This window comes from Desulfospira joergensenii DSM 10085 (genome assembly GCF_000420085.1).
Classification (GTDB): domain Bacteria; phylum Desulfobacterota; class Desulfobacteria; order Desulfobacterales; family Desulfobacteraceae; genus Desulfospira; species Desulfospira joergensenii.
Genome location: NZ_ATUG01000003.1, coordinates 1,038,085 through 1,153,427, shown reverse-complemented (window position 1 = coordinate 1,153,427; position 115,343 = coordinate 1,038,085). Strand labels below are relative to the sequence as shown.

Below are 115,343 nucleotides of genomic sequence, written 5' to 3'. Positions count from 1 at the left end.
CCAGGCGGTCTGGGGCAATCAGCTTTTAAAAAGAGGGGGACTACTTGGCCCCCCTCTTTTTTTATGGCGAATTTGATATTCAAGTTTGTTATGTATAAACCTGATTTTTTCGGATGGGGTTGCAATGAAATCGAAAATAAGGTTAATCTCCAATTAAATTGATTTTAAAAAGGAATTATCTATATCCGTATAACATTCAAAATATGCATGTTATCCCGTTAGATAAGTGGACATGAAAGATAAACGGAAACCACTGATCAACTTGTTAAATGACATGAAGAAAATACTGCCACATATCGAAATCGGACTAGATCATTACGGGGCTGTTGCAGTCAGCGTTGAGGACTATGAGCTTTTCGATTTTATTGACGACTATGTAACCGAAGAGTGTGATCTGGATTGGCAAGATAAGACCGTGAAGGAAGCTTCAATGGGTGAAGTACACACCATGTACTTTAATCCAAAGCATTCACTTGTCGAAGTCGAAACCGCACTTCTGAAGCTCAATCCTAAAGAAATCGAAAAAATCTATGCCATTAACAACTGAGCAAGCTTCAATCAAGCCATTTTAATCGGGTAGCCGGGGGTTTTTCTCCCCCAGCCCCCACAACACCCTGCATGCGGGTCCGCACAGGGCGTTTAATCAAGAGTACCGGGTCGTAACCGGGTAAACTGCTTGAAGGATGGTTTTTCCATAATGCGCCTGCACACTACTCCTCCATTCGGATTCACTGTATGTACAGAGCCAATAAATACCTTTTCCTTCTCTCTTGACTTTCGGCCCTTCACCATGTCCGGGGAATTACTCCCGGCATTTGGCTACTATGACGTCTGCTGACTTCTGCCCTATCACCAGACAAGTTACCTCGAAAGGCGCAATGAGACTTCTTTTGCAGGTGCTGCCCATTGTTTGTGTCTCGTCACCGTCGGCAACAACCGGTGACGCCTGGACCTTGGTATCCCGGTATGGTCCGAACCGGGAGTTATTGCAAAAGAGATTCAATGCAAGCAGGGCAGATCTCCCCGGATAAGAACGTGAACTTTCACTACACAACCGCAGCATTTACCCTGTCTCCTGAATCCTGGGCTTCGACATGTTGTGCTGCCTTACCCGGAGACCAGGCCTTATATGCTGTTTCTGTTCGTCGGCTCATAGTTTTGCGCTCCAACTTCCTTCAGACGGTCCCTCGCGGTTCCGCCCTTGTTTTCGGCTAATACTTCTGCTAATGCTTTAGCAGGATTCACGTATAGGGGACTTGCACCCCAGAAGTTCACGCCCATGCCGGGCGTACACAAGGAACTGGACCGGACACCGTACACCGATCAATCAGGCTGCGTCTGCTTGATCGGCGCACGGCGCCGGTCAGCACCGCATTAGAAATTAAGGTCAAGAAATGGCTAAATTTAAAATTGACAAAAAGATTTGTTCAACGAAAGTTGACAAACAATTAATCGAAGATATTGAAAAGTATCTTACCGAAAGATTACCCCTCAAACTAGCGGGGCAAATTGAGAGCGATTTAGACGAAAAATACGATCTTAGCGATTTCAGATATTCTCTAGTATTATTCGATAAATTTGGGAAAGAAGAATTTGAAACCTTCAAAGAATTCCACAGGGACAAACTGCCTAACGATACAAAAAGATTAACGTTTAACCTAACATCAAAATATCGTGAGTTTGACCTGACCTTGTCCTTCGGGAAAGACCGTTTGTATTCAGAAATTTCAATAGAAATAAATTCGAAAAATGCAAGAGAACTGGCAAACGGAATAGTTCATGAAATAAACCAGTTAACAGAAGAAAACAAAACTATTCACCATGTTTTTCATGGCAAGTGGCCATGGGTTTTATATGTAATTTTACTAACCTCAATGAGCATATCAACTTGGTCAATTTTCGATAATTTCAAGTATCAAAAAGAAACGAGATTATTCATATTACTTACAAGTTTAGCATTTTTTATTATTAAGCAATTTTCTCCATATTCATACTTTGACACTAAATTAAATTCAAAAAGGGACTCAGCAACAAAATGGCTCCTTAACGGTTTAGCAGGTGTATTTATTTTTGGAGTAATTGCAGTTTATTTACGCAAACTACTAATAGAATAATTTCTAACAAACTAATCAACCGGACGGAAAATACGTCTGTGTAAATTTGAAAAGCAAAACCAAAATTGCGGTGGGTCACGCAAACTCGCGTCGCCGCCGGTTATCACGAACCGTTAAGATCACAAAAAATCAGAACTTTTAAGGAATAGTAGAGCGACAGATATGTCTATGATTGGCCGCTTTTTCCAAGGTCTCATCGACCACAAGATATGGGGGAATCCCTTTACTGTTGAAAAGAAGGGATATGCCGGATAAAATTGGTCATAGGAAAATTCATTTGATGGAATAAAGTATGGAGTTTTGACCCCAACAAAAATGTCATGGTGTAGAGCCGGATCTCGACAGACCAGGGCAACCTAAAAATTATAAATGAACTCTATAGGTGGTAAAATGAATGCTCCAAAAAATTGGAAAGGCAAAAAACGACCGGATCTTGATGATATTACGGGCTTGTTTGCCAATGTTGAACTTGGTGCATATATAACGGGTCATTTAATAATCGAATCAGTATTAGTTCAATTGATTGAACTAAAATTGACTAAAGATGATAAATTTAATCCATTTGATTTAAGTTTTCCCAACAAGGTAGAGGTTGCCAAGAATCGGAATTTGATAGATGAGAGTATGGCATCTTTCCTTTTAGAGATGAATAGAATTCGTAATCGCCTTGCACATAGATTAGGAGAAAAGATTACGTTTGATATGATGTTTAATTTAGCCCGATGTGCGGCAGATGGTGGCGTCGATTTCTCTGATGACAGTATCTATAGCAATAAAGAATTGTCACGAGAATGTTATGGGACTAAGGCTATCATTCAAGAAATTTTCCAAAATGCTGCTCAAGACCTTTCTTTTATCATGGAAAATCATGGAGGCAAATTTCAGTTTGCATAAGGGCTCTATGAATCCGCAACAAAATGTCATAGAAAGTTGACTCCGAAATGCCATCTTGACCTGTTGACTTTGTCTATTATCCGTCGCTTTCACCCAAATATATTGACCACTACATCTGGGGGTGCCTCTTCCGGATGAGAATTCAACTTTATTATCCTGCTTTTCGAAGGCTTACCCGAAATCCATAAAAATCATTTTTTAGATTTTAGAAAAGAGAGGAGGCTCACTTAGTCCCCCTCTTTATAATATGATATTTTTTCCCGCATTCTTCCCGCATACACGGGAATAATTTTCTATTTTGTGGAGTTTTGCGGGAAGTCGGAAAAATCTTGAATTTGATGGAAAGCTCTGATATATACTGTTTTCACGGTACGCGCCCGTAGCTCAGCTGGATAGAGTATCTGACTACGAATCAGGGGGTCGCAGGTTCGAATCCTGCCGGGCGCGCCACTGATATCAAGGGTTTTCAGCTTTTAGTTGAAAACCTTTTTTTGTTTGGTCTTGCTCTTTTGAATTAAAAATTCCAAGTTTTTTGAAATTCTGTCTCCGTGAACAGACCTCTCTCTTCTGCCGCCACCACCCTGGGCAATGGTTTGATGAATTGCTGACGAAGACTATAGGTATAGGCTCCCTGCATCGGGATCATTAATATGTCTCCTTCGGATATTGATTTTCCGAAATAGGCATATCCCCAGACGTCATGGGGGGTACAAAGGGATCCAAGAATATGGCAGGGCCTTTCCCGGTTTTCAAAATTGCTGAGGTTGATGACCGGAAAATAATCCGATTCAAACCGTTCCCAGCCAATGGTATTGGTTCCTGCGTCCGTAATGACAAGGTCCTCTTCTTTTTTATCAATCACCTGAATCAGAAGATGCATGGCATCGTTACAGATCCATCGTCCGGGTTCCAGGCAGATGGTGCAGTCAACCCGGTGTAAAATATTTGATTTCAAGGCTTGTGCAAGCCTGCCGGCAAAAGATTCAATACTCTGTGCAGGCAAGGCATAATGCTCCAGGGGATTTTCACTTACCAGCCACTCTCCTTGGGGAGGCCAGTATCCGCCGCCGATATCGATGAATTCCAGGGCATTCAAAAAATCCTCTGGCATGGTTTTTAAATGAGTGCCCAAAATTTCGATAAATTCAATCTGCCGGTCCGGTTCCAGGTTCCATGAAGAATGAAATTGAAGACCTTTGAAACAGATGTTGGGAATGGCTTTGGCCTCATTGTAAAAATCAGAGAGCCGGGATAAGGGGATGCCGAATTTGCGCCACAACCCTGTTGGATTGTTGTTCAGCCGAACACCGACCGCCAATGGCCTGTCAAGATCATGAACCAGTTTCTCCAGCCGTTTCAGTTCACCAAAACTGTCAAGGAGAAGCGTTGTTTTTGATGAATTTTCAATGGCCATTAACAACTCTTTCTCTGTTTTTCCCGGACCGCTGAAAACAATGTCCTCCGCATTGATTGACAATGCCGCTGCCAGTTCCAATCCGCTTGAAACATCAATGCCGAATCCATTTTGCACAAGGATTCCGGAGATCAGCGGCATGTTGTTGCTTTTCATGGCAAAATAGCATTTTATTTTGGACAGCTCTGACTCAAAGGCATTTTTGAACTGCCTGGCTTTTTGGGCCAGTACCTCTGGTTCAAGGATATACAAGGGCGAGCCGTGGGACTTCACCGCCTCCAGATATGTTTTCTTCTTCTGAATAGAAGATGCAAGAACAGTCTCAATGGAGCTCTTTGACATCGCAGGCATTCTGTTTTCCCGGTTGCCGGTCATTGTTCGATCTCCACTTGAAGGCGCTTTCGGATCAAAAGACTCTCGGTTTCCGGATAACTATTATTATAGGGTTCGATAATGATGTGGCCCAGCAGCCACGAATCATAATCTTCCGGGGGCAAGGCAATCATGTGTCCGGGTTTACGGATAAAATGGATACTTTTAACCCGTTCATCCATTGCCAGTGCATCTGCATTAAATCCGTTAAACCGTCCCGGTTTCCGGGCATGTATCCGAAGACCGATATGGGGGGTAAATGCCAGGGAGCCATTCACCGGCAGGGGCTTGTGTTCGGCAAAATCCAGGGATAAGCCTAGGATGTCAAGATTGCCGGCTGTTTTTAGCAGGAAGGGGAGACAATCCCCTCCCGGTCGCGGGGTCATTTCGATGAGCATGGGGGAATTCTCCCCGATAATGAAATCAACCATGCATAGGGCCCGGTGGATGCCCAGGGACCGGGCTGCTTTCAGCAGGATGATTTCAAGCTCATCCGGTTGAATATGTCTGGGCAGCCCGGCAGGAAGAATATAGCCCGTGACGGTTCCAAAGGGCGGGTCAGGAGATTTTATCTTCCGGGACATCCGGATGATCCGGATCTTTTCATCTTCGATGATAAAATCGCAACTGTATTCAGGTCCTGCAATATATTCTTCCGCCAGCATGATATGCTGCCCGGACGCTTCCCTTTTGAACAACCTATTCTTCCGTCTTTTCTTTAACCCGTCTTTTATGGTTGTAAAGGCATGTCTGCAATCATGGTCTGTTTTGCACCTGTATACCAGTTCACTGCCGCTTCCGCAGAAGGGTTTGAGCACAATACCGGTTTTGCATTTTGTCAAAAATTCAACGGCCTCATCCACCGTGCGTATGGGCATGGATTTTGGGCAGGGAACATCGTTTTTCTGCCAGATTTTTTTGGTTTCATGTTTGTCCCTGCAGTTTTTAATGGATTGAATATCAGGATAATCAATACAAAGATCCGCCGCAAGCAAGGATGCCGTTTCCATGGATTCACAGTCAAAACAGGCCACCCCGGTTATCCTCTGATCCCATTTCTGGAGGTGCTTTTTCAGTTCCCTCCTGACCCGTTCTCCATTGTCAAAGGAGATCACCAGCTCATCTTCAGGACCAGGACAGGGTTCGCCGGCGTTCTTCCGGATATCGGGTTCGGTCAGAAACAGGGCTCTTCCCGGACTGGAACTTTGAATCCAATGGATATAATCGGCGGTTGTGCCCACCACCAGTACTTTGTCATGCACACAGGGCTTGTTTTTCATCTCTATACCATTCAAACTGGGGAACAGGTTTCTGAATCTCGATTTCATAAAGCGGCCTCGGCAGCAGGTGAAATCTTTTTTTCCAGTTAAAATCCCCGCAAAGGAAATCCACCTCATTAAATTGTTTCTGACATGCCCACTCCATATGGTGGAGATTGATCATCTTTGCAATACCGGGGAATTCAAGGCTGGTTCCCCCTGCAAACAGGGTATAGGTGTTGTTAAAGACAGCCCCCATATCCACTGCTGCAATCTCTCCGTCAATGGATATGGTCACGATTCTGAGCATGCCCATCTCGGATAAAAAAGAGGCCAGCCTGTCAAAGGCGTTAAAAAATTTAGGATCATTGAAATAGGAATCACAGGCAAACGCCCTTTGATTCATCTCAAAGAGATGATCCAGGTCGGCTGTATTGTTGAATCTGAAACTCAGGTTCCGATCCTCAAACCGCTTAAACTCGGTCCTGATTTTTTTCCGGGATTTTCCTGAAAAGCCGAGCCAGTAATTTTCAAAGGAATAATCGTACATTCCCGGATAAAAAAGGTAACCTTCTTCATCCTGACGGGTTTGGGATACCCCCTCAAATACCGGGTTCCAGGACAGGTACCTCAGGTGCAGTGATCCGGGAACATCATCGAGGAGCTGATTTAAAATTTCAGGATGCGTCACAGGTATTCGATTTTGTTCCAGCCAGGTTTTCCCTTTCCAGGTTTCCCCCGGAAAGAGGACATACTGCCCTGTTTCTTCATTCCAGCTGAGCGGGAGGCATCCAAGGATCTTGCCGCCCTGCTCAATGGTATGAAATTGCAAAGGATTTGAATAGGCCTCCTGAAAGCAGAAACGAACCGGCCAGAGATCGAATATCCCTTGAGCCGGCCAGATCTCTTCCCAGATTCTCCGGCATTGCTCCGGCTCTGTGTAGACTCCATGTTTCATTTCAGGATTCCTCTAGGAGCGATATGTAACATTGAGTTTGGATAGAGACCCCCCAAAGTATTCCTGGGCAAATGCTCTTACTTTTTCGGGATCATATGCCTTGCAGCTGAAGACATCGAGATAGGTTGCATTGGTTTTGTTTGCAAAGTGGGCGGAAATCAGAGAGGTTTCAATCAGCTGAACCATTGAAAATCCTTCGACCTTTTCATCTTCTCCGAAATGCACCACCTGTGTTTCTCCAAACCGTTTCATCTCAATCAAATCGCAGAGATCCACAACAAAGCGTTTGATCAGTTCTGCATCTCTGATTTTGGCCGGATCACACCCGTAAATATCAATTGCGGATGCAATGCCCCATACTTCCAGTGCGGTCTCGTTTTTTTCTTCGGTTGTAACTGCTGCTGCGATGTTCATTCTTTCAAATCCTTTCCTGAATCATTTCGTTTTTTGTCTGTTTGGGCTACCACTTCTCAGATCCGTTTCTGTGTTTCTGCGATCTTTTATTTTCTTTTCGCCTAAGGTTCTGGATTTCTTTTCTATCCTGCCAGTTGAGATCTTCGTCATGGGTGTCTTTAAATCTGGGATGTTTATGTTTTGTCTTTCGAACATTCTCTCTGGTCATTTCAGGTTTCCCCATTTGTTTTTTTTGTAAATGCCGTTTTTGGCGGCTCAACGAAAACTCATTTAGCAGAAAGTATGCCACAGAAAAACAAAAGGAATTATTTTTATATTCATTATAATTTCAGATATTTATGAATGTTATAGTCTTTATCCCGGCCCTGTATTTTTCAGTATATTCATACCGAAAGTCAAATTTCGAGCATGAATATACCGATTGATTCGGTTGCAATCGAAGCAATCGGGTTTTTATCGGTTGTAATTCAAAAAAATTGGTGTTAATTTAAGTGCCTGCATCTAAAAAGAAGATTTTAAAAACAGTAAATATTTACCCAAAAAGATATGGATCCCTATGCTGATCAGAATTGCATGTGCAATCAACAATAAAAAACAATTTGCCCTGATAAAAGAATACCTATCCGATCTTGATGTCCAGCTCATCACCGGCCATGATGGGAAAATGCCCTGGCCCGAGCTTTCCGGAAGCTGCGCAGATATTTTTATTTTCAGCCTGGCAGCTATTCCTAAGCCGATAGAGCAGAGCATCGGACTGATCAATGAACTGCCGGAAAAACCGATAACCATTGTTCTGCATGAGCAGGATTCCTCTGAAGAGCAGGCAAAACTTTTATCGACGGGTATCGATGTGCTGCTCCATTCAGTGGTTTCACCTGAAAGTCTTTGTGAAGCCATCGAAAGCACCATTGAATCAAGACGTCAGTTCAACTATGCCTCCCGTTTTGACAACCGGGGGAGATTCCAGCCCCGCTTAAATGACTTCATTTCCAACAGCAAAGCCATGCAGGTTTTTCTTGATGAAACCCAGCAGTTTGTGAAAAGCGATACCAGCATGCTTCTGCTAGGCGAAACCGGTGTCGGCAAGGAACACCTGTCCAAAGCCATTCACAAGGAAAGCAATCGGTCCAACGGATCATTCATCGCATTAAATATGGCTGCCATTCCGGATCAGCTGCTGGAAAGTGAGCTTTTCGGCCATGAACGCGGAGCCTTTACCGGTGCTGTCCGTTCCAGGCGGGGCGCCTTTGAAATGGCCCACCAGGGGACCTTGTTTCTCGATGAAATCGGGGATATGCCGCTGCAGATGCAGTCAAAGCTCTTACGGGTTCTGCAGGATCTGGAATTTAAGCCGGTGGGCAGTGAGGAATCTGTCTGGGTGGATGTCAGGATCATTGCCGCAACCAACAAAAACCTGGAAGAAGAGATTGAAAAAGGCAACTTCCGCCGGGACCTTTATTATCGGTTGAGCGTTATCTCCCTGACCCTGCCGCCATTGAGGAAAAGAAAAGAAGACATCCCCTCCCTGGCCAACCATTTTTTAAATATTTCAAATAAAAAAGTAGGGAAAAACATCTCCCGCTTTTCCAAAGAAGCCCTTAATGCACTTTGTGCATATCAATGGCCCGGCAACATAAGGGAGTTGATGAATGTCATTGAACGGGCTGTCCTGCTTTGCAGTTCCGGTATGATTTCCCTAGCAGACCTGCCCCAGTCGTTTATGGAAGAGTCCCCGTTGGATTTCCCGATAAATGAAAAGAGTATCGGGCTGCCTTCTGACTGGGAAAATAAAAGCCTTTCCGAGATCAAAAAAGAAGTATTTGACCGGATCGAAAAAAAATATTTTGAAATGGTGCTGACCCGGACCAAGGGAAGGGTGGGAAAAGCGGCACAAATCGCCGGCGTTCATCCCAGGGGCCTCTATGGAAAAATGAAAAAGTATGGTCTGGATAAATCCAGGTTCAAGCCATAGAGTCTTGGTTTTAGGGGATCTATAGTAATTAAAATTTTTCGGTGACGCGAAGATCAAGCCCAAAAACCCCATGGTCAGGGGCGGCCTTTATTCTCCCGGACGATCCTGCCCTCGGCCATAACCATGACCGGAAAAGCACCCATGTAAAAGGGGTCCTGATTCCAAACGATGAGGCTGGCATCCTTTCCGGGTTCAACAGACCCCAGCCGGTCGTCCAGGTGGAGTATCCTCGCATTTTCAAATGAAATCAAACCGATGGCCTTTTCCGGGCTCATCCCGCGGATCAAAAAGTACTTCAAGGAATCCCGTAGGTGATGGGCCAGTATGACCGGGTGATCCGTCATAAGACCGAACCGGACACCGGAGGCCATCAGGGGGACTACATTTTTATAGGATGCCCCATTCAGTTCGACTTTGTAATCAAGGGAGCTCATGGGGCCGTAAACAACGGGGATATCGTTTTCCAGAAATTCCCTGAAGATTTCCATGCGGCTTATGCTGCAGGCATGTTCAGCCGTAATCTTCAGATCATATTTTTTTTTGAGGTCAATCAAATATAAGGCATCGTCCTCTTTGTGAACATGAACCTTTATGGTCTTTTGTCCCGAAAGCATTTCAAATAAAGTCCATTGTTCGGAGGATAAAGCCAGCTTATATTCTTCTTCAATCCATGTTTTATTCTGCTCAGTCTCCTGATTTGAAAAAGTATTTTTTTTCGATTCTTTTTTTAAATCAAACAGGGCCTTTTCTTTTTTTATTTTTGCCTGTTTTTCTTTTCTCAGCACATCAGAAAAATTTTTTTCCAAAAGACTTGCGTTTCCCATACGGGTGTTGTGACGTCCTGAATGGGAAACCGGGTTGGCCCTGGGATTATGCCCAAGCGCCATTTTGAAACCGTAATCATCCAGCACAGCCCCGCGCCGGTTAGCAGCAAAATTTTTTATGGTAACGGCCCTGCCTCCGATCAAATTACCGCTGCCCGGAACAACACAACTGTAGAGCACTCCGAAATCAACCGCCTCAACAAAGGCCCTGTCATCAAAATAAATACTGTCCACAGGATTTTGCATGGGTGAAATGGTCTTATATGTATCGTCCACCTCAGACTCCGCCGCCGGTTCTCCCTGGCGCTCCATTCCGATGTGTGAATGGGGATCAATGAATGCAGGCGTCACAATTCCCTTGATGTCGCTTTTGTACTTTTTATTGGAAACCTCAACAATCTTACCCTCTTCAACCACTATGGTCATCTGTGTGGCTTTGCCTTTGCCGTCATATAACAAGTCGGCACCAATTATCATTTTTGACCTGTCCATTTGAATATCCTTGCAAAAATTGTTGAGCTATTTAAGAATTGATCATTGCACTTGATTTTACATCGGTCATTGAGAATTATCAAATTGATAAATCTGCCGGGAATCTATATATAGGTCGTCTCTGATCATCAGGATTTTGTTTTGAGTTCAAGGCCCAGGAAATCGGTCCAAAAGGCGATGATTGGAGATGGCCGGTAGACCGGATTTGAAAACCCATTGACACAGATTGGAAAATATATTGTTTACCCCTCTTCATTACCAGGTGTCCGAATATGATTGCGTTCCAACCGCCTTGGTCAATGCGATCAGTTATCTTTTTCATCGAAAAGAGATACCTCCCATGGTCATTCGGCATATTTATTTATACTGCCTGGATACGGTTGGAAGAAATGCCAGGTTCGGTATCGGCGGGACCAGTAAGTACGCCGTGAGGCTGGTTGGCAACTGGCTCAATTCCTATCGCATGAAATCCTTTGCTGTCCGCACCGAATTTATTGATGGAGAATCCGTCCGAATTGACCGGGAAAGCAAAATCAACCAATGCCTTGAACAGGAAGGCGTGGTTTTGTGCAATATGCTGCTGACAAAAACAGAGGAGCATTACCTGATGGCCAGTAAAGCGGATGATAAGTGGATCTATTGTTTTGATTCATATCGAAGATCCTTTGTCCGCGGCATGCATAAAAATGTGGAAGTATTGAACCCGGAGGACGGACGGAGCCCGAATCTCAGAATCAGACAGACCTGGTTCAATCAAAGTGTAAATGAAAGATTCTGCCTCGGTCCCATTGAACTGCGGGAAAGCCTTTTGATCTGGCGGGTATCGTAAAAAACATCCAGGCTTACATAAAGCATGATTTAAGTGAGTTAAGGGTCATGATTTAAGGATCAGGTCTTGAATTAGAGAGTTGGTATTGATTTTTTAAAATTGGGCTGTGGAATTACGGTGGCCCAAAATCATCCCTGTCTTGGTATTTTAAAAATTTTTCAGGAATCTTAAGTGATTTTCTTTTCAATTGTTCAGACCTTGATTTTTGTCTTGAATTAAGTTTCTCTCCCCTGATACAGGTACAACATGTTGTACCTGTATCAGGGGAGCAGTAATATTTTAAGCTTTGGGGATTTTCGATACTTTCTTTAGCAAAAAGCAGGTTCCTATACCTAAAAAAAGATTGCAGCCAATACCTTAAACGGTATAACTCAGATAGGTAGTGGAAAAGACTGCTTATCTGGCCGGGATTTTTAAATTACTTTAGCGCAACCCGGAGTCATCCCATATTTTGTTTTTAGATGTCTGCCCAGCCGGATTAGGCCTTCTCCCAGGCCGTCGAAAATACGTGCCGTAAAGGGGAATGGCGTGGTATTCGCCTGGTATAGGAGCCGAAATGTTTCAGCCTCTCTTCTGAAGGCTGTCTCCTTTTCCTTGACCATGATCTCCAAAAATAAATGTTCCATTGGATTCTCCTTTGGATTCTCCTTAAATTCAAAAATGCAAAAGGCCGTTGGGTTCACCCGGTGGTTTGCGCAAGAGTTCCTTGACCGCATCCGCCAGGATTTCCATTCCCTCTTCTATCTCATTTACATCGGTCCAGGCCCAGCTTAAGCGGAAGTTGTTCATGAACCGTTTGTCCATATCAAAGGTCGGTCCGGGCATGAGGCTGACTCCCTTGTCCAGCAGGGAAAGCAGCAAGGTGACGCTGGAGTAAGCGGGCGGCAGGGTCACCCAGGTGAAAAATCCCCCTTGGGCATGGGTCCAGGTCACGCCCTGGGGCATGAGTTGATCCAGGCAGGTGAGCATGGTATCCCGCCTGGCCTTGTGTATCTGTCTTACCCGTTCAAGATGTTCGTCATAGGCCCCGGACCGTAAAAATGCCAGTGCAATGCCTTCCATCAGGGAAGGGCAGGCGTGGGACATGGACAGTTTGAGCTGGGCAAATCCAGCAATCCGTTCCGGAGAGCTGATCATCCATCCCAGCCTCAATCCAGAGGCCAGGGATTTGGAAAGAGACGAGGCAACGATGGCCCGGCTCGGACCCAGGAGGTTGATCATATGTTCCTGAGGTTTCCCTTCAAAACGAAGGTCCTCGAAGACTTGATCGGAGAAGACAAACCCATTGTTCTGTACCGCCCACTGGGCGATTTCCCTCCGGCGGCTGTTATTCATGGTTTCTCCGGTGGGGCTAGAAAATTCCGGGCAGATGCACAAAAGGGTGGACGGGCAAAGCGGCTCTGGATCCGTGGGGAGTTTCCCGTCTGAAAGGATGGGGTCCACCCGGTTCCCCTGACTGACAAACGCGTCTACAAAGCCTTGAAATCCCGGTGTCTCAATCCAAACGTGCCGGTTGTTTTCCGCTGCATCCAGCGCGGCGATGGCCGCTCCCTGCTGGGAACCGTGGGTGATCAGAATCTGGTCCGGGGAAATGGGTAGGCCCTTGGCCTGATATCTTTCGGCTATCTCCTCCCGAAGCGCGGGCATGCCGTTGAGATCGCCATAGCCAATATAGTCCTGGCAATCATGCGTCATGGCTTTGGCAACCATTTCTTCCCAGAGTTTGGGCTCAATTAATCCAGGATCCATGACACCCTTTGAAAAATCCCGGACCCCGGGCCTGCAGGCGGCTGAGACCAGGCTGCAGATACTCTTGGATACACCCTGACGGAGTCTGCGGCTTGCCAGCCCAGATCGTTCAATGTCTTTGGAAGCCTTGGGTTCAGAAATTTCAGTTTCGTCCTTCTCACCCCGGGCCACCGCTCCCACAAAGGTGCCGCGTCCAACATGGGAGTGGATCAGCCCCTGTTGGGTCAGGTCTTCCAAAGCCCTGCGAATGGTGGCTTGGGTGACGCCGACCTGTTTGGCAAACGCCGTTACCGTCGGCAGCTTGTCTCCCTGGAGGAATTCTCCCCGGCTGATGGCGTCCCGGATTCGGTCCCGGACCTGGACATAGAGTGGATTTTCCGACTTTTTATCAATCTGGATTTTAATCATAAATACCCTCTTCTTAAATTGATACGGTATTAATACCATATCAATATAAAACGGGTCAAGTTTTTTTCATCTCCGAAAGATGAGTTTTTCTATAAAAATAAACTTCCCATGATCCTGTCTTGGGCCTTCCCATATTATAGATAAAAATACGAATTAGAACTCATTCACTAATATTCATAACCTTCTTTACTATTTCAACTGCTTGTGTCTTTCTCTGGTCTTCTTTTTCTGCGTTAAACAATACCCACTATCTTTTTAGCGAACCACCCGGATATTGCTGAATTTTAGAGCAAGATTCGGGTGGTCATCAGCCAATGAATGTATTAGATTCTCATAAAAACAGGAGGATAAGGTTGCGTCCCAACCGCCTTGGTCAATGCGATCAGTTATCTCTTTCATCGAAAAGAGATTCCTCCCATGGTCATTCGGCATATCTATCTGCACTGCCTGGATACGGTTGGAAGAAATGCCAGGTTCGGTATCGGCGGGACCAGTAAGTACGCCGTGAGGTTGGTTGGCAACTGGCTCAATTCCTATCGCATGAAATCCTTTGCCGTCCGAACCGAATTTATTGATGGAGAATCCGTCAGAATTGACCGGGAAAGCAAAATCAACCAATGCCTTGAACAGGAAGGCGTGGCCTTGTGCAATATGCTGCTGACAAAAACAGAGGAGCATTATCTGATGGCCAGTAAAGCGGATGATAAGTGGATCTATTGTTTTGATTCATATCGAAGATCCCTTGTCCGCGGCATGCATAAAAATGTGGAAGTATTGAACCCGGAGGACGGGCGGAGCCCGAATCTCAGAATCAGACAGACCTGGTTCAATCAGAGCGTAAATGAAAGATTCTGCCTCGGTCCCATTGAACTGGGGGAAAGCCTTTTGATCTGGCGGGTATCGTAAAAAACATCCAGGCTTATATAAAGTAAACCCATAAAATCAAGGATGGGGACGCTTCCATTCAAAGCCCCGCATCCCGGTAAAGCTTTTCCAGGGTTTGGGAATGGATGGGGACGGTGACGACCTGGACCCCGATAAAGCCGTCCTGAAGAATGAATTCCAGGGGAACTCCGTCCCTGGCAATGACCATATTGACCCGGCCTTCCCCTTGAAGTTTTTTGATATGGGCGATCAGTCCATGAGCATGTCGTATCTTATGACCGCCATATGCAATGATGTAATCATTGGGCTCAAGGGGAATCCCTTCCCCCTGGGTTCCAGGCAATACGGTCTTGATCATGACGGTTGAGGAATCAAATGGACCGTCATCCTGTCTCACGGCTTGAGAATCCGGCTTTTCAATGGTCTCAACGGCGGCTGAAACCGGCAGAACACTGACATGGATCAATCTTTCCCCGGTGAAGGTAAAGGCATAATTCCGGATTCCCAGGGTTTTTAAGAGTTTTTTCACCACATCCGTGACAGACCCTGTACAGGAGAGAGTGATTTTTTTATCCGGATATTGGGAAAGCCCGGAGAAAACCAATGAATGCTGGGTTTGAAATTCGGATAAGATCTGTTTTAATTCCCGGCTCTCTGCCCGGAGTGTGATCAATCCCTTATCATCCATTACCAGAACGCCGTTGTCAGCGATTGCCGGTTTTTGAAGAAGGAAGAGGGCCAATGCCCCGAATAGGAAAACAAGGGCAATGCCTGAAGGGAAATTGAATCTGGGGGAAGTATCCATGAACATGGTCCAGTATAGCCCAAAATTGACCCGGCGGGCAAGTGCCCGGATGAGCTATGATTGTTTTTGAATCCTCCCTGTGGTAATTTTAATCCGCTTCCAGAGGCAAACCAAATGGAAGGGAATCGGGAAAGAGAGGTCAGCCCAGTCCCGGGTTTTGTAAAATGAAGATAGCAGTGATCACAGACATCCACGGCAATTACGAGGCCTTTTCCAGTGTGCTTCGGGATATCCGGGCAAACGGAGCGGATGTAATTGTCTCCCTGGGGGATAACATCGGTTACGGCGCAGACTCGGAAAGGGTGATCCAACGGGTTAAAGACCAAAAGATCTCCACGGTTCTGGGCAATCACGAGATGGCCGTGTTGGAGGAAAAAGCAAAGGCGAGGTTCCGGAAAGAGGCACAAAAGGCCCTTGAATCTGCCATGAACAGCCTGTCAGAGGATTCCCTTGAATTCATCCGTTCCCTTGGATTAAACCTGTCCCTGGAGAATTGTCTTTTTGTTCACGGATTCCCCCCGGATTCGAACCGGTTCTATCTACATCTGGTGGAAGATAAAAAGCTCTTACAGGCCTTTTGCATGATGGAGGAATCCCTTTGTTTTGTCGGTCATACCCATCAGCTCTGCCTTGTCTATATAGAGCAGGGCCGGGTTGTCCGGAAAATACTGAAGCCGGGGAGGAAACGCCTTGAGAGGGGCAGGAAATACATGGTCAATGCCGGAAGCGTGGGGCAGCCAAGGGACGGATCCGGCCGTGCAACCTATGTGCTCTGGAATACGGAAAGATATGAACTTGAGGTCAGATCCCTTGCCTATGATGCGGCAGGTGCGGCAAGGAAAATCAGGGCCGCCGGAATCCCGGAAATATATGCCCGGATCCTGACAAAAAATTCTGACCCGGGGGCTGCCGGCCCGGTGTAGACGCCGGCAATTCTCAGATGGCGAAGAACGGTTTCCGATTTGACAGAGCTCTTTTGCCCGTGGTATACGAATCTTGAAAAAAACATTCCCACACCTATGAAAAGGATTTTTTTGATTAGATTCTCATTGGATATTGTGCCGGGCCCTGCCGATAAAAGATAGGGATAATCGGTAATGGATCGGATTCTGTTCCCCTGGAGCCAAAGTTGTTCGGGGGGAACCGGCCCTTTTTTTCTCTTTGTTTTGACGGGATTACTGTCTGATATTTCCTTTCTTATCTTTTGTCTGCAGCGCCGCCTGATTTTTCTTAAAAAAAACAGCGTATTTCTCAAACCATATATTGAGAATTATATTTTCAATGCCGTACCGGCATATCAGAAAGGAAAAAAGAGTGAAGATCAGAAAATCGAATGAATCGGATAAAATAGAAATTGAAAAAATTCATACCAGGGCATTTGGAAAGGAAAAAGGACCGGTGATCGCCGGCCTGGTCAACGGGCTGTTTCATGATCCAACCGCCGAGCCCCGTCTCTCCCTCGTGGCCGAGGAGGATAAAAAAATCATCGGGCATATCCTTTTTACAAAGGTTGTCGTCACACAGACCCGGGAGCCGGTTTCAGCACAGATCCTGGCTCCCCTGGCCATTCTTCCCGAAGTCCAGAACAGAGGCATCGGAACCCTTCTCATCAAAGAGGGCCTGGACCGGTTAAGACAGGCAGGGGGGGAACTGGTTTTTGTGCTGGGCCATCCCAATTATTATCCCCGCTCAGGGTTTATCCCGGCAGGAGCCCTTGGATATGAGGCCCCGTACCCCATTCCAATGGAGCATGCCAATGCCTGGATGGTGCAGGAACTTTGTCCCGGGGGTATCGGACGGGTAAAGGGGAGGGTGGTCTGCTCTGATGTGCTGAATCAGCCGGAGCATTGGAGGGAATAGGAATTTATCGGTTCAACAAAGGGGGAAGGCCTGTTCTCCGGTGGTGAATGCCCTTTTTGATCAGAGTCTTTTCCCCTTTTTCATATCCTTTTTCATAGGCCGCCCCCTTGCGATGGCGGCCGTAGGCGATCTTTCTCAGCCTGGGAAAGACCCGGTTGAGTTCGATCTGATTTTCTTTGTTGATCAGGGCGTTTAAGGTGACTGCCGGAAATCTCTTATCAATGCCGGCAGGGGGCTCCTCTGGAGGGTTTGATTTTTCCAGGGTCTTTCGAATGCCGTTGACAAATCCAATATCAAAGGAGACCTTATCCCCCCTTTGATAGCCGTGGCGTTGGCGGCTTTCCTTCCAGAATTTTTTTCCGGTTCCAAGGAGGTAATGGTAGACGTACTCAGCCACTTCAAGGTTTTCCTGAAGCCCGAAGAGCACAATGGACCGGAAGGATTCCCCTTCATGGGGATCATAGATGGAGGAGGTTACCGTATCCACAAAATAAAAATCTCTTAAGATTCCAAGGATGCTTTTCTGAAGACTTTCAATCCTTTTCCTTTTGTGGGTGATCACCCGATAGGTTGCACGGCTCTTTTGTCCATGGTCTTTATCCTTAAAAAGGTCAAGGTTGTGCTTTTGAATCAGATCATTGGCCTTTTTAGAGGCCAGCCGGGCTTCATGTTCATTGTCGGAGTTGGCCAAAGAGAGGAGCTTTTCAATTTTTCGGATCATGAGTCCGGCCCGGGGGGAAAGATCCTTATCCTGAATCAGCATATCAGAAGTTATGGCCCCGCCGGCCCTGATGAAATCCGGATGAACCCCCAGTCTTTGACAGGCTTCTTTAAAGAGAGGCCCGTGAATCTCTTCTCCTTTAATGACTTCCGAGACATATTGATGGGCCATTTCATGTTTTAAAATCTCCAGCACCACCGGCCAGGGATAGTCTTCAATGAGATGCCTTGATATGGACAGGGTTTTTGAACCCGGTTCCCATAGTCCGTAGTGAACCTTTGATTCGGATATATTGACGCCGGGCAGTTTCATGCAGATGCCGTGGGAATGGCAGATGTTCTGAAATTCAACGATGAGCTGCCTGGACCACAGAATCTTTTTATCTATCTTTGTTCCCATGAATACCGCTTCCCCTTTTCAGGCTTTTTCTCCATATCCTCCCGGATGAACCAGGGACCCGCACATAATGAAACTTCAAAATATATTGTTAAACTCTAAAGAATACCAGCCCTATTTTTTGCCGGTGAAATATCCCGGCCTTTCCGGGAAAGATCCATGGTCCGTGGAGATCGTAAAGGTCAAGGTTTGTCCCGGTTTTTGGAAATTTAGGTTTTACTTGCCATCTTTTCCTGTGGTATCTGTGTGGGGTGGTAACAAATGGGGGGAAGCGAAGATGCAGGTGGATTTAAACAAGCTGAAAACCTTTTATATCCTGGCGGGAACCAAAAGCTATACCCGGTGCGGGGACAAGATGTGCCTGACCCAGTCTGCCGTGAGTCATGCCATTAAAAAACTGGAGACGGATCTCGGCTTTGACCTGGTGGACCGGCAGGTCAGGCAGTTCCGCCTCACCCGGGAAGGGGAATTCCTCTACCGCCGCTGTGCCGGGATCTTCAACCGCATTGAAGACACCCTGGACGGGCTTGTGGCCGGAAAAGAGCTTCCCGTCTCCATCAACCTGGGAGCCCCGGTGGAATTCGGCTCTTCGGTCCTGATCAAAGGCATGACCCCTTTTTTCCTGGATCATCCCCATATCCACATTGACTTCATGCTGGCTCCCCAGCTTTTGGATCCTCTTCTCATGGATGAACTGGACATCATCGTGGACTGTGTTCCCCATGTCCACGATGATTTGGTTTCCATCCCCCTGCTTCGGGAGGAGTATGCGGTGATTGCATCTCCTGCCTATGTCCGGGAAAAAAATATTGGGGCTGTCCCGGACCTGAAACTATGCAACCTGCTCTCCTTTGACCGGGAACTGACCTGGTGGAAAAATTTCATCAATGGACTGGAAGAGGCGTCTGATTTCGGCTTTGAAAAGATCACCCGGATATCCAATGTTCGGGGAATCATCAATGCTGCCCTGGAATCCCTAGGGGTAGGGTTTGTCCCCCGGTATACCGTCTTAAAGGAACTGGAAAAGGGACTTCTCCTGGAATTGTTTCCGGAGACCGGGGTCCTCAACGACCAGATCAATATCTATCTGAAAAAACGGAATTTTGAGAAACAGGTGTTTAAGGATCTCATAAACCACATCAAATCTTTGAAGCTGAATTAGACCCAAAGAGAGTTAGTGGCATTGAACACCTGTGAATGAAAGCGAAATCCTTTGCTTTTGTTCAGCCGGTCCTGTTTGTTTCAGGGATCTTGGTGGGCATTAATTATACCATAAGTCAACGGTCTTCTGGGCAAAAATAAATGTAATTGTACAGGGTATTTAATTTACTGTTGCAATTTTTGGCATGGGATGTTTAGTCATTCCAATAATGGTGATTTTAAAAAGGAATTATGCAGATCTGGTTAACATGAAAATAATCATGTTATGCAGTTAGATAATCAATTTTGAATGATATACAGATCTGCTGAACATATTGTTCTGTTTCATTAATCTACCTTTCAAGAATCGAAATACAGGAGCAAAATGGAAAACAAACCAAGAAAAATATGGATAGCAGCACTTTTAACATTTTTGACAATTGGTTTGGGACACATTTACTCTGGAAAACTAAAGAAGGGATCATTCTTCTATCTGGGGCAATATCTTGTTTTAGTTCTTTGCATGACGGTTGTTTATTTATTGCCTTCATTTATAACTCTTATAGGGGCTTTGTTATTTGGTTCCGCATATTTCCTCTATTGTCTCATTGACGCAATTCGAATTGCACAAAAGGCTCGGCCTGTTTACCAAATCAAAAGCTTCAATAGGTGGTATCTATATCTGGGCATAGTTATATGCACTTCATTGGTTATTCAGCCAATAATATCTAATTCCATAAAGGAATATATGATCCAGGCATATAAAATACCTGCGGGGTCATTGAAACCAACATTATTGGTGGGAGATCAAATACTTTGCAAAAAAGGTTTAGCACTAAAAAATGGGCTTCAAAAAGGCGAAATGATCATTTTCCCTTATCCAGAAGATCCATCAAAAGAATATATCAAAAGAGTTATTGCCGTTGGCGGCGATGAAATCGAAATCAAAAACAAAAAGGTTTTTATTAACCGGGATCAGATAGAAGAGCCTTATGTAATTCATCTTGATAGCAGAATACTTCCGGGTAATCTATCTACCAGAGATAATTTACGTACTGTAGAGGTCCCTGAGGATTCAGTTTTTGTTATGGGAGACAACAGAGATAATAGCCATGATAGTCGCTTCTGGGGTTTTGTAAAAAAACCCTCAGTAACTGGAAAAGCCTTTATAATATACTGGTCTTGGGATAGAGAAAACTCAAAGATCCGATGGGATAGAATCGGTAAAACTATAAACTAAACAAAACAAATCGCTGGAGAAGGATGCGCCATAACTGGCGCACCTCTCAGCTCAACCGTTAAGTGTAAAAAAGGACCATGAGTATATATAATAAAGTAGGTGCTACATATGATTCAATGAGGAGTAACATTGGAGTCAAAGACATACTCCATGAAGTCGGCATTTTGGGGAATGATATAAGAGTACTTGATCTTGGATGTGGCACAGGACACCCTATAGCAAAAGCGATATCCCCGATTGTTAAAGAATACTGTGGAATTGATAGTAGCCCATGTTGGATGCCTACTTGAAAAATGTGCAAAATGCTGATTGTAGGTTGCTATAAATGTCTGATATCGATCAGATTTCAGGAAAATGGGATTTCATTTTCAGTTGGGGTTCAATTTGCCATTTGCGAATTGAACTACAACGAAAAACGATGATAGCTGTAAGTAAATTGTTAAAACCTGAAGGACGATTTTTATTTACCGGTGGAAAGGAAGCTGATGAGTGCACTGGAAAGGTAGGAGAATACACAGTTAATCATTACAGTATGGGTGAATCAGCATATGAGAAATTCCTTTCAGAGCAAGGTATGGACTTAATTAACGCAAGTTTCAGTGAAGTGGAAAAGTTAAGATCCTACCGGACAGTTTGAAATTGCCATAGGCATAGCCACCTCTCACTGGGGACCTTCCAATAATCCCCAGTGAGAGGTGGCGGTGATAAGCCTTCTCGGATATATTTTTAACGCCAATCAAAAATATGTCCAAAAGGAGAAGAGCATTATGACCGCCAAAAAGAAATTAGCACAGAAAAGACTGACTTTGCTACAGCTTGCTGAAAAATTGGGGAACGTATCCAAAGCCTGCCAGATGCACAAGGTATCTCGAAGCCAGTTCTACGAGTACAAAAGATCTTTCCAGGAGTATGGATTTGAAGGCTTGATTGACAGACCACCAATCCCAGGACCACACCCTAACGAAATTTCTGAAGACACCAAAAATCGCATCATTGCACTTTCATTGGAAAACCCTGCTTTCGGCCAGCAACGGATTGCTGATCAGCTCGCTCTTGAAGGCCTTGCTGTCTGTGCGACCACGATCCGCAATATCTGGAAAAAGGCTGGAATGGAGACAAAATACAAACGCCTCTTAAAGCTTGAAGAGTCGTTGTCTGAAGATTTTGAATTAACAGAGACCCAGATCCGCTTGCTGGAAAAGGCCAATCCTGAGTTCAAAGAACGGAATGTGGAAAGCCATTACTCTGGTTACCTGCTATGCCAGGATACGTTTTATGTCGGGCGACTCAAAGGCGTTGGCAGGGTATACCTACAAGCCGTTGTTGATACATATGGCAGCTTTGCTTTTGGTAAGTTATACACCAGTAAGCGCCCGGAAACAGCGGCGGATGTCCTGTATGACAGGGTTCTTCCTTTTTACGAAGAGAACGATATCTGTATTGAGAATATCCTTACAGACAACGGTACGGAATTCAAAGGGCGGCCAACGATCCATTTATACGAGATCTTCCTTGAACTCAATGATATCAATCACCGGAAAACAAAGGTGGCCAGTCCAAGGACGAACGGATTTGTGGAAAGATTCAACAGGACAATTTTGGACGAATTTTTCCGTACGGCTTTCCGGAAAAAGCTATATGAGTCCGTTTCCGCTTTACAGGAAGATCTCGACAAGTGGCTGCACTATTACAACTATGAACGGCCTCACCGGGGATACCGCAACCAGGGACGACGCCCATTTGAAACGTTTCAAATGGGGATAGAAATTAAAGGAAGAATGGAAAAGGAATCCGCCTAATAAAAAATAGGCGCCGAGAAGGCTGAGTGTACGGGAGGTATTTGACTTTTACAATCAGGAAAGTCAGTTTCCGGGCAGATACAATCCTTGCGCCACAAAGAACTTTTCCGGCATGGCAATGGCGGCCCACTTGACCTTGCTCATGCGCCAGTATTTCTTGCGGGCATTGCCGCAAAGCATGGCATCTGCGTGAGCTATTCCAAGTTTTTCCAGGTTGCGTACCCGGGTTTTCGCATTTTTCCAGTGTTTCCAGACAAGGCTCCGCAATCTCCTCATTACCCAGATCTTAAGCCCTTTGAGGAAGGCATTGGCTTCTGAAAGCCGGAAGTAATTCCACCATCCCCGGAAGAGCATGTTCAGATCCCGGATAACCTGCCAAAGATTCTTGCCCCGACTGCGACAAATCAATTCCCTGACCTTGTCTTTGAGGCGTTTCATACTTTTGGCATGGATACGGATCTTGGACTGTCCACACATTTGGAAATATGTAAACCCGAGAAATTTACGCAGCCATGGCCGGCTGACGGCGCTTTTGTCCTGGTTTACTTTGAGCCTGAGTTTCACTGTCAAAAATCTGGTGATACTCTGCTCAACCCGTACGGCTGCTTTCAGGCTTTTGAAATAGATCCTGAAATCATCGGCATATCGGACATATCTGTGTCCTCTTTTCTCCAGTTCCTTATCCAGCTCATCCAGAACGATGTTGGACAGCAGAGGAGAAAGCGGGCCTCCCTGGGGAGTTCCTTCTTCCGCATAAATCACGCACCCTTCGATCATGACGCCGGATTTCAGATATTGCCGTATCAGTTTTAAGACACGTTTATCCTCTATCCTTGAGGCGAGCCTGCTCATCAGGCGGTCGTGATTTACCCGGTCGAAGAATTTAGACAAGTCCATATCGACAACATAGGTGTATCCTTCCACCATGTATCTTTTACCCTGTATCAAGGCATCGTGGGCGGATCTGCCGGGCCTGAACCCATAGCTGAATTCAGAAAAGACAGGTTCCCAGATCTGTTCCAGGATTTGGGATACGGCTTGCTGGATACACCGGTCAAGCACTGTCGGGATGCCTAATAGGCGTACGCCGCCATCCGGTTTGGGAATCTCTTTCCTCCTTGCCGGAAGTGGCTGGTACATGCCTTTAAGCAGGGCCTGCTTGATCTTCGGCCAGTGCTTTTCCAGGTATTTCCCCAGTTGATCGGTTCTCATACCGTCAACACCGGGGGCTCCTTTATTGGCACACACCCGTTTCCAGGCCAGTGTCATGTTGTTGCGTTCAAGGATCATTTCCATTAACCGGTCACTTCTTCCCAGACGTTCGGCAAGCTGTGACGCTGGGAATATTTCCATCTGCTGTGGCTTTATATTCACAAGTACACACCTCCTAATTGTCATTATCATTTACCCGGGCCATTTGGGCCGGGCACCGTTCAGGCCTTCACCGGAGTGAGTCCTCCCCGTTTTTTAAGGGGCTCGTTTACACCGGCTACTATGCCTTCTGCTGACTTCTCCCATGCGGTCAGAACCGGTTGCCCGATTCTCAGCCTTTGCGGCACATGGGAGATCTCCCGGGGTAAACACATGTCTTTCAGTACGTGAATGCCGGGTTTACGGACACGCCTTAAGATGGATAGAGGACTTTACCTTGTTGTGCAGGCTCGTCCCGGCGTGTGCGCCTTATACCCGATTCCTGTTCGTCATCCCGTACCTTTGCGGTACCCTGCCGCAGCAGGGCGGCTTCCTCCCGAAGCACCGTCACCGGGGCCCCGTTGCCATGCCGCTACACCCTTCGCCTCCATCAGGCTGGGTCTAAGACTTGCCAAACGCACTAAAATTATTTACGGTTGACTCACTTTTAAGAACATGTGCCGTGCCCGGCACACACAAATCATTGAAGAGGGATTGGGGCAAAAAACGCGCCCCAACCCATTAATTCAAACGTTATGCTTCAGAAAGCGAAGAAATATGAAAACACATAGTATTCCTGATAAAACAGTTTTGATAGCAAGAGTCTTATCAATTTACCTGTTGATAACCGGATTGGGTTTCCTGATATCTGACGAATATTACAGTTCCATGATTGCGCATACAGGATCGGATCCAGTACTAATCAACCTCTCGGGAATGGTCCATTTCTTCATAGGGATGACTATTCTTGTGATTCACTTTTGCTGGAGGGGAGTGCTTCAAATTCTCGTGACAACATTGGGCGTGATGTTTTTTCTTAAAGGCACCTTCTTGATTGCCCTTCCACAACTAACACTGCAGACTGGAAATAACCCTTCGCAGGAAACATGGATCATGGCAGCCTTCTTTATCGCAGTTGGAACAGTTGTGGGTTACTTGGCCTATTTCCACAAAACAGATCGGTATAACCAGGCTAATTCAGCCGACGCGGAAAGGCGCGCGGCTGATTAGCGACGTTAAGTCAAAAATATGTATATCAGGTTTGAAACTAATATTTGTTTTCAGGGAACTCAATATAAGAAAGGAATATTCGCTGCGATGGGTGACCTAAAACGAATGAACAGAATGTCTAAAAAAGAGAAAATTTGGTATGTAAATACGGCGGACTGGTTTAATAAAAATTTGCCAAATCCATCATGCTTTGACTTACCAGTTCCCAATGATATAAAGTTTCGTGCAAAAAGTTGGTTTGTGTTTTCGAAGTCTGATTTTTTATCAAACTCAAAAGCGGTAGCCGAGCTTTTACAGAAGCATGTGTCTCTGGAGACCATCCGTTATACTGATAATCCAGGGCGGTAAGGTTTGCAGCACCTGGTGAATTATATGTGTACGTATGGTCCACATAGTCTGCATATGTTGCTGTGCATAGCTGGGCCAAAGTCCCGCCCAGAGAATGCCCTGTAACAGTGAGAACGTCATCTTTTGTGAGCTTTGGATCAGTACCAGAGGTCAGACTATCAAAGAACTCGGTCATTTTTTGGTATTGAATTTCTGGAACAAGGCCTTGTGCCAGGTTAACATTCTCTGCCAGATCATTTGGATTAGGAAAATTTGTCCCAGCGATGGAAAGAACTTTGCTGCCGTCTTCTTTTTCAATGAGAGTGGCCTGGAATCCTGTTCCTATATCATGATAGTGGGCCAGAATATTCTCCGCTTGGGCATTAGCTATTTCTTCGTATGTGTTTTTTTGTCGTCTTTTAAAGGTTCTCAAATTCCTAATAAATTATACTTGCCAGCTTGCCAAACTCCGCCCTCAACTTCCTCGAGTAGGTAATACGCAAATTGAGTATCTTTTGCATGGTCAAGTACCTGATCGTTTAATTCTTTAATCATGTCGTCCTCCGTTGAAGATGAAATTATGGATTGATTGTGTCTAATTCGAGATCTTCAATGTGAGAGTTTGAGTATAAACTATAGGATCTGTCATGCCAGGGCAGCCAGCTAAAAAAAGGAACATATAAAACCGGCTTATAGGAAAGGGTAACAAGGTTTCCCTGGGCAATAATCTCATTTGTATCCCTGTCGATAATAATTCTGGAATTAAATTTTATTGGAATTAACGGCAATCTTCTAACTTTAGGTGTTCTGACCGTATACCTAGCTTTGATCCTGTCTATTTTTTTGAATTGGATGTTATTTGATTTATCCAGCCAAAATCTGTAAATCCCCTTTTCTTTAACCAGTGAATACTCCCGAATTTCTGTCACTTCCATTTCCGCAAATTTGTTCTTATTGGAAAAAAACTCGTTTCTGAACATTCTCCTAGTTGAAGGACCGTATGTTCTATAAAAATTGTCGTAATGAATAGTATCGGCCATGACTTGGCGTTCAATGGTATTTCCGGACCAGAAAATGCTTGCCGGAACAAAGACGAACAAAAAACCTATCATTACATCCCAAATGGGTAATAAAAATAAAGCCGTCCCTGTGATAAAGGCTGCTTTTTTTTTCTTTTTGGAGAGCAGGAGAAGAAGTATAAGGCCGCTAAAAGCCCAGTAGGCGATGAAGATAAAGAAAACGACGATCATAATTCCTCCTCAGTCGAGAAATTCTATCGTTAAAATCGTAATTTTTCTAAGATCTTATGGTACACGCTTGCAATAAATAAAAAATCGTAATCCACGACTCTACGCTAACCGATCAGTTTTATATTGTCAATTAAAAATTCCATGATTTTAGGAAGTTTTTTCAATAAAATTTTGAAAAACGACAAGCAATTTCAGCCATACTCCAGATAATGCCCGTGTGAAATGAATCATACTGAGCTTGAATCTACCATCCAAAATCAGAGGTAAACGTGTCTATAATTTAGTCCAGATAGATCCGTTAATTTGTTGCTAATCATGCCGCAAGGTCTCTATTTTCGATTCAGCAGAAAGGGCTCGCCCGGAACAGAAACTCCCTTTGAGCCGACATCCTGAACGGATACTCATTTGGGTATTGTAATTGAGTGAAATGAAATGTACTAAGGGGAAACCGGTTTTAGGGTATATATCATACACTCAGGTAAAAGTTTTCAGAGTTGTGTCAATCGATCGGCGGAGTATTGTCTGGTTTGCATCTTTTTTTGCATGCAGCCATTTCTTTGTATAGTCTTTGTAGAATTTGCACACCGAAAATCCCTGACTTTAAAATGGGGCATAGACAAACGATTTGGGTATTGGACACTTCAATCGTTGATCTTTTCGTTTCCTGGTGCTCTGGACTCATTTTACATCCAGCAAGCGTGAAATAAAATTGCTTACATTACTCGAATCGATAAAGGATATACTGCTCTTCGTTTCAAGTCCGCCCTCCTTATTCAGTGACAGAAATTGCTGATAGATTTTTTATTGACATATTGCTTGCTGCAATAGTAAGGAATATTCGTCATCTACGAAAATATTGTTTCATCTGATTGTGTTCTGGAAACATACATTTTCCGTACTATTGCCCAAGGCGCAACCAGCTGCTAAGCCAAAAAGAGAGTGGGTATGAAAAAATTGTTTTGGATTTTATTGTTGCTGATTGTGGTTGGATCTTCTGCATAGGTTGATGTCTGGAACAACGGTAATTGGATGACCCTAATCGTTCATTCCTGGCACGCATAACATTTAGCTAAGAACGATGCAGGACTGGAAAGGTTAAAGGCATTTTCTGGTTCTGCGCTTTTATTGTGGGTGATCGGAATAAAATGAAGTGATGATATTGTTGCAACGTATAATCTGTTCCGGTTTTTTTGTTATCATGCTTTCCGGGCACGCCGGAGCACAAATGTTGTGTTTTAATGAAATCCTGCAAAAAGCCCTGGCCAATTCTTATGATCTGAGAATCGGCAGGCTTGAAATGGATATCACCAAGGAACGCTTAATAGAAACAAAATCCATTTATTATCCTGCACTTTCTCTGAATTTCACCAATGAATACAACCAGGATCTTGATATCAATAGTAACAATACAGTATCTGTTGGGGATTCGATCATTACAGGCAACGATTCCGGGTTTCAACATTCGGTTGTACTTTCCAGCCAGTACCTTTTATACGATTTCGGAAAGCGGGGCTTCAAGTACCAAAATGCGCAAAGAGATGTCACACTTGCCCAGAAAAATATTGAACAAAAACGGATCGATCTGAAAATAGAAATTCTTTCCCTTTATGGCACCGGACTCCGGCTTCAAAAAAAATAAATGTCTGGACAGATATGTTGAAATGTCGTCAACAAATTTACCAGCTTACTCGGAGGCTCGTGAGAGCCGGTACCAAAGGGAAACTGGAACAAGGGAATGCCGCTATTGCCATTGCAGAGGCTATTCAGGCAATAGAAACGTTGCAGCTTGAAATGGCTGATACTCTTGAAGGCCTCACTTTTTATACAGGGCAGTCCTATCAATTGGGTGACGTCCGGTTAATGGACTTGATCGTTAAGACCGGGGGGCTTGAAACAGTCGACATTTCAGAACTTCCGGCAGTGGCCGCGTATGATATCTCCATTGAACAAAAAAAGGCGGAAATCGAGATTGCCAAGCTTCACCTGGTAACAACGTTCAGCCTATATGGTTCTTACAATATGTATGGTAATGACCGGAACAGTATTCTTGACTCTTTTGAAAGTCTGGAAGAAAAGAATGCGGCAGGGATTGTGGTTAATGAATTATTATCAGAAAATCCTGGAAGTATCTTATATAAAGATTCGTTTCAAGTCGTTGTGCTACCTGCAAATTGAAAGAGAATCCATAGCTTGAGAGGAACCGGGCTTACTGTGCGGCCTTATAGCCTCACAGGAAAGCGGTGACTATGTCTATTAATGAACACCCCAACGCCTATGAAGAAAAACGGTGACTATTTGAAACAGTCGTGGCCTTGTCAGGATTCAATCTGATGTTCAATGGGTTTCAAAACCCGTGGATCAGCCGCCAGCCAGGGGACCGTAAAGGGTCAGGGTCACATCTTCTTCCAGAATCGTGTCCAAAGGAATCTTCCTGCTGTCCCGGGAGATCATGGGGACCAGCAGGGGATTGATGAACTGGGATGCCAGGATCTGGCGGACGGAAGAGCCGGGTTCAACTTGAATCTGAAAAGTCTTGCAGGAATTCCGGGGACATCCATGATAAGTATTGTCAAGTAAAAAATAAAACTCCCCTGCCCAACCCAAAGCCATCCATTCTTGGCGGTAAACCTGCTATCCTAAACCACTGAACACACTCGTCATGTATTGGGTCTTGATCTATTTCGTGTCAAAAAGAATAGGTTCTTTTGACCAGACATCCATTTGCAGCATCAAGTCACCTATGATCTGATGACCATCGCAGAAGTTTAAATTTGGGTAACCTGCCGGCCATGAAACACGTTACTGGAGTATCATGGTTTTAAACCAATCACTCAGTCCCCAGACTGCATGAAACGGCAGGAAGAACCATACATACGAACGCTTTTTTCCTGATCAATTATGCTGCCATTTCTGACTCCTTGATCTGGAATGCCTGCCCACTTTTATCCACGGCAAGCATGTAGGCAACCAACTTTCTGGCAACGGCCAGAGTCGCTCTATTCTTGTTGCCTCTGGCCAGCTCCTTTTGGTGAACTTCAGCCAATTGGGGGTTCCAAATAGGGGCCAGTTTGGCGGCCTCAATTAATATCGTTTGAATGTGTTTGTTCCTCTTTTTAGAAATTGGACCGCGGTACTCTTTGCCGGCGGATTCTTTTTGGGCGGCACAAAGTCCGCAATAGCTGATGCCTGGCGAATTGAATGAAACCGCTCAGGCTCACCTACTTCAAGAACCCAGGTCAACGCAGTAACTTCACCCACACCTCTAATTGATAATAGGCGTTCTACACGGCCTCGTATTAATGGGTCTCCCTTGATAGAGTGTACCAGCCTTTTTTGGATATCTGTAAATATTTCGAGGTTCGAACGGCTTAATTCGAGCATATTGATTACTGAATCAGGTACATGTTCCACGGTGTCTAAAAATTCAGAAAAATATTTTTCCCCATGTAGCCGCTTTTTATTATACTGGGCGCCAACCTCCATCAACAAACCTGAAATTTTGTTTTTTTCTTTTGTTGCCGTCCGGACGATATGGTTTCGATAGCGTAGTATTCTTCGAAGATCTCGAAGCTCTTGCGGCATCATATAGCATTCCGGCAACATATCCACCCTGAGCAGATCGGTAATCTTTTCAGCGTCTGATACATCATTCTTTTTCTTAGCAGCTGTGATGGCTTTCAACATTTCAGGATGCGCTACCTTGATGGATTGAGCATACGGTTTTAGAAAATCGTATATCCAAGCAGTGAATAATGTCGCCTCCATTGCGGCAGTCCACGGCTGGGGCAGATCCTCCAGCCAATTGCTAAGGGCTTTGCGGGTTGCCGGCAATTTCCCTTGTTTTATTACTATGCCGTTGAAGGTTTTGATGCAAAAAGCAATTATTTTTTTATGGATATCCATTCCGATGTAGTGCATACTCTCCATTGAAACCTCCTTGTGGTAATTGATTCTGGATGACTCTGTTATTCCAGCAGCATATATAAAAGCCATCATGCCGCAGGGAGGTTTCATTGTCTATATTTTACAATATCTTATGCATTTAAACATGATACCGTTTTTATAGCATAATTTTTCAATAAGAGTATAATTCCCCTCATAGCACGGATGAAAAGAATAGTAGTCCCAGGTTATCCTCATCACATTGTTCAAAGGGGTGTCCGATCCCTGGATATCTTTTTCAAGGGTCAAGACAGGATCGAATATTTCAATTTTTTAAAAAACCAAAGCGGCAGGTTCGGGCTGACCATTCTCGCCTATTGCCTAATGACAAACCATGTTCATCTTCTTGCTGTCCCTGAAAAAGAGGACAGCCTTGTGGGAACTGAAAAAAGAAAAATGGTCATGAATGCTTGGAAATAAAAAATAATACTTGTCCATGTTATGTGTATGTGTATAATAGGGGTATGCTGAATATTAAGGAGATCTATTTATGCAGACACAGTCAGAAACGCTAATTAGAAAACAGTTTTTTATTTCTCCAGAGAACATCAAAAAACTTAAAGCCTTAAGCTCAAGAGCAAAAGGGCGGTCTGCGGCTCAAATCGTCCGGGATGCTATAGACGCTTATGATCCTGATGGAGAGTTGGCCGAAGGCCAGGAACAAGAATTGTTAGCCATTGCCCACGCAAAGGTAAAGGAAGCAATCGCCAAAACTGAACAAACCATCCAAAAGCTTGATTCTTGCCTTGAAAATTTGTCTGCCGTGAAGGGGGGCTAAATAATGGCCAGCTGGAAAGAGCTTGTTTTAGACATCATAAGACTAACCGATACCGTTCAACGGCTTAATGATAGAACGGAAAAATTGACAGAGCAGACCAACGATATTGATAAACGGGTGGTCCGACTGGAAACCCTTGTGGAAGTGGTGAAAATTAAGCAGATTTCAAACAAAGAATAGGGGAGCGTCAATTATGGAATCGCATGCCCATTTTGCAGGGGAAAATTATCTATATTGAGTGCCCCCGGACCTACAATGAAAATCTTCAGAGAATTATTATGCAATTGCAAATATTCCAAGTTGATGCATTCACAGATAAGATATTCGGTGGAAATCCTGCTGCTGTGTGTCCTCTTCGATACTGGTTTGACCGGGAACAGGTTTCTCCTGGAGACGAAAAGCGGGTTCTCCATAAGTTGGAACAATTGCAGCCCGGGGCCTTAGACCGTTCACCAATTGTCCTCAAGGATGTGCTGGATATTTATCTGATGTCCAAGGACGCCCGGATGTTTGATTTGCCCGGGCGCGGATGGTATCCCGTCACAAGATAGGCCGTTCAACAGGCAAAAATCCACCTCATAAGGATCATGCACCAATGCCATTGGTCCTGGGCGCCTGATGCGGCATTTTTTTGCGAATGCGACGGCCCAGGACCTGGAAGCTAAATGTCAAGGTAATGCCGGGTCAGTCCTTGGACAGGATGATCCAGAACCCTGTGTCGTCGTCGATGATCCGGTATCGGTCCTGGCAGCCAAGCTGGGCAAACATCTGCTCAAACTTGCTGTGGCCGTCATCGCCTGTCTTTTTCTTGGCGTAGCAGTCCCAGGCGGGATCGACCTTGGCCATGCCCTTGATGACCTGGTTTTTGAGGTCAAGGCTGCCGAAGCCGCCGCCGATATAGGTGGCGCCCCCCGGGGCCAGGACCCGAAGCACCTCGGAAAAAGCGGATTTGAGGTCCTTCCAGAAAAACATGGAACCGCGGCTGACGATGAGATCAAACCGGCCGTCCTCAAAGGGCATCTTATGTACATCACCAAAGGCGGTCACCACCTGCTCGCCCAGGCCTGCCCGGCGGATGTTTTCTTCGGCGATCTCACCGGAGTCTCCGGAAAAGTCAAAGGCCGTCACCGTCATCCCGGGGGCGGCCTGGGCCACGGCCATGGCCAGCATGGCCGGGCCGGTGCCAAGATCCAGGCAGCGGCCCCGGCTGATGCCTGTGATGGACATGGCGTTCCCGGCGATAACCGGATAGATGGGCCGGAAAACGGTCTTGGCGATCCTGTTCATGGTTTGGGCGTTGTCCCGGTCAAAGACCAGGGTCCTTGTCCTTGTCCAATTGGTTTCCGTCATCTATCTGTCCTCCCAGGGAAATCTGAGCAGTTGCCCATGGTTGAAAGGTTGTCCGTAAAAGGTCGCATAAAAACGTTCCGCCTCTTTTTCGAGGTTAAAACAGAACCGGTCCGGGTGAAACCGGTTGGCCAGGGCCATAAGCCCCAGGACCCAGTCCGGATTGGTTGCGCCGCGAAACGGGGCGAGATGGAAGATCTTCCCGTTCCTGACTGCGGGCACGTCCAGATCTCTTTGCCTGCAAAAGGCAGCAAAATCCTCCCCAGGCCAGGCAATGCCGTCGGAAACCACGATGATTTCCGGGGCCATGGCCAGAAAATTTTCCTTGGAAATCATGATCCCCGGCCGGCCCTCCCGGGGGAGCCATTGGTTGGTCAAAAGGCCGCCGGCCTCTTTGGCCAGACGGGATTCCATCTTTTCCGGGAACATGGCGATCAGGGGATGGCCCAGGGAGTAGTAGACCCTGGGCCCTTCTGTCCCGGCCGCCCCCTCCCGGATGGCGGTCACCCGGGACCCCACGTATTCCCTGAACAGGGCGGCCCTGTCCTGTGTGTCCGTAAGGGATGCAAAGGCATCCACCGTGTTAAAGTAGGCTGTGATCCCGTTCAACCGCTGGTACAGGTCCTTTATCAGGTCGGTCCGGATCGCCTCGGCTATCACGGCATCCACCGCGCCTTTGTCCCGGACGCCCAGAACGCCCAGGATGGAACGGATCATGCTCATGGCGTTGACGGTTCTGTAACCGCCGAAGTACCCGGAGGTCCGCGGGAGGGTCTCTTCGTGAATTTTCCCTTTCAGAGGAAGGCGGTATCCGCATCGGCATTGGCCCTCAGGTCTATACTGGTATAAGTTGGAGCACATGGGACCGAAAAAACCTCTCTCCATTATGGCAGCGCCACAGTCCGGGCAGACGGAGTTGAGCCAGTCCGTGCCGGGGGTGTTGAATAGAAACACATGGTGCAAGTGCCGGCCCAGCCTTGTACAGAGGGCCTCGGCTTCTTTGACGGTGGGTTCGTCATTGGCGTCGGTTTTGCCAAAGGGCAGGAACCGCATGACCTGGAAGGGGATGTCCGGGGACAGGGATGAGACGAAACCTGCGGTCTCCTCCACCTGTTTTTCCTGTCCCTTCCTGAAAACAGCGGAAATCTCCAGGTGAATTCCATTTTGAAAAACAGTCTTTATGTTTCGGAAGATCGGGGCGGCATCCTGGATGCCACAGGCCCGGCAGACAGAAGGTGCGGTCCCCTTGATTCCGACATTCACAAAATCAAGGCAGGGGATCAGTTCCGAAAGGGCCCATTCGGTCAGATAACCGTTGGTGGCGCATCCGGCCAAAAGTCCCCGTTTCCGGGCCATGGTTGCCAGGCGCCTGAAGGTGAAAAAAGAGACCGTGGGCTCGTTAAAGCAGAACATCACCCCGATGCACCCGGTCTCTTCTGCCCGGTCCAGAACCTGGTCCGGCGTCATTTCCTGGAACTGGCCCCGGACGGCGCCTATATGGTCTGTCAGGACCTCTGAGACGCAGCCCGGGCAAATGAAGTTGCAGCCCACGGTACAGACCTGCAGGAAGGTTCCCCTGGGGTGATAGTGGACCATGGGCATGGCTTCGACGGCCGTATCCACGGCAGCCAGATACCGGTCCGGGAACCGCTCGCGGATGCCGTCTTCATCCGCCGTATACATGCCGCATCGACCGGTTCCCCGGAAATGAATCTCACACCTTTGTTCACAGATATTGCACTTCACGGGGGCCTCCTAAAACTTTAAGGTCATGCCGGCCAGAAAGTTGAACCCGGGCTCGGCGCCGTTGGTTTCGTAATAGTCCTTGTCCAGGAGGTTGGTGCCCAGCGCGAAGATTTCGGGCGCCACCTTACCCATCCTGGGCAGCTTTTGGGTCAGCTTAAGATTAACCAGAAAGTAATCGGGCAGTTCGGTCCACTCGTTGGTATCTGAGTTCTCCCAGTACTGGCGGCGGTTATAGGTGGTGTTCAGATCTGCGGTCAGGCCGAAGGCAAACCGATAGGCCAGGCCGAGGTTGATTCGGTGCCGGGGCCGGCCCTCCAGGTTGCGGCCGTTGTTGGACTTGTCCTCTGTGTTAAGCCAGGTATAGTTCATATAAAGGTCCATGGTATCGCAAACCGGCACGGACAGCCCCGCCTCTGCACCGTAGATCACGGCCTTGTTGATATTGACATAGGCCCTTTCACCCCCAATGGTGGTCATGTCGATGAGGTCGTCGATATCGTTGTAGAAAAAGGCCAGATTGCCCTCGATCTTATTGGGGAAGGCATGGGTGACACCCGCCTCGTAGGCCAGGGTCCGCTCGGGATTCAGGTCTGGATTGCCGCCCACAAGATCCGAGTATAGTTCCTTTAAGCTCGGAAATTTTGTCTTCCTGCCCACGGAGGCGTGGAGACTGGTGTCAGGGGTGATATCGTACACTGCCCCGATCTGGGGGTTCAGGGTGTCGGTCTGTCCCGGCGCCGGCGCAGAAGAGGTCTGGGTGGGTTCGAACACGTCCCAGCTTATGCCCACCACAATGGATAAGTTGTTAAGGAGGGAGAATTCGTCCTCCACGGCAAGGGTCCAGGTCCGGGCGGCATATTCTTCTTGGGGTGCCCACCCCACGCTGGCGCTCCCATGTGTGACAGCCCAGCAGTCATCGCTCAGGTAGTTGCCCTCCCTATGGTTGTCCTCCATGAAGTTGACACCCAGGCGGAGTGTGTTGGAGGGAATGAGATCCAGGGCCACCTGGAATTCTCCGCCCACGGAATCATCATCGTAAAAGCTTTGCTCAAACCATTTGCGCCCGCCGGTGGTGTGATTTTTATCCCAGCTTACGTCCGTGATGCCGTCCTCGTGGTTGACGTAGAAGACTCTCGATTTGACCTTGACCTTGTCGGTGAACCGATGTTCCCCGGCCAGGCTGATCTGCCACTGCTTCCAGTGATCGTAGGCCCAGTATCGGTTAAAAAAGGCGGGGATGCCCCTGTCGTTGTCCACGTAGTTAAAGGAGAGGTAGAGGCTGGACTCCCCGCCGGGATCGTATCCCACCTTCATGTTCAGGTTTTTTTTATTATAATGGCTCAAATCCCTGACCCCGCCGTCTTCGTTGAACTGGGTGCCAACCCCTGTTACCGGATTGTTGGGGTCGAAATCGTGGGAGAGCCTGTAACCGTCCGAGGTCTGGTATCCTGCGGACAGCCAGTAGTTGATTCGGCCGCTTTCGGTGAAAGTGCCGCCGTGGCTGGCTGCGTACCGGGCGGTGTCATAGTCGCCAAAGGCGGACGACACCAAGGTTTGAGGTGTTTTGGATCCTTTTTTGGTAATGATGTTGATCACCCCGCCCATGGTGTTGGAACCGTAAAGCACTGAGCTTGCCCCCTTGACGATGGTGATCTTGGAGATGGCATCGGCCGGGAGCATGGACAGGTCCACGGTGCCGAAGTAATTTTCCCGGGCCGGCACCCCGTCGATGAGGATTTTGACCTGCCGCTGCTCAAAACCGCGGATGTTGACATGGGCATCGCCTTTACCCCCGTACCGGACAAAGACACCGGGCAGGAACTCCAGGGCCTCGGCAGCGCTGGTCGCTCCCTTGGCTGCGATCTCCTCCATGGAGACCTCTGTGACGGTGGTGGCAAGGTTCACCGTGGTCTTTTCTCCTGTAATTACCACTTCGCCCAGGTTGAAAACCTGAGGCTCATTGGGGGTCGCATATCCCCCCGTCGTCATGAGCAAGAACAGTGCAGGCAGGCACATCCGCTTAAAAAATATCCGTTTCATCTTTTTTCCTTTTTTAGGGTTAAGGGTGTTGATCTTTGGAGCCGGGCGGCAGATGGGAGAGTATACGCCGGGCCTGGTCCCCGGTTAGATCGTAGTGGTAAAATTGCGCGTAATATCCGGTGAGTTCCTCGACCATGTCCAGATCCGGGAATTTTTCCGGGTGGAAGAGTTTGGCCAGGTAGAGGATGCAAAGAAATGACTCCGTGGAAAAATGGCTCCAGTAAAACTGCCCCTGGGGGGTCATAAAAACCCTTTGGTTTTGGACCGCAGCAATGTTTTTCAACCTGGGATCGGACAGGACCGGCTCCACAGAGGGCAGGGTGGACACCAGGATGATATCGGGATTCCAGAGAATCAGCTCCTCGGTGGATACGGAAACAAAATAGGCCGCCTCCTCGTGGGTGAGCATGGTGCCGCCCGCAGCGGTCACCAGCCAGTCTGCCGTGGCGTGGCGGGTCTGGGTTCCGGCTGGGCCGTTGACCTGGCCGCAGTACCAGAAGACTTTGGGGCACCGGTCTTTTGGGATTTCGGCGGTTACGGATAGCACGTCCCGGATCCGCCGGTCCGCATAGTCGCAATAGACCTCGGCCCTGGCAACGGCATCGCCGCCCAGGATCTTGCCGTAAAACCGGATCTGCCCGTACCAGTCCTTAAAGAAACCCTCCAGGGTGTGCTGGCGCCGGCTACCGTCATAAGGCACCACCACAGGCAGCCCGGCCGCGGTCATCTGGTTGATCTGTTTGGTAAAGGGATGGTAGATGACCAAGTCTGTTTTCAGGCGGAGCAGGGTCTCTACATCCGGGCTGCCATAGGTGGTCAGGACCGGAATCGCCCCAAGCCCGGGGTTAAGCACAAGGTTCCAGGGCAGGGTTACGTTGGCCACCATGGAGACCCGGTCGGTGGCGCCGAAAGCCAGGAGCTTTTCATAGCTGGGACCGAAGAGACAGGCGATGCGCCTGGGCGTTTCCGGGATGCGGACCCTCCGGCCGGACCGGTCCGTGATGGTCCTAAAGGCACTTTCACCGGCCAAAGCTTGTGCTCCCTGGACCTGAAGGATGGTGCCGAGCAGGACGATGGCAATGGCTGTCAGAGCAGCCAGAACGGCCGCTGCCCGAGGCAGCCAAAAGGATGAGAATCGGTGTTGCGTCATAGGGAGGCTCCTTGAATTATTCCCAGGGTTTCAATCGCCATGAAAGGGTAGCGAGGTTGGGGTCATCTGTCGTTCCATGCGCTGACCCGGTTTCGGATCAGAAGGAATCCAAAGCAGGGGGCGCCGATGAATGCGGTCAAAATGCCTACTGGGACTTCTCCTCCGGGCAGAATCCGGGCCGCCGTATCCATGATCAGCATGAAGATCCCGCCCAGAAGCCCTGTAACGGGTACCAGGCGTTGGTGTTCCGCCCCCACCAGCATCCTGGCCATGTGGGGGATTAAAAGTCCCACCCATCCGATGCTGCCGCAGGGGGCGGTGGCGGCGGACACCATGAGGGTGGCCAAAAAAATGTAGACGACCCTGCGTGCCGGCACGTTGATGCCAAGGGAGAGGGCCTCCTCATCCCCCAGGGCCATGGGGTTGAGGCCCCAGCTTAAAAACCGGCTGGCAATGAGACCTGCGGCCATCAGCCCCCCGCCGCCGGCCACGTCCCCCCAGGAGACGCTGTTGAAGCTGCCCATGGTCCAGAAGACAATGGCGGGAAGCTGCCCTAGGGGATCGGCTTTGCATTTGATATAAGAGAGCCCGGCCACGAAGAGGGAGGAGACGATGACCCCGGCCAGGACCAGGCTGGTGATGGACCGGTCCCCCCGTTTACCGATCTCGCAGGCCAGCTCCACGGCAATCAGCCCCCAGATAAAGGCCGATACCTGGACGGCCAGGGCGGATCCGGCAAAGAAGAGCAGTCCTATCCCCGCCCCGAAGTTGGCCCCGGAGGTGACCCCCAGGATGCCGGGGGAAACCAGGGGATTTTTGAACAACCCCTGGAACACGGCCCCGGAAACAGACAGGCCCGCCCCCACTAAGACCGCCATGACGATCCTGGGCATTCTCACGGACCAGAGGACAAGGGAAGGGGCGGAAAGATCCGCAGCCTTTTCCCCGAAGCCGGCGGCACAGAGAAAGAGCCTGCCCAGGGTGGGCAGGTCCACGGGATACTTGCCCGTGGACAGGGCCAGGGCCGTGGCACATCCGAGGATGACGATAAGAAAGGGGAACAAAGACCGTTGTTTTACCACCTCATCCCCCTTAAAACATGAGGGCCCCGGCGTCGTCCGTCCGGGGAGTGACCAGGTGCCTGCCGTTGACCTCATCCTGCACCACGACTTTTATCCCGTACACCGACTCCAGGGTCTTCTCCCGGAGAACCTCCCCAACAGGTCCGAGGCTGAGCACCCGCCCCTGCTTGAGCATCACGATTTCGTCGCAGTACCGGGAGGCGAGGTTGGGATCGTGGAGGGTAACCACTGTGGTGAGGCGCTTTTCCCGGGTCACTGCCCGGATCATATCCAGGATCAGGTGCTGGTTCCTGAAGTCCAGATGGGCAGTGGGCTCGTCCAGAAGCAGGACAGACGGGGACTGGAACATGGCCCGGGCCAGGAGAACGATCTGCCGCTCTCCGCCGCTAAGGGCATTGAACATACGGGGGGAAAGGTTAGGTACGCCGAGATCTTCAAGGGCCCGTTCCGCGCCGGTGTAATCTTTGCGGGAGGGCCGCTGCCACATGGAGAGCCCCGAGGCTTTGGCCATGACCACCATATCCCTGGCGGTAAAGGAAAAGGCTGCACCGGTCTGCTGGGGTACCACCGCCATCAGCCCGGCCAGAGTCTTTCTGACCATCCCGGTCACCGGCCGGCCGGCCAGGCTGACATGGCCCTTTTGGGGATGAAGGATCCCGTTCATGCACTTGAACAGGGTGGTCTTGCCTGAAGCGTTGGGACCAAGCAGTCCTGTCATTCTTCCCGGTTGAGCGGTAAACGAGACGTCTTTTAAAACCTGAACGGTGTCGTAATCAAAGTGGAGATGATGAACCTCCAATGTGGTCATGGTTTCCCCTTTTTAATTCTAAATCGTACAAAATTTTTAATTATGACGTTTTTAAACGTCATAATAGAGAAAAGGTGTACCTTTTATAGGTTTCTAATGTCAATAGTAATTTGAAAACGTCAAATATTAATTTTTGACAGAGGTGAACACGGTCAGGGGGAGCCGGTTTAGTTTAAGATCGCCAGAAGGAGAGCAGACCGGTTCAAATCCCCGATCTGAATGGCAAGTCCGCATGCCCTGACATGGACAAACGCCCCCAATCCACCGTCAAAAAACAAAAAACCCCGTTGAGCTTGATGCCTCAAGCAGATAGAGTGTTTGTACGACCCAAAACCTATCATCAACGGGGTGTAACAGATTATGACACAGGGCGGTTTACCATTCAGGTACGAGCAGGAAAAAACTGGCGGCGGCTCAACAGCATTGGGCGGTTTGCCGCTTTATCTTGATTTGGCAAAAGTAATTGGGTTGACCAAATCCATCCATAAATATTTAACCATAAAAAAGGTTCAATGCCATGAAATATAAAATAACACTTCTTTTTTTATTATTTTCATTGCTCTCATCTATCAACGTGATATGTAAAAATAATGAGAATAATATCCAAGTATTAGAACCAGTTGACTGGGAAATAATGCAATGTGGAAAATCAAAAATTGGACAAAAAGAAAAATGTACATTATTTATAATAAATGAAACTGATAAACCAATTCAGGGGTACTGGCTTTCGAATACGAACCTTTTGGGTAAGCCCAAATTTGCATTTATAGAGGCAAATCAATCAAAAAAATGGGACATTAAAGCAGACGAATACTGGGTATTCAGTGATTTAGCCAAGAATGCCTTAGGCGTTTATAAGACTTTGCCGGGTCAGTGTAAAATCATCATAAACGATTCAAATTTTGCAAATACCAGAAAACTTCCAACAAATATTAGAGACAAAACTATTCCCGGAACAATATCAGGTGGAACCATTATTAAAGAACAGACTGCATACGATGTAATTCAGTATGACATAAAAATGGAAATTTTCCCTGATAAAAAATATATAAAGGCCACAAACACCATCTCGGCAGTAGTTACAGACGAACTTTATAATTTTGTTTTTGATCTTGATACGTTACTTAAAGTAAAAAATGTATTCCTAGAAGAGGATACTACAAAAGTACCTCTGAACGCTAAATTTCAAAAAGAAAAATACTGGTGTAAACTTCCCCGGCACAGAAATAAGGGAGATACTCTTAAGATATGTGTGGAATATGAAGGGAACCCAAGGAGTGCAACTCATGCACCTTATCAGGGTGGTTTCTCGTGGCATAAAACTGAGAATTGTCAACATTGGATTGCTACCTCTTGTCAACTTGACGGGGCAGATCTATGGTTCCCTTGTAAAGACTACCAATGGGATGAGCCTGATTCTGTTAAACTATCTTTTACCGTACCAATTGGACTGAAAGCAATTTCAAATGGAGTACTTAAAGATACGGTTAATAACAATAACTTAACAACAACTTACTTCTGGGAAGTAAATAATCCAATAAATAATTATGCGATAGCTTTAAATATTGCTCCTTATATTCATTTAACAGATAACTATCTAAGTTTATACGGTGATACAATAAATATTTCTTATTGGGTGTTACCTGAAAATCTGAGTATCGCTAAGCAATTTTATCCAAATATTAAAAACTATTTGGATTTTATTGAAGCAACCATAGGCCCTTATCCTTTTAGAAAAGAAAAGCTGGGAATTGTTGAAGTTCCTTATGTTGGCATGGAACACCAGACAATAATTGCTTACGGGCCGAATTATACAACAAAATACCAGGGGTATAATTCTGTTTTATATCATGAATTATGTCATGAATGGTTTGGTAATATGATAACTGCTCATGATTGGAGCGATTTCTGGATACAAGAAGGGTTAACAGGTTATATGGAGGCTTTGTATGAAGAACATTTGAATGGAGAACAAGGTTATCAGAAGAAAATGGAAATTAAAAAAAAGAATATCAAGAATAAAAATCCTTTAGTCTTTGATTCAATTGTTAATTCGAGGAACGGATTTGACGGAGATTCATATAATAAAGGAATTTACCTTATGCATTCGTTACGTTACTTAATTGGAAAGGAAAACATAATTAAAGTTCTTCGAATAATGGCATATCCCAAAAAACAAATCGAATTAAAAACAAATGGAGGTCAATGTCGGTTTGCATCCACAAATGATTTTTTCAATATTGTGGAAGAGGTAAGTAATAAAAACTATGATTGGTTTAAAATGGTATATTTTAAGCATGCCGAAGTTCCTGCTTTAAAGATAAGTGAAAATAAAAATGGAATAATGTTAAAATGGCTTACGAAAGAAAATTTACCTTTTAAAATGCCTTTGGAAATAAGAACAAAAGATGGCATACAGAAGATTGATTTTGTAGAAAACATGGCAACAATAGATATAAAAAGGAATGAACTACTTGAGTTCGATCCTAATAGCTGGATTTTATTTAATATTATGAAATAAAATTGAGTGGTGATAATGTATAATCGGGTTTTTCCGACCCAATAATGCTGAAAGAAAAAAAGAAAAAATAAATACTGAAAGAAAATGGATATATTGTATGTTCATAATTCCCCCCTTTAAATTGAATGGCATTTTTTAAGAGAAAATTAAAACGTGAAAATTACTTTTTATTAGAGATAACCATTTACATCAAATAATACAAAAAGAAAAATTATATATCATTAAGGTGAACGATGGTGCATCTAAAAGCCGTTGGCTATGTCTATTAATGAACATCCCAACGCCTATGAATAAAAACGGTGACTACTTGAAACAGTCGTGGCCTTGTAAGGATTCAATCTGATGTTCAATGGGTTTCAAAACCCGGGGATCAACCGCCGGCCAGGGGACCGTAAAGGGTCAGGGTCACATCTTCTTCCAGAATCGTGTCCAAAGGAATCTTCCTGCTGTCCCGGGAAATCATGGGGACCAGCAGGGGATTGATGGACTGGGATGCCAGGACCCGGCGGATGGAAGAGCCGGGTTCAACCTGAATCTGAAAAGTCTCGGGTCTGGGATTGCCGGCATCCTTCAGGATGCAAAGCAGGCTTTCGGATAATTTTAATGTGATCGTGATCTTTTCCATGGATCCCCTTGCCGGGCTGTTTTTTCCTGCCCCGGACATCCCGGGGCAGGAAGGAAAATATCTACACTGCCAGACAATGCTTTTCCAGGGTTTCTCTGGTGGGAATCCCGTTCCCGTCCCAGCCCCGGGCTGCATAGTACTCATCCAGCATCTCGTCGATTACCTCAAGGCTCATGAGATGACCCTTATTGGGGCCGCTGGGGATGGGCTCCTTGTAAAACCTTGGGGGCGGATAATCGTATTTTCGTCCGAAATCCGGGATCTCCCTTTTGTTGAACATGCGGTTGAGGTGCCAGATTTTTTCCGACAGCCGGAGCAGGTCCTTTTGAAAGTCGAGTTTTCTGCCCGTGGCGTAATAATAGAGTTCTTCGTAGTATTCGGTTTCCAGTCCGATCTCCATATACTGGAGCCGGCAGGTGCCCAGGATGTCAAAGGCCGGCCGAAGATGCTGGGATTTGAGGACCAGGGGAACCACGTTTTCATGGGGAGCCTTGGGAATGGCGTCAAAGCTTGCCCCGCCTGAGATCAGGTCGTGGACATTGGCGTCCTTGTCCCCGCCCACGGCATTGGCCACGTCAGATCCCAGAACCCAGCACCGGCTGTGGTGGGCGCCCACGTCCGCCGTCATATAGCCCAGCATCATGCCCGGTGCGTTCCTGGATTCATATCCGGTCCATTCCAGGCCTTTGACGTGGATGGCGAATTCATGGCTGCCGCCCCCGATTTTCTCGGCCGCATCCCGGACCCCCAGGGCCAGGACATCGCCAATGCCTTCCCTCCGCGCAATGATCTCCAGAATATGGACAATGGAATCCAGATCTCCCCATTTGACGTCCATGCCCATATCTTCTTTTGAGATCAGTCCTTTTTCATAGCATTCCAGGGCAAAGCTGACCACGGCCCCTGCGGAACAGGTGTCAATCCCAAGCTCGTCGCAGACCCAGTTGGTGTGGGCAATGGCGTGGATGTCGGAGAGTTCGCAGTTGGATCCGAGCAGGGAAAGGGTTTCATATTCCGGCCCTTCCACGTAGACCTTGCCCAGCTTTGTCCTGGCCAGGCCGTATTTTCCGCAGGGAATGGGGCAGGCAAAGCATCCCTTGTCCGTGATCTTCAGCTCCTTGAGGATGGCTTTGCCGTTGATCCTGTCGGCATAATCGCAGTGGGAGGTCTTAAAATTCCGGGTGGGCAGGGCGCCCACATCGTTGCACCAATTGGTGATGCCGGCCGTGCCTTCCGGGGTCCAGCCGGTGAATCCGGGTTTTTCCCGGCAGGCGGCATAGGTCTCCTTGCCTTTTTTGAGCAGTCCTTTGGGGTCAAAGACCGGGATGCTTTTTCTACCTCTGACGGCAATGGCCTTGATGTTCTTGGACCCCAGAACGGCGCCGATGCCGATGCGCCCGGCCTGGCGGCCGAAATCATGGGAAATGCAGGCAAAGTTGACCCGCCGTTCTCCTGCCTCCCCGATGGTCAGAATCTGGAAGTCCTCCCCCAGTTCCTGTTTCAGGGCGATCTCCACCTGAGTGGATCCCTTGCCCCAGTAGGAAGCAGCCGGCCGGATTTCAACGGTATCATCATCGATAAAGATATAGGAAGGTTCTTTGGCCTTTCCCTTTAAGATGGTAACATCGTATCCGGCATATTTCATGTTAACCCCGAAATGCCCCCCCATGTTGCTGTCGCCGTATCCTCCCGTGGCAGGGGACTTGGTGGCAAAATGGGTCTTGCCCGAGGCCGGGAGAAAGAGTCCGCTCAAAGGGCCCATGGCAATGATGAACCGGTTTTCCGGGGCAAAGGGCTCCACACCCGGCGGGTTTTCATCATAGAGAATTTTGGAGGTAAAGCCCCGTCCGCCGATGAACTCGTCCACCCATTCGGGTTTCAGGGGTTCTTTTTCAATGGAGCCTGAATTTAGATCAATCCTGAGTGTATGGCCTGCGTATCCGTATAACATGGTTGTCTCCCCTTAATTAAATGTGAGTGCATCCCTGGGACACACTTCGGCGCATTGTTTGCAGTTGATGCATTTGTAGGGCAGACCGTCATCGCCCACCTTGACCAGATGGACCGGGCAGGCATCCACGCATTCAAGACAGCCGTCGCACAAGTTTCTGTCGATGCGGTAGGTATTTGCCTTGAGTTGGATGGCATCCAGGGGGCAGGCTTTGGCACATTCCCCGCATTGATCGCAGATATCCACAAAATACTTTCCCGGGACCGGGAACTTGCCGGAAACGGTTAAAAGGGCTTTTGAAGGATTGACAACCTTCAGGTTCTGCAAGGAACAGACCAGCTCGCAGGCTCTGCACCCCGAGCAGGTGGCATTGTTAAATTCAAGTCCCATGGCGACTCCTTGTGAAAAATGGATATTTTTATCTTGTTTCCCCTTTTGCATCCTAACAAGTGCCATGGCCATCGGTAAAACAGATTGTTTTCATGGGACAATATGAATCGGATTCATGATAGTTTCTTAAAAAGAGACGGGTTCGTCCCGGGTGGATTGGATCATGAGCCTGAGCTTATCGGCATGGGCGGTTTCTTCCCGGATGATTTTTTTCAGGCCGGCCAGGGTTTCGGCATCCTCTATAAAGGTCTCCAGAAATTCGTAAAAAAGAATGGTGTCGTTTTCAAACTCGATAAAAACAGCCAGCATCTGTCCGGAGGTTTTGATCCCGGAGAAGTCCACATCATCCAGGGAGAGGCTTTTTTCCCCCATCATTTCCCTGAGCACATCGGGCAGCATGACCTGGAGGTCTTCTGAATCCGGATCCTGTTTCTCTTTTAACTTGGAAAACCATTTGGAGTGGCAGTCTTCCTCATCGGCCATCCACTGGAGCAGGGATTTTAACTCCCTGTCTCCGATCTTTGCCTTGGCGCTCTGATAGATCTTTTTCCCGTTTTCTTCCATTTTTATTGCAATATCCAGCAGGTCATTGAGGGTGAACATAGGCCTTCCTTTGAATTAAAGATTTTATGCCTTTTATTAAAGCCTTCCAAAGGCACTTTGTCCAGCAGAAAAAAGCGTTCCGAAAAAGGCCCGGGAGAGATAAAGATTGAAAAATAAATCAAGTTTTTAAGGAATGACTTATAAATAAATGATTTACAAACTTTGTTGCGTGCTTAACTTTTCAACAGGATAAAAGCATTCACTGTTAAAAAAGTCCGTGATCGGGCTTGTATCTGTAGATGATAAAATTTCATAAAATGGGGCTTGTCCCCCGGAGGTGATAAATGACAAGTGTAAACAGAGAAGAACAGGGCCTGGCCCTGGACCCGGAAGGCTATTTGATTGATTTCAATGACTGGACCGAACAGGTGGCCTGCGATATGGCCGACCGGGAAGGGGTTTCCCGGGAATGTCCCCTGGATAAAGAACGCATGGATATTCTTAAATTCATGAGAGAGTATTACACCAAGTTCGAGGCCTTTCCCATTTTAAGGGCGATCTGCAAGAACGTGGGCCAGGAAAGAACCTGTAACTATCACCAGTTCCCGGATCCCATTGTGGCCTGGAAAATCGCAGGGCTTCCCAAACCGACACCCGAGGTGTTTGCCAAGATCAAGACGGTGGCCTGAACCGGGTATCCGGTTGACCGGCCTATTTCCATGGGATTTGTAAACCCCAAGGGTGCAAAAAACAGAAAGGTTTCATATCCGAGACACTCAGGGACGAAGCTCTATTCATCTATCGTAAAACCCTGATAGCGCTGGAAATGGAGCCTTTGTGAATTTTCCCGGAGGGTAAACATTTAGAGGGAAAAAGATGGGTTTCCAGAACCCTTTTCGGGTGAAGTCCTGGGTTGCATGTATTTTTTATATGTTGTTCCGCGAATTCAAATATTTTCATTTTTTTCTCAAATTTTCATGCAGCCTTGGGGTAGACTATTGTTTTGATCCTGCCTTTCTGTCCCTCGATCTGAAACGGTCTCCCATGGGAATATCACAATATTCATTGGGTTGCAGCATGGCCCGGTTTTGAAAACTATTCAAAATAAAAGGCCCCTATTCATTTTGTGAACCCTTTTATTCTGCTATAATCCGGGCAGAAAAATCAATTGCAGGGAACAATCTAAGCTTATTATCGTATCGTAAATCAGAAAATCAAAGGAAATCCCCATGGAACTTGAAAAAGATTCTTACGAGGCGATTTTGAAAAATCTTCATGACGGTCTTTATTTTGTGGACAGAAATAGAATGATAACCTATTGGAACAAGGCCGCAGAGAGGATATCCGGTTTTACTGCCGAAGAGGTTGTTGGTAAGTCCTGTTCTGATAATCTGCTTACCCATGTCAACAAAGAGGGCAAAAGTCTTTGTAAAGAGATGTGCCCCCTTGCGGCAACGATCAGGGACGGAAAACCTCGGGAAGCCAATTTGTTCATGCACAATAAAAACGGCCATAGAATTCCGGTTTCAATCCGGGTCAGCACAATAGCAGATAAATTCGGCAATATACTCGGTGGGATAGAATTGTTCACCGATATCAGCAATCAAAAAGCCAATGAATTGAGGGTCAAGGAGCTGGAGAAACTGGCATTCATAGACAAACTGACCCAATTGGTCAACAGAAGGTATGCGGAAAAAAGCCTTCTCAACCGGTTCGAAGAATTTAAAAATTTAAAAATTCCATTTGGTATTTTGTTCATGGATATTGACCATTTTAAGGATTTCAACGATTCCTACGGTCATGAACTTGGTGATCATGTTTTGAAATATGTGGCAACCACTTTTATCTCCAATTCAAGGCCCTTTGATCTATATGGGCGTTGGGGAGGAGAAGAGTTTATCGGTATTATCCGCAATATAAACAAAGAGGATCTCAGATTATTGGGGGAAAGAGTTCGTAGTCTGGTAGAAAATTCATATATTGAGCATGAAAATGAAAAACTGAATGTGACAATTTCAATCGGCGCCGCTATGGCACAAAAAAACGACACCCGTGATACTCTGTTAAAAAGGGCGGATGTTCTTTTATATAAAAGTAAATCTTCGGGAAGAAATTGTTTAACGGTGGAGTAAGTTGAAATTTTTAAGACGGCTTTTCACCCTATACCGGGACAAAGCGGTTTTTGAAAAACGGGCATCCCCGATGATGATTGCCTTTTCTTACGCAGTCAAATAAGGTATCTATGAGGCTGGAAAAAGGTGATGGAATATATGGTCCTTGAGTAAAGGATACGGAAACCTGACACTATATATGACCCCGGTTACAGGGGATGTGAATCCTGTCCATGCTGATTAAAAATCTATTCAGATACTGGACCTTTCAGGTGTTTTATCCGGGAACCGTTTTAAGGGAAAAATACGAAGCCTTTAAAAGATTGCTGGAGCACGACAGGTCCGCCCATGACCATCTGGCAGCCCTGGAGGACGTCTATTACAATCACAGACGGGTGGATTTCCAGGCAATCGTGAAAACATACGGCCGGTTCGCCGAATCGGTTTCAGGCATGGTTGAATCGCTGCTGACCATGTGCCCTTCGGACTATTGGAGCCTGAGAGACTATTTCAAAAAGTTTGATTTTTATGTCAGGTTCATGCTGGCTCCGCCGGAATTTGAATTTTCTCCCCCCTTTGTTGTCGGACTGGATACGGAGGCCTGTCTGGATGCGGCAATTGCCGGGAAAAAAGCAGCGGTCCTCTCCCGGCTGAATCAGGAGCTTCATCTGCCCGTGCCCCGGGGTTTTGTCATTACCACCCGGGCCTTTCAATATTTTCTGGAGGCCAATGACCTGCGGGAGCCGGTGAATGAAAAACTGGCTGTTCTGGACATCCACGATCCTGTTTCCCTGGAAAAGAGCTCCAATGAAATTGAGCAGATGATCCTGTCCGCCCCTGTTCCACGGGAGATTGAAATTGAAATCAACCGCTTTCTTAACCCCTTGAAATCCAAATCTTCCGGCCAGGAAAAGCAGGATCGTTTCAGGCTGGCCCTTCGCAGCAGCGCCGTTAAAGAGGATGGCCATTCCTCCTTTGCCGGCCAGTATCTCAGCCTGATGAATCTTGCGCCGTCCGGGGTGGCCGAAGCCTACAAGCGCATCATTGCGTCCAAATATTCTGCCAGGGCCCTGTTCTACCGGATCAGTTCCGGGATCCCCGACCATGAAACACCCATGGCGGTCCTGGCCCTTGAGATGAAAGATTCAGAGGCTGCCGGGGTTGTCTACACCCTGGACACAAAGACGCCTGGTTCGGGAAAACTGGTCATCCATTCGGTATGGGGCCAGGGCGGATTTCTGGTGGACGGCCGGGTTTCCCCGGATGTGATCCGGGTGGATAAAAAAAATCTTATCCTTGATGTCAAAGTTGAGGTTCAGGAGAGGGAAATGATCCTGGATCCGGGGAAGGGTACCCGGATTATAGAAACCGAACCGGACCGGCAGGGCCGGCTTTCCCTGGAGGAGGCCGATGCGCTTACCCTTGCCCGGTGGGGATCGGAGATTGAAGAGTATTTTAAAGGACCCCAGGATATGGAATGGTGCCGGGACCGGTCAGGCTCTTTGTTTGTCCTTCAGTCCCGGCCCCTGGGACTGCAGCAGACGGATCCCGGGACTCTGGAGGTTGAGGCTCCCGTCATCAGGGAAACGCCTGTCTGCTCCGGCGGGGAGACCGTGTGCAGGGGAACGGCTTTTGGTCCTGTCTATTATCTGAAAAATGCCAAGGATCTTAAAAATATTCCCGACAAATCAATTGTGGCCGCCTCCCATGCCCTTCCCGGGTTTGTCACAGCCCTCCATAAAATGGCCGGAATCCTTATCCAAACCGGAAGTTCTGCCGGCCATTTTGCATCCATTGCCCGGGAATTCAGGGTTCCGGCCATGGTCAATCCGGACCGGGGATTCCACGATCTTGAGATCGGTCAGGTGGTGACCCTGGATGCCACCAGATGCAGGATCTATCAAGGAGAAATAAACGCTCTGAAACGGGGGATGGGTCCGGCCGATGATCTTTTCAAGGACAGCTCCTTCATGGATAAGATGAGGTACGTGATTACTTTCTGCGCTGAATTGAGACTCACCGATCCCGAATCTGCTCAGTTCAAACCCGAGGGGTGCCGGTCCCTCCACGATATCATCCGCTTTGTCCATGAAACCGCCATGAAAGAGATGTTTTTCCAGGGGCAAAGGAAAGGGGCAAGGAAAAAAGGGGCCAGGCAATTGGTCTCTGGAATTCCCATGCTTTTATATGTCCTGGACGTGGGTTCCGGTAAGGAAACCGGATTGAAATCTCTGCCGGCAAAAGAACAAAGCCTGGGATTGGAACATGTGGAGTCCGTGCCCATGAAAGCCATGCTCAAGGGACTGGCCCATCCCGGGATCTCCTGGGAGGAGGCCCGTCATTTTGACTGGGAAGAGTACGACAGGATCGTCATGGCAGGGGGAATTATCTCTGCGGACTCCCCCCAGTTCGGCAGCTACGCCGTGGTTTCAAAGACCTATATGAACCTCAGCCTCAGGTTTGGTTACCATTTTGTGATCCTGGACAGCATCTGTTCCCATGACCGGGAGGGCAACCATATCCTGTTCCGCTTTTCCGGGGGCGGGGGCAATCCCGAAGGCAGGTGGCTCAGAGCCGGTTTTATCGGGAGGGTTCTGGAAAGACTGGGCTTCTTTGTCGAGATTAAATCGGATCTCATTGATGCCGGGTTGAGGCGGGCGGACCGGGAAACCATGAAAAAGACCCTGGATCTCACGGGCCGGCTTCTGGGGGCCACCAAGCTCATGGATATGTATTTGAAAGATGACAAAGATATTGAATCAAAGGCCGACGAGTTCATGAAGGGCCGGTATGATTTCCGGCCCCGAAATCGGGCTTTATCCGAAGAAAAGAGAGACTGATTTCCCATGACAGACTATTTGCCGACCTGGATCACGGACAGCCTGGCCGTCGGACATGCGCCCATGTCCTATGCACAGCTGGATACCATTAAAAAGAAAGGCATTGATGCCATTGTCAACCTCTGTGCCGAGTTCAGCGACCTCCATGAACTGGAATCCTCTTCCGGGTTTGAGGTATATTACCTGCCCATCTGGGATGAGGATGTCCCCGGGGAAGAGGATATGGAAAAGGCCCTGGCCTGGCTGGATGAAGCCATTTATCTTGGCAAGAAAGTATTGATCCACTGCCGTCACGGCATCGGCCGGACCGGAACCTTTGTCACGGCCTATCTGATCCGGAAGGGTCTGGGGATGAAAGGGGCCGCAAAGATATTAAAAGCCTCCCGGGCCAATCCCTCCAATTACGGGCAGTGGAAACTGGTCAAGAAATATCATAAAAAATCCGGGATCCTCAGGATCCGGGAGCCTTCCCTGGAAGTGAAAAACCGGGTGGATCTGAGCCGTTTTTTTTCCGATTATGAGTCCCTGGTCAGTAAGATAGACCGGGAAGCCGAAACCCATGATACAAAAGGCAAAACCCCCTGCGGTCAGGGAGGCCATTCCTGTTGTTCAGAACCCTTTGAGATCCAGTTCATGGAAGTGGTTTATCTTTATTTCCAGATGGGACGGCGGTTCACATCGGCCCGGAGGGAGGAAACCATTTCAAGGGCGGCCCGGGCTCTTAAAAATAAATCATCTGCCTGTCCTTTCAACCGGGGAACGGGCTGCGAGATTTCTGAGTTCAGACCGGTCCGGTGCCGGATTCACGGAGTCAAAGATTTCATGGCGGACCGGATGGAGATTGAAGACATGCTGTTTGAGCTTTCAAGGGCCGTATTCCTGGCCTTTTCCGGAAAATTTCTGACAAACGACCAGTTCAGATTCACCGTGGCCGAGACCGTTTCCGGGAAATTCGTCCAGGCCTATTTTAACCACATGATCGCAGCCGGACGGAATCAATAGGTTTTTTCCGGAAACCTTTTTTCCTCCATCCTTCCGTCCTCGACAGGAAAGGCTTTCAGGTGGCAAGCACCTTTTCCACCTTATCCTCCAGTTCGTCCTTGTCAATGGGCTTGACGCAGTATTCACTGGCGCCCAGTCTCAGACTCTCCCGGGCGGTCTCAATGGTGGGGTAGCCCGTGAGCATGATGACCCGAAGTTCAGGAGAGCGCTTTTTCATTTCTTCCAGGACTTCCACACCGCTCATTTTCTTGAGTTTGATATCCAGGATGGCCAGGTCGGCCCCGGAGTTCTCCACGTGGGAAATGGCGTCTTCCTCTTCGGTAAAGGGAATCACCTTGTGTCCTTTTCTTTCAAGGATCCGTTTGATCAGGTTGCCTGCGTCCAGTACGTCGTCCAGCACGAGGATATTCGCCATTTTATGCTCCTTCCATCCGGTTTGAACCCAGGGGTAAGGATACGATGAATTGGGTCCCCTGTGCAAGGGTCTTGTCAGATATGGGGGGAGAATGGGCCTTGATTCTTCCGTTGTGCTCTTTGATAATGCCGAAACTCACGGAAAGTCCGAGCCCGGTTCCCTGGTCCGGACCCTTTGTGGTGTAAAAAGGTTCAAAGATCTTTTGTATTTCCTCCCTGCCGATGCCGCATCCCGTGTCCGTAATCGAGATCTCAATCTCTTTTCCGGCTTTTGCCTCCCGGGTGGTGACATGGATTTGTCCGTCCTCTCCAATGGCATCAAAGGAATTGTGCAGCAGGTTGATGAATACCTGTTTGATTTTTTCCGGATCTCCGTTCATGATCAGCGGGCGGCCATGGTATTGGCGTGAAATATTCACATGGTTGAGGCTGAAGGTATGATCCACCATGGAAACCACCTCTTCCAGGGCCTCGTTTACGTCAAACCGGGAGATTACACGGTCGCCGGACCGGGAAAAATTCAAGAGATCCTTAACGATCCGGGCGCAGATCTTTGTCTGTTTAACAATGGATATCAAATCTCCATGGATCTGGCCCTCCTTTTCCACATCTTCCAGAAGGAGCTGCCCATATCCCAGGATGATGCCCAGGGGGGTATTGATTTCATGGGCCACACCTGCGGCCAGTCTTCCAACGGATTCCATTTTCTGGGCATGGGTGAGCTGTTCCTGGACCCGTTTGAGCGGGGTGATGTCCCGGCCGCTGCAGACCAGTCCCTTGGAGCGTTCTTCGGTTTCCGATACACAGATTTTGACCACGTGGAGCCATTTGCTTCCCTTTGGACCGGTGACCTGGTTTTCCTTGATCAGAGGAATCCCGGTTTCCAGGACTTTCCGGTCCTCTTCATTGTAGCGCTCTGCATGGGAGGGGGGAAACAGGTCGGCGTTGACCCTTCCCACGATTTCATCCTTGGTTTTGCCCAGCATTTCACAAAAAGTGCGGTTGACAGAGACAAAACGCCCTTCCTGGTCCTGGAGGGAGATAAAGTCCGGAATGGCGTCCAGGATGGTCTGGAGTCGGATTTTCTGATCGCTCAGAATCTTTTCAGCTTTTTTCAGGACAGAGAGATTGCCTTTCAGGGAAAGGGTCATGGCATCAAAGCTTTCCGCCAGGCTTTGGATCTCATCCCCGGAGCACTGCTTGTATACCTGGCACTGCCGGCAGGATTCAATTTTTTTCGCATATTCGCCCTCAATACATGTGGGGCAGAGGGTGCCGGCCAGGTACCAGCACCGGTGGTGGTAATTTTTATAGGCCGGACATTCCTGCCTGTGGCAAAGCATGATATCCCAGCAGTTCTTCCCCAGCATGGGGGCCGTGTGGACGTCCAGGTTTCCCCTTAATGCCTGTTCGGAAGAGTCATGGAGTTTTTTAATGCTCCGGGTCATCGGGTTGACCAGCAGGGCTCCCACAAATCCGGCCGTAAATATGGCCAGAACAATGATGATAATGGTGGAAACCAGAATCTGATTGACCACCTTTTCGGCCCGGCTCTGGAAAAGGCCCAGACGGAGGGTCCCCAGTGAATCTCCATTGACCTTCACGGGTACGGCATAATCATAGACCCTCTGGTCGCCGGTATCCAGAAGCTGGAGAGAGGCTGTCCCCCGGTCTGATACCTGGTTTGCGGCCTTAAGCTGAACCGGGAATCCGTTTTTAAAGGTATGGACCAGGGGATTGCCCTCCCGGTCCAGGACAAAGGTGTAAAAGATATCCTGGTCCAGCCGGACCGTTTCATCCACCAGGACCTTCATCCTCAGAAAATCCATGGCCAGCATGGGCTCTACCAGGCCCACGGAAAGGCTGTTCCCAATGGACGCCCCTCGGTTTTTTATTTCGTCCAGCATGGATTCTTTCATGACATGGCTGATCCATGCAAAGATCACCAGTCCCTGGACCAGAAGAAGAAAGAAAAAGCCCAGATATATTTTTCCCCGCAGACCCAGTTTCATCGGTTAAGATCCATTCCCAGCCGGGCCGTCAGATCACGGATCGAATCAAAATCGGAATCCCTGGACGGGATCACCTTTATGAACTCGGCCGCCTCCAGAATTTCCCGGTGGTCTGCATGGTTAAAATCAAGTTTTATCAGGGCCTGCCTGATCTTTTCAAGACGGGTTTGGTCAAGATGAGGGCCGGCGGCATAGACCCAGCCCGGATAGGCATCCGTCCGGGAAAGGATTTTGATTTTCGGGACATCGATCTTTCCGGCCACAACATCCAGGGAGCCTTCCCGGATGGTTCCGATATCGTATTTGCCCGTATAGACCGAGAGAATCACCTTTTCCTGTTTTCCCCCGGGTCCCGGGGCAAAGGCAATTTCCTTGAAATCTTTCCAGAGGATTCCGTGATTAAAGAAAAGACCCAGGGGAAATAAATATCCCCCGGCCGAGGTCGGATCCACGGCAATCCATTTTTTGTCCCGGCAGTCGGATAGGGTTTGGATATCCGGATTGTCCTTCCGGCAGATGATCTGGCCCCTGAATTTGTCTTTTCCCGTGACCTCCACAATCCGGGCAAAGGCCCGGGCGTTGTATTGCCGGGCAATTTTTACATAGATAAATGGATTTGAAAAGGAAATATGGATCTTGTTCTGTCCCACCAGTTTCATGTGCTGGTCAAAGGTGCCGGGAAAGATCTGCCTGATGTTAAGGCCGGTTTCCTTGCGCAGGTACCGGACCAGGGAATGGTGGCGGGTATAGGAAACCGTATGTGAATACTGGGGCAGGTAGGCATAGGAAATCACTCCGGGTTCTTCCCGGATGGTGATCTGCTCGGTCTGGGTCAGATCCACCCTGAGGGCGGATTCATTCTCGCCGCACCCCCACAGGGGCAGACCCAAAAAAAGAAAAAATATCCATTTAAACTTCATGTCACGGACCTTGTATGATTCTCCAATCCGTACCAATATTTAAAATTCAAGTAAAGGAAATTCCCAACCGGATTTCCAGATGGACAGGATTTGAACCGGAAAAGGGATAAAAGAAATGTTTCAACAGAACGGGTGTTCTCCTGGAATTTTCCCCGGGGCTGAGTTTTCATGGTTGGGGTTTACAATTTTATTGAAATCCTGTAGATATCCCGGTCTGCATTGAAAGATAACGCATAAAATCGGTTCCCGGAATATCGGGACTGCCCGGAATAGATAAATGACCCCTGTATTTGGCATTGATTTTGGCACATCCAACTCGGCCCTGTCCGTGAACCTGGACAATAAGGTCTCCCTGCTCAACGTTGACCCGGAAAATCCTCTTTCCAATTCCCTCAAGTCCATCCTCTACTTTATAAAGGAAGAGGGGCATACGCGGTCCTTTGTGGGCTATGAAGGAGTTCTGCAATACATGGAAAACGAGGCGGAAGGCCGGTATATGCAATCCGTCAAGACCTTTCTGCCGGATACCGGGTTTCAGAAAACATCGATTTACGGCAGGTCTTACACCCTGGAAGATCTGATCTCCCTGATTCTGAAAACCATGAAAGAGAGGGGCCAGGACATTATCGGCCGGGAAGTGAACCACCTGGTGCTGGGCAGGCCGGTGATCTTTTCCCGGGACAAGGAGCGGGAGCGGACCGCAACGGACCGTCTGGTCCGGGCGGCCCGGCTTGCAGGCTTTAAGGAAGTCCGCCTCCAGATGGAACCCGTTGCAGCGGCCCTGGCCTATGAAAGCGGACTGCCCGACAATGAAGAACAGCTGGTCCTGGTCGGGGATTTTGGGGCAGGCAGTTCTGACTTCACCGTTCTCAGGGCCAGAAAACGCATGGCTGCGGGGGAAGACCGCTCCCGGGACATCCTGTCCGTGGGGGGGCTCTATATCGGCGGGGATAATTTTGATTCCCAGATCATGCGCCACAGGGTGGCCTCCCTTTACGGAAAGGATGTCAAGGCCAAATCCATGTTCAGCGACAACCTCACCGGCCTGTCCCCCCTGGTCCTGAGGGACCTGATGCAGTGGCATCATATCCCCCGGCTCAGGCGGCCCGGCACCATGGAGCAGATCAAGGAGCTGAAGGTCTGCGCAAAGTTCAGGGACAAGGCCCTCCTGGAAAACCTTGAGAATTTGATCAACGCCAACTACGGGTACCTGCTTTACCGGGCCATTGAGACGGCCAAATGCAGGCTCTCCGGCCATGAAGAGGCCCAGGTACGGTTCAGGGATTACGGCATGGTGATTGACGAGGCCCTCAGCCGAAGCGAGTTCAACGAGATGATTGCCGAACAGGTCGCGGAGATCCGCCAATGTGTCGAACAGACCCTTGACGGGGCAGGCCTTGGACCGGACAAGATCGATGCGGTCTTTCTCACAGGAGGCTCTTCCTATATTCCCCTGGTCCGTTCCATATTCGAAACCCGGTTCGGGGTCCCAAAGATCCGGTCCTCAGATGCATTTACCAGCGTGGCGTACGGCCTGGGCCTCCAGGCAAGCCTTGGGTTTTCCTAATTGGGTTTGGACTGTCCGGATGCCAAATTTAGGGTGGCGGCCTTGGGGGCATATGAAGGGTAGATAGAACCTGTTGTTCTCAGGGGAAGAGATTTTCAGCCAGGTATTCTATCGTATGTCTGACCTCAGAATTCACCTTCTTTGAGCCGAATTTTTCTAATCCGTCCTTGAGGGCGATGATGCATGCCGGGCATCCAGTGGCAATACGACGGGAACAGGTCATCTGAATCGAATCTATCTTTTCGGCTAAAATCTTATGGTAGTTATTCAGGTGGGTGACCCCGTAGCTTCCGCCGGACCCGCAGCACCTGTCAGGCCGATCCATTTCCCTGAATGAATCCTGAACAACCATGTTCAACAACTTTCTGGGTTCTGAGGCAATATTCTGTCCCCTGACCAGATGGCAGGGATCGTGATAGGTGATGGGATCCTGGGATTTTTTGCCTGTCATTTTTTTCAAGGCATTTTCATGGTATCGGATAAGATATTCGGATATGTCAAGGGTCCGGCCGGCAATGTCCAGGCTTTCCCCGGCCCATTTTTCATGGTTGCACAAAAGCTGGGGATATTTTTTCTTGAGCATGAAACCACCCGATGCGCAGAGTGTGATGATTTTACAATCCGGATACCGGGACAGGACATCGATATTCTGCTTTGCTATCTTGGATATCGTTTCAATATCACCGCCGGTCTCTACAGGGGCACCGCAACACCCCTGATCGACCGGGATAATGATGCCTACCCTTAATTTTTTTAAAACACGGACCGCAGCATGCCCGATCTGCGGCATTAAATGGTTTACAGCGCAGCCGGTAAACAAAACGATTCTTTCTCCCGGGGGATCCTGACCGATATGTTCCGGCAGGCTTTCCCTGAAGGTCCTTGCCTGAAAAGACGGGATGTACCGGTCTGAATTGTCGAATGGGAACCTGTAGTGAAGACCGCTCGTCTCGGGTATTTTTTTGAATGCCAGGTCTTGAACCCATGCCGCTTTTTTAAAGATGAAATTGGATGTGCCCGGGTTTGAGAGTATCCCCCTGTAAATGACGGCCTTTACCGGAGACTGGCCGGTTTTGACCATGGCCAGTGCCCTGGCGGCAATGATGATCTTGTCGATTTGAACCCCGCTGCTGCAATTTTTAACACAGGCCAGGCATAGGAGACAATTATTTAACACCGATTTGAACTGCTTTGAAATACCGGCCTGGGCGTCGTAAACGGATTCAAATAAGGAGAGCTTGCCCCTGGCCGCATATTTTTCGACCCTGTTTTCCGAATCAAACACCGGGCAGACAGATCTGCAGGCACCGCATTTGGCACATTTTTTCATTTCCTGGGCAGCCTCTTGGACGAGGCGGTCTATATTCATTCAGGTTATACCCCTTTGGAATCTGGCTTGAAGATTTTCTATGATGGAGAACAATTGCAATTTATTGGGATTCGGGCATAAAAATTTTATTGGGATTGAGTATGTTATTGGGGTCAAGGGCGGATTTGATGGATTTCATGGCATTGATGGTTGGTTCATCAAGATTTAACCGGGTCCACTTTCTCTTGGTCAGCCCGATGCCGTGCTCGCCTGAAATTCTGCCGCCCAGATGTACGATTGCCCTGAAAACCTCGTCCACGCCCTGCAATACTGCCGGCTCTTCGTCGGAGATGATGTTTACGTGGATATTGCCGTCGCCGGCATGGCCAAAGGTGATGATCAATATTCCGAGTCTCCGGGCGATACGGTCCATTTTTTCAATGGCCTGGGGTATTTTTGACCGGGGCACCACAATATCTTCGCTGAGACGGACCTTTCCCAGGTTCTGCAGGGAAGGGGACACGGATCTTCTGGCCAGCCATAATTTTTCCTGTTCAGCCGGGTCTGTCGCGATTCTGGTATCCAGGCAGTGATGGTCCATACAGATTTCTTCCACCTTTTTAACCGTCTCGGTGATGTATTTTGGTTCACCGTCTATCTCTATTAAAAGAAAGGCTTTTGCATTTTCGGGCAGGCCGATATGAACACGTTTTTCCACGGCCCGGATGCAGTGCTGATCTAAAAATTCCAGGGTCGTGGGAATGATTTTCTTTTTGATGATAAAGGAGACCGCTTCTGCTGCCTTGACCATGGAAGGAAATGTGGCTGTAAACGTTGATTTGGATTCAGGTTTGGGCAGAAGTTTTAATATCGCTTTGGTAATGATGCCGAGTGTGCCTTCGGATCCTACAAAAAGCTGGGACATATTGTATCCCACGACATCTTTAACGCAGCAAGACCCGGTATGGATAATTTCTCCTGTGGCCAGCACAACCTCAAGTCCCATCACATAATCCTTGGTGACACCGTATTTTACGGCGCGCATTCCTCCTGAATTTTCTGCTATATTGCCGCCGATGGATGCGTACTTCATGCTGGCCGGGTCCGGAGGGTAAAACAGCCCCAGGCTTTCGACTCTTTGCTGCAGGGAATGGGTGACGACTGCGGGTTCAACTTCAGCGTACAAATTATCCGTATCTATGTGCAGGATTTTATTGAACAACTCCATGGAGATGACAATGCCCTTTTCACAGGGAACCGCTCCGCCGGTCATACCGGAACCGGCCCCCCTGGGATAAACCGGGATCTTATGCTTGTTGGCGATTTTAAGTATTTCAGACACTTCCCGGAGGGTCTGGGGGAAAACCACGCCCAGTGGAATTTTTTTGATGCGGGACGCATCGCAGGCATAGCAGATTTTATCTTCCCGGGCGGTTGAAAAACGGTGTTTGGGAACGATTTTGCTCATCTCTTTGATTGCAGCGGATTTCATTCAGTCTCCCATATTGTTAATCTCAAATAATGAGATCTATTTTCATATAATGAAATATATATTATATCTGGTAAGTCCAAAATTCAAGATTAATTTTTATGGGCTTACAATTACATTATATTGATTTTTAAACTAAAATTAAAATTATTCCCTATAAAAACAAAATTAAAATTCCTTATTATATGTCTTGACAAGATAGTTTTTACTGTGCAAATATGGGCTCGAATTTTAAATAACGAGATTTTACCGGTCTGTCCTGGGAGGGAAAATGAGTTTCGCTCAAACCTTGGAAAAAGCCTTGGATATCGTTGAAATGCTTGCCAAAAGCAACTCCTATCTAAGCACAAAAGATATCGCCCAAACACTCGACATGCCGCCTTCCACAGCGAATCGTTTCTTGAACACTCTTTATAGCAGAGGCTATCTCAATAAGCTGGAGGGATCAAAAAAATACGGATTAAGCGCCAAATGGTTAAGCCTGTGCGCCGGCCTGATCTCCCAGACAGATGTCCTTAAAAATGCTTTTCCCATCCTCTCCAGAGTCAGAGACCAGATCAAAGAGGCGGTTTATCTTGATGTGGTCGATAATAACGAAAGATTATGTGTTTTGTCCCTGCCGGGTCTTAATCCAGTAAGTGCCACCGTAAATGTGGGACACAGATCCCCCTTATGGGTGAGTGCCTCGGCAAGAGTTCTCCTGGCAGGGTTTGACGATTTCAAGCTTGACAACTATATGGACAAGCTGGAACCGAGAATTTTTGCCACAAATTCTTTTATGGATAAGGAAAGTCTCAAAAAAGAAGTCCTGCTAACGCGCCGGTTCGGAGTCACCCTGAGCTGTAACGAGTATCATGGCCAGCGGGCCAGTGTGGCCGCATCTGTCAGGGACTATACCGGCCAGACGGTTGCCTCTCTTGCCGTGGCCTTTCCGGACAACAAATTGGCAAAAGATCTGGTGGACAAATATTATAAGACCGTCGGGTATGCCGCATTGGAACTTTCCAGGTCCCTGGGCTTCTTCAATGACCAGGACCCGCCCTTTAGACTGCACTGCCCAGCCTATGTCCGTGAAAGGATTTTATAACCTCAAATAAAATCAGACCCTTTGAAAGGATCTGAACCATGGACTGAAAACCAAATGGGAATATAACATTTTAAAACACAGCCTCGCCCTGTATTCCAGAACATCTGACAATGGCTGTTCTGAAATGAGGCCCTTAAATAATGAACGGTTCCGGGCAGGGCAGGACCCCATAACTTAAGGAGTTGGTGTGATGATTAAAATGCGTGTTTGTCTCGTGATGTTCGGATGTCTAATGTTTCTTTTTCCCTCCCTTGTCCTGGCCAACGGCTTTCCTTCGAAATCGATGAGCATGATCGTGCCATACTCTGCAGGCGGTTCCACCGATATTGAAGCACGAATACTATCTGATCTGGCCAAAAAGTATACCGATGAACAGATCATCGTGGTCAACAAGACCGGCGGGGGCGCTGCCATCGGTTCCGCCTATACGGCGGCTGCCAAACCGGACGGATATACTTTTTTGTTCGCAGTTCCGGCCGTACTGACCGTCAAACCGTTCATGGTGAAAACCACTTATCAATTCGAAGATCTGGAGCCTCTGGTACGGATGAGCAATTCCCCGAGAATTCTGGTGGCCAAAGGAGGAACCCCGTTTAAAACATTTGATGAGCTTATCTCCTACGCAAAGTCCAATCCGAAAAAAGTCACCTATGCCTCCTCCGGCGCCGGGACAACCACCCATATTGCCGCAATGGCTTTCGCCCAAAAAGCGGATATAGAACTGAATCACGTTCCCTATAAAGGGGGGGCCAAAGCCATAGCCGCCCTTTTGGGGGGGCATAACGATCTTTTTGCAACGGTGCCTGCCGAGTGCATGCAATATGTAAAGTCCGGTGATTTAAAGGCCCTGGCCGTGTTTTCAAAAAAACGGCTTCCTGAACTTCCGGATGTTCCCACCATGATGGAAAAGGGGATCAATTTCAGTGACATGTCAGCCCGGGTGCTCTTTTTACCCAAGGGGGTTCCGGCTGAGGTCAAAACCTATCTGGAAGATCTGTTTGAAAAAATTGCCAATGATCCGGAAACCCCGAAAATGTTCGCAAAAATTAAGGACAAACTCGACTTTTTAAAGGGAGAGGGGCTCATGGAGGAACTTGAAGATCAGAAGCATCTGTACAGTGAGGTCCTTGAAGCGGCCGGATTGAAAAAATATTGATTCCAGCCAGGGCAGACAGGAAGATGACGCCTTTCTAATGAAAACGATGGACCCGCAAAAAGGCAGTCGGCTTTTCTTGCAGGTTCGTCAAAATCTAAGGGAAAAGAGGTTGATCAATGAAATCCGCACATGCTTGTGATAAAATCATCGGCCTTGGAATTGTTTTATTTTCCATGATTCTGCTCATCTTTATCATCCCGAGAGAATGCGACAGCTCAGGGGGTGGAGGGGGAATCGGCCCTGATTTTTTCCCGAATTTGATCACCGGGATTATGTGTGTTCTGGGGTTCTGGCTTTTTTTCAGGAAAAACGAGGCGCCCGAAGAAAATAAACAAAAGAGGCACACCGCAGCCGTCGTGGTTACGGCGATCATGCTCTTGGTTTACACCTATCTTGCCGAATACCTGGGCTATATCAGTTCCACTGCGGTTATCCTGCTTTTCTTTTTGATCTATTACGGTTGTCGGAACAAAATCATGATTCCGCTCATCGTCATCTTTGTGACCGGAGCCCTTTACCTGTTTTTCGGCCGGGTCATGCAGGTGATGCTTCCCTGCGGTATTCTGATCTGATTTGAAACGGAACACCCTTTAATGATTTCATAAGATAAGAAAGAAAAAGATATGGTTGAACATTTTATTGATGCGTTTGCCCTGATGGTTACTTTCAAAAACGTATTTTTTGCGGGCATCGGATGCTTTGTCGGTATCGTGGTGGGGGCGATACCCGGTATGACCGCAACCATGGCCATTGCCCTTTTGGTTCCCCTGACCTTTACCATGGAGCCAGTCACTGCCATCGCCACCCTGGTCGGCGTATATAAGGGAGGCATGTTCGGCGGTTCCATTCCCGCCATTTTAATCAATACCCCGGGGACGCCGGCTGCCTCTGCAACAGGCCTGGACGGCTATCCCATGGCCAAGAAAGGCCAGGCATTAAAGGCCTTGAAAATTGCTCTTTACGCATCCGTTATCGGCAATCTGATCACGGACGTCATCCTGGTCCTTGTCGCCCCGCCGCTGGCCAGAGCTGCATTGAAACTGGGGGCTCCGGAGCTCTTCTCCCTGATTCTCTTTTCCTTGACCATCATTGCTGCTGTGTCCGGGGATTCCTTGCTGAAAGGATTAATCGGTGCAAGCCTTGGCCTGCTCATCGCAACGGTGGGCATTGACCCCGTTGCCGGCAGTGCCAGATTTTCATTCGGTACCATGGAAATGCTCAAAGGCGTCGGATTATTGCCAATGCTCATCGGGCTTTTCGCCATTTCCGAACTCTTTTTCCAGGTGGATTCCGGATTGTTTGCCAAGGGTAGTGAGGCAAAGAGAGTGGTCAAGTATTCGAACAAACCCGAGGACAACTCCCTGACCTTGAAGGAATTGCTCGGCAGCCTGAAAACCATTATCCGGGGATCTGCGTTGGGTGCGTTTATCGGCGCCATTCCGGGACTGGGGTCGACCATCACGGCCTTTCTAAGCTACGGCATGGCCAAGAAAGGGTCCAAAAGGGGGGATGAGTTCGGATCCGGTGTGGTTGAGGGGGTTGCCGCGGCTGAGTCCGGAAACTCAGCGGTCTGCGGATCAGCACTGATCCCCCTTTTGACCCTTGGCATCCCCGGTGATATCGTCACAGCCATTTTGCTGGGTGCCTTTATGATCAAGGGCATTACTCCCGGCCCCCTGATATTTCAGGAAAACGGCAACGTGGTTTACGCCCTGTTTATCGGCTTGTTTATCTGCACCTTTTTGAACCTGGTCTTGGGCAGGATTCTGATTAACGGGGCCAAACTTATTTTGAAAATACCGGCCAATATCCTGTTTTCCATTATCATCGTTCTCTGTTTTATCGGAACCTATGCCGTTGATAACTCGCTTTTTGACGTTAAAGTGATGTTGATTTTCGGTCTTTTGGGATATTTTATGAGGCGGTTCGGGTTTCCCCTGGCCCCGCTTCTGGTGGCCTTTGTTCTGGAGCCCATGCTGGAAAACGGTTTTCGTCAGGCAATGGGAATGTCCTTTGGGTCTCCGGTCATCTTTTTTGCCAGGCCCATATCATTGATTTTGATTCTCCTGACCATCATCACAGTGGGAACGATCATATTCAGGCAGGTGAAAAACAACCGTCAGCCTCTGTATTGACCTGGATTGTTCTCTTTGCCCAGAAATCAGGCGATCTACGGGGAGGAGGGCGGTCCAGATATGAAAAGGGTATTAGATGGAATTTCCTGATTTTTTTGAAGTGACCCAGGGCAGCGACGAGCCCAGTATCAAGAACCTGACCGGTAAAATTCAATCGGATTTTGAACGGCTCTCCCTAGGTGGAAAGGTGAGGGCGGGCAAACGGGTGGCGCTGGCGGTGGGATCCCGTGGTATCAGCCGAATCCCTGAGATTGTGGGCACCATGGTATCCTGTCTGAAACAGATCGGCCTGGCTCCCTTTATCCTGCCTGCAATGGGATCCCACGGCGGTGCCACGGCGGAAGGCCAGAAAGAGATCCTTGCCGACCTCGGGGTCACGGAAGGGCGTGTGGGAGCGCCAATCCTATCCAACATGGACGTGGTTTCCCTGGGTTCTATTGACGGGGGAGCCAAGATTTTTTTATCCAGGGATGCCTATGAGGCAGACTATCTTGTGGCAATCAACCGCGTAAAACCCCACACGGCATTCCGAAATGATGTTGAATCCGGGTTGTGCAAGATGCTTACCGTTGGATGCGGTAAGGACAAGGGGGCTGCCAACATTCACAAGTACGATCTGGCAAAGACCATCGTTCCCGGTGCCAGGCGGATCATGGAAAAGGTGAATGTCCTTTGCGGCCTTGCTGTGGTAGAAACCCCGGGCCACGAAATTGCCCGGTTAGAGATTGTAGAGGCAAAGCAGATCATCGAGACGGACAGGCGCCTCTTACATGCCGCCTGGAAAATGTTACAAAGGATTCCTGTGGAAGATCTCGATTTTTTGATTATCGATGAAATGGGGAAAAATATCAGTGGCGCCGGGATCGATCCCAACGTGATCGGGCTTTGGCGCCGGGAAGGTGGTGAACGCCTCCCCGACTACAAAGTCCTTGCCGTATTGGATGTCACCCCGGAATCCCACGGCAATGCCATGGGGATCGGCATGGCAGACCTGACCACCTTCCGTGTCCGGGAAAAACTGGATATGGAGGCCATGTATACCAATGCATTGACGGCCTGGGTATTAAGGTCGGCCCGGATGCCCCTTTGTCTCAAAGACGACAAGACCCTTTTAAAAACGGTGATGGGCAAACTTCCCGACCTGAAAAGGGCCCGCATCGGCAGGATTACAAACACCTTGGCCCTGGATAGGATGTGGTTCACCAAACCCGTCCTGGCTCAACTTAAGGGGCAAGATCAAATAGATATCAATGAGGCCCCGCTTCCGGTTGCCTTTTCTGCCGATAACAGGCTGCTGCCCTTTTAATCTTTTTTTCAATATTGATCCTCCCCTGGTTCTTCCAGACATCCGGTTACGTCCCCTGCACTGAAAATTACCGAGGATAATTCATGGGGTCGGAACCCGGATCAAAGCTGATCCGGATTTTAAAAGAAATCTTGTATATTTACCTGATGAGCCTGGGAGATTTCCTGTTGGAGCGGCAAAACCTGAAATCCCAGGGCTGTTTTTTACTTGCATGCATCCGTTTAAACTTGTAAAAGCTCCTTTTGGAGTTTTGACTAACCCTTTGATGGACTGGCGGCGGACATAATCAACCCATGGAAACAAGCGTACAGGTAACAAAAACAGGTCCGGGATATAAGGAATTCATTGCCCTGATGGCGGTGATGATCTCCATTACGGCCCTGTCCATCGACATGATGCTGCCGGCCCTGCCCCAGATGGGCAGGGATCTCCATGTGGCCCGCCCCAATGATGTCCAGCTTGTTGTCTCCCTATTGATCTTCGGCATGGGGCTCGGGCAGATCTTTTTCGGCCCTCTGTCGGATAGTTTCGGCCGCAAACCCGTAATTTTTACCGGATTCGTGATATTTGCCCTGGGCTGCCTGCTGTCCATCTTTTCAAGCCGGTTTGAAATCATGCTGGCCGGAAGACTTATCCAGGGACTGGGTGCTGCAGGTCCCCGAACAGCCATCATTGCCCTGATCCGGGATCAGTATCACGGCCGGGCCATGGCCCGGATCATGTCCGCCGTGATGGCGGTATTTATATTTATTCCTGCCATGGCCCCCTCCCTGGGACAGGCCATTCTGCTCCGGGGAAACTGGCGGGCCATTTTCGGGGTCCTGATGATCCAGGGGATTGTCGCCCTTACCTGGTTTACCATCCGCCAGCCGGAAACCCTTCCCAGGCAGCATCGGATTCCCTTTTCAGCCGTCCGCATCCTAAAGGGGCTCAAGGAGGTATGCTCAAACCGGCTCTCCCTGGGGTACACCCTGGCCTCCGCCTTTATGCTCGGCGTGCTCCTGACATATCTGAACTGCGCCCAGCAGATTTACCAGGAGGTATTTGGCCTGGGCCGGGAATTTCCCCTGTACATGGCTTTTCTGGCTCTCTGTATCGGAGGGGCATCCCTGGTCAATTCCCGGATCGTGATGAAATTCGGCATGCGTGCCTTGTCCTACCGGGCAGTGCTGGTCTTTATCCTCTTGATGATCTTTTATCTGGCGGCGGTCCTTAAAATGGGGGAACCTTCTTCCCCGTGGCTGTTCATGGTCTGTTTTTCCCTCTCTTTTTTCTGCCTCGGGATCCTCTTTGGGAATCAGAATTCCATAGCCATGGAGCCCCTGGGCCATATTGCCGGGATAGGGGCCGCCGTTATCGGCTCACTGACCAGTCTGATTTCATCCCCCCTGTCCATGATCATCGGCCGGGCTTACAACGGCAGTACACTTCCCCTGGCCTGGGGATTCGTCATCCTGGGTCTCCTCACAGCCGCGGCCATGGCCTGGGCCGATCATTCCCGGGTGAAAACAGGACCATCCAATTGACATGGGGCCGGCGTGAGATCTTTGGCTTGTCGGCGGGGCCAAGGCTGTGATAAAGGTTTTTCCAAAATGGGAAATCCTTAAAACATGGGCATGATAATGACCAAAGACCAGAAAAAAAGGTTGTTCCAAAGCTACCCTGTGTTCTCGGGTATGGATCCGGAATTGGCAGCCGGGATGCTCTCCCGGGCAGGACTGACCCGTCTTGCGGCCGGGACAAAGATTTTTGACGAACTCAACCCCTGTAATGGTTTTCCATTTGTTCTATCCGGAACCCTGCGCGTCTTTAAGAGATCTGTGAACGGGAGGGAACTTTCCCTGTATAAGGTCTCTGCCGGGGATGTCTGTGTGGTTACTGCCGGGTGCCTGCTCGGACATGCCCCATACAATGCTTCCGGACTGGTAAAAGAGGATACGGAACTTGTGATGATGACTGCCCAGGACTTTCATCAATCGCTGAGGACAAAGGCCTTCCGCGAGTTTGTTTTTTCATCCATCTCAAGACGGATTCTGGAGTTGATGCAGCTGGTGGAAGAGGTGGCTTTTCAAAAACTGGACCGGCGTCTGGCCGCTCTGCTGATCCGGCAGAAGAACCATTTAAAGGTTTCCCACCAGGAACTGGCCGATGAGCTGGGAACGGTCCGGGAAATGATTACGAGACTGTTAAACAGTTTTTCAGATGCCGGCCTGATCCAATTGGGGCGGGAAAAGATTGTGATTCTCAATGAATCTGCATTGCAGGAGGTTTTTGAAGAGTAACCCTTCCTTCTCCCCGGGGGACTGAACCTTGATTTTTTTCCTCTGTGACCCAGGTTACTTACATCCCGGGAATGATCTGATAATAGATCTTCTAAATTTTTATCAGAAAGGGATGCGAATGAAAAAAAAATCATTAAAAAATTACGAAATTCGTTTGGCCGGACCCGGAGAGTATGAGGATCTGGGACGGATGACGGCAAGGGCATATGAGGAATTGCCGGGTATGCCTGGCCTTGCGGAACAGCCGGATTACTACTCCATGATCCAGGATGTGGAAGGACGGGCTGCCCTGCCGGGTATCCTCATCTTTGTTGCCGTTTCACCTGGTAATGACCTTCTGGGAGGGGTTACATTTGTCGGAAATATGGCATATTATCATTCCGGGGGAAGTGCCGGTGAAAATACGGACTATTCGGGTATCCGGCTGCTGGCGGTCAGACCGGGAGCAAGAAATATCGGTGTGGGCAGGGCATTGACCGGGGCCTGTATTCAAAGAGCGGCCCAAATAGGCCGTCGGGGTGTAATCCTGCACACAACGGACTCCATGAAAGTTGCCTGGAAGATGTACGAGCGTATGGGATTTTCCCGGTCACCGGATCTGGATTTCATCCAGGGGCAATTATCGGTTTTCGGGTTCCGCCTGAAATTGGATCCGGCAGAATCCAATGGGAGGAATAAATGAGTATACGTGTGGTCAGGCTTGGCAGTGACAGGGCAAAAGATGAGGGAATCCGCATTGGAACCGTCCGTCGTCCGCCCCGGGGGGTACCGAAAAAAGATTTTGCATCGAAAAATTATTATGATGTATGGCTGCCCAACCTGTCCCCCAGCCCTGATACCATGAAAATGGGCAGGAGTGTGAAAACCGAAAAAGAGTGGCTGGCCTTTGAAAAAGAGTATAGAAAGGAAATGGTCCGGCCTGAGAATTTACGGGTCATCGAACTGCTGGCGGCCATGTCCCGGGAGAGCAATTTTTCGGTGGGGTGCTATTGTACGAATCCGGAACGCTGCCACCGGTCTGTCCTGCAGAAACTTCTCCAGGAAAAGGGGGGTAAAATCAAACAGGATGACAAGGGCGCATGAATCTCTTTGCAGGGGCGATGGGATATCGCCCCTGCAAAGGGAAATCGTCGGGATATTTTCCCTTCCTATAATCTTAAAAGGATTCTGTTGCTATATCGCCGGCTTTTATGCTTTCTTTGCCGCCGGAGAGATGGCGGCGCTGTTTGTCCTTGTATTTTCTGATCTGCAGCCGGACTTTGTCTGCAAGGGCGTCAATGGCTGAATATAGATTGTTTTCCGTCTCCTCCCGGGCGTGAATTTTAATTTTATCACAGAAGAGGTTGACGTCGGCGATATGTCTCAATTTTTCGGCCGATAAGACGATATGGGCATCGGCCGGATAATCGAGCATCTTATCCAGTTTTTCGAATTTCTCATGGATGTGTGCCTTTACAGCATCTGAAGAGTCAAGGTTTTTGTGGGTAATGGATATCTGCATAGAAACCTCCTGAAAAAGGTAAAACGCTGATTTAATCCTACCATATCCATTCGGCCGTATCAACGGACCCGCTTGATTTATTTTGATCCAAACGGCTTTTAAAGGAAGGCCGGCTTATTTTAACTGACTGTCCTTGCTGCCCCTTCGGTTAAAGCCGGTAAAAGAGCCCTGTCCTTCTTCGAGTTCAGTCTGGCAGTCAATGCACAATTGCACGCCGGGAACCGCTTTTTGCCGGGCAGGGGGGATCGGCTCTCCGCATTCCCGGCAATGGGTCAGACTTTTCCCCCGGGACAGGCGGCTCCTGGCCCGTTTGATTTCGTCTTCAATTCCCGCATCGATCTGTTCCTGTACGGCACCGTCACCGGCCCAGCCAACCGCCATGATCTCCTCCTTTTTTATTTATTTTCAATGGATCACACCGATAGTTTCTTCCATTTCAGAAGCTGCGCAACGACCATGCCGGTGATGAATCCGACGGCCAGATTGGATGCCAGTGTAATGCCCAGAATCAGGGCCGCAACAAAAAATTCCTTGCGGGTTTCCAGGTCCATGACGGCCAATGCCAGCTGGGCACCGGCAAATACAAGCAGAATCCCCAGGATTGACATGGGCAGCAGATTGAAAAAAGAGAGGATACCGTCTCCCAGGCCCAGGGTCAGGCCCAGGAATACCAGACCGATCATGAGATTGGATCCGGCCGTGCGGGCCCCGAACCGGTAATGGGCAGCCAGGCCGCCGGCGCCGTGGCACATGGGCATCCCCCCAAGGACAAAGCTCAATATATTGCCCAGGGCCATGGAGATGCAGACCCTGCGGTTGGATACCTTTGAGGAGTTTTCCTTGAAATATTCTCTGGACAGATCCGTATAGGCCAGGGCCGCGTTGCCCAGGGTCATGGGAACCTGGGGCAGGACCAGGGCGAACAGGGCAAAGGAGAAATCCACTTTCCCGGGAAAGGGAAGGGGGAAGATTTCAGGAAGATGGATCATGGGGCCGTTTTCCGGCAGTTCCAGCCGGGCCCCCAGGATCCAACCGGCTGCCAGGCCCCCCAGGATCACGGCCAGGCCTGCGGGCAGTTTTTTATTGTCCAACAGCAGCAGAGTGGCCAATCCTCCCAGGGTTCCGATCAGGATGCCGATGGGAACCGGGCCCAGGGACTGCACGGTCAGGTAGGGCTCGGCAGCCTGGTGAAGCTCCTGGAATTTGGATGTTCCCATGATGAATTTTATCCCGCCGGACATGAGCAGGGCACCGGTGGATAACTGAACCCCCCGGATCACAGCCCTGGGGGTCAGTTTTTTAATAAGATCTATGGCCCCGGTCATCCCGGCCAGCAAAAGAAAAAAGGCCATTAAAAGGGAAGAGGCAAGGATCTGGGAAGGGGACAGGGATGCGGCAACGGCATAGGCGCCGATAACCTTCATGGGCTGAACCGGGACTGTAATCCCGAAGTAGAGTCCGGTAAATATATAGAACAGCCCGATGCTGAAAAACAGCCCCACGGGATTCAGACCGTTGACCAGAACCATGGCAATGGAGATGGGCAGCAGGGTTCCCAGGTCTCCCAGGGATCCGGCCAGTTCCATTCGGTTAAATCTGAGTCTTTCAGCCATAAATCTTCTCCTTTTTAAGACGAACCGGATTGTATCGGAAAATAAGCGGCGAATAAACAAAAAAAGGAAGGTCTTTCCAAGAGAATTTTCGGATCAGGCCCCCATGTCCCGGGGATACGGGAAGGGGCAAGGCAAACAGGACCGGTCCCCTGCGCCTTTACTCTCCGGATTTTTCCATCAGGGGAAGCTTGATGGTAAACCGGGTCCATTCCCCTTCCCGGGATTCCACCTGGATGTCTCCGCCATGGTCCTTGATGAATCCGTAACAGACGGAAAGCCCCAGGCCCACGCCCTGGACGCTTTCTTTTTTTGTGGTGAAAAAGGAGTCAAACACCTTTTCAATGTTTTCCGGGGCAATGCCCGTGCCTGTATCCTTGACAACGATGTGGAGCATGGATCCGTTGCCCCGGGTTGAGATCTCAAGGTTCCCGCCTTCGGGCATGGCATACATGGCATTGGAGAACATATTGATGAATACCTGGCGGAGCTGATCCCTGGAGGCCATTATGGTGCCCGGATTCTTGTCCAGGTCCAGGCTTACCTTGACTGAATTCTCCCGGAAGCGTTTTTCATAGAGAAGCATGAGTTCGTCCAGGATCACGTTGATATCGATTTCCGACCGTTTTTCCTCATCCGGCTTGGAAAAGGAAAGCATTTTTTTGAGCATGTCCGCCAGGCGCATGGTTTCCGACAAAGACATATCCAGGAGCTTTCTTCTCTTGTTCTGGGGGGAGATCTCGGTCTTCATCAGCTCCAGGGTGTTCATGATTCCGAAAAGGGGATTGTTCAGTTCATGGGCGATCTGGGAGGTGAGCCGCCCCATGGCGGCCAGTTTTTCCGACTGGAGAAGATGCTGCCTGGCCTCGGAAAGTTCCCTTTCCATTTCCAGCCTCTCTTTCAGGTCCACAACAGTGGCCACCGTTGCCAGTTCTCGGCCTTCATCATCGTAGATAAGCCCGGCGGACAGGCTGCCCTCCACAAGGTCGCCGTCCTGTCTTTTGAAATTCAGGGGATAGGATTTAAGCCGGCCCCGCCCCCCGAATTTTTCATCCCTTACCATATTCATCAATGTTTTGGACAATTCCTTGGAAAAGATCTCATGGATGCCCATTTTATCCATTACCTGTTCGGCGGTGTATCCGAAGATTTCCTCTGCCCCCTGGTTCCATAATTTAATGATGCCGTTCATATCCATGGTCATGATGGCGTTGGGTGAGGAGGAGATGATCCGGTCAAGGAAGTCATGGGCCTCTTTGATCATATTGGCATGTTCCTTTCTCCGGGTCTGGTCCACTACGATCCCTTCATACCCTAGGATGTCTCCATGGGTGTCGTACCGGACATTGGAGGTGAGAAGGATATGAAGAATCCGGCCGTCCCGGTGGCGCCACCTGACTTCGTAATCAATGACCTGACCTTTATCTTCAATGATTTCCATGTAGGTCTTCCGGTCCGAGGGTTTTAAATAGACGTCCGTGGCCAAATCCAGGGACAAGAACTCATCCTTGTTCTGATACCCCAGGATTTTGAGCAGGGCCGGGTTGACGTCCAGAAAGCGTCCCTTTCTGCTGGAGATAAAGACCCCGCACCCCACGTGGTTGAAAAGCCGCTGGTAGCTTTCCCTGGAAGAAATAAACCTGGCTTCCTGCTCCTTGCGCCGGGTGATGTCCCGGTATATGGAGAGTTTGGACCGGGTCCCGTCCTGGTTGTGAACCGGAAGTTCGGTGACGGAAAAATGTTTGTCCATGGACTGAATATAGATTTCACTGTGGTGGGTTTCGTCTTTATTGAACACTTCATCGTATCTGCACCATTCACAGGGGGTGTCGGACCGGATAAGGACCTCATGACATTTTTCGCCGGTTCCTTGGCCGAAAAGTTCCTTCATATAGTGGTTCATGTACTCCACGGTGAAATCATCGTTGACGATATAGATCCCTTCCTGGAAGGCATCCAGAGCATCCAGTATTTTATCGGAGTAATCGGTCATGGCTTCCCCCTTGGCTGAATTTTAGATACATGCAACCCGGATAAGATATGTCTTCAAATCCTAACACAAACCTTTACACTCAGCAAATGATTATGGCTTGACTTTTTTTCGGGCAAAAAATACTCTGCTGGAATACATTTAAGGGGGGAGAGGAATTATGAGGATTGTCCGCGCGCTTTTAATTTTGATTCTTGTTCATGGTTCACTGGTCTGGGCCCAAGAAAAGCCGGCTGCCCGGGTGGGGGTTTCAAAACTTAGCTTTCAGGAAGTGGCCCCCAGCCAGCCCTTTATCGGGACTCTTTACTACGAACGGATCAGCCATGTCTCTTCCGAGGTGTCCGGCCTGGTGAAAAAGATCCGGGTGGGAACCGGAGACCGCGTGGAAAAGGGGATGCCCATGGTTTCTCTGGATACGGAGATCCTGGATAAAGAGATTGACCTCCAGGAGAACCGGATCGAGCAGGCAGATCTTGAAATTCTTCATTTAAAAAAGAACTTTCAGCGCATGGACTCCCTTTACGAGACAGGCGGTGCCACGGAAAAAGACTTTGATGACGCCGGTTTTCTTCTTAAGGAGGCCCTGCTCAAAAAACAGTCTGCCCAGACCATGCTCAAAAAGTTGATGATCCAGAAAAGAAAAAGCGTGATCAAGGCCCCCTTTGACGGGATTGTCCTTGAAAAGAATGTGGATACAGGGGACTGGGTCCTCCAGGGAAAAGCCCTGGTCAGTATCGGGTCTGTCAATGACCTTTTTGTAAAGCTGCCCGTGGCCGAGACCCTGCTTCAGTTCATCTCCATGGGCCAGACCCTTCCCGTGACCATCAACGCCTATGCCCGTGAACTGGAGGGAGTCGTGGAAAACCTGGCACCTGAAGCCGACGCAAAGACAAAAAATATCTTTATAAAGATCAGGATTCCCATGCAGGACAAGGTCGCCGAGAATATGTCGGCAACCGTGCAGATACCCACGGGGATCCGGCAGAACCTGGCCTTGATCCCCAGGGATGCCCTGGTCAATGTAAAGGGGAAAAACATGGTGTATACCATCCGGGATGAAAAAGCCGCAATCCTTCCGGTAAACATCGTGGCCTTTCTGGGGGACCGGATCGGTGCGGACGATGCCCATTTTAAAGAGGGAATGCCGATGATCGTGGACGGGAATGAACGGGTGCAGCCGGGACAGCCCGTGGCCGTAACCGGAGAAAAATAAATGGATATTATCGGTTTTGCCATCCGAAAGCCTGTGACCGTGGCCGTGGGCGTCATCATGACCATGATGTTCGGTCTCATCGGCATTCAAAAGCTGCCTGTCCAGCTGACGCCTGATGTGGAAACTCCGGAGATCACGGTAAACACGACCTGGTACGGGGCCACTCCCTATGAAATCGAAAAGGAGATCATTGAGAAACAGGAAAAGGTCCTAAAGGGGCTCAGGGGCCTGACCAAGATGGAAAGCTCCAGCTATAACGGCCTGGGGACCATTACCCTCTCCTTTGGGATCGGAACCGACCTGGATGATGCCCTGCTCAGGGTGTCCAACAAGATGTCCGAGGTCAGCGGATATCCGGATAATGCGGACAAACCCACCATTGAATCTTCCGGGGCTGACAGTTCTCCCATTATCTGGATGGTTCTCAAGACCAATCCGGAAAACCCCCGTCATATCAATGAATTTCGGACCTTTTTCGAAGACAATGCCCGCCAGCATCTGGAGAGGATACCGGGAGTGGGCTCCCTCCTGGTGTTCGGGGGAACCGATACCACCCTGGACGTGATCCTCGATATCCAGAAACTGGCCCGGTACAACATGACCATCAACCAGGTTATCGATGCCATACAGAAGGCCAACCAGAATATCTCGGCAGGTGTCCTGGGCATGGCCAAGAAAAATTACAGGATCCGCACCGTAAGCCAGTTTCAGAGCCCTGAAGATGCCATGGATACGGTCATCTTTGACGACGGGATCAACCGGGTCCATCTCCGGGATGTGGCCCGGGTGAAAAAGGGGTTTAAAAAAGAGACGGCCTCGGTGCTCCATAATGGTGTCCAGGTGGTTGTGGTGGGTGTAAAAAAGGAAAAAGGGGCCAATGTCCTGGATATGACCGATGCCGTTGAACAGGCGGTCACCCATTTGAACCGGACTCTTTTAAAGGACAACGGCCTCAACCTGGAGATGGTCTATGACCAGCGTCCTTACATCAACACGGCCACCCGCCTGGTAAAACGGAATATCATCATCGGCAGTCTCCTGGCCATCGGCGTTCTCCTGCTCTTTTTACGAAGTGTCAGGGCCACCCTGATCACCGGCATTGCCATTCCCATTTCCGCCCTGGGCTGCTTCATCTTTCTCTGGCTCATGGGAAGGAACCTTAACGTGGTGAGCATGGCCGGGATCTCATTCGCCGTAGGCATGCTGGTGGACAACTCCATCGTGGTCCTGGAAAATATAGACCGCCACCGGAAAGAGGGCAAAGCCGCCTTTGACGCCGCGTTCCAGGGGGCCAAAGAGGTCTGGGGAGCGGTCCTTGCATCCACCCTTACAACGGTGGCTGTCTTCCTGCCCGTCATTTTTATCCAGGAAGAGGCCGGCCAGCTCTTCCGGGACATTGCCATAGCTGTGACCTCTTCCATCCTCCTGAGCCTGGTGGTTTCCATTTCCGTGATTCCCACCCTATACAACCTTTTTTACAGGAAAAGAAATCACACCAAGGCCCGGGGGATCCAGAAAAGTACTGTGGGACCTTTTTTGGCAGGCATCCTCCTTAGGGTCAGCAACCTGTGCATGAAAAACGCATTTACCCGGTTGGCGACCATCATTCTGTTTACCCTTCTTTCCGTGGGACTGACCCTCAAGCTCATGCCCAATGCAGAATACCTGCCCCAGGGCAATCGGAACCTGATTCTGAACATCCTGATTCCGCCGCCCGGTTATTCCGTGGCCAAACTGAAAGCCATGGGGCGGAAAGTTTACCAGGACTGCGAACCCTATTTCAAGGAAGACGGCAGAGAGGGCTTTCCCCAGATCAAGAATATGTTTTTCGTCGGAGCCGACCGGGTGACCCTGTTCGGCGGGATCAGTACTCATGAAACCCGTGCCGGGGAACTCATGCCCCTGTTTAACCGGGTCATGGCCTCCATCCCCGGCGTGTTCGGGGTCAGTATCCAGGCCGGTATTTTCCAGTCCGGGATCGGAAAGGGCCGGACCGTGGATGTGAACATCTCCGGAGAAAATATCCAGGAAATCATCCAGGCGGCCTATGGACTCTTCGGAACCATAAAGGCCAAGATGCAAAACACCCAGGTCCGGCCCGTGCCCTCCCTTGAGGCAGGGTATCCGGAGGTCCAATTCGTTCCCAACATGGAAAAACTGGCCGCCAGCGGACTGACCGCAGAGGATCTGGGGGTTTATGTGGATATCCTTATGGACGGAAGGAAAGTGGAAGAGTACCGCCCCGAAGGCGTCAAACAGGTGGACCTGGTCATCAAGGGAAAAGATGCCTCGGCCCGGTCCCCGGAGGATATTTCATTCTCCACCATTGTCAATAAATTCGGAGACCTGATCCGGGTCAGGGACGTGGCGGATATTCGATACGGCCAGGGTATGCACCAGATCAATCATCTGGAGCGCAGCCGCACAATTACCCTCCAGGTGACCCCTCCCATGGATCTGCCCCTTCAATCGGCCATGGAACAGATCCAGGAGGATATCATCCCCTCTCTGGAAAAGGCCGGCAGACTTAATAATGTCATGGTCAGGGTAGGGGGGAATGCCGACAAATTGGTGGAGACCCGCCAGGCCCTGCAGTGGAACCTGCTCCTGGCTTTGATCATCACCTATCTGCTCATGGCGGCCCTGTTTGAAAATTTCATCTATCCCTTTATCATCCTTTTTACCGTGCCCCTGGCCGCAGCCGGTGGATTTGTGGGCCTCTGGGCCGTGAATACCTATATCGCACCCCAGGGATTTGATGTGCTGAGCATGCTCGGGTTTATCATCCTCATCGGAACGGTGGTCAACAACGCCATTCTTATCGTTCATCAATCACTGAACAATGTCCGGCTTAACGGGCTTGAGGGCAAAGCGGCCGTGGCGGATTCAGTGAAAACCCGGATCCGGCCCATTTTCATGAGCGCCACCACCAGTCTTCTGGCCATGATGCCCATGGTGGTGTCCACAGGGTCCGGCAGCGAGCTTTACCGGGGCCTGGGAGCCATCCTTCTGGGGGGACTGTCCATGTCAACGGCCTTCACCCTTCTGGTCATACCCTCCCTCCTGGTCTTTTTCATAGGGATGGAAACTCAGAAGGTTTAAACCTTAAACCGGCCCACCATCTCATTAAGCCGTCCGGCAATATCGGCCAGACCTCCGGCACTCTCCCGGACCGTCTCGCTGCGCTGGGTCATTTTTCCTGCTGCCTGGTTGACCTCGGCAACATCTTTTGTGACCTCTTCGGCCACCATTGAGCTCTGGCTTACGTTTTCATTGATGTCCTGGATACCGGAGGAGGCCTGGCTGATGTTTATGGAGATTTCCCGGGTGGCAGAGGATTGTTCTTCCACGGAAGAGGCAATGCTGGATATGAGACCATCCACCTGGCTGATGACCTCACTGATCTCATTGATGCTGGCCAGAGTGTTGTCGGCTGTTCCCTGGATATTTTCTATTTTTTCCTTAATATCCATGGACGCGGCAGAGGTCTGGGTGGCCAGTTCCTTAATCTCGCTGGCAACCACGGCAAATCCTTTTCCGGCGTCTCCGGCCCTGGCCGCCTCAATGGTTGCATTCAGGGAGAGAAGATTGACCTGCTCGGAGATATCGGTGATGGTCTCCACCACCTGGCCGATGGCCTGGGCAGCCTGGCCCAGGACACCCATCTGCTGGCTCGATTCACTGACCTTGTTCACGGCATCCCGGGATATGCCGCGGGCCTGTTCTGCATTTTGAGCGATTTCATCAACAGTTGAGTTCATCTCTTCGGCGGCAGATGCCACCGAGTTGGTGTTGGTGCTGGACTCTTCCATGGCTGCCGAGATGGAAGTCATATTGGCGCTCATCTCTTCGACTGCGGCGGCAACGGAGTTGGACCTGTCCGAAGAATTCTTTGAATCCGAGGTTATCTCTCCTGAAATGGTCAAAAGGTTCTGGGATGAATCGGAAAGGAGAGCGACATTTTCCGAGATGTCCCGGATCATGCTCTGGAGCTTGTCCACAAATTCGTTAAAGGCCCGGGACAGAATTCCTATCTCGTCTTTGCTGCCGGCGTTCAGCCTCAGGGTCAGATCCCCCTCTCCCTGGGAGATGTCGGTCAGCCCTTTGACCACATTTTTCAGGGGCAGGGTAATGCTCCGGCTGATGACCACCATGAGGAAGAGGCCAATGACGAGGCCGGCTGAACTGATTCCCAATATGGTGACAACGGCCTGGGTATGTGTCTCGCCAGCGTTTTTCTGGTCTTCCTGGGCCAGTTTGAGGCTGATCTCCGTGAGCTGATCCAGGAAATTCCGCATGGCTTCAAACTTTTCATTGGCCGGTCCCAGGGTCAGGTCTAGGGCTTCCCTTCGTCCGGTCCGTGTGTCGGAGGATCTGCCTTCCACCACTTTTCTGGAAATGGTCATCCATTCTTTCCGGGCCGCTTCAAATTTGGGAATAACGGCTTTTTCTTCATCACTGCTGGCCAGGGCCTTGTACTTATCCCACCGGGTTGCGGCCTGGCCTAGGTTTTTTTCATATTCTTCCACCAGGGATTTGAATTCAGGAGACTTTACATTGGAAAAGATCATGGACCGTTCCGCCACCAAAAGCTGCTGAAGATCCCGGTCCGCCTCAATGAGATAATCGATGCTGGGCATTCTAATGGCAAAGATATCCTCCAGACGGTTTTCAATGGTGGATGCTCCGTAGAATCCGCTGATTCCGATGATGATCATGAAGAGGATCATGAGAAAGAATCCCAGAAACAATTTTACACTGATTTTCATATTTTTCAAAAAATTCATCCAATCTCTCCTTGGCTTTTTGTCCTAGTCCACCAGGTCCACATCAATGCCGAATGTGATGGCCCCGATAACCTGATCCGCGTCCTTCACCGGAACAGACACCTGGACCAGATAGGCCTGGGCGCTGTCGTCAAATTCCACTTCATCGACAAATATATCTCCCTTGCCCCCATTAAAAGATTTTTTGAATTTGGCTTCGTCTCCCTGCCAATAGTCGGAGGTCTTGTCGGTCATGGCTACGTTGGCCCCCTGGTTGTCCATTACGAAAATCTCTGCAAAAAAAGGTTTGGATTCAAGTACCCCGATTAAAAACTTTCCGCACTCGGAATCCATGAGGGCTTTCATGTAATCGGCGATACCGGAAAAAGCTTTCCATTTTTCGTCTGTTTTTTTAATGTCATCCAAGGTCTTTCCCTTGGCGTTTTCCGCCTTCACCGCCTTGACGATCTCCGGGGATGTTCCGTATTTCGCAAGTTCGGTATTGGCCAGATCCACGATTTTCTGGGGGGCTTTTTCCGCCCATACGCCCATGGTAAAACCAAAGATCCAGATAACTGAGATTAATGTAATCCAGAATTTTTTCATGGTTGTTCCTCCTTTTTTGAGAATTGGTTTCAACCTGAAGCACGGGTATTCACGTTAAGACGGGAAACGGCGAAAATCATCTTACCTCTTCCTCTGAATCCACGTCAATACAAGTTTTTTATTATTGTCCTCGGCTTTCTGGATAATATAATGTTTTAGGACGAATTACCAGGAAAAAATGAGAAGGGAGGTGGGGCACCATGTTTATCCCCGGGTTTCGCCGGAACAAAGAAGGGTATCGATACAGGATGCGATTTCCTGCTTTTTTGTTACTTGTTCCTCCTTGTTCAGGATATTTTTCCGACCGTCCCGGATGAGTCTTTTCCCCAGATCCACGAGAAAATCGTTTGCCTTCCGGCTGATTTCAAGATCCGGTTTTTCCCAGAACACGGGCGATTCCATTCGGGACATCTCTTTTAGGAGCCTGTGGCAGGCAAAGGTGAGAAGATCTTCCACCCATGCGACCCTGGGATCTGAAAAAGCCACCCGGCCCTCAAACCCGAAGAGTCCGTTTTTTTGAAGTTTTCCCTCTTCCTGGTACCGGCCGTACCCGGAGGTCCCGGCCAGGACGATCAGGGTATGGCTCAGGAGGTTGGCGGTCCGGTCCAGGCGGTCCAGAAGCCGGTTCTCTTCCAGAAAATCCATATTGATCCCAAGATCCTCGATCCGGCCCTCGGGTACAAACATGAGAAATCCGATTTCAGGCTCGACTCCCCAGGCCCTGCAAAGTTCAATGGCCCGGGCGGCCCGGTCCGGTCCCGAAGATTTGTCGATCCGGCTGAGCACATGGGAGGAGCCGCTTTCTATCCCCATGAGAAGGCTTTGAAAGCCGGATCTGATCAGTTTTTTCATGAGAGGTTCATCCAGGTCCTGGGGCCGGGTTTCCATGCCGAACCGGATGTTCATGGGCCGGATCCGGTCCATGAGGTCCATGATCCTTTTTCTTCCCCCGGCACCCGGGCCGATGAAATTGGGATCACAGAAATAAAAGGATTTTATTCCCTGGTCCACCAGATCCTGGATTTCCCGGGCGATATTTTCAGGGGATCTTCCCCGCCACAGGCTTCCCTGGTTGTAAAAGGAGGGAACCGGACAGAAACTGCAGTGGTTGTAACATCCCCGGCTGGCAAGCACGGATAGGGTCCCCTCAAGACTGCTTCTTTTGGGAAAGGCAAAGATATCCGGATTCTTTTCCGGGGGCCTCATCCGGCTGTCCCTGTCCAGGAGGCAGGAGGCCAGGGCCAGGCCCTGGATATTTTCCAGCCTCTTTTTCTTTTCAATTCCCCGGGCAAGTTCCACCAGGGTCTGCTCAAATTCTCCAACGGCAATGGAGTCTATGTATGGACACTCTTTGAGGATCTGACGGTAAATCAGGGAGGGGAAAAATCCGAATAGATTGATGTGCCCGGAAAATCCCTTTGTTTTCAGATTGGACAGAAAATCAAACAGCACCGGGGTATGCTCCCAGAAATAGACCGCATTGACGCAGAGAAGATCCGGATCCAGGGAAAGAACCTTTTCTTCTGTCTCATCAAAAGCGGCACCCGGAACCGCCCTGTCCAGGAAAAGGGTGTCCATCCCCTCCCGTTCCAGGGCCGAGGCGGCATATCCGCCCATGAGGCAGGACCATAAAGGGGTGTTGGCAATATCGTTGAACCGTTTTTCGGATGCCATCCTCGGGTGTTCCAGAACCAGTATCTTCATCTTATGATCTCCTGATCATTAATATTATTATCCGGGGCCAGGCCCAGCCGGGAAAAAACACCGGCCGCGTGACAGCGGGCTTCAAATTCGTGGAGGACATGGCTGAATTCCACTGGGTTGTGGAAAACCGGGTACAGCAGGTCTGTGTCCGGGTCCAGGTTTTTGTTCCGGAGGAGTCTCCGGGTTAAAGGGGCTCCGGGATAGAGCCTGACATGGTTGAAGATCACCGCCCCCAGGTTCCCGGCCCGGGCATGGATCTCCAGAAGCCGGTCCAGGTTCTGGCCGGCCTCCTCCACGCTTTTTCCGTCTTCCCCGGGAAGGTTGACCAGAAAATGGCACATGGTCAGAATGCCCTTGTCTGAGGTGAGCCTGGCCGCATCAAGGATGTCCTTGATCTCCATTCTCTTGTTCAGCAGTTTCAGACCCCGGGCGGTCAGGGCGTCTCCGGAAAAATAGACGGCTGCCAGCCCGGATTCCATGGCAAGTTCCAGGTTCCGGGTTCCGAGGCTGTCCTCCCGGAAAAAACCGGTCCAGGCAATATTCAGGTTCCGGCGGATCAGTTCCCGGCACAGGGCCTCAAAATGGTCCCTGGGACGGTTAACCACCCCGTCGGTGAAGTGGAAAAGATTGATTTTGAATTTATTTTTCAGCATTTCCATTTCATCTACGATTTTTCCGGGACTTCGAAGGCGCAGGCAGGTGCCGCCCAGGAAAGGATAGAGGCAGTAAGCGCAGTGAAGATCACACCCCCTTTTTCCTTCAATTCCCATGGCAGCCACATAGGCATTGCCCTTCATGTAATCCAGGGGCAAAAAAGTCTTTGTGTCCGGTTTAGGGATCTCATCCATGGAAATTCCGGGCCCCGGAGGATTGAGAATCAGTTTTTCCCGGTCCCGCCGGATAAGTCCGGGAACCCGGTCCGGTCGGGAGGGATCGGACAGGAAAAGGGAAAAGGCGGATTCTCCTTCACCGATCAGGCCCAGGTCGATCTCGGTCACCTCCTGCATCAACCGTTTCCCGAACAGGGAAAAGGCAGGCCCCCCGGCCAGGATCACGGCCCGGGGGACCAGGGCCCGGACCAGCCGGGCCGCGGTTTTCAAAGAAGATAGATAGGAAGCCTGGTGGCCGGCCAGGGGGTCCAGATTCCGGAAAGACAGGGCCACCATGTGGGGCGTAAAATCTTCAATGACCTCTTGTAAGCGGGCCCAGGGGTCGGGACTGAGGTTCATGTCCAGGCCCTGTTTTTCTATTTTTTCAGGGACCCGGGCGGACAACCTGGACAAGCCCAGGGGGTATACTTTTTCTCCGGCTCCCAGATGAGAGGTGGGAACCTGGACCAGAAGCAGTTTCATAGGTATCACTCCACAAGTACCAGGCCGATATAGGTGACGTATTGCCCCTTTTCCCGGACCGGTTTGATCTGCAGGCCTGCCCGGTCTGCGGTGGCAAAAACGTCAATTCCAGATCCCTCCATGGAGGGCCGGGCCAGGGCCGGATTCCTGCATAGCCCGTCTTCGGGGCATTGGGGGCAGACCGGGCAGGGGCCGGCCCCAAAGGAAAACACCTTGTGATATCCTTCCAGAAAGGCCTGTTTTTCAAGGCGGAGCAGGATCCTGTGAAACTCATTTCCCGGGGGCTCTCCCCGGACCAGGAAGCCGTAAGTATAGGCGTCCAGAAGAGCGCGGGTCTTTTCATGGTCCATGCCGTGGGGCGGGCATTGGAGCCCTTTTCCGTAAAGGTCGCACCCGAACCGGCATTTTTCCCGGGCCCAGGGAATGGTGATCACATCCTTTGGCTGGATGGGAATCATATCTTCAAGGCCCAGTTCAAACCCCAGATCCTGCAGAAGGGAAGGGGTAAGATCCACTGCCCCATTCTGCCGGGCCAGGATCACAGAGGTGTCGGTTTCAAGATCCCGGACCCCGGTTGCGGTAAGGCCTGCCTTTTCACACCATTGGATTATTCTCTTTGAATCATGACAGGCCCCGTTATAGGTGTTGAGCATCATGTTCAGGTCGTAGAGGGCCCCTTTCTGGGGATTTTTCCCCCTCCGGTCCGGGAAGTAGTCGTGGACCAGGACAAGCCCGTCCGGTTTGAGCAAAGAAACGGCTTTGGAAAAGAGGGTCTCGGCCTCCTCAGAGCCATAGGCATGGAGGAAATTGCTCAGGCAGATCAGGCCGAATTTTTCATCAAATTCATGGGTCCTGAAATCTCCGGAAACAAGGGTGATTCCCTTCCAGTCATCCGGGTGCGGATAGAGCCGGGTCCCGGCCTCGACAACTTCCGGGATATCCATTACCCTTGCCTTTTCTTCCGGATATCTTCCCAGGATGGCCCGGGCCAGGCTACCGGCTCCGCCCCCGATATCCAGGATGGGTCCTTGAATCTTCTGTCGGGCCAGAATCTTTGCGATTTCCCCGGTCTTCTGCCGGACCAGAACATCCATGGAGGCCGCATACTTCAGGTTTCTCTCTTCATAGGAAGGGGGAGAAACCAGAGGTCTATCGCCTTTGGCCACTTTCCGGGTCAGATCCTCCCAATGGGGACGGATGTACTGCCGGTAGAGGAAAAAATTTCCCATATACTCCTCTTTTCCCGGGACCAGGAAAAGGGAGGCGGTCTGGGAATTGTAAAAACGGCCTTTATGACGGGACACAAGACCCATGCGCTCCATGGCCCCGAGAAGGCGGATCAGCTCTTGGAAGTTGCAGTCTGCAGCCCCGGCCAGATCCTCTGGAGAGGAGATGCCCTTTTCCAGAAATTTGAACAATTCAAGTTCGATCCCGGTGAACAGAACCTGGGAGTACCAATAGGCGGTTGCCAGGTCTTCCAGAAACTGGAATCCTGTCCGGGCCGGATCAATTTCCTGGAATCCCAGGCCCATTATTCAGCCTCCGGAACCAGGGGGGAGGAAAAGATCCGGGGTTTGGAATTTTCCCCGGATTCATCCCCGAAAAACAGATCCAGACGTTCCTTTTCACTGGGGCTTGTGACCAGGGAAACCCCGACAAAGACAAGGCCTGAGATCCCCATGGCCGGGATGACCCCGTGGCCCATGAACAGGGGATGGATACTCTCCAGAAAGGGGGGTGCCATGGGCGCGGTCTTGAAAAGATCCGCCAGGACAAGTCCGGTCTGGACAATGAATCCGGTCCACATGGAGGCCACGGCTCCGGGGCCTGTGGCCCGCTTCCAGAAGATTCCGCCCAAGAGGGCGAAAAAATAGGAGGCCGAGGCAATGAATGTGGCAATATGGATGGCATCGATGATGCTGGTAATGAAAAAGGATCCCAGGGTGGCCAGGAACACGATAAAGAGAACGCTGGCCCGGTTGATCATCCGGATCTGGGTGGGGGTGGCGGATCTGTAGAGGTGGCGCTGGAAAATATCCCGGCTGATGCAGGAGGCACCGGATGCGGCAAAGGTATCTGTGCAGGACATGGCCGCAGAGGCAAGGGCCAGGGCACAAAGGGCCAGGCTCAAGTCTGAGAATCTGGCCTCCATGATAAAGGTGAGAAGGGCGGGCTCTGCCTTTGCCATTCCCATGGGAAAGCCTGCCCCGGCAATTTCAGGATAGATCCGGTTAAGGCCCAGGGCGATGAGGGCGCATCCCCCGAAAACCAGGGCCACGAAAAAAGATCCCAGGAACATTCCGTTCCGGGCCGATTTTTCGTCCCTGGCTGCCCAGACCCTCTGCCAGGGATCCTGTTCCGAGATCCAGCCCGGCACAATGGCCAGCACAAAGATCAATACCATGGGAAGCCCTATGGAGAGCGGATTCCACCAGCCCGGAGAGGGAGCAGCCAGGATCTGTCCCAGGGACAGGCCCGATGTACTGCCGGCGCCGGAAAGCACGGCAACGGTCATGACCAGGATGAAAAGAGCCAGGCAGATGAACTGGACCATATCCGTGGCAATGACGGCGGACAGTCCTCCCAGGGTCACATAGGCGGCAACGGCCAGGCCCACGATCAGGGCGGAATAGACCGGGCTGACATTGTAAAAGATCTCCAGCACCATGGCAAATCCCTTGATGTCTGCAATGGCGAAGAGGATCATGACCACGGTGATGATCAGGGCCACGGGCAGACGTAAAAAACGGCCGTACCGGAGTTCCAGAAGCTCGGGCTGGGTCACGGCGGGCAGGGCTTTGATCTTTTTGACAAAGAGTCCGATGATGAAGAGGGCCAGGATATTGGGGGCCACAAATCCCCACACAGACCCCGTACCCAAGAGGATAAAGAATCCGATTACGGCAAGGAGGGCTCCTGCCGTCAGCCAAGAGGCAGCCGCTGAAAATCCCAGGGAGAAAACCCCGGCGGATTTTCCGGCCAGCCAGAAATCGGTCTGGGAAACCTGTCTTTTGTTAAAATAGAGTCCTGTCAGAATCAGAAAAGACAGGTAGACGAACAGAACCAGCAGAAAAAGATGAAAGGCATTCATAAAAACCTCCCGGCCGGCATCCAGGAGCCGACACTTTATCAGCCCGGGGATTTACCGTCTCTCCGAGAAGTTTATTTCAGGCTTTTCCCATGAGATGTTCTGGCTCGTGGATCATCCTAATCACCGCGTCTTCCCATGCCGCTTCGAAATTGAAAACTTACGGCACAGTGACCTTCTGCGGCTTTTGTCCCCACTTACAGCGGCGGGTCCGCCCCGGATTTTCACCGGGTTCCCTCAGAAAAAAGCAGATTCCGGTCTCCTCCCTGAATGTGAATCACAGGCAGGAAACCATGATTATGTAGCACATGGGAAAAAAGGTTTCAATCCGTCTGAAGTGAAAAATCGGAACCTTCCCAGATGCAAAGAGAGTTGTTGTTTTGAAAAGCCTTGCCCGGCTTAGCAATACCGGGTTAATCTGTACTTTTCAGCCAGCTCAATTCTCTGTTGATCCGGCAGGGAAGTAATGTATCGCCGGAAGCCGGGACACCATCCCGCATGCCACCTCCAGAATCTGCCCAGTAAAGAGCTTGGATTTTTATCATACTTTGCCCGGAACCGGCAGTTTTCGCACATATGTCCAGCCATTATCTTTTCTCCTTTGTCTGTTGATATCTTTGGATCTTTTTCCCCTTTATTTGAAAGAAGCACAAAGTTAAAAGGTCAAAACCAAAAGCGGTTGTCTGCCAGAGCCGCGTTCCCATTCAAAAATCGAGGTTAAACCCGCCTTCTTTCAGATTATGGAGGTTGTCAAAGCATTTTTTGCAGGCGGTTTTCAATCAAATCTTCGGCCTGGGACATGATCCGGTCGATGAGTTCCCTGCAGGTGGGGATATCATGGATCAGGCCGGCCACCATGCCGCAGGACCATACCCCTGTTTCCACAAGTCCCTCCTTCATGATCCTGGGGTAAACCCCGGCCACTTCATCAATAATATCTTCGAACCGGAGATTCTTGCCCAGGGCGGCTTCTTTTTCCAACAGCCTTTCCACGGCCGGGTTGTTGAGAACCCGTTCGGTATTTCCCAGGGGCCGCATGACCAGGCGGGTGTCCGTTTCCCTGGCCGATAAAATAGCCTGTTTGACCTTTTCATGCACCGGGGCTTCTTTGGTGGCGATGAACCGGGTGCCCATGTTGATGCCTTCCGCACCCAGGGAAAGGGAGGCCACCAGGCTTCTGGCATCGGCCATGCCGCCGGAGGCCACAAAGGGGATTTTCAGCTCATCGGCAGCCCGGGGCAGAAGGATCATATTGGGAATGTCATCTTCCCCGGGATGTCCCCCGCATTCAAATCCGTCCACGGACACGGCATCGCAGCCGATTTTCTCGGCCTTCAAGGCATGGCGGACCGAGGTGCACTTGTGGATGACCTTTATCCCTGCCTTTTGTAAGAACGGCAGATAGGGTTCCGGATTCCGGCCCGCGGTTTCCACGATCTTTACCCCGGTCTCGATGATGGCCTGGATATACCCGGGATAATCCGGGGCCGTGACCGTGGGCAGAAAGGTCAGATTCACCCCAAAAGGCTTGTCCGTCATCTCCCGGCATCTCAGGATTTCCCCGGCAAGATCTTCCGGGGTTTTCTGGGTCAGACCGGTGATGATGCCCAGCCCCCCGGCATCGGACACGGCTGCGGCCAGTTCCGCAAACCCTACGTAGTGCATGCCCCCCTGGATGATGGGGTGCTGGATTTTGAACAACTCTGTAATTCGTGTTTTCATCTTTCCTCCGGAATGGGAGCGGGGAAGGCTATATCAGCTGGAAAAGCCTGAAAAGCAATGGGCTCCCTATTTTAACCTTGGCGTATGACCATCCGTCCATATTCGATAAAGGTGGTTCTCAATTGTCTATTCTATAAATTTGGGTATATCCATGGCAAGCCCTTTTCCAGGCAGGGCCATGAGTGTGGAGGTCCCGTGGGCAATGAGGGTTTTCTTCTCATCAAACACCTTTGCCTCGGAATAGCTGATGGAGCGGCCCGGCCTGAGGCAGAGTCCTTTTGCCCGTAATTTCCCCCGGGTGACCGGGCCCAGGTAATTGAGCTTTAAATCCACATTCACCAGGCCCGTATCCTGGGGAAGTCTTAAAAACGCGGCCCAGAAGGTCGCCGTATCGATGAGGGTGGCAATGACCCCTCCGTGGACAATGCCAAAGGGCTGGAGATGGCATTGGGCCAGGTCCAGGACAAGATCACAGCTCTCCAATCCGATCCGGTCCAGTTCCATGGCCATGTGTCTGGGGTAGGGACTGTTTTTTACTACAAGTTTCAACGCATCTATATACTCGGGATTTGGTTTTCTCATATTTTTCTCCCGGGGTTTTTTGTATGAATTTTAATTGTATGCAAGTTATAATTTTCCCCCTTTAGACCACTTTTTTCAGCAAAGATCGTAAGATCAACCCCTCCTCAAGGGTCAAACCGGATAAAAAGGTCTGATTTGCCGGTTCAACCATTTCCCTGATCTGATCCGCCGTGTCCCGGCCTTTGGGTGTGAGGCAGATGAGAATGGCCCGTCCGTCCCCGGGATTGCTCTTTTTTTCGATGAAGTTTCCGTTTTCCAGCCGGTCCAGCAGCCCGGTCAAGGTGGCACTGTCAAATTCGATCTTTGATCCCAGATCCCTGGAGGTGATCTGATCCTCTTCCGATAAAAACATAAGCGTCAGGGCCTGGGCTGAGGTAACACCGAATTCAGCCACCTTTTTTTTCCAATGCCTGGCCCCGGCCCGGCTGACCCGGGAGAGTTGAAAAAAAATACAATCTTCTGTTTTTATAGGTCTCATGGCATGTTTATTAATTTGCATACAAACTAATTATAATAGTTATCAGGCCTTGTCAAGGCCGGATTGGACAGATAACCCGGGGCAAAGTTTGAAGTAATCGATCAATCTTTCCAGATCGAAAGAATATCTGCGAGATGTCTGCTTCCGGGGCCGTCAAAAACAAGTCCCCGCTTATGGTTCTGGGCCAGCCGGCGGAAGGGGTTGTCCGAAGGATTGATATCGATGAGAACGGCCTTGGGGTTTCTGGCGATCATGCCGCCGATCTGCATGGGCAGGTTGGTGGCGCCGGCCGTGCCCACCACCAGGAGAAGTTCTGTGGTCGCGGCCCAGGCCATGGCAGATTCAGCCCTGAAATGAATTTCATTATAACATTCGTCAAACCAGAGCACATGGGGCCGGGTCGGTCCTCCGCAGCCGGGGCAGGTCAGCAGAGCCTTTTCCTCCGGGGTGACGGGCTGGTTTTTCCCTTTATCGGAAATCCCTTTGGGAAAGGGAAAAAGATCAAAGGTGCAGCCCCGGGTGCATCTCACGAAGTGAAGGTTGCCGTGGATCTGAAAGGTTCTGTCCCGGCTGTTCCCGGCCCGGAGATGGAGGCCGTCTACGTTCTGGGTTACAAGACGGAACCGGTTTTTGAATATCTTTTCCATCTCAACCACAGCCCGGTGACCTGCATTGGGACCGGCATTTTTACAGACTGTCCAGCGATAGAGATACCAGGCCCAGACCTCCCAAGGGTCCCGGGTAAACATGGCCAGGGTGGCCATCTCTTCGGGACGGTACTCTTTGGAACCCACGGTCCAGTATCCTTCGGGTCCCCTGAAGGTGGGGATCCCGCTTTCCGCTGAAATTCCCGCACCTGTGAGAACCGTTATCCGGCCTTCCCCGTCTTTAAATTCTTTTAAAAGGGTCTTGGGTTTCATCCTGTCACCTCCTTTGCCCCGGCGGTTTAGCTTGTGTGGAATATGATTCATTTTCATTATGTCCGATTCAAAGGATTGGGTCAAGGAAAGGGGCAGGAGGTGCGACCCGGACATTCCCGGAAAAATTTTTTGACCCAATCCCTATCTTCAGCCGTTAAAAAAAATTCTGCTTTTATTTTATGAATACATCTGCTTAATATGGAGGAGGGCTTCACCCCGGGTAAATACGAAAAATAAAGGTTACGACGGTTCGTCATGATGTAAAAAGAGCGCGGCATTGTAAGAGCCATGGGAAGGATATTTCCTTTAATGGTCCGAATATTGGTGCTGTTCTGCTTTAAAAGGAATGGAGAGCTTATGTCAGTCTTTTCAAGAATATCGCTAAAGGCGCTGCTCATCGGCGGTTTTTTGCTCTGCGCGCTTCTGACCGGATTCTCAGGGGGTGCAGGTATTTTTTCCCTTACCCAGATCGAAACCGCCATGAATGACACCGCCCGCAATGTAACCCAAAACGTTGACACCCAGAACAACCGCATCCAGCAGTTGGTCCCGGTTCGAAAATTAATTGACGGGATTATCAAGACCCGCTCCCCTGAAGAGTTGAACTCCCAGACATCGGATATGGATTCCCTTGAAAAAACCGGGGAAAAAACAGACCCGGGGATCCAGGAGATTTACGGGGCTGTAAAAGAACTGGCATCTGTAAAGGAAAAGCAGATTTCAGCCCTGACCGAGCTTAACGGGATGATGGAGAAGAACAGGGTTACCCTTGAAACCATTACCCGGCTGACCATTGATTGTGCAAAAACTTCCGTAGCGGAATCCATTGATTCCATTGAAAAGGAGACCGAGGCCATTAAAACCGGGTTCGGCAAGGTGCTGCTGAATAGAAACCCGGTTTCAGAAAAAATTGAAAATCTGGAAAAGACGCTTTCAGATGCCGGGATCATCGATTATATGGATGAGCTCATGATGGTCTCTGAGATGTCCATATCGGCTGTTCGGGCGGCCATGTCTGTGCAGTCCATGGCAAACCGGCAATTGTTTTTTATGAATGAGATCATCAATGCACCTGATCAAGCATCTCTGGACCAGGCCTCGGAGAAAATTCTGATATTAAAAGGAAATATCAACAGTGAACTGGCCGAACTGCCCGATGACCGGACCACAGAGGAGATAATTGAAAATTTAAAATTATTTTCCGGCTCCTTTGACACCATGATCCAGGCCAAAAAAAATGAAATGGATGCCCAGGAGAATTTGACGGAGAAAACAGGCAATATCGTCTTGCTCATAGATCAGGTTGAAAAAGAGGTTCTCTCCGATGGGGCAAACCTGACCGACCGTGTCACGGATACCATGGATTCCAGCGGAAAAATCATCGGGCAGTGGAAAATTTTCCAGATCGTTCTGGCGATTATCGCCATTGTTCTGGCCGTTTTCATCGGGATCTTTGTCTCCGGGATCATCACAGGCCCGGTTAAGAAAGCCATCTTCATGTTAAAGGATATTGCCCGGGGGGAAGGGGATCTCACCCTGAGGCTGGATGAGCGGGCAAAAAATGAGATCGGGGTTCTGGGGCATTGGTTTAATATTTTTATTCAACGCCTCAACGATATTATCCTGGATATCGGCGCCAATGCAGAAACGGTCACGCAAACCTCAGGAGAACTGCTTTCGGTTTCCGGGCAGATGTCCAAGGGCACTGAAGATCTTTCCGGCAGGGCCAATACCGTGGCCGCCGCATCCGAGGAGATGAGTTCAAATATGAACTCCATTGCAGCGGCAAGTGAACAGGCATCCACCAATATCGCAAGGGTCTCCGACTCGGCCTCCCGGATGAAGTCGGCCCTGGGGGAGGTTTCCATAGGCTGTGAAAAGGCCCGGGCCGTTTCCGATACCGCCTCGGAACAGGTGGATACGGCATCGAACCGGGTGATCCGCCTGGGCAATGCAGCCAAAGAGATCTCCAAGGTTACCGAGGCAATCACCGATATTGCCGAGCAGATCAATCTGCTGGCCCTGAATGCCGCCATTGAGGCGGCAAGGGCCGGGGAAGCCGGGAAAGGGTTCGGGGTGGTGGCATCGGAAATAAAAAATCTTGCCGGCCAGACCTCCAGTGCCACGGAAGACATAAAAGAGAAGATCGAGGCCATCCAGAATTCAACCTCTGATACGGTCAAAGACGTGGGAGAGATTTCCAGTGTCATGTCCGAGGTGAAAGAGATCGTAAATCAGATTGCTGCCGCCGTGGAAGAGCAGTCTTCCACGGCCTCCGAGGTTGCTGTCAATGTGGAGCAGGCATCCCTGGGAATCGGCGAAGTCAATGAGAATGTATCCCAGGCCTCCCAGGTTTCCTCAGGTATTGCCCAGGATGTTTTTACCGTGAGTTCAGTGTCGGAAGAGATGTCTGAAAGAAGCTCCCATATGGATCAAAGTGCACGGGATCTTGCAGATCTTTCCTTAAAACTGAAAAAGATGATCTCCGTTTTCAAGGTGTCGGTAAGGGATGCAGACTCCGTATAGATCCCTTCCTTAGCCCGCTTATCCTAGTGATTGGACATGTCCATAAATTGAAATGGGCTTGTCTGAGGTCCAAAAAACATCATTTTCAGATCTGATAAAGGCAGTCACCTTCCTATGGACATTTCCCGTCCGGGAATGCTATCACTTCCAGATGAATTTACAACTCAATCCACAATAGTCCAGACAGCAATAAACTGTCTGGATTCGGATAAAGAAGCTGTTCCGGGGTAAAGAGGGCTGAAAATAAGTTTGGGCCTGTCCTGATCAGGAGAAAAAAATGAGGATAGACCGGCCAGGAATATCCATGGAAATGGTTTCGTGTCATCTGATTTGACAGGGGAAAAGCAAAGGATCTTTTAAAAGTATGATCAAGTTTATCAAAGGCAGGTTTTTCTCATTAAAGCCCGACAGCCGGATGAATCTTAAACCCAGTTTCATGCTTCTTACGGCCATGCTGTTCATTGCGTCTGCCGCCGCGGTTTCATGGTCCGTCCGTACTTTGGCCGAAGGCATTATTGAAGAATGGGCCCCCCGCTTTATCACCAAGCAGGCCTTATATGACAAGAGCCGTACGATTCAGCCGATTCTGCGTGAGGTTGCCCTGTCCCGGCAGCTGGCCACTTCCCAGTTTATCAGGGACTGGGCACGCCGTCCGGATGACCCGAATCTGACAAAAAAAGCCCTCATGGAATTGGAAACCTATCGACAGAATTTTCAGGATCAAAGCTACTTTGTGGCATTCCTGAGCAATGGCCGCTACTACCACAACAATGCAGCCAATGAATACGCAGGAAAAGAATACCGCTACACCCTTGATCCCGAAAATAAGGCAGACAGCTGGTTTTACGATTTAATACGGCAAAAACGGGACATCCACATCAATGTCAACCCGGATATTGAACTGGGAATCACCAAACTCTGGATCGATATATTGATACGGGACGGGAACGATATCCTGGGGATGGCCGGCACCGGATTTGATCTGACAGAGTTTTTGAATAACGTAGTCGAGGAGAGCGAGCCCGGCATCACCAGCTTATTCGTCGATCATTCCGGTGCCATTCAGCTCCATCGGGATAAGAGATTAATCGACTTCAGCTCCATCAGTAAAAAAGAGGGGACCCATAAGACCCTTGATCTGATCTTTTCGAAAACCGAGGATAAAACCGCTGTCTATGCCGCCATGAAGGAGCTTGAGTCCGGAAAAAAAAAGGTGGCCACCACCTTTGTGGATGTCAGCGGTCACCGTCACCTTGCCGGAATCGTATATCTTCCCGAAATCGACTGGCATGAAATCACTTTAATCGATCTGGATATCGTATTGCCGATTTCCTATTTTTCAACCATATTGCTGGTCTATATTGTGACCCTGCTGATTGCCCTGGTCCTGTTCAACTTCGCCTTGAACCGGCTTGTTCTGAATCCCCTCAGTCAACTTGACCAGGCCATGGGGCAAATCGAGAAGGGCCGGAACCCGGCCGGACAGATCCAAAAGGGGGCGCGGGGTGAGGTGGGCCGCCTGATCAGCCGTTTCATGCAGATGGCACAGACCGTGTTGGCTTCCCGACGGGATCTTGAGAAAAAAGTTCAGGATAGAACGGCTGCCCTTGAACGCCTGGCACAGGTGGATCCCCTGACGGAATTGCTGAATCGGCGCGGGATGACCGAGCGGTTGAAAGCCGGGATCAATCGGGCCCAGCGGGAAAAGAGTCAGCTGGGTCTGCTCTGGCTGGATATTGACTGGTTCAAGGAGATCAATGACACCCATGGCCATGCCGTCGGGGATGAGGCCCTGAAAGCAGTAGCAAAAATTATCCAGGCCACGATCCGTTCCTATGATTTGGCTGCCCGCTGGGGCGGGGATGAATTTCTGGTGCTTCTCCAGCCGGCTGATTCCGATACCCTGGCCAGGCTGGGGAATCGCCTCTGCTCAGTCGTGGCTGCCCACCCCTTTGATCAGAAAGAGTTTTCACTGACCGTCAGCGTCGGCGGTTGTATATCCATGGAAGGCCAAAAACCGGACAGCCTGCTGCAGAAGGCAGATCAGGCTCTCTATGAGGCAAAAGCTTCGGGCCGCAATTGTTTCCGGGCCTATACCCACTCTTCCTAGAAACAAAACGATAAATTTAGTTAGAAATTTATCGTTTTTTCTGATAGATGATAAACAGTCTCAAACCATATCATCGCGCAGAATCTCTTTTTATGAAAAAGTCTTTTATTTTACATACCACGCTTGCTCTTATCTTTATATTCATAACGACGGGTCATTCCTTTGCCGGGAAGAAAACCGATACATATATTATCGGAGTTGAAAATATTAAATATCTTCCACACTATACAATAGATGGCTCTGTCTATGTTGGTTTTGCCCGTGAACTATTTGATCTTTTTGCTCAGTATGCAGATATCCACTTCAAATATCGGGCATTGCCAGTCAATCGATTATTTTCAGAGCTCGTTGAAAAGAAAATAGATTTCAAATATCCTGATAACCCCCGCTGGCATATTGACATTAAAAAAGGAAAATCGGTTGTCTATAGTGATATTGTAGAGGAATATATAGCGGGTGCCGTGGTGCTTCCTGAAAAAAAGGGTTTTGGCGTTGAAAAAGTGAAAGATCTTGGCGCGATTTTAGGTTTTACACCTCTGCCCTTTATGGATTTCATAAAAGCCGGAAAGATGAGGATCCATCCGAATCAACATTTTGACAGCTTGTTGAAGCAAGCCATTCTCGGGCGGATTGATGCGGTTTATCTTGATATAAATGTCGCTTCATACCAATTGCGCGAAATTCTCAAACAACCGGATGCCCTTGTATTTGATCCCGGCTTACCTTACTCAAAGTCCTTTTTTGTCCTCTCAACAATCAAACACCCTGAACTGATCAAAGTATTCAATCAATTTCTGGCAGATAAAAAGCTTGAGATTCATGCGTTAAAAACAGAGTATTTCGATAAAATTGATTTATCGGATTATTAAAAACATATGGCATCTGTCGATATTTTTGATTTTAGGGAGAAACATATTGTGCCGTAATTTCGCATTTTGCAAAAGATTGAATAATGTTTTTAAAGACTAGGAACTTAATGGAGTTTAAGAATAGCGTCGGCCGCAGATTAATTATCTATATTCTTCTGTTTAGTTCGGTCGTAACTTTTCTGGGAACTTCTCTGCAACTTTATGTTGAATATTCCAGCGATATAAAGTCCATACAAAAAACCTTTCAACAAATTGAATCAAGCTATCTGCAAAGCCTGAGCTCCAGCCTGTGGGCCATAGACAAACAACAGGCCGATATCTTGCTCAACGGCATTTTACAGTTACCGGATATTCAATACCTTGAAATTCGACAGAGCAGACAAGTTTTCAGCTCCGCCGGAACCCCTGAGCCGGACAAGACGATTCAACATGAATTTAAGCTTATTCACACCTATAAAGGGCAAGACAATGATCTGGGCGTCCTGACAGCTGTTGCAAGCCTGAAAGGCGTCTATACGCGGTTATTGAACAGGATCCTTATCATTTTTACCACACAGGCCGTAAAGACCTTTCTTGTATCAGCCTTTATCTTTTTCCTTTTTTATATTCTTGTTGGCAGACACCTGGTTTTTATGGCCGGCTATGTAAAAAAACTAAATTTCGAAGAATTATATACTCCTTTGAAACTGCAACGGAAACAACCAAGAAAACAAGATGAACTGGAACAACTGGTTCAATCCGTTAATGCCATGAATCAGAATCTTTTTGATCATATCCAGGCGATAAAACTGGCAGAAAGGGAAGCGGAAAAAGCAGAAAAGAGGTTAAGGAAATTGATAGAAAAATCGCCGCTGCCAATGGTGATTACAGATGAAAATCAGGCTGTTTTATTCATAAATGATAAGTTTACTGAATTGTTCGGCTATACCCTAGAGGATTTGTCATCAGCAGAAAAATGGTGGAAAACAGCCTATCCAGACAAGGCTTATCGGGAAAAGGTTCAACAATCCTGGACAGATGCAGTTGAACTTGCCCAAAAAAATAAAAAAGATATTGCAATGCAAACATGGGAGCTGACGACAAAGGAGGGATTAAAAAGGACCTGTGAATTTAATATGGTTCCGCTGGATGAAATCGGTCTGATAATAATAAATGACATTACTCACCGTGAAGCCGCACTCCTGGAAAAAGAAAAACTTGAAAAGCAGCTTCAACAGGCCCAAAAACTGGAATCAATTGGCAGACTTGCCGGTGGGGTTGCCCATGATTTCAATAATATGCTCAGCATCATTTTGGGGAATTCGGAAATCCTTTTAGAAGAGTTGGAATTGAATTACCAAGTCCTTTCAAATGTGAAAGAAATTCAAAAAGCAGCTGAACGATCTGCAAATCTCACACGGCAACTCTTAGCCTTTGCACGAAAGCAGACGATTTCCCCCAAAATCATTAATCTGAATAGGGCCATCAAGGGCATGCTGAAAATGTTGGAACGGTTAATTGGAGAAGATATTGATTTATCGTGGTGTCCTAACAAAGACATATGGTCTGTTAAAATTGATCCTTCCCAGATAGATCAGATGCTGGCCAATCTATGTGTAAATGCGAGGGATGCAATAGCGGATGTGGGTAAGGTGACCATAGAAACGGGCAACGCTCATTTTGATGAAAATTATTGCAGAGAACACCAGGGATTTAAACCTGGAGATTATGTTTTGATAGGAATCAGCGACAATGGCTGCGGGATGGATAAAGCAACTATTGAGAATCTGTTTGAACCTTTCTTCACCACAAAAAAAATAGGGGAGGGAACCGGCCTGGGTTTGGCAACCGTCTATGGCATTGTAAAACAAAACAAGGGGTTTATAAATGTGTATAGTGAACCCGGAGAAGGAACTACTTTTAAAATATATTTACCAAGATACAAGGCTCCCCGAATAGAGGGAGCTGCAATAGCGAAAGAAAAACCTCAAAAAGGATCTGAAACAATACTCCTGGTCGAAGATGAAAATTCAATTTTAAAAATGACCAAAATGATGTTGGAACGACTGGGCTACAAAGTATTGGCAGCCAATACGCCGGGTAAAGCCATAGAAATCAGCAACAGATCAGAAACACAAATCCATCTATTGATGACCGATGTTGTTATGCCTTCCATGAATGGACGCGAACTTGCCGAAACGATTTTAAAATCATCCCCTGAAATAAAATGCCTGTTTACATCGGGCTATACAGCCAATGTCATTGCCCATAGGGGGGTGTTGGATGAGGGATTGAATTTCATAAACAAACCTTTTTCAAAGCAGGATCTGTCCGTTAAAATTAGGGAGATACTGGACATAAACTAGGATTAAATTGCCAATAAATTGATCGAGGGACCAGGATTTATATCGGTTCTCAAAAGTATGTTCCAGGGGAGTAAATTTATTAGACCTTAATTTGCTGGGTTCCTGTTAGGCGATCGAATAGGGCGGAAAATAATGTATAGAATTGAATCCTCATCGGGAAGTGGCAATCCCCAGATGTAGTGATGGAGCTAAAATTGAAAATCTGAGCTTTGATAGACATAATGTGGGGTTATAAACAGGATAGCGCTTGATGTCGCGTTGAAACTTTTATTATATGATTTTTTCTATCATTTTCCACCTTGCGGTAGGTTCGAGTTTTTTATTGCGATGGTAAGTTAAGGCCAACGCAATACACTGTTTCAGTTCCTTTTTAGGAATCTTATCATTTAATTTAAAATCGATACTTCTTTTACCTCCAAAAATAAATTTGTCTGAATATCTTTCCTTCATAGCTGGAACCAAATCCGCTGTACATTTGAAGAATATTGAGTATTGATCTTTCTTTGCTTCTTTCCACGCTATTCTGATAGTGCTTCCACTTTTTGACTTGGGTGTTAAATAACTTGGTTCTCCCCATTTCAGAGTTTCTTCTATCTCTCCAACACTCTCAATTTCAGATGCTGTATCAAGTATGAGATTCCTCAAAATCAATAACTTCCTTTTGAATTTAACTGGATATGAATCGAATACAGCAGCGACTTCTGGTTTTATTTCCATTTCTACATATTTTTTCATATAACAGTAATTATGTTGCTGCACGTTTTTAAACGGATTGGACCAATATCTGTTTTTTTGTGTCCGTGGGTCAAAAACCCGAATTTATAAGTGAAACGCCTTACAAGCCTTCTTTTACATAATTCACAGATTTGTCGGCCAAGTCACAATTTGTTGTCATTTTAATGGATATATTGCATCCATATAATTTACAAGAAAAAATATTTGGTCTATATGAAATCCAAATAATGCGATTTCCGTTTGAGAAATACCCAGGTCATCAATCATGGTATCAGCGCTCATATTTTCCGATTTGAACCCAACCATCAGATGTTGTGGTCTGGCAATTATCATTGAAAGCGACTGATAATAGATAGGATGAGAAGGCTGGAGCCCACCGTGGTATAATTTCACGGTTAAGATAAATTCAGCAAAGGGGGGGCCAGCCATGGAAAAGAATAACATTACAATTGGAATGGATCTGGGGGACCAGAGCCACATAGTTGTGGTTTTAGATAAAACCGGAGAAGAAATAGAAACGGGGAGTATCCGGAATACAGAAAATTCTCTTAGAAAATTTTTTTCCCGTTATAAAAGCCCCACCGTTGCTATAGAGGCTGGTACTCATTCCCCCTGGATAAGCAGACTGCTTAACGAAATCGGTTGCACTGTTTATGTTGGTAATCCCAGAAAACTAAGAATTATTTGGGATAGCTACGAGAAATCAGATAAACGGGATGCCAGAATACTGGCGATGGTATGCCGGGTTGAACCAAGGCTTTTATGGCCGATTAAACATCGAGACAGACAGGCTTATGCAGATTTGAGTGTAATCAAAGCGAGGGATGCGTTGGTAAGAAATAGGGTTCGACTTATCACTCATATTAGAAGTGTTTCAAAAACTTGCGGTTACCGGATACCCAAATGCAGTACGGGCAGTTTTTCCAAAAGGGCACCGGAGCATATACCCAAGGAGCTAAAAGACTCTATTGAGCCGTTAATTTTAACTGTTGAAGCTGTAGAAAAAGGTTGAAAACACTGGAGATTCTTATCGTTTTGTGCTAGATTTTTCTTTAAAACAAATAGAAAAACCGCAGACCAGACAAGAGTAAAAAATGGCCAAATATAAAGACTATTCATACGATCAAGGTGTTTTCCTTCCGGTCTATTTTGACAGACAGATCCTTCCGGGCACATTCGAATATACCCTCAGTCATTTGATTGACAATGAACTGGATTTGAGTGTTTTCGACAAACGGTATAAAAACGATGATACCGGGGCTCCTGCCTATGATCCCAGGATCCTTTTAAAAATAATTCTTTATGCTTATTCAAGGGGGATCACATCCAGCCGGAAAATCTCCCAATGCTGCGAAGAAAACATTATCTTCATGGCCCTGTCCGCTCATACAAGACCTCATTTCACGACCATCGCTGATTTTGTTTCCAGCCAGGATGAAGAGGCTGTCGCTCTGTTTCAAGAAATCATCCTTATCTGCGATGAGATGAACCTGATCGGCAGGGAAATGTTTGCTGTGGACGGCTGTAAGCTGCCTTCCAATGCCTCAAAGGAATGGAGCGGCACCAAGGCCGATTTTAAGAAAAAAGCCCTTAAACTTGAAAAAGCCATAGAACATATCATTGAAAAGCACCGGCAAATCGATGACATTGAAGAGAAAAACAATATCATCGAGTCCGATGCAAAGTATATGGCAACGCTTCAAAAGCAGATTAAAAAGATCCGTGAATGGGTAAACGACAATGATGATAAACCGGGTGCCGGTAGCAAACCCATAAAGTCCAACATCACTGATAACGATTCTGCCAAAATGAAATCATCGAAAGGTTATATCCAGGGATATAACGGCCTGGCCATGGTGGACAGCAAACATCAAGTGATTGTGGGTGCCGAAGCCTATGGAAAAGGGCCAGAACAGGATTTGTTGAAACCGATGATTGAATCCACAAAGGGCAATCTGGAAGATAGTGTTTTTGAAAAGACCCTTTTGACAGCAGACAGCGGATTTCACACCAAGGACAATATGGATATGCTGGCTAAAGAAGGGATTGACGCCTATGTGGCCGATAACCGGTTCCGCAAACGAGATCCCCGGTTTAAAGATAATGACCGCTACAAAGAAAGGCATCGTAAAGAGATCGCAGGAAAACGGAAAAAATCCCAATTGTATTCAAAAGAAGACTTCTATTTTGATCCTGATTTTAAATTTTGCATGTGTCCGGCCGGAAAGCGGCTTTACCGAAGTGGCAGAGGTTTCGATACCCATGGCAATTTTGTAACGCGATTCAAGGCGCCTAAATCCGCTTGCGGCCCTTGTAAGCTCAGATCAAAATGCCTTCGTCATCCAGACAGATCTCCCAAGAGATCGGTGGCATATTTTCATAGCGGGACAAAGAACAAAGATGCCCCGGACACAGCCACGGAAAGGATGAAACAAAAAATCGACTCCGCCTTGGGTCGGATGATTTATTCCAAGCGGCTCGGGACAGTAGAACCGGTGTTTGGCCATATTCGGCATACGATAAAGTTGGACAGGTTCACTTTGAGAGGGAAAATCAAGGTTAATTGTCAATGGCTGCTGTTCTGCGCTTTGCATAATTTGAAAAAGATACATCGGTATGGTTCGATCCCAGCCACATAAAGGAAGGGCATGGGGGAACAGATCTCTCTTTATCAGAGGCTGATATTGCGGTCTTAAGAGACAGTTACAATAGCGTAATCGATTTTAACGACAGAATTAACATAGAATAATAAAAAACAAGAGGCTGAGAATAATTCCATAGCGGCAAATGACTACCGCCTAAAAATGACTTATTCTACAGACTCGTTGACCACCTGACTATAAAAATCAAAGAATTGAATCGTCAGATCAGGAAGTTGTGCGAAAAGTACCCAGAAACCCACAAGCTTCTTCAAGTTCCCGGTGTTGGCCCTGTTACTGCTTTGGCTTATGTTTTGACAATAGATGATCCCTATCGGTTCCCCAAAAGTAGACAGTTAGGAGCGTATATAGGGTTAACACCAAAGCGAGGTCAGTCTGGGAAATGCGATAAACAATTGAGGATCAGCAAAGCCGGTAATTCCTACTTGAGAGCATTACTGGTTAGTTGTGGACACTATATCATTGGTCCTTTTGGTCCTGACAGTGATCTTAGGAAATATGGCGTATCAATTGCTGCAAGAGGTGGCAAAAATGCAAAAAAGCGTGCTGCTGTTGCTGTGGCAAGAAAAATAGCGGTACTACTCCACCAGTTATGGGTTGGTGAAAAGCCATACAACCCTTTTTATAAAAGTGCAGCCGTCTGCACGGCATAAATGAAAGACGACCCTGACGCCCTGTCCAGGAGACTGCGGCTTATGTCTTGCACCGGTTATCTGCCGATAACGAAAAACGAGTGCGCCTAATAGATTGCAGCTCCTGCCGGCGGATCTTAACATGCACCGAGGTAAAGGCAAACCTCAATAAGAGTGCGAATGGAAGCGTGGCGGTATGGGTTTATGAAAATGGGGAGTTAAATACCCGCTCCAGCGGAAGCCAATCCCTTCCGACGGGCAGTGTTTGTGGTGCCCATTCTCAGGGACTGGCTTCCACTTCCGCTAACCGGGAGTGGTTATCTGAACACCCAAAAAGATGAGGTTCGTGAATCGAACACTTGACTTGCCTTCTCATGGAAGACATAAGTGTCGCTTTTAAAATTTTACTTTTCCCTGTCAACCGGTAGTCGAATAATAAAATTCGTTCCTTTTCCTGGTTCAGAAATAACGTCCATTGTACCTTTGTGATTTTTGGTGATGATAAAATAAGAAACTGACAGTCCGAGTCCTGTACCCTCCCCCACCGGTTTGGTCGTAAAAAAAGGATCAAACACCTTTAATCGGGTCTGCTCATCCATCCCTGGTCCGTTGTCCTCTATTTCTATGTTGACCATTTCAGGTTCCCCTTTACTGAAAATCCTAAGGATAAATCTTGGGAATTTAGTTTTTGCCGTCTGCATAGCCTGGGAGCCGTTGCGTAGAATATTCAACAATACCTGCTGTATTTTTGCCCCTTCACAGGAAATCATAGGCAGGTCCTTTTCATATTTTTTAACAATTTTGATTGTCTTGAAATCATATTGTTTTTTCATATTATAATCAGTGGCGGCAAGTTCAAGGATTCTGTCCATCAGTTGAATTGGATGGTGGGTTGAAAGCACGGCATTTGATTTCCTTGCAAAGCTGAGCATATTTTCTACAATTTCAGCCGCCCGCTGGCCGGATTCATTGATAGTATCGAGCATCTTAAAGATGCTTCTTTTCTCCATGAACGCCCTGATTTTTTCTATCGAGACGCCGAGTTCCTCTGCAATTTTTAGATTTGCAGGCATGTCCAAGCCTCCCAGCCTTGACTTCATCACATTGGCCGTCTGTATCATCCCAGCAAGAGGATTGTTGATTTCGTGGGCCATGCCTGCTGCAAGACCTCCCACGGACAGCATCTTCTCACTCTGGATCATCATCTCTTCTATACGCACCCGGTCGGTCACGTCATCCAGCCGGATCACTGCACCCTCCACACCGTTGGCTACCAGTGGGTAGATGGTGATATCTTCATAGCGAACCTCTTGCTCATGCTTGCGTGAAACTTTGGGGACACTGATCACCCGGCACTCCTGGATGGAGGTCTTGATGCGGTCAACTTCAGGCGCCAGATTGGGGAACACCTTGTCTATTGGCTGAGAGAGAGCCTTCTCGGAACAAATGCCGGTCACCTGCTCAGCCCGGCGATTCCACTGGGTCACTATCCCCTCGCTGTCCACCCCCACCAGCACGGAGGGCATAGAGTGGATGATATTGGATAGGTAGTTGCGCAGGCGGCGCAATTCCTCTTCGTCCTGCTTACGCTGGGTGATATCGCTGACAACGCCAACCACCCCTATTATACGCCCATCTGTGTCTCTGATAGGCGAAAAACTGTCTCTTGTCCACAAATTGGGATTATGAGGCAAGGAAGAATAGACCTCCACACTTTCGACCATTTCACCTTTCATCACTTTTCTCTGATTTTCTTCAATTGGTGAATTCTTTACAAAAGGAAAGATATCCCACGGTCGCTGGCCGAGAACCTTCTTTCTTGGGGTATCAGTGATAAGCTCCATAGCCTTATTGAAGATCGTATAGCGAAATTCACTGTCGAGGACCAGAATCCCTTCATTCATGGATTCCAAAATATTAGTGAGCAATTGTTCGCTTTCCCGCAGCCTGCTTTCATTTTGTTTGCGCTCGGTAATATCCTGAACAAAAGCCACACGGAACTCCTGGCCCTCGAATCGCATTAGATTTTGTATGACCTGAATCGAAATGAGTTCACCGCTCTTTCGCTGATGAAGGGCTTCTACTATACGAGTACCGCCCTTATTCAGAATCGCCGTGCCAGCAGCCCAATCCTCGGGGGTATATCCCGGAGCAAAGTCAAAGACCGTCATGTGGCATAGCTCTTCCTTTGTATAACCAAGACTGTTGCATCCCTGTTCATTGACATCTAGGACTTCACCGTCCTTTCCCATTATCCAAATGCCGATGGGCGCTTTGTCAAAAATGACCTTGGCAAGGCCCAGGGTTGCCAAGGTTTGTTTCCGTTCCACATCCTCTAAGGAGCAGGTTAAGGCCGCCAATCGTTTCCGCATCTCCTGCAGTTCATCAATTAGTTGAGATTTGGATTTATCTTCATCTTTCATTTCGTTGCTTCCAATAGTTCACATAGATTATAGATAGTCCTGATATGTGAATGTTGTTTGGTATGTTGCGTTATTACATTCAACTGTATAGAATAATTTTTAAAAAATCAAAAATATCTTCGATCTGGAACGAGCGTTAAAATCAGCTTCAATGAATAGTCAATACACAGTTTTTTATACTCAGCTTTTGTGTTTTTAACTGAATAAAGATTGAGGTAATCAAATGAAATTTAAAGGTTTTCTAACAACTGTTGTAAGTTTTTTTGCTGCTTTGATAGGTTTTGGGCTTAAGCATTTGCTTGATATTGAATCAGGCCACGATTTATTCGAATACAAAAATCTTTGTTTTCTTATTGCAGCATTCCTCTATTTAAGATTTTTAACTGGTTCAGTGAGCCAGCTATGGGTCGATCACTTATTTGAGGAAAAGAGATCTATATTCTTATTTTATTTTGACATATTAACCCTAATTTTAATTGGCGTATTCGCTACTTTTATGTCATATGCTGAAAATCTCAACGAATTTATCTTGTTGGGGGCGATTCTTATTGGAACAGCTATATTATGGTCTGGTCTCCATATTTTCATCCAGAAAGTTATCGTAAAAATACAATCACGAGCTAGTTGGGGAAAGGTCTGGATTCCTTTGAATATTTTTCATGAATCTATGTTTTGTTTGGCTCTATGGTATTCTTTGCGCTGGACCCTAATGAATGAACAGCCAAGGGCCTAAGATAAGCTCTGAATCTGTTTTTTAAAAAAATTAAAAAATAGAAAAACATCGCACGGGTGACTGGTTTTTATGCGCCCGGAGGGCGTGTAAAAAACAGGCAGCAGTAACCCTATGCGACCGCCTTTCGTTCTTGGTTATTATAGTAAATTTCATCTGGTGTCCAGTTGTCCAGTGACTGATGAAAGCGTTCCCCGTTGTAGTACAGGAACCATTGTGTCAGTCCTTGGCGGAGCTTCAAACCTCCTTCAAACGCCCTTAAATACAAATAGTGATACTTCAGAGTCCACCATAGCCGTTCAATGAAAATATTATCACGAAAACGACCACGGCCATCCATGCTGATCCGGATGGCGTTCTCCTTCAAGACTCCAGTGAAGGCCTCACTGGTGAACTGGCTCCCCTGGTCTGAATTGAATATTTCGGGACAACCATATTGATGTATCGCATCTTCAAGAGTGTCAATACAGAATGCCGTTTCAAGGGTATTGGAAAGCCGCCAGGATAATACTTTCCGACTATACCAGTCCATAATTGCCACAAGATACATAAAACCTTTGGCAAGAGGAATGTATGGGTGAGTAGCCCAGGGGGATCTCACCCCCAGGCTCTCTCAGAACCCGGCGTGAACCTCTCAGCTCACCGGGCTCCCATTGCCCCAGTCGGTGGCACAAAGCCTGCGCGCCAGTGAGGAAACAGGTTCCTCTGACGTTGCGCTATTTGTCCAAGCCAATGCATGGCTCGGCGTTTGTGGCCTCGTAGCCTTTTGTATTTCCGTGTTGCCCAGCGCATCAGAAATATATTCATATGATTCGCTATGGGTGCAAAGGCCGAAGGATAAAATTTACAATAATAATTCATCCATCCATTGATTACAGCCCGAAACATATGGGCCAAATCCTCAATTGACTTCTCACTCTTTAATTGAAGGCGCCAACTTCTAATGGTTTGTCTTATGGATTTTGCTGCAGATCGGCTGATTGCAGGTGTAAAATTGACAAACACGCGTCCATGGCGATCCTTCGAGCGCCTGGGTCGAAATGTATATCCCAGAAAATCGAATTGGATGGTGTCATATTCTTGATTTCGGTTGATATCTTTACAATATACAATCTTGGTTTTATCCGGATGCAATTCTAATCCACACTCTCTCATGCGTGTATCGAGTCTTTTCCGCAGATACTGGGCTTGTTTGAGGCTGCGACAATGCACCAGTGCATCATCAGCATATCTGCAGAAGGGTAACTTGGGAAAATTACGGCTCATCCACTTGTCAAATGCATAGTGCAAAAACAGGTTGGCGAGCAAAGGAGAAATAACGCCTCCTTGAGGAGTGCCTCTCTCTCTTTTTATGATCGTCCCGTCCGCCCTCTGCATTGGTGCTGTCAACCAGCGTTCAATGTAAAGTATAACCCATCTGCAGCTTGTATGGTGTCGAACTGCTTTCATCAGAAGTCCGTGGTCAATATTATCGAATAACCCCTTGATGTCGAATTCCAGCACCCAATCATGCCACCAGCAACGCTTACGGGTCACTGCGATGGCCTGATGAGCCGATTTTCCCGGCCGATAGCCGTAAGAATCATAGTGGAAATACTGTTCAAGCTCAGGTTCCAGCATTAGTTTTACTGTTGCCTGCGCTATTCGATCGGAAACGGTAGGTATACCAAGAACCCTTTCACCTCCAGACTTCTTCGGAATTGCAACCGCCTTCACCGAAGGAGGGAAATAACTCCCCGAGGACATGCGGTTCCAAATCAAATACAGGTTGTCACCGAGTGACGTCTCAAAGTCTTTGAGCGACTGTTCATCAACTCCGGCAGCTCCCCTGTTTGCCTTAACACGCTTGTATGCTTCCCATACAAGGCTTTTCGGTATATCAAATGACTTTGCCTGGGTCATCCGCTCCTCCCCTTTCGGGTTGACGAAGACTTTGGCAGGACAACCCGACCCCTTCGCTCCAGGTCCATTACAGCCCCTTCTCCGCTACTACGGGTCGGTCCGCCCCTGTACTGTGCATCGGTACTCTGGGCCTTGAGGTTTCTTCTCTTGGCCGTCTCCCTTATTATCACAGCACAGGTTCCTGCAGTTCCGCATAAGAGCCCAAACTGAGATCGCGCCATCTCTATGCCGGACACCGCCCACCCAGTAAACAGGTTTCCGATGGGCTCATCCCGGGGTAACAAAACCTCCCCGGTTTTGATGTCATCTAATGCACTTTCGACACTTGAATGATGGTTCACTGGTGTTCGCCTTCTCAGTTCATACCTGACGTGTCTATCACGCCTTTTCCCTCCACGCTCACGACAATGGCTTTTGACCAACGCCGCTGGAGGTGGTTTGAAGCCGGCCCCTGCAGGCAGACTCCGGAGGGTCGATTCCTCCATCTCTTAAGCAGCTTCTCACGCATTGGCAATGGGACCTCTGCGTTGCTGCAGCACACTGATATCCGCACACCAAACCTGATTGGGACGGTTTATTGTCAGTTTACGAAGCAAATAGGGATAGACCTTGTGCCTCGGGTGCTTCTTACTTGTTTTCGGCTTTGGATATATGGCCCGTAATCCCATTATGCTCATCAGTCTCCGGACACGCTTACGACTTATTTTATAGCCCAACCTTTGCAGAAAAGTACGCATTGATCGGCTTCCATAATTCGGGGTTTTTAAATATTGCTCATCAATCAGTCTCATCTGCTCAAGATCCAGACGACGAACTTTTTTGGGGCGGTAATATACCGAGGTTCGGCTTACCTTAAGCAGCTTACATTGTTGAACAATGCTGATCCGAGGATTATTGAAATCGACCATTTTTTTACGTTCTGTTCGACTTAAAAGTTGAGCTTTTTCGACAAAAAATCGTTTTCCACCTTTAATTTGCCAATTTGGCGGTAAAGCTCATCTACTTTGGTATCCATATGTTTTTTTTGATTCCGATTTTTATCGAACACATCTGCGGCGCCGTTAAGCAGATTCCGTTTCCAGGTGTTGATCATTGTCGGGTGGATTTCATACCGCGCTGCCAACTCGGCTACTGTTTGCTCATTTTTCAGGGCAGCCAACGCAACCTTCGCTTTGAACTCAGGTGAATACTGTTTCCGTTTCCTGGTGGTCATTGCCAACTCCTTTCATGTTAATGAATCAGAGCTTAGCACATTGTTCGGATTCTGGGGACCACCGCACTTCTGTAAATACTACCCACGGAACGCGCTCCTTTTGTTTATACTGCCTTTTCGGTGTCGGTGTATTGGCTACTTTAATTGACGTTTATTGGCAGTTGAAAAATCTTGATACTTACGGCCGTTAATAAATATCCCTCCTGTAGCGATCAAAAACCATTACTGTCAATGACCTTCAATCGTCATTCTCCAACTCTTAACGGGAATAAAGCCTTATTGTTAAATGAAATTCTCTGTCTCCACAAACTGGAAAGATCTGGGTCGGCACAGAACGGCCAATAGGAAATTTTGAAAGTTTAAATGTGCACGAGAGCTTTTGGGTAACATTTGGGTAACATTCACCAGAAAAGATGTTGTAATTTGAATTCTTTTGTTTTTATTTGCAAATATTTGCATTTTGTTCGTAACAATTTAATATTACGGAATAAACAATTTAATATGTAATGGTATTTGTCTGCATTATTTTGTATCCATTTGCTGTAAATTAGGACTCAAAATCCTTTGAGCCTTGTTGCGTTTATGACCCGCTATCTTTAAAAACATGCTCAGGATATTTCGTCTTGTGATCTTATCAAGCTGAATTTGTTATGATAGCGAGCGTGAGATTTTAGAGGGGATCTCAGGTTAAAAAGCGGGCTTCCCTAAACTTTTACTGCTCATTCAGGTGAATAAACTACCATAATCCGAACCTTAATTATGAAAAATAGCCTGAAAACCACTTTTATAAATTTGAATAGTAGGGCACAGAATTAGGTACAAAAATCAAACCGGGCACAGATTGGGCACATAAATCAAAAAAGCACTTGCAGAATTTTCTGTAAGTGCCTTATTTTACTGGTGGGCGGTACTGGGATTGAACCAGTGACTTCTACCGTGTGAAGGTAGCACTCTCCCGCTGAGTTAACCGCCCGATGTTTTTTCGTCCATCTGATCCAGATAAGAATTACTCTTTTTATCGGCTTTGGTCAAGAGAACAATTTTCCCGGGCCGGGGACAGGGGATTTTCCCCTTTACAGCCAGTATGTTACCCTTAATTTTTTCATTGGTGTTTCATGTTTTTATCCCTGGACAGACAGGGGGAAATCCTTTAGATCTATATTCTTGGTCATCGAAAAGAGGAATATGGATTCCATAAAACCAAAGAGAGCAAAGGGCTAAAATGAGCATATCTTCCATTCTCGGCATGGCCGGAACCCTTATCGGACTTGTCCGGGCCCTTCCGCAGCTTCTGCGCCTCTTGCGGTCAAGGGAAGCCCTGGGCGTATCCGTTGATACGGCAGCAACAAGCGCAATCGTCGGATTCGGATGGGCCGCCTATGGCATTTTGACTGAACAGCCCTTTGTGACCCTTGCCACAGGGGCCTCTGCTGTTGTTTTCCTTTTGATTGCCTGTTTTGCGCTGCAGTTCAGGCGTCAGCCCGCCAAGATAAGGATTGCTCCGGTCTGGTTTTTTGTTCTGGTTACCGGATTTGTTTTTGCAAAAGAGGCGGGACTCGGAATGATTCTGCCCATCAGTATTCTCGTGTCAAATACCCCTCAACTCTACCTTGCCTTTAAGGAGGAAGATCTGACGGATCTCTCCCTCGGGACATGGTTGTTCTCGGTTTCTGACGGGCTCGTATGGGGGGGATATTCTATCCTGGAACATGATTATTCCATTATGATCTTTGGTTTGTTCCAGCTGTCCACCAGCACTATGATTGTCCTGCTGAAACTGATGAACAAAAGAAAGATTCAAAACAGGTTTATATAGGCTTCATGGCCTGGAAGAGAGCCGGATCCATACTCTATTTCAGGAAGTCCGGGCCAGGTTTCCGGCTTTATGAAGGCTGCAATCGTCCTTTTGTCAGGCCTCCTTCTCATCTGCCGCACCTATTGATATCCTTGAAAACATTGAAATTAACAATTTTCAAAATAATTCCCCATGGGCTAAAATTTTAAAATCGGGCAGTAAACACTTTTAAAAATAGAGACGAGGAACGATATAATGAAAAAATTACTCATGATCATTGCGGTCTTTTGGTTTTTCGCGGGTTCGGCACTGGCTTCCGGCTATAATTACGTTTCCCCGGAAAAGGTCAAGACCTGGATTGAGACCCAAAAACTCTTTACTATCGTGGATATTCAGGTTACGGATGAGTTTAAGGCCCATCACCTGCCGAATTCTATTGCCACCTATGCCTATCCCGTAAAGACCGATGGGGAGAAGGCCCAAATTGAGGATGCCATCCGTACATCCATGGAAAAGGATACGCCCATTGTCGTGGTCTGCCCCAGGGGCGGCGGCGGTGCCAAGCGGTGCTACGACTATATGAAGTCCAAAAATGTGCCCGAAGACCGGCTGCTCATCCTTGAGAAGGGAATGGCCGGATGGCCCTATAAAGATCTGGTGGAAACCGGTCAGTAACCCGGCGGATCACGATTGATATGATTCAAGCGGAAATGACGGTGCTGGACATCGTTGCCAAATGGAAGCCCACCCAAAAGGTCTTTAAACGATACGATGCCCGGGCCGGGGAGTGCATCTGCTGCAACATGCTCTTTAATACCCTGGATCAGGTGGCGGAAAAGTACAGCCTTGATCTGAAGAAACTCATGGATGATCTGGAAAAGGCGGCCCGGGAGGCTGGAACGACCCGTAAATCAAATACACGTACAAAATTCAAGTATGATTCTATGAGCTAGGCTTGCGTTTTGCTAATTCTTTAAGGCTTTTTCCTGATCAGTGTTCTTGATTCCAAAGTCCAGGATTGTTTGATCGGCGATCCTATGAAGAAGTGCCCGGTCATGACTGATGGCCAGGATCCCGATGCTGTGGCGGCGGCAATGGGCCAGCAGGGATTTCCATATTCGGGCCTGGGTCAGGGGGTCGAGCATGGCCGTTGCCTCATCCGTGATCAGAAACCGGGTTCCGGGTCCCAGGGCCCGGACAAGGCAGATGCGTGCCAGTTGTCCGCCGGAAAGCTCGCAAGGGTAACGGGAGAGCCAGGTGCCGGATACTTCGAATTTTTCAAGCAGCCCTGCATCGGGCGAAAATCCTTCCCGGATGATTTTACCAGCCCTCCACCGGGGATTGATTGCCAGTTCCGGATGCTGGAAAACCATCTGTACCGGATGATACCCCTGATTTTCCAAAGGCTTGCCGTTCATCAGAACCTGGCCTTTCCCGGGAATCAGAAAGCCCGCGGCGATCCGGCCCAGGGTTGTTTTCCCCTTGCCGCTGGGTCCGCTTAGCCCCACCACCTGTCCCGGGGCCACCCTCAGGCTGAAGTCCTTGAAAATCCAGTTCAGGTCAGAACCGTGACAAAAGGATACATTTTTGATTTCAAACATGGTCCTTGCCTTGTGTAACATTTTGGAATTTCATGGTTTTAGAGATCCGCCACTGCCGAAATAAATTGATTCTGGGGCAGGGCATTGTAAAGGTTTTTCGAATAGGGATGGTTCAGGGCCGCCGGTGTTTTAAACCGGCCGACACCTGCCGTTTCGACACAGCAGCCTTCTTTGAAGATGGAAACGGTGTCGGCTATATCCAATGCTGCTTTCAGGTCATGGGTAATCAATAGGATGGAGCACCCCTGTCGGGAGAGGTCCTTTAAAAGGTCCAGGGAAAGGGCGGTATTCTCGGCATCCAGTCCTGTGGTGGGCTCGTCAGCCAGAATGAGGCGGGGTTCACCGGCTACAGCGGCGGCGCACAGGATCCGGCGGGCCATGCCTCCTGAAATCTGGAATGGATACAAATCCTTGACCCGGCTTTCCAGGTTGTATTGCCTGAACACGGCATCCCTTGCCAGTCCTGCGGCTTTCCGGCTCTTTCCGCTAAGCCGGGCTGCCCGGGCCACCTGCTTTCCAACGGGAATCAGGGGATTTAAAAATCCCAGGTTCTGGGGAATAAAGGCAATCTCCTTTCCCCTGAGCTGCCGGATTCTGGCGGTGGTCAGGGGGGCTCCCCTGTAAAGGATCTCGCCTTTTACCCGGGCATTTTTGGGCAAAAGCCCCAGCAGGGCATGAAGCATCAGGCTTTTTCCGGCGCCGGACTCCCCGACCACGGCCATCAGCTCCCCTTTTCGCAGCTGCAGGTTCAAAGAGCGGACAGGAGAGATTCGTTCAAATGAAAAAAAGCCCCTGGGCCTCTGAAATGAAATACTCAGGTTATGGATCTTCAGCATGGGCTAATCCTGACTGCTTTTGGGTTCTGTCAGCATCCTGAGCCGGTTGCCCATGAGATCAAAGAGCTGGACCATGGCCACCAGGCTGAGGCCCGGGGCCACGGCCAGCCACCAGTGCCCGGTGGACAGGTGGCGCATGGCCTCCGTGAGCAGGATCCCGATCGCAGGGGTATGGGGGGAGAGCCCGAATCCCAGGAAGGTGAGCCCGGCCGCATGCAGGATGGCATGGGGAAAGGTCAAGAGCAGGCCCACCATAAACTGGGGAACAATGGCCGGGAGCATGTGATGGCGGATGATCCACGGCTTTGAACGTCCCAGCCGGGGGCTGATTCGGATATATTCGGCCCAGCGAAGTTGGATAACTTCAGCCCGGATGATCCTGGCCAGACGGGTCCAGTGGGTCAGAGCGATTGATATGATGACGCCTTTTGCCCCTCCCCCGAGGGAAAAAGAGATGAGTATGAGCAGTACAAGGTGGGGGGCGGACATAATCACGTCGATGAGTCCGGTCACGATCCGGTCCATTGTTTTTCCCATGATCCCGGCCGCTATTCCAAGGGTGATCGCAATCACAGAACTGAAAATAGCTGCGCTCATGCCGATGCCAAGGCTGATGCACAGCCCTTTGAGTGTCCGGGTCAGCATGTCCCTGCCCAGCCAGTCCGTGCCAAAGGGGTGGGCCGGACTGGGAGCCAGGTTGCGCATGGACAATTGTGGGTTCAGCCCCTGGTTTCCCATCTGCCATGCCCAGGCAAGTATCCCTGCAACCAGTGCCAGGCAGAACATGAAAATGATCAGGCTGAGCCCCCGCTGTCCAGGCAAGCGTATCGCCAATTTACCGGATCCGAATGGAAAACCCCCGGAGGTCATTACTCCCCCTCCCTGGCCCGGATCCTGGGATCCACTGCAAGGTAGAGCAGGTCTGCCATCATATTGCCGGAAATCACGAACAGGGATGAAAACAAAACAATGCCCAGGAGCAGCGGCACATCTCCGCGGACCCCGGCCTCCACCGTTGCCTGGCCAAGCCCCGGGTATGAAAAGACCTGCTCGGCCAGTACTGCGCCGCCGAATAATTCACCGAAACCGGCAAACTGCAGGGTCAGGGCCGGCAGCAAAGTATGCCGCAGCCCGTGAAAAAAGGTGATCCCAAGCCTGCTTTCGCCCAGGGCCTTGGCATAAAGGGCAAAATCAGAGTGAAAAACCTCTACCATTTTCTCCCGGGTATGCAGGGCAATCTGGGCGATTCCGATGACCGAAAGGGTAAAGGCCGGCAGCATCAGGTGGTGAAGGCGTTCAAGAAAGGAAACCGATTCCGGAGGCATGCCCAGGGGACCGGCACAGCAGACGGGAAACCAGCCAAGGTTCACGGAAAGGACTATTAACAGGATCATGGCGATCCAAAAAGTCGGCGCGGAAGCCAGAGTATAGGCATAGAGGCGGATGGCCCTATCCAGAAGGGAACCCGGGAAAGCCCCGGCCGCAATTCCCATGAAAAATCCCAGTATTCCGGAAAAAGTCCAGGCCAGGGCCATGAGAATGAGCGAGGCGGAAAAGCGTTTGGCAATGACCTGTACAACCGGTTCATTGTAAATCACCGAGGTCCCCATATTTCCGGAGGCCAGGTTCACGGTCCACCGGGCAAAACGTTCGGCAGGCGGCCGGTCCAGACCCCATCGTTGGATGATCCGTTTTTCCTGGGCCGGTGAAATCTGCATCCGGTCATACCCAAGATATGCGGAAACAGGGTCCAAGGGGGCCATGCTGACCAGGGTGAAGGCCAGAGTGCAGACCAATGCCATAATGAAAGCCATCCGCCCCAGTTTTGCCGCAAGATAACGGGTTAGTCTTCCCATTTCCACTCCCGGATATTGGCCGTTACGGGCCACCCAAAGCCGTGGGGTTCCATACGGGAGAGACCGATATCCAGGCCGTCCCGCACAAAATAGACATGGTCCAGGTTGACCAGCCAGGCCCAAGGAGCATCCCCTTTGGGGCCGCATCCTGTTTTTCCGTCCCACTGGGCCTTTTGCCAGTATTCAAGTGAGGCATGAAAATCACTTGCCTGGACAGCCATATCCAGATACCGGTCCACTGCGGCATTGGCGTAAAAACCTGGATTATACAATCCCTGCCCGGCAAGACGGCTGTGGTAAAGGTGGTACATCTCCATGGGATCAAGGCTGCCCCAGCCGTAAAGAATTACATCGGAATGGGTGCGCCGCCGGATCTCATCCATGCTTTTGCCCAGGACATGGGCCCGGAGGCCCAGGGGCTGGATCATACTTGCAACGGCCAAGGCCAGGCCCTGGCGCAGAACACGTTCAGAGGGATAAATAAGATTGAACTCTGCCGGAATCCCGTTTTTTTCGAGGATCCCGTCCCGGTCACTGTCTTTCCAGCCTGCTTGGGCCAGAAGGTCCTGGGCCTCTTTGATCCGGTTGTCTTTAAAGCGGTTATGGGCATTGTCCCAGGGCAGGTTGTCGCAGATAAAATAGGCGGGGCGGCCGAATCCTTCCAAAACTCCGTCCACCAGGGCCTGCCGGCAAACGGCGATATTGATGGCTCGGCGGATAGCCGGGTCAGCCGTGACGATGTTGCCGATCCTGGCCCCGTTGGAATGGGTTTTGCCCGTATCCTTGACCATGGGAAACATCAATCCCCTATTGTCCACGCTTTTGACCCGGTGCCGGTGCATGCCCTTGATGTTCAGTTTTCCCAGGTGGGGCGGCACGACGATCATGTCCAGTTTTCCGGCCCGGGCAGCGGCCAGCATGGTATCGTCGCCGGCATATAGAAAGACCAGACGATTGAAATAAGGTTTTTTCCCATAGTAGAACGGGTTGGTCTCGGCAATCATCTGTTCGCCCTCCATCCAGGACACCATACGAAAAGGACCCGATCCCACAGGGTGGCGGCCGTAATCTCGGCTGTAGGCATGTTCGGGAACGATTCCCAGAGTAATCAGGCGGTTGACAAATGTGGCATCCGGGTTTTTCAGGTGCAGTTCCAGGGCATGGGATGACACGGCCACTGCCTTGTCCAGGTTGGACAAGTCTGCCTTGCCGCCGGACCGGGAGGCTTGGTTAAAGGTGAATGCTGCGTCATTTGCGGTTAAAGGGGTCCCGTCTGAAAATTTCACCCCTTTTTTCAGCGTAATGGTCCACACCCTGCCATCGGCGCTCAGATCACAGGTCTGGGCCAGGTCATTGATAATGTTCAATCCGTTGTCCCGGGACAGAAGCGTTGATTGGAACAGGGGATTGCCGTACCGGCCCCAGCCCATGATCGGATCAAAGCCGTCCATGGGCTCCCCCTGCAAACCCAGGACCAGGGTTTTTTTCCCGGCAAAAGCGGAATCCAGGGGAAAGGCAGCAAAGGCAGCCAGAATAATGAGACCTATTCCCAAAAATATGGGTCTTGTGCACGACATGGGTAGAATCCTCTAACAGGCTGCAGCGGGAAAATAAAAAAGCCACGACAACAGCAGGATAAACATATGCCTTCGTGGCCTGATTATTATGATGAACAATTGTGCCATGGCAGACCCAAGCATTTTATCTTGGTTTGTGCACAGCAGAAGATGAAAGAACCCACGTGCTTTGCGTTGTTCTTACATGCGGAATTCAGTTTCAGTATTGCTTCGTGCAATACGATTTGGAATGACTTCTAAAAAATTGGGCCGGTCTTGTCAAGAAAAAAGCGAATCCATGCCGGAATCCTGGAAATTTTGTCAATCGGCATCATCTGGAAATGTAATTGTTTTACTATCGCTATTCGCGTAATTGTTCTTGACATACATCAACTGCTGTGATCTAAGATTTTTCCACGATAGACATGTAGCCTGAAGGCTGCGTAAGTTTTAAACTATAATTTAGACCAAGAAGGTCAAGATATCCGGTCGTTGGAACCCAGGTTCCACGGCCTTGGGTTTCTTGACCTTTTTTTATCTGTTACCTGTGAACACTAAAAAGAGGTTTTTCAAATGAAAAGAAAGATGAGCTGCAGTTTGTTACCCGCAATTGTCTGTACATTGCTTTTGGTTTTCATAAACGGCGTGTTTGCGAAAACGGTTGAAGAAGAAAGTCAGGATGAAACTGAAAAGGTCCTGACACCCAAACAGGGCGATGTATTCATGCCCCTTGGAGATGTAGTGGTATACGGTGAAAATGAGGCGAAAAAACTCGCCGGTTCCGTTGATATCATAGGTGAGGAGCAGATCGCCGAATCCAATGCGGTCCAAGCTTTGGATTTGCTCAGAAAAGTTCCCGGGGTCACGATAATGAATTATAATTTTGCCGGAGTACCCAACGGGTTTACCCTGCGCGGCTGGTACCT

100 protein-coding genes, 2 tRNA genes, 2 pseudogenes and 1 riboswitch (1 of these 105 running past the window's edge) are annotated in these 115,343 nt (G+C 48.7%); of the genes and pseudogenes, 47 read left to right on the top strand and 57 right to left on the bottom strand.

The window, feature by feature from the left end; genetic code table 11:
• Window positions 1–232: 232 nt before the first annotated feature.
• The 4 genes from F608_RS0129535 to F608_RS0129515 all read left to right on the top strand — a co-directional run bounded on the left by F608_RS0129535 (window position 233) and on the right by F608_RS0129515 (window position 3,458).
• Window positions 233–547 carry a hypothetical protein gene (locus F608_RS0129535; protein ID WP_027363239.1) on the top strand — a complete coding sequence of 105 codons (315 nt, stop codon included), beginning with the start codon at window positions 233–235 and terminating at the stop codon, window positions 545–547.
• A gap of 847 nt (window positions 548–1,394) precedes the next feature.
• A complete protein-coding gene (locus tag F608_RS0129525; protein ID WP_022669368.1) occupies window positions 1,395–2,114 on the top strand; it encodes a hypothetical protein in 720 nt (239 codons plus the stop codon).
• A 390-nt stretch (window positions 2,115–2,504) separates the two neighbouring features.
• On the top strand, window positions 2,505–3,008 hold the full coding sequence (locus F608_RS36725; protein ID WP_208599559.1) for a hypothetical protein: 504 nt from the start codon (window positions 2,505–2,507) through the stop codon (window positions 3,006–3,008).
• Window positions 3,009–3,381: 373 nt separating this feature from the next.
• A tRNA-Arg gene (locus F608_RS0129515) sits at window positions 3,382–3,458 on the top strand.
• A gap of 64 nt (window positions 3,459–3,522) precedes the next feature.
• Here F608_RS0129515 and F608_RS33960 read toward each other — a convergent pair.
• The 4 genes from F608_RS33960 to speD are packed head-to-tail and all read right to left on the bottom strand — an operon-like array spanning window position 3,523 to window position 7,425.
• Window positions 3,523–4,773: a diaminopimelate decarboxylase family protein gene (locus tag F608_RS33960; protein ID WP_244154356.1), complete on the bottom strand. Its 1,251-nt coding sequence runs from the start codon at window positions 4,771–4,773 to the stop codon at window positions 3,523–3,525.
• A gap of 20 nt (window positions 4,774–4,793) precedes the next feature.
• Window positions 4,794–6,074, bottom strand: coding sequence for an ATP-grasp domain-containing protein (locus tag F608_RS0129505; protein ID WP_022669365.1), 1,281 nt, complete (start codon window positions 6,072–6,074; stop codon window positions 4,794–4,796).
• A complete protein-coding gene (locus tag F608_RS0129500) occupies window positions 6,049–7,011 on the bottom strand; it encodes a GNAT family N-acetyltransferase (protein ID WP_022669364.1) in 963 nt (320 codons plus the stop codon). Before F608_RS0129500 ends, F608_RS0129505 begins: the two co-directional genes overlap by 26 nt.
• A gap of 12 nt (window positions 7,012–7,023) precedes the next feature.
• Complete coding sequence (gene speD, locus F608_RS33955; protein ID WP_022669363.1) at window positions 7,024–7,425, bottom strand: S-adenosylmethionine decarboxylase; 402 nt, start codon at window positions 7,423–7,425, stop codon at window positions 7,024–7,026.
• 556 nt (window positions 7,426–7,981) lie between these two features.
• Between speD and F608_RS0129485 the strand changes: the two genes are divergently transcribed.
• Window positions 7,982–9,397, top strand: a complete 1,416-nt coding sequence (locus F608_RS0129485; protein ID WP_022669361.1) for a sigma-54 interaction domain-containing protein — start codon at window positions 7,982–7,984, stop codon at window positions 9,395–9,397.
• A 74-nt stretch (window positions 9,398–9,471) separates the two neighbouring features.
• On the opposite strand, the gene F608_RS0129480 is transcribed toward F608_RS0129485, so the two are convergent.
• A complete protein-coding gene (locus F608_RS0129480; RefSeq protein WP_022669360.1) occupies window positions 9,472–10,713 on the bottom strand; it encodes an amidohydrolase family protein in 1,242 nt (413 codons plus the stop codon).
• A gap of 340 nt (window positions 10,714–11,053) precedes the next feature.
• Here F608_RS0129480 and F608_RS0129475 point away from each other — a divergent pair, with 340 nt between their 5' ends.
• A complete protein-coding gene (locus tag F608_RS0129475) occupies window positions 11,054–11,542 on the top strand; it encodes a hypothetical protein (protein ID WP_244154355.1) in 489 nt (162 codons plus the stop codon).
• Between the two features lie 413 nt (window positions 11,543–11,955).
• Here F608_RS0129475 and F608_RS0129470 read toward each other — a convergent pair whose 3' ends face one another.
• Window positions 11,956–12,168, bottom strand: a complete 213-nt coding sequence (locus F608_RS0129470; RefSeq protein ID WP_022669358.1) for a hypothetical protein — start codon at window positions 12,166–12,168, stop codon at window positions 11,956–11,958.
• A 28-nt stretch (window positions 12,169–12,196) separates the two neighbouring features.
• Window positions 12,197–13,699: an aminotransferase-like domain-containing protein gene (locus F608_RS0129465; protein ID WP_022669357.1), complete on the bottom strand. Its 1,503-nt coding sequence runs from the start codon at window positions 13,697–13,699 to the stop codon at window positions 12,197–12,199.
• Between the two features lie 417 nt (window positions 13,700–14,116).
• Between F608_RS0129465 and F608_RS33950 the strand changes: the two genes are divergently transcribed.
• Window positions 14,117–14,605, top strand: coding sequence for a hypothetical protein (locus F608_RS33950; RefSeq protein WP_244154354.1), 489 nt, complete (start codon window positions 14,117–14,119; stop codon window positions 14,603–14,605).
• A gap of 58 nt (window positions 14,606–14,663) precedes the next feature.
• Here F608_RS33950 and F608_RS0129455 read toward each other — a convergent pair whose 3' ends face one another.
• Window positions 14,664–15,389 carry a PDZ domain-containing protein gene (locus tag F608_RS0129455; protein WP_022669355.1) on the bottom strand — a complete coding sequence of 242 codons (726 nt, stop codon included), beginning with the start codon at window positions 15,387–15,389 and terminating at the stop codon, window positions 14,664–14,666.
• A gap of 164 nt (window positions 15,390–15,553) precedes the next feature.
• Between F608_RS0129455 and F608_RS33945 the strand changes: the two genes are divergently transcribed.
• Complete coding sequence (locus F608_RS33945) at window positions 15,554–16,312, top strand: metallophosphoesterase family protein (protein WP_022669354.1); 759 nt, start codon at window positions 15,554–15,556, stop codon at window positions 16,310–16,312.
• Between the two features lie 391 nt (window positions 16,313–16,703).
• Window positions 16,704–17,249, top strand: a complete 546-nt coding sequence (locus F608_RS0129440; protein WP_022669352.1) for a GNAT family N-acetyltransferase — start codon at window positions 16,704–16,706, stop codon at window positions 17,247–17,249.
• Between the two features lie 4 nt (window positions 17,250–17,253).
• Here F608_RS0129440 and F608_RS0129435 read toward each other — a convergent pair whose 3' ends face one another.
• Window positions 17,254–18,369 carry a DUF2786 domain-containing protein gene (locus tag F608_RS0129435; RefSeq protein WP_022669351.1) on the bottom strand — a complete coding sequence of 372 codons (1,116 nt, stop codon included), beginning with the start codon at window positions 18,367–18,369 and terminating at the stop codon, window positions 17,254–17,256.
• Window positions 18,370–18,643: 274 nt separating this feature from the next.
• Here F608_RS0129435 and F608_RS0129430 point away from each other — a divergent pair, with 274 nt between their 5' ends.
• From F608_RS0129430 to F608_RS0129415, 4 genes are all read left to right on the top strand, one after another.
• The gene (locus F608_RS0129430; protein ID WP_161626910.1) at window positions 18,644–19,528 is read left to right on the top strand and encodes a LysR family transcriptional regulator; all 885 of its coding nucleotides are present in this window, start codon (window positions 18,644–18,646) and stop codon (window positions 19,526–19,528) included.
• A 363-nt stretch (window positions 19,529–19,891) separates the two neighbouring features.
• A complete protein-coding gene (lepB, locus tag F608_RS0129425) occupies window positions 19,892–20,746 on the top strand; it encodes a signal peptidase I (RefSeq protein WP_022669349.1) in 855 nt (284 codons plus the stop codon).
• A gap of 325 nt (window positions 20,747–21,071) precedes the next feature.
• Window positions 21,072–21,383, top strand: a complete 312-nt coding sequence (locus F608_RS0129420) for a class I SAM-dependent methyltransferase (protein WP_022669348.1) — start codon at window positions 21,072–21,074, stop codon at window positions 21,381–21,383.
• Between the two features lie 130 nt (window positions 21,384–21,513).
• Window positions 21,514–22,545 carry an IS481 family transposase gene (locus F608_RS0129415; RefSeq protein WP_022663638.1) on the top strand — a complete coding sequence of 344 codons (1,032 nt, stop codon included), beginning with the start codon at window positions 21,514–21,516 and terminating at the stop codon, window positions 22,543–22,545.
• A gap of 63 nt (window positions 22,546–22,608) precedes the next feature.
• Here the strand turns inward: F608_RS0129415 and ltrA (F608_RS0129410) are convergent, their stop codons facing one another.
• Window positions 22,609–23,919, bottom strand: a complete 1,311-nt coding sequence (gene ltrA / locus F608_RS0129410) for a group II intron reverse transcriptase/maturase (protein ID WP_244154353.1) — start codon at window positions 23,917–23,919, stop codon at window positions 22,609–22,611.
• A 594-nt stretch (window positions 23,920–24,513) separates the two neighbouring features.
• Here ltrA (F608_RS0129410) and F608_RS0129405 point away from each other — a divergent pair.
• Entirely contained in the window at window positions 24,514–24,966 is a 453-nt protein-coding gene (locus F608_RS0129405) for a hypothetical protein (protein WP_022669346.1), read from the top strand.
• A 160-nt stretch (window positions 24,967–25,126) separates the two neighbouring features.
• Here the strand turns inward: F608_RS0129405 and F608_RS35490 are convergent, their stop codons facing one another.
• Genes F608_RS35490 through F608_RS0129390 form a run of 3 tightly spaced genes read right to left on the bottom strand, consistent with a single transcriptional unit; the run spans window position 25,127 to window position 26,543 of the window.
• Window positions 25,127–25,726, bottom strand: a complete 600-nt coding sequence (locus F608_RS35490; RefSeq protein WP_022669345.1) for a Tle-like phospholipase domain-containing protein — start codon at window positions 25,724–25,726, stop codon at window positions 25,127–25,129.
• Window positions 25,723–25,848 carry a hypothetical protein gene (locus F608_RS37245; RefSeq protein WP_022669344.1) on the bottom strand — a complete coding sequence of 42 codons (126 nt, stop codon included), beginning with the start codon at window positions 25,846–25,848 and terminating at the stop codon, window positions 25,723–25,725. Before F608_RS37245 ends, F608_RS35490 begins: the two co-directional genes overlap by 4 nt.
• 23 nt (window positions 25,849–25,871) lie before the next feature.
• Window positions 25,872–26,543 (bottom strand): hypothetical protein, encoded by a 672-nt coding sequence (locus F608_RS0129390; RefSeq protein ID WP_022669343.1) that lies wholly within the window; start codon window positions 26,541–26,543, stop codon window positions 25,872–25,874.
• Between the two features lie 1,150 nt (window positions 26,544–27,693).
• Between F608_RS0129390 and F608_RS0129385 the strand changes: the two genes are divergently transcribed.
• Both F608_RS0129385 and F608_RS0129380 read left to right on the top strand, forming a co-directional pair.
• Window positions 27,694–28,182 carry a TolC family protein gene (locus F608_RS0129385; protein WP_153307631.1) on the top strand — a complete coding sequence of 163 codons (489 nt, stop codon included), beginning with the start codon at window positions 27,694–27,696 and terminating at the stop codon, window positions 28,180–28,182.
• A gap of 59 nt (window positions 28,183–28,241) precedes the next feature.
• A complete protein-coding gene (locus F608_RS0129380) occupies window positions 28,242–28,718 on the top strand; it encodes a hypothetical protein (RefSeq protein ID WP_153307630.1) in 477 nt (158 codons plus the stop codon).
• Window positions 28,719–28,901: 183 nt separating this feature from the next.
• Here F608_RS0129380 and F608_RS0129375 read toward each other — a convergent pair whose 3' ends face one another.
• From F608_RS0129375 to F608_RS34240, 3 genes and pseudogenes are all read right to left on the bottom strand, one after another.
• On the bottom strand, window positions 28,902–29,153 hold the full coding sequence (locus F608_RS0129375; RefSeq protein ID WP_022669340.1) for a hypothetical protein: 252 nt from the start codon (window positions 29,151–29,153) through the stop codon (window positions 28,902–28,904).
• Between the two features lie 286 nt (window positions 29,154–29,439).
• Window positions 29,440–29,586 (bottom strand): hypothetical protein, encoded by a 147-nt coding sequence (locus F608_RS37060; protein ID WP_244154286.1) that lies wholly within the window; start codon window positions 29,584–29,586, stop codon window positions 29,440–29,442.
• A 45-nt stretch (window positions 29,587–29,631) separates the two neighbouring features.
• Window positions 29,632–30,446, bottom strand: a pseudogene (locus F608_RS34240) (IS110 family RNA-guided transposase); the annotation flags it as partial.
• A gap of 529 nt (window positions 30,447–30,975) precedes the next feature.
• Here F608_RS34240 and F608_RS0129360 point away from each other — a divergent pair.
• Both F608_RS0129360 and F608_RS36430 read left to right on the top strand, forming a co-directional pair.
• On the top strand, window positions 30,976–31,263 hold the full coding sequence (locus F608_RS0129360) for a hypothetical protein (RefSeq protein WP_022669338.1): 288 nt from the start codon (window positions 30,976–30,978) through the stop codon (window positions 31,261–31,263).
• 3 nt (window positions 31,264–31,266) lie between these two features.
• Window positions 31,267–31,443: a hypothetical protein gene (locus F608_RS36430; protein ID WP_022669337.1), complete on the top strand. Its 177-nt coding sequence runs from the start codon at window positions 31,267–31,269 to the stop codon at window positions 31,441–31,443.
• A 504-nt stretch (window positions 31,444–31,947) separates the two neighbouring features.
• On the opposite strand, the gene F608_RS0129345 is transcribed toward F608_RS36430, so the two are convergent.
• From F608_RS0129345 to F608_RS33915, 6 genes are all read right to left on the bottom strand, one after another.
• Window positions 31,948–32,613, bottom strand: a complete 666-nt coding sequence (locus tag F608_RS0129345; RefSeq protein ID WP_022669335.1) for a class I SAM-dependent methyltransferase — start codon at window positions 32,611–32,613, stop codon at window positions 31,948–31,950.
• Window positions 32,614–34,356 carry a radical SAM protein gene (locus F608_RS33925; RefSeq protein WP_022669334.1) on the bottom strand — a complete coding sequence of 581 codons (1,743 nt, stop codon included), beginning with the start codon at window positions 34,354–34,356 and terminating at the stop codon, window positions 32,614–32,616.
• 9 nt (window positions 34,357–34,365) lie between these two features.
• Window positions 34,366–36,396 carry a TonB-dependent receptor plug domain-containing protein gene (locus F608_RS0129335; protein WP_022669333.1) on the bottom strand — a complete coding sequence of 677 codons (2,031 nt, stop codon included), beginning with the start codon at window positions 36,394–36,396 and terminating at the stop codon, window positions 34,366–34,368.
• A 19-nt stretch (window positions 36,397–36,415) separates the two neighbouring features.
• On the bottom strand, window positions 36,416–37,546 hold the full coding sequence (locus F608_RS0129330; RefSeq protein WP_022669332.1) for an ABC transporter substrate-binding protein: 1,131 nt from the start codon (window positions 37,544–37,546) through the stop codon (window positions 36,416–36,418).
• A gap of 62 nt (window positions 37,547–37,608) precedes the next feature.
• Entirely contained in the window at window positions 37,609–38,628 is a 1,020-nt protein-coding gene (locus F608_RS33920; RefSeq protein ID WP_022669331.1) for a FecCD family ABC transporter permease, read from the bottom strand.
• Between the two features lie 10 nt (window positions 38,629–38,638).
• Window positions 38,639–39,436 (bottom strand): ABC transporter ATP-binding protein, encoded by a 798-nt coding sequence (locus F608_RS33915; protein ID WP_022669330.1) that lies wholly within the window; start codon window positions 39,434–39,436, stop codon window positions 38,639–38,641.
• Between the two features lie 517 nt (window positions 39,437–39,953).
• Between F608_RS33915 and F608_RS33910 the strand changes: the two genes are divergently transcribed.
• On the top strand, window positions 39,954–41,957 hold the full coding sequence (locus F608_RS33910) for a M1 family metallopeptidase (protein ID WP_022669326.1): 2,004 nt from the start codon (window positions 39,954–39,956) through the stop codon (window positions 41,955–41,957).
• A 370-nt stretch (window positions 41,958–42,327) separates the two neighbouring features.
• Here the strand turns inward: F608_RS33910 and F608_RS0129310 are convergent, their stop codons facing one another.
• The 4 genes from F608_RS0129310 to F608_RS0129295 form a co-directional block, all read right to left on the bottom strand.
• Complete coding sequence (locus tag F608_RS0129310; RefSeq protein ID WP_153307629.1) at window positions 42,328–42,582, bottom strand: hypothetical protein; 255 nt, start codon at window positions 42,580–42,582, stop codon at window positions 42,328–42,330.
• A gap of 61 nt (window positions 42,583–42,643) precedes the next feature.
• Entirely contained in the window at window positions 42,644–44,533 is a 1,890-nt protein-coding gene (locus F608_RS0129305; RefSeq protein WP_022669324.1) for an aldehyde ferredoxin oxidoreductase family protein, read from the bottom strand.
• Between the two features lie 12 nt (window positions 44,534–44,545).
• The gene (locus F608_RS0129300) at window positions 44,546–44,923 is read right to left on the bottom strand and encodes a 4Fe-4S binding protein (protein WP_022669323.1); all 378 of its coding nucleotides are present in this window, start codon (window positions 44,921–44,923) and stop codon (window positions 44,546–44,548) included.
• A gap of 126 nt (window positions 44,924–45,049) precedes the next feature.
• Window positions 45,050–45,526, bottom strand: coding sequence for a ferritin family protein (locus tag F608_RS0129295; protein WP_022669322.1), 477 nt, complete (start codon window positions 45,524–45,526; stop codon window positions 45,050–45,052).
• 284 nt (window positions 45,527–45,810) lie between these two features.
• Here F608_RS0129295 and F608_RS0129290 point away from each other — a divergent pair, with 284 nt between their 5' ends.
• The 4 genes from F608_RS0129290 to F608_RS0129265 all read left to right on the top strand — a co-directional run bounded on the left by F608_RS0129290 (window position 45,811) and on the right by F608_RS0129265 (window position 51,419).
• Window positions 45,811–46,155 carry a TusE/DsrC/DsvC family sulfur relay protein gene (locus F608_RS0129290; RefSeq protein WP_022669321.1) on the top strand — a complete coding sequence of 115 codons (345 nt, stop codon included), beginning with the start codon at window positions 45,811–45,813 and terminating at the stop codon, window positions 46,153–46,155.
• A 540-nt stretch (window positions 46,156–46,695) separates the two neighbouring features.
• Window positions 46,696–47,598 carry a sensor domain-containing diguanylate cyclase gene (locus F608_RS0129280; RefSeq protein ID WP_022669318.1) on the top strand — a complete coding sequence of 301 codons (903 nt, stop codon included), beginning with the start codon at window positions 46,696–46,698 and terminating at the stop codon, window positions 47,596–47,598.
• A 212-nt stretch (window positions 47,599–47,810) separates the two neighbouring features.
• Complete coding sequence (locus F608_RS0129270; protein ID WP_022669316.1) at window positions 47,811–50,417, top strand: PEP/pyruvate-binding domain-containing protein; 2,607 nt, start codon at window positions 47,811–47,813, stop codon at window positions 50,415–50,417.
• A 6-nt stretch (window positions 50,418–50,423) separates the two neighbouring features.
• A complete protein-coding gene (locus F608_RS0129265; protein ID WP_022669315.1) occupies window positions 50,424–51,419 on the top strand; it encodes a protein-tyrosine phosphatase family protein in 996 nt (331 codons plus the stop codon).
• Window positions 51,420–51,474: 55 nt separating this feature from the next.
• On the opposite strand, the gene F608_RS0129260 is transcribed toward F608_RS0129265, so the two are convergent.
• The 3 genes from F608_RS0129260 to F608_RS0129250 are packed head-to-tail and all read right to left on the bottom strand — an operon-like array spanning window position 51,475 to window position 54,765.
• Entirely contained in the window at window positions 51,475–51,834 is a 360-nt protein-coding gene (locus F608_RS0129260; protein ID WP_022669314.1) for a response regulator, read from the bottom strand.
• Window position 51,835: 1 nt separating this feature from the next.
• Entirely contained in the window at window positions 51,836–53,845 is a 2,010-nt protein-coding gene (locus tag F608_RS0129255) for an ATP-binding protein (protein ID WP_022669313.1), read from the bottom strand.
• Window positions 53,842–54,765: a phosphate/phosphite/phosphonate ABC transporter substrate-binding protein gene (locus F608_RS0129250; protein ID WP_022669312.1), complete on the bottom strand. Its 924-nt coding sequence runs from the start codon at window positions 54,763–54,765 to the stop codon at window positions 53,842–53,844. Before F608_RS0129250 ends, F608_RS0129255 begins: the two co-directional genes overlap by 4 nt.
• Window positions 54,766–55,042: 277 nt before the next feature.
• On the opposite strand from F608_RS0129250, the gene F608_RS0129240 reads away from it, so the two are divergent.
• Window positions 55,043–56,332, top strand: a complete 1,290-nt coding sequence (locus F608_RS0129240; RefSeq protein WP_022669309.1) for an Hsp70 family protein — start codon at window positions 55,043–55,045, stop codon at window positions 56,330–56,332.
• Between the two features lie 79 nt (window positions 56,333–56,411).
• On the opposite strand, the gene F608_RS0129235 is transcribed toward F608_RS0129240, so the two are convergent.
• On the bottom strand, window positions 56,412–57,701 hold the full coding sequence (locus F608_RS0129235) for a (Fe-S)-binding protein (protein WP_022669308.1): 1,290 nt from the start codon (window positions 57,699–57,701) through the stop codon (window positions 56,412–56,414).
• Between the two features lie 61 nt (window positions 57,702–57,762).
• Window positions 57,763–59,133 (bottom strand): FAD-binding oxidoreductase, encoded by a 1,371-nt coding sequence (locus tag F608_RS0129230; protein ID WP_022669307.1) that lies wholly within the window; start codon window positions 59,131–59,133, stop codon window positions 57,763–57,765.
• A gap of 268 nt (window positions 59,134–59,401) precedes the next feature.
• On the opposite strand from F608_RS0129230, the gene F608_RS0129225 reads away from it, so the two are divergent.
• From F608_RS0129225 to F608_RS0129180, 9 genes are all read left to right on the top strand, one after another.
• Entirely contained in the window at window positions 59,402–60,217 is an 816-nt protein-coding gene (locus F608_RS0129225) for an IclR family transcriptional regulator (RefSeq protein ID WP_022669306.1), read from the top strand.
• A 232-nt stretch (window positions 60,218–60,449) separates the two neighbouring features.
• Window positions 60,450–61,373: a tripartite tricarboxylate transporter substrate binding protein gene (locus tag F608_RS33905; protein ID WP_022669304.1), complete on the top strand. Its 924-nt coding sequence runs from the start codon at window positions 60,450–60,452 to the stop codon at window positions 61,371–61,373.
• A gap of 116 nt (window positions 61,374–61,489) precedes the next feature.
• The gene (locus F608_RS0129215; protein WP_022669303.1) at window positions 61,490–61,945 is read left to right on the top strand and encodes a tripartite tricarboxylate transporter TctB family protein; all 456 of its coding nucleotides are present in this window, start codon (window positions 61,490–61,492) and stop codon (window positions 61,943–61,945) included.
• Window positions 61,946–61,996: 51 nt separating this feature from the next.
• A complete protein-coding gene (locus F608_RS0129210; protein ID WP_022669302.1) occupies window positions 61,997–63,508 on the top strand; it encodes a tripartite tricarboxylate transporter permease in 1,512 nt (503 codons plus the stop codon).
• 76 nt (window positions 63,509–63,584) lie between these two features.
• The gene (locus F608_RS0129205; protein WP_022669301.1) at window positions 63,585–64,814 is read left to right on the top strand and encodes a nickel pincer cofactor-dependent isomerase, group 22; all 1,230 of its coding nucleotides are present in this window, start codon (window positions 63,585–63,587) and stop codon (window positions 64,812–64,814) included.
• A gap of 293 nt (window positions 64,815–65,107) precedes the next feature.
• Entirely contained in the window at window positions 65,108–66,340 is a 1,233-nt protein-coding gene (locus tag F608_RS0129195) for a multidrug effflux MFS transporter (RefSeq protein WP_022669299.1), read from the top strand.
• 84 nt (window positions 66,341–66,424) lie between these two features.
• Window positions 66,425–67,096, top strand: a complete 672-nt coding sequence (locus F608_RS0129190; protein WP_022669298.1) for a Crp/Fnr family transcriptional regulator — start codon at window positions 66,425–66,427, stop codon at window positions 67,094–67,096.
• A 118-nt stretch (window positions 67,097–67,214) separates the two neighbouring features.
• A complete protein-coding gene (locus F608_RS0129185; protein WP_022669297.1) occupies window positions 67,215–67,778 on the top strand; it encodes a GNAT family N-acetyltransferase in 564 nt (187 codons plus the stop codon).
• Window positions 67,775–68,179, top strand: a complete 405-nt coding sequence (locus F608_RS0129180) for a DUF488 domain-containing protein (RefSeq protein WP_022669296.1) — start codon at window positions 67,775–67,777, stop codon at window positions 68,177–68,179. The genes F608_RS0129185 and F608_RS0129180 overlap by 4 nt, the downstream gene beginning before the upstream one ends.
• 73 nt (window positions 68,180–68,252) lie before the next feature.
• On the opposite strand, the gene hpf is transcribed toward F608_RS0129180, so the two are convergent.
• The 4 genes from hpf to F608_RS0129160 all read right to left on the bottom strand — a co-directional run bounded on the left by hpf (window position 68,253) and on the right by F608_RS0129160 (window position 72,200).
• Window positions 68,253–68,597: a ribosome hibernation-promoting factor, HPF/YfiA family gene (hpf, locus tag F608_RS33900; RefSeq protein WP_022669295.1), complete on the bottom strand. Its 345-nt coding sequence runs from the start codon at window positions 68,595–68,597 to the stop codon at window positions 68,253–68,255.
• Window positions 68,598–68,711: 114 nt separating this feature from the next.
• Entirely contained in the window at window positions 68,712–68,978 is a 267-nt protein-coding gene (locus F608_RS0129170) for a DksA/TraR family C4-type zinc finger protein (RefSeq protein WP_022669294.1), read from the bottom strand.
• Between the two features lie 32 nt (window positions 68,979–69,010).
• On the bottom strand, window positions 69,011–70,210 hold the full coding sequence (locus tag F608_RS0129165) for a putative sulfate/molybdate transporter (protein WP_022669293.1): 1,200 nt from the start codon (window positions 70,208–70,210) through the stop codon (window positions 69,011–69,013).
• A 157-nt stretch (window positions 70,211–70,367) separates the two neighbouring features.
• Window positions 70,368–72,200, bottom strand: a complete 1,833-nt coding sequence (locus tag F608_RS0129160; protein ID WP_022669292.1) for a PAS domain-containing sensor histidine kinase — start codon at window positions 72,198–72,200, stop codon at window positions 70,368–70,370.
• Between the two features lie 157 nt (window positions 72,201–72,357).
• Here F608_RS0129160 and F608_RS0129155 point away from each other — a divergent pair, with 157 nt between their 5' ends.
• A complete protein-coding gene (locus F608_RS0129155; RefSeq protein WP_022669291.1) occupies window positions 72,358–73,410 on the top strand; it encodes an efflux RND transporter periplasmic adaptor subunit in 1,053 nt (350 codons plus the stop codon).
• Window positions 73,411–76,512 carry an efflux RND transporter permease subunit gene (locus F608_RS0129150; RefSeq protein ID WP_022669290.1) on the top strand — a complete coding sequence of 1,034 codons (3,102 nt, stop codon included), beginning with the start codon at window positions 73,411–73,413 and terminating at the stop codon, window positions 76,510–76,512.
• Here the strand turns inward: F608_RS0129150 and F608_RS33895 are convergent.
• From F608_RS33895 to F608_RS0129090, 10 genes are all read right to left on the bottom strand, one after another.
• Window positions 76,509–78,197 carry a methyl-accepting chemotaxis protein gene (locus tag F608_RS33895; protein WP_022669289.1) on the bottom strand — a complete coding sequence of 563 codons (1,689 nt, stop codon included), beginning with the start codon at window positions 78,195–78,197 and terminating at the stop codon, window positions 76,509–76,511. The genes F608_RS0129150 and F608_RS33895 overlap by 4 nt on opposite strands.
• A gap of 24 nt (window positions 78,198–78,221) precedes the next feature.
• Window positions 78,222–78,782: a PDC sensor domain-containing protein gene (locus tag F608_RS0129140; RefSeq protein WP_022669288.1), complete on the bottom strand. Its 561-nt coding sequence runs from the start codon at window positions 78,780–78,782 to the stop codon at window positions 78,222–78,224.
• Between the two features lie 204 nt (window positions 78,783–78,986).
• Window positions 78,987–80,486, bottom strand: coding sequence for a B12-binding domain-containing radical SAM protein (locus F608_RS0129135; protein ID WP_022669287.1), 1,500 nt, complete (start codon window positions 80,484–80,486; stop codon window positions 78,987–78,989).
• Complete coding sequence (locus F608_RS33890) at window positions 80,483–81,838, bottom strand: B12-binding domain-containing radical SAM protein (RefSeq protein WP_022669286.1); 1,356 nt, start codon at window positions 81,836–81,838, stop codon at window positions 80,483–80,485. Before F608_RS33890 ends, F608_RS0129135 begins: the two co-directional genes overlap by 4 nt.
• Window positions 81,839–81,843: 5 nt before the next feature.
• Window positions 81,844–83,370, bottom strand: coding sequence for a DUF2284 domain-containing protein (locus tag F608_RS0129125; protein ID WP_022669285.1), 1,527 nt, complete (start codon window positions 83,368–83,370; stop codon window positions 81,844–81,846).
• On the bottom strand, window positions 83,370–84,929 hold the full coding sequence (locus F608_RS33885) for a sodium:solute symporter family protein (protein WP_022669284.1): 1,560 nt from the start codon (window positions 84,927–84,929) through the stop codon (window positions 83,370–83,372). Before F608_RS33885 ends, F608_RS0129125 begins: the two co-directional genes overlap by 1 nt.
• Window positions 84,930–85,003: 74 nt before the next feature.
• Window positions 85,004–85,223, bottom strand: a riboswitch (cobalamin riboswitch).
• A gap of 453 nt (window positions 85,224–85,676) precedes the next feature.
• Window positions 85,677–86,648, bottom strand: coding sequence for an NAD(P)H-dependent flavin oxidoreductase (locus F608_RS0129105; protein ID WP_022669280.1), 972 nt, complete (start codon window positions 86,646–86,648; stop codon window positions 85,677–85,679).
• Between the two features lie 126 nt (window positions 86,649–86,774).
• Window positions 86,775–87,230, bottom strand: a complete 456-nt coding sequence (locus F608_RS0129100; protein ID WP_022669279.1) for a PaaI family thioesterase — start codon at window positions 87,228–87,230, stop codon at window positions 86,775–86,777.
• A gap of 61 nt (window positions 87,231–87,291) precedes the next feature.
• Window positions 87,292–87,708 (bottom strand): MarR family winged helix-turn-helix transcriptional regulator, encoded by a 417-nt coding sequence (locus F608_RS0129095; RefSeq protein WP_161626909.1) that lies wholly within the window; start codon window positions 87,706–87,708, stop codon window positions 87,292–87,294.
• 101 nt (window positions 87,709–87,809) lie between these two features.
• Window positions 87,810–88,628 (bottom strand): SIR2 family NAD-dependent protein deacylase, encoded by an 819-nt coding sequence (locus tag F608_RS0129090; RefSeq protein ID WP_022669276.1) that lies wholly within the window; start codon window positions 88,626–88,628, stop codon window positions 87,810–87,812.
• Window positions 88,629–88,985: 357 nt separating this feature from the next.
• Here F608_RS0129090 and F608_RS35485 point away from each other — a divergent pair, with 357 nt between their 5' ends.
• The 4 genes from F608_RS35485 (at window position 88,986) to F608_RS33870 (ending at window position 96,478) form a co-directional block, all read left to right on the top strand.
• Entirely contained in the window at window positions 88,986–91,154 is a 2,169-nt protein-coding gene (locus F608_RS35485) for a methyl-accepting chemotaxis protein (protein ID WP_022669275.1), read from the top strand.
• A 364-nt stretch (window positions 91,155–91,518) separates the two neighbouring features.
• Entirely contained in the window at window positions 91,519–93,264 is a 1,746-nt protein-coding gene (locus tag F608_RS0129075; protein ID WP_022669274.1) for a GGDEF domain-containing protein, read from the top strand.
• Window positions 93,265–93,356: 92 nt separating this feature from the next.
• Complete coding sequence (locus F608_RS33875) at window positions 93,357–94,133, top strand: type 2 periplasmic-binding domain-containing protein (RefSeq protein ID WP_022669273.1); 777 nt, start codon at window positions 93,357–93,359, stop codon at window positions 94,131–94,133.
• Window positions 94,134–94,240: 107 nt separating this feature from the next.
• Window positions 94,241–96,478 (top strand): ATP-binding protein, encoded by a 2,238-nt coding sequence (locus F608_RS33870; protein ID WP_161626908.1) that lies wholly within the window; start codon window positions 94,241–94,243, stop codon window positions 96,476–96,478.
• 270 nt (window positions 96,479–96,748) lie between these two features.
• Here F608_RS33870 and F608_RS0129060 read toward each other — a convergent pair whose 3' ends face one another.
• Complete coding sequence (locus F608_RS0129060) at window positions 96,749–97,213, bottom strand: DUF1801 domain-containing protein (RefSeq protein WP_022669271.1); 465 nt, start codon at window positions 97,211–97,213, stop codon at window positions 96,749–96,751.
• A gap of 427 nt (window positions 97,214–97,640) precedes the next feature.
• Here F608_RS0129060 and F608_RS33865 point away from each other — a divergent pair, with 427 nt between their 5' ends.
• From F608_RS33865 to F608_RS33860, 3 genes are all read left to right on the top strand, one after another.
• On the top strand, window positions 97,641–98,225 hold the full coding sequence (locus F608_RS33865) for an IS110 family transposase (protein ID WP_051148676.1): 585 nt from the start codon (window positions 97,641–97,643) through the stop codon (window positions 98,223–98,225).
• Between the two features lie 82 nt (window positions 98,226–98,307).
• Window positions 98,308–99,852 (top strand): IS1182 family transposase, encoded by a 1,545-nt coding sequence (locus F608_RS0129045; protein ID WP_022669269.1) that lies wholly within the window; start codon window positions 98,308–98,310, stop codon window positions 99,850–99,852.
• 236 nt (window positions 99,853–100,088) lie between these two features.
• On the top strand, window positions 100,089–100,526 hold the full coding sequence (locus F608_RS33860) for an IS110 family transposase (RefSeq protein ID WP_051148675.1): 438 nt from the start codon (window positions 100,089–100,091) through the stop codon (window positions 100,524–100,526).
• A gap of 383 nt (window positions 100,527–100,909) precedes the next feature.
• Here the strand turns inward: F608_RS33860 and F608_RS33855 are convergent, their stop codons facing one another.
• A complete protein-coding gene (locus tag F608_RS33855) occupies window positions 100,910–102,928 on the bottom strand; it encodes a PAS domain-containing sensor histidine kinase (RefSeq protein ID WP_022669267.1) in 2,019 nt (672 codons plus the stop codon).
• Window positions 102,929–103,151: 223 nt separating this feature from the next.
• Between F608_RS33855 and F608_RS0129030 the strand changes: the two genes are divergently transcribed.
• On the top strand, window positions 103,152–103,661 hold the full coding sequence (locus F608_RS0129030; RefSeq protein ID WP_022669266.1) for a hypothetical protein: 510 nt from the start codon (window positions 103,152–103,154) through the stop codon (window positions 103,659–103,661).
• A gap of 142 nt (window positions 103,662–103,803) precedes the next feature.
• On the opposite strand, the pseudogene F608_RS33850 reads toward F608_RS0129030, so the two are convergent.
• The 5 genes and pseudogenes from F608_RS33850 to F608_RS0129005 form a co-directional block, all read right to left on the bottom strand.
• Window positions 103,804–104,232, bottom strand: a pseudogene (locus F608_RS33850) (transposase); the annotation flags it as partial.
• A 65-nt stretch (window positions 104,233–104,297) separates the two neighbouring features.
• A complete protein-coding gene (ltrA, locus tag F608_RS0129020) occupies window positions 104,298–105,560 on the bottom strand; it encodes a group II intron reverse transcriptase/maturase (protein WP_022669264.1) in 1,263 nt (420 codons plus the stop codon).
• A 500-nt stretch (window positions 105,561–106,060) separates the two neighbouring features.
• Window positions 106,061–106,468, bottom strand: a complete 408-nt coding sequence (locus F608_RS37435) for an IS3 family transposase (protein ID WP_022669262.1) — start codon at window positions 106,466–106,468, stop codon at window positions 106,061–106,063.
• 20 nt (window positions 106,469–106,488) lie between these two features.
• Window positions 106,489–106,773, bottom strand: a complete 285-nt coding sequence (locus F608_RS0129010; RefSeq protein ID WP_022669261.1) for a transposase — start codon at window positions 106,771–106,773, stop codon at window positions 106,489–106,491.
• A gap of 898 nt (window positions 106,774–107,671) precedes the next feature.
• Window positions 107,672–107,746, bottom strand: a tRNA-Val gene (locus F608_RS0129005).
• A 249-nt stretch (window positions 107,747–107,995) separates the two neighbouring features.
• On the opposite strand from F608_RS0129005, the gene F608_RS0129000 reads away from it, so the two are divergent.
• From F608_RS0129000 to F608_RS33835, 3 genes are all read left to right on the top strand, one after another.
• The gene (locus F608_RS0129000; RefSeq protein WP_022669260.1) at window positions 107,996–108,589 is read left to right on the top strand and encodes a PQ-loop domain-containing transporter; all 594 of its coding nucleotides are present in this window, start codon (window positions 107,996–107,998) and stop codon (window positions 108,587–108,589) included.
• Window positions 108,590–108,823: 234 nt separating this feature from the next.
• On the top strand, window positions 108,824–109,243 hold the full coding sequence (locus F608_RS0128995; protein ID WP_022669259.1) for a rhodanese-like domain-containing protein: 420 nt from the start codon (window positions 108,824–108,826) through the stop codon (window positions 109,241–109,243).
• Window positions 109,244–109,263: 20 nt separating this feature from the next.
• Window positions 109,264–109,521: a hypothetical protein gene (locus F608_RS33835; RefSeq protein ID WP_022669258.1), complete on the top strand. Its 258-nt coding sequence runs from the start codon at window positions 109,264–109,266 to the stop codon at window positions 109,519–109,521.
• A 12-nt stretch (window positions 109,522–109,533) separates the two neighbouring features.
• On the opposite strand, the gene F608_RS0128985 is transcribed toward F608_RS33835, so the two are convergent.
• From F608_RS0128985 to F608_RS0128965, 5 genes are read right to left on the bottom strand one after another with little or no spacing between them, the layout of a single operon-like run.
• On the bottom strand, window positions 109,534–110,169 hold the full coding sequence (locus tag F608_RS0128985) for an ABC transporter ATP-binding protein (protein WP_022669257.1): 636 nt from the start codon (window positions 110,167–110,169) through the stop codon (window positions 109,534–109,536).
• Between the two features lie 38 nt (window positions 110,170–110,207).
• Window positions 110,208–111,005 carry an ATP-binding cassette domain-containing protein gene (locus tag F608_RS33830; protein ID WP_022669256.1) on the bottom strand — a complete coding sequence of 266 codons (798 nt, stop codon included), beginning with the start codon at window positions 111,003–111,005 and terminating at the stop codon, window positions 110,208–110,210.
• 3 nt (window positions 111,006–111,008) lie between these two features.
• Complete coding sequence (locus F608_RS0128975) at window positions 111,009–111,827, bottom strand: ABC transporter permease (RefSeq protein WP_208599558.1); 819 nt, start codon at window positions 111,825–111,827, stop codon at window positions 111,009–111,011.
• A gap of 47 nt (window positions 111,828–111,874) precedes the next feature.
• Window positions 111,875–112,861: an ABC transporter permease gene (locus F608_RS0128970; RefSeq protein ID WP_022669254.1), complete on the bottom strand. Its 987-nt coding sequence runs from the start codon at window positions 112,859–112,861 to the stop codon at window positions 111,875–111,877.
• A complete protein-coding gene (locus tag F608_RS0128965; RefSeq protein ID WP_022669253.1) occupies window positions 112,849–114,438 on the bottom strand; it encodes an ABC transporter substrate-binding protein in 1,590 nt (529 codons plus the stop codon). The genes F608_RS0128970 and F608_RS0128965 overlap by 13 nt, the downstream gene beginning before the upstream one ends.
• A 576-nt stretch (window positions 114,439–115,014) precedes the next feature.
• Between F608_RS0128965 and F608_RS0128955 the strand changes: the two genes are divergently transcribed.
• Window positions 115,015–115,343: the beginning of a TonB-dependent receptor gene (locus F608_RS0128955; protein ID WP_161626906.1), read on the top strand. The gene runs 1,684 nt beyond the window's last position; only the first 329 of its 2,013 coding nucleotides appear in the window; it begins with the start codon at window positions 115,015–115,017; the stop codon falls past the right edge of the window.

Excerpts from the sequence above, each read along its gene's own strand:
- F608_RS0129535 (WP_027363239.1), top strand. The coding sequence starts at position 233 with ATGAAAGATAAACGGAAACCACTGATCAACTTGTTAAATGACATGAAG.
- F608_RS0129525 (WP_022669368.1), top strand. The coding sequence starts at position 1,395 with ATGGCTAAATTTAAAATTGACAAAAAGATTTGTTCAACGAAAGTTGAC.
- F608_RS36725 (WP_208599559.1), top strand. The coding sequence starts at position 2,505 with ATGAATGCTCCAAAAAATTGGAAAGGCAAAAAACGACCGGATCTTGAT.
- F608_RS33960 (WP_244154356.1), bottom strand. The coding sequence starts at position 4,773 with ATGCCTGCGATGTCAAAGAGCTCCATTGAGACTGTTCTTGCATCTTCT.
- F608_RS0129505 (WP_022669365.1), bottom strand. The coding sequence starts at position 6,074 with ATGAAAAACAAGCCCTGTGTGCATGACAAAGTACTGGTGGTGGGCACA.
- F608_RS0129500 (WP_022669364.1), bottom strand. The coding sequence starts at position 7,011 with ATGAAACATGGAGTCTACACAGAGCCGGAGCAATGCCGGAGAATCTGG.
- speD (WP_022669363.1), bottom strand. The coding sequence starts at position 7,425 with ATGAACATCGCAGCAGCAGTTACAACCGAAGAAAAAAACGAGACCGCA.
- F608_RS0129485 (WP_022669361.1), top strand. The coding sequence starts at position 7,982 with ATGCTGATCAGAATTGCATGTGCAATCAACAATAAAAAACAATTTGCC.
- F608_RS0129480 (WP_022669360.1), bottom strand. The coding sequence starts at position 10,713 with ATGGACAGGTCAAAAATGATAATTGGTGCCGACTTGTTATATGACGGC.
- F608_RS0129475 (WP_244154355.1), top strand. The coding sequence starts at position 11,054 with ATGGTCATTCGGCATATTTATTTATACTGCCTGGATACGGTTGGAAGA.
- F608_RS0129470 (WP_022669358.1), bottom strand. The coding sequence starts at position 12,168 with ATGGAACATTTATTTTTGGAGATCATGGTCAAGGAAAAGGAGACAGCC.
- F608_RS0129465 (WP_022669357.1), bottom strand. The coding sequence starts at position 13,699 with ATGATTAAAATCCAGATTGATAAAAAGTCGGAAAATCCACTCTATGTC.
- F608_RS33950 (WP_244154354.1), top strand. The coding sequence starts at position 14,117 with ATGGTCATTCGGCATATCTATCTGCACTGCCTGGATACGGTTGGAAGA.
- F608_RS0129455 (WP_022669355.1), bottom strand. The coding sequence starts at position 15,389 with ATGGATACTTCCCCCAGATTCAATTTCCCTTCAGGCATTGCCCTTGTT.
- F608_RS33945 (WP_022669354.1), top strand. The coding sequence starts at position 15,554 with ATGAAGATAGCAGTGATCACAGACATCCACGGCAATTACGAGGCCTTT.
- F608_RS0129435 (WP_022669351.1), bottom strand. The coding sequence starts at position 18,369 with ATGGGAACAAAGATAGATAAAAAGATTCTGTGGTCCAGGCAGCTCATC.
- F608_RS0129430 (WP_161626910.1), top strand. The coding sequence starts at position 18,644 with ATGCAGGTGGATTTAAACAAGCTGAAAACCTTTTATATCCTGGCGGGA.
- lepB (WP_022669349.1), top strand. The coding sequence starts at position 19,892 with ATGGAAAACAAACCAAGAAAAATATGGATAGCAGCACTTTTAACATTT.
- F608_RS0129420 (WP_022669348.1), top strand. The coding sequence starts at position 21,072 with ATGTCTGATATCGATCAGATTTCAGGAAAATGGGATTTCATTTTCAGT.
- F608_RS0129415 (WP_022663638.1), top strand. The coding sequence starts at position 21,514 with ATGACCGCCAAAAAGAAATTAGCACAGAAAAGACTGACTTTGCTACAG.
- F608_RS0129405 (WP_022669346.1), top strand. The coding sequence starts at position 24,514 with ATGAAAACACATAGTATTCCTGATAAAACAGTTTTGATAGCAAGAGTC.
- F608_RS37245 (WP_022669344.1), bottom strand. The coding sequence starts at position 25,848 with ATGATTAAAGAATTAAACGATCAGGTACTTGACCATGCAAAAGATACT.
- F608_RS0129390 (WP_022669343.1), bottom strand. The coding sequence starts at position 26,543 with ATGATCGTCGTTTTCTTTATCTTCATCGCCTACTGGGCTTTTAGCGGC.
- F608_RS0129375 (WP_022669340.1), bottom strand. The coding sequence starts at position 29,153 with ATGGCTTTGGGTTGGGCAGGGGAGTTTTATTTTTTACTTGACAATACT.
- F608_RS0129360 (WP_022669338.1), top strand. The coding sequence starts at position 30,976 with ATGCAGACACAGTCAGAAACGCTAATTAGAAAACAGTTTTTTATTTCT.
- F608_RS36430 (WP_022669337.1), top strand. The coding sequence starts at position 31,267 with ATGGCCAGCTGGAAAGAGCTTGTTTTAGACATCATAAGACTAACCGAT.
- F608_RS0129345 (WP_022669335.1), bottom strand. The coding sequence starts at position 32,613 with ATGACGGAAACCAATTGGACAAGGACAAGGACCCTGGTCTTTGACCGG.
- F608_RS0129335 (WP_022669333.1), bottom strand. The coding sequence starts at position 36,396 with ATGAAACGGATATTTTTTAAGCGGATGTGCCTGCCTGCACTGTTCTTG.
- F608_RS0129330 (WP_022669332.1), bottom strand. The coding sequence starts at position 37,546 with ATGACGCAACACCGATTCTCATCCTTTTGGCTGCCTCGGGCAGCGGCC.
- F608_RS33915 (WP_022669330.1), bottom strand. The coding sequence starts at position 39,436 with ATGACCACATTGGAGGTTCATCATCTCCACTTTGATTACGACACCGTT.
- F608_RS33910 (WP_022669326.1), top strand. The coding sequence starts at position 39,954 with ATGAAATATAAAATAACACTTCTTTTTTTATTATTTTCATTGCTCTCA.
- F608_RS0129310 (WP_153307629.1), bottom strand. The coding sequence starts at position 42,582 with ATGGAAAAGATCACGATCACATTAAAATTATCCGAAAGCCTGCTTTGC.
- F608_RS0129305 (WP_022669324.1), bottom strand. The coding sequence starts at position 44,533 with ATGTTATACGGATACGCAGGCCATACACTCAGGATTGATCTAAATTCA.
- F608_RS0129300 (WP_022669323.1), bottom strand. The coding sequence starts at position 44,923 with ATGGGACTTGAATTTAACAATGCCACCTGCTCGGGGTGCAGAGCCTGC.
- F608_RS0129295 (WP_022669322.1), bottom strand. The coding sequence starts at position 45,526 with ATGTTCACCCTCAATGACCTGCTGGATATTGCAATAAAAATGGAAGAA.
- F608_RS0129290 (WP_022669321.1), top strand. The coding sequence starts at position 45,811 with ATGACAAGTGTAAACAGAGAAGAACAGGGCCTGGCCCTGGACCCGGAA.
- F608_RS0129280 (WP_022669318.1), top strand. The coding sequence starts at position 46,696 with ATGGAACTTGAAAAAGATTCTTACGAGGCGATTTTGAAAAATCTTCAT.
- F608_RS0129270 (WP_022669316.1), top strand. The coding sequence starts at position 47,811 with ATGCTGATTAAAAATCTATTCAGATACTGGACCTTTCAGGTGTTTTAT.
- F608_RS0129265 (WP_022669315.1), top strand. The coding sequence starts at position 50,424 with ATGACAGACTATTTGCCGACCTGGATCACGGACAGCCTGGCCGTCGGA.
- F608_RS0129260 (WP_022669314.1), bottom strand. The coding sequence starts at position 51,834 with ATGGCGAATATCCTCGTGCTGGACGACGTACTGGACGCAGGCAACCTG.
- F608_RS0129255 (WP_022669313.1), bottom strand. The coding sequence starts at position 53,845 with ATGAAACTGGGTCTGCGGGGAAAAATATATCTGGGCTTTTTCTTTCTT.
- F608_RS0129250 (WP_022669312.1), bottom strand. The coding sequence starts at position 54,765 with ATGAAGTTTAAATGGATATTTTTTCTTTTTTTGGGTCTGCCCCTGTGG.
- F608_RS0129240 (WP_022669309.1), top strand. The coding sequence starts at position 55,043 with ATGACCCCTGTATTTGGCATTGATTTTGGCACATCCAACTCGGCCCTG.
- F608_RS0129235 (WP_022669308.1), bottom strand. The coding sequence starts at position 57,701 with ATGAATATAGACCGCCTCGTCCAAGAGGCTGCCCAGGAAATGAAAAAA.
- F608_RS0129230 (WP_022669307.1), bottom strand. The coding sequence starts at position 59,133 with ATGAAATCCGCTGCAATCAAAGAGATGAGCAAAATCGTTCCCAAACAC.
- F608_RS0129225 (WP_022669306.1), top strand. The coding sequence starts at position 59,402 with ATGAGTTTCGCTCAAACCTTGGAAAAAGCCTTGGATATCGTTGAAATG.
- F608_RS33905 (WP_022669304.1), top strand. The coding sequence starts at position 60,450 with ATGTTTCTTTTTCCCTCCCTTGTCCTGGCCAACGGCTTTCCTTCGAAA.
- F608_RS0129215 (WP_022669303.1), top strand. The coding sequence starts at position 61,490 with ATGAAATCCGCACATGCTTGTGATAAAATCATCGGCCTTGGAATTGTT.
- F608_RS0129210 (WP_022669302.1), top strand. The coding sequence starts at position 61,997 with ATGGTTGAACATTTTATTGATGCGTTTGCCCTGATGGTTACTTTCAAA.
- F608_RS0129205 (WP_022669301.1), top strand. The coding sequence starts at position 63,585 with ATGGAATTTCCTGATTTTTTTGAAGTGACCCAGGGCAGCGACGAGCCC.
- F608_RS0129195 (WP_022669299.1), top strand. The coding sequence starts at position 65,108 with ATGGAAACAAGCGTACAGGTAACAAAAACAGGTCCGGGATATAAGGAA.
- F608_RS0129190 (WP_022669298.1), top strand. The coding sequence starts at position 66,425 with ATGGGCATGATAATGACCAAAGACCAGAAAAAAAGGTTGTTCCAAAGC.
- F608_RS0129185 (WP_022669297.1), top strand. The coding sequence starts at position 67,215 with ATGAAAAAAAAATCATTAAAAAATTACGAAATTCGTTTGGCCGGACCC.
- F608_RS0129180 (WP_022669296.1), top strand. The coding sequence starts at position 67,775 with ATGAGTATACGTGTGGTCAGGCTTGGCAGTGACAGGGCAAAAGATGAG.
- hpf (WP_022669295.1), bottom strand. The coding sequence starts at position 68,597 with ATGCAGATATCCATTACCCACAAAAACCTTGACTCTTCAGATGCTGTA.
- F608_RS0129170 (WP_022669294.1), bottom strand. The coding sequence starts at position 68,978 with ATGGCGGTTGGCTGGGCCGGTGACGGTGCCGTACAGGAACAGATCGAT.
- F608_RS0129165 (WP_022669293.1), bottom strand. The coding sequence starts at position 70,210 with ATGGCTGAAAGACTCAGATTTAACCGAATGGAACTGGCCGGATCCCTG.
- F608_RS0129160 (WP_022669292.1), bottom strand. The coding sequence starts at position 72,200 with ATGACCGATTACTCCGATAAAATACTGGATGCTCTGGATGCCTTCCAG.
- F608_RS0129155 (WP_022669291.1), top strand. The coding sequence starts at position 72,358 with ATGAGGATTGTCCGCGCGCTTTTAATTTTGATTCTTGTTCATGGTTCA.
- F608_RS0129150 (WP_022669290.1), top strand. The coding sequence starts at position 73,411 with ATGGATATTATCGGTTTTGCCATCCGAAAGCCTGTGACCGTGGCCGTG.
- F608_RS33895 (WP_022669289.1), bottom strand. The coding sequence starts at position 78,197 with ATGAATTTTTTGAAAAATATGAAAATCAGTGTAAAATTGTTTCTGGGA.
- F608_RS0129140 (WP_022669288.1), bottom strand. The coding sequence starts at position 78,782 with ATGAAAAAATTCTGGATTACATTAATCTCAGTTATCTGGATCTTTGGT.
- F608_RS0129135 (WP_022669287.1), bottom strand. The coding sequence starts at position 80,486 with ATGAAGATACTGGTTCTGGAACACCCGAGGATGGCATCCGAAAAACGG.
- F608_RS33890 (WP_022669286.1), bottom strand. The coding sequence starts at position 81,838 with ATGAAACTGCTTCTGGTCCAGGTTCCCACCTCTCATCTGGGAGCCGGA.
- F608_RS0129125 (WP_022669285.1), bottom strand. The coding sequence starts at position 83,370 with ATGGGCCTGGGATTCCAGGAAATTGATCCGGCCCGGACAGGATTCCAG.
- F608_RS33885 (WP_022669284.1), bottom strand. The coding sequence starts at position 84,929 with ATGAATGCCTTTCATCTTTTTCTGCTGGTTCTGTTCGTCTACCTGTCT.
- F608_RS0129105 (WP_022669280.1), bottom strand. The coding sequence starts at position 86,648 with ATGAAAACACGAATTACAGAGTTGTTCAAAATCCAGCACCCCATCATC.
- F608_RS0129100 (WP_022669279.1), bottom strand. The coding sequence starts at position 87,230 with ATGAGAAAACCAAATCCCGAGTATATAGATGCGTTGAAACTTGTAGTA.
- F608_RS0129095 (WP_161626909.1), bottom strand. The coding sequence starts at position 87,708 with ATGAGACCTATAAAAACAGAAGATTGTATTTTTTTTCAACTCTCCCGG.
- F608_RS0129090 (WP_022669276.1), bottom strand. The coding sequence starts at position 88,628 with ATGAAACCCAAGACCCTTTTAAAAGAATTTAAAGACGGGGAAGGCCGG.
- F608_RS35485 (WP_022669275.1), top strand. The coding sequence starts at position 88,986 with ATGTCAGTCTTTTCAAGAATATCGCTAAAGGCGCTGCTCATCGGCGGT.
- F608_RS0129075 (WP_022669274.1), top strand. The coding sequence starts at position 91,519 with ATGATCAAGTTTATCAAAGGCAGGTTTTTCTCATTAAAGCCCGACAGC.
- F608_RS33875 (WP_022669273.1), top strand. The coding sequence starts at position 93,357 with ATGAAAAAGTCTTTTATTTTACATACCACGCTTGCTCTTATCTTTATA.
- F608_RS33870 (WP_161626908.1), top strand. The coding sequence starts at position 94,241 with ATGGAGTTTAAGAATAGCGTCGGCCGCAGATTAATTATCTATATTCTT.
- F608_RS0129060 (WP_022669271.1), bottom strand. The coding sequence starts at position 97,213 with ATGAAAAAATATGTAGAAATGGAAATAAAACCAGAAGTCGCTGCTGTA.
- F608_RS33865 (WP_051148676.1), top strand. The coding sequence starts at position 97,641 with ATGGAAAAGAATAACATTACAATTGGAATGGATCTGGGGGACCAGAGC.
- F608_RS0129045 (WP_022669269.1), top strand. The coding sequence starts at position 98,308 with ATGGCCAAATATAAAGACTATTCATACGATCAAGGTGTTTTCCTTCCG.
- F608_RS33855 (WP_022669267.1), bottom strand. The coding sequence starts at position 102,928 with ATGAAAGATGAAGATAAATCCAAATCTCAACTAATTGATGAACTGCAG.
- F608_RS0129030 (WP_022669266.1), top strand. The coding sequence starts at position 103,152 with ATGAAATTTAAAGGTTTTCTAACAACTGTTGTAAGTTTTTTTGCTGCT.
- ltrA (WP_022669264.1), bottom strand. The coding sequence starts at position 105,560 with ATGACCCAGGCAAAGTCATTTGATATACCGAAAAGCCTTGTATGGGAA.
- F608_RS37435 (WP_022669262.1), bottom strand. The coding sequence starts at position 106,468 with ATGGTCGATTTCAATAATCCTCGGATCAGCATTGTTCAACAATGTAAG.
- F608_RS0129010 (WP_022669261.1), bottom strand. The coding sequence starts at position 106,773 with ATGACCACCAGGAAACGGAAACAGTATTCACCTGAGTTCAAAGCGAAG.
- F608_RS0129000 (WP_022669260.1), top strand. The coding sequence starts at position 107,996 with ATGAGCATATCTTCCATTCTCGGCATGGCCGGAACCCTTATCGGACTT.
- F608_RS0128995 (WP_022669259.1), top strand. The coding sequence starts at position 108,824 with ATGAAAAAATTACTCATGATCATTGCGGTCTTTTGGTTTTTCGCGGGT.
- F608_RS33835 (WP_022669258.1), top strand. The coding sequence starts at position 109,264 with ATGATTCAAGCGGAAATGACGGTGCTGGACATCGTTGCCAAATGGAAG.
- F608_RS0128985 (WP_022669257.1), bottom strand. The coding sequence starts at position 110,169 with ATGTTTGAAATCAAAAATGTATCCTTTTGTCACGGTTCTGACCTGAAC.
- F608_RS33830 (WP_022669256.1), bottom strand. The coding sequence starts at position 111,005 with ATGCTGAAGATCCATAACCTGAGTATTTCATTTCAGAGGCCCAGGGGC.
- F608_RS0128970 (WP_022669254.1), bottom strand. The coding sequence starts at position 112,861 with ATGGGAAGACTAACCCGTTATCTTGCGGCAAAACTGGGGCGGATGGCT.
- F608_RS0128965 (WP_022669253.1), bottom strand. The coding sequence starts at position 114,438 with ATGTCGTGCACAAGACCCATATTTTTGGGAATAGGTCTCATTATTCTG.